At 54.0% G+C, this 115,343-nt stretch carries 112 protein-coding genes and 1 other RNA gene (2 of these 113 cut by a window edge); 84 read left to right on the top strand and 29 right to left on the bottom strand.

Annotation, left to right across the window (positions count from 1 at the left end; translation table 11 throughout):
• From BB497_10315 to BB497_10340, 6 genes are all read left to right on the top strand, one after another.
• Positions 1-181, top strand: the 3' portion of a protein-coding gene (locus BB497_10315; GenBank protein AVI63053.1) for an RNA chaperone Hfq. 68 nt of this gene lie to the left of the window's left edge; only the last 181 of its 249 coding nucleotides appear in the window; the start codon falls outside the window, past its left edge; its stop codon occupies positions 179-181.
• A gap of 36 nt (positions 182-217) precedes the next feature.
• Positions 218-1,528, top strand: coding sequence for a GTPase HflX (locus tag BB497_10320; GenBank protein AVI63054.1), 1,311 nt, complete (start codon positions 218-220; stop codon positions 1,526-1,528).
• 164 nt (positions 1,529-1,692) lie between these two features.
• Positions 1,693-2,967 carry an HflK protein gene (locus tag BB497_10325; GenBank protein ID AVI63055.1) on the top strand — a complete coding sequence of 425 codons (1,275 nt, stop codon included), beginning with the start codon at positions 1,693-1,695 and terminating at the stop codon, positions 2,965-2,967.
• Positions 2,968-3,852, top strand: coding sequence for an HflC protein (locus BB497_10330; protein AVI63056.1), 885 nt, complete (start codon positions 2,968-2,970; stop codon positions 3,850-3,852). It begins immediately after the preceding gene.
• Between the two features lie 199 nt (positions 3,853-4,051).
• The gene (locus BB497_10335; GenBank protein ID AVI63057.1) at positions 4,052-5,245 is read left to right on the top strand and encodes an ATP phosphoribosyltransferase regulatory subunit; all 1,194 of its coding nucleotides are present in this window, start codon (positions 4,052-4,054) and stop codon (positions 5,243-5,245) included.
• Positions 5,245-6,540, top strand: coding sequence for an adenylosuccinate synthase (locus tag BB497_10340; protein ID AVI63058.1), 1,296 nt, complete (start codon positions 5,245-5,247; stop codon positions 6,538-6,540). Before BB497_10335 ends, BB497_10340 begins: the two co-directional genes overlap by 1 nt.
• Before the next feature lie 103 nt (positions 6,541-6,643).
• On the opposite strand, the gene BB497_10345 is transcribed toward BB497_10340, so the two are convergent.
• The gene (locus BB497_10345; protein ID AVI63059.1) at positions 6,644-7,243 is read right to left on the bottom strand and encodes a cob(I)yrinic acid a,c-diamide adenosyltransferase; all 600 of its coding nucleotides are present in this window, start codon (positions 7,241-7,243) and stop codon (positions 6,644-6,646) included.
• A 211-nt stretch (positions 7,244-7,454) separates the two neighbouring features.
• On the opposite strand from BB497_10345, the gene BB497_10350 reads away from it, so the two are divergent.
• The 4 genes from BB497_10350 to BB497_10365 all read left to right on the top strand — a co-directional run bounded on the left by BB497_10350 (position 7,455) and on the right by BB497_10365 (position 12,555).
• A complete protein-coding gene (locus BB497_10350) occupies positions 7,455-7,940 on the top strand; it encodes a YajQ family cyclic di-GMP-binding protein (protein AVI63060.1) in 486 nt (161 codons plus the stop codon).
• 80 nt (positions 7,941-8,020) lie between these two features.
• Positions 8,021-10,651, top strand: a complete 2,631-nt coding sequence (locus tag BB497_10355) for an aminopeptidase N (GenBank protein AVI63061.1) — start codon at positions 8,021-8,023, stop codon at positions 10,649-10,651.
• 39 nt (positions 10,652-10,690) lie between these two features.
• Positions 10,691-11,650, top strand: coding sequence for a lipid kinase YegS (locus BB497_10360; GenBank protein ID AVI63062.1), 960 nt, complete (start codon positions 10,691-10,693; stop codon positions 11,648-11,650).
• Positions 11,651-11,715: 65 nt separating this feature from the next.
• Positions 11,716-12,555 (top strand): hypothetical protein, encoded by an 840-nt coding sequence (locus tag BB497_10365; protein ID AVI63063.1) that lies wholly within the window; start codon positions 11,716-11,718, stop codon positions 12,553-12,555.
• Between the two features lie 131 nt (positions 12,556-12,686).
• On the opposite strand, the gene BB497_10370 is transcribed toward BB497_10365, so the two are convergent.
• Positions 12,687-12,890 (bottom strand): cold-shock protein, encoded by a 204-nt coding sequence (locus tag BB497_10370; protein AVI63064.1) that lies wholly within the window; start codon positions 12,888-12,890, stop codon positions 12,687-12,689.
• A gap of 134 nt (positions 12,891-13,024) precedes the next feature.
• Here BB497_10370 and BB497_10375 point away from each other — a divergent pair, with 134 nt between their 5' ends.
• Complete coding sequence (locus tag BB497_10375) at positions 13,025-13,681, top strand: threonine transporter RhtB (GenBank protein AVI64335.1); 657 nt, start codon at positions 13,025-13,027, stop codon at positions 13,679-13,681.
• 37 nt (positions 13,682-13,718) lie between these two features.
• Here BB497_10375 and BB497_10380 read toward each other — a convergent pair whose 3' ends face one another.
• Positions 13,719-15,668, bottom strand: a complete 1,950-nt coding sequence (locus BB497_10380) for a lytic transglycosylase (protein AVI63065.1) — start codon at positions 15,666-15,668, stop codon at positions 13,719-13,721.
• A gap of 100 nt (positions 15,669-15,768) precedes the next feature.
• Here BB497_10380 and BB497_10385 point away from each other — a divergent pair, with 100 nt between their 5' ends.
• The 4 genes from BB497_10385 to BB497_10400 all read left to right on the top strand — a co-directional run bounded on the left by BB497_10385 (position 15,769) and on the right by BB497_10400 (position 19,775).
• Positions 15,769-16,116 carry a hypothetical protein gene (locus BB497_10385; protein ID AVI63066.1) on the top strand — a complete coding sequence of 116 codons (348 nt, stop codon included), beginning with the start codon at positions 15,769-15,771 and terminating at the stop codon, positions 16,114-16,116.
• Between the two features lie 100 nt (positions 16,117-16,216).
• Positions 16,217-18,121 carry a molecular chaperone HtpG gene (locus BB497_10390; GenBank protein ID AVI63067.1) on the top strand — a complete coding sequence of 635 codons (1,905 nt, stop codon included), beginning with the start codon at positions 16,217-16,219 and terminating at the stop codon, positions 18,119-18,121.
• Positions 18,122-18,220: 99 nt separating this feature from the next.
• On the top strand, positions 18,221-19,288 hold the full coding sequence (locus BB497_10395) for a glycerol-3-phosphate dehydrogenase (protein ID AVI63068.1): 1,068 nt from the start codon (positions 18,221-18,223) through the stop codon (positions 19,286-19,288).
• On the top strand, positions 19,281-19,775 hold the full coding sequence (locus BB497_10400; GenBank protein AVI63069.1) for a phosphohistidine phosphatase SixA: 495 nt from the start codon (positions 19,281-19,283) through the stop codon (positions 19,773-19,775). Before BB497_10395 ends, BB497_10400 begins: the two co-directional genes overlap by 8 nt.
• Before the next feature lie 91 nt (positions 19,776-19,866).
• On the opposite strand, the gene gatB is transcribed toward BB497_10400, so the two are convergent.
• The 3 genes from gatB to BB497_10415 all read right to left on the bottom strand — a co-directional run bounded on the left by gatB (position 19,867) and on the right by BB497_10415 (position 23,162).
• Complete coding sequence (gene gatB, locus BB497_10405; protein ID AVI63070.1) at positions 19,867-21,321, bottom strand: aspartyl/glutamyl-tRNA amidotransferase subunit B; 1,455 nt, start codon at positions 21,319-21,321, stop codon at positions 19,867-19,869.
• Entirely contained in the window at positions 21,321-22,781 is a 1,461-nt protein-coding gene (locus BB497_10410) for an aspartyl/glutamyl-tRNA amidotransferase subunit A (GenBank protein AVI63071.1), read from the bottom strand. Before BB497_10410 ends, gatB begins: the two co-directional genes overlap by 1 nt.
• Before the next feature lie 93 nt (positions 22,782-22,874).
• Positions 22,875-23,162 (bottom strand): asparaginyl/glutamyl-tRNA amidotransferase subunit C, encoded by a 288-nt coding sequence (locus BB497_10415; protein ID AVI63072.1) that lies wholly within the window; start codon positions 23,160-23,162, stop codon positions 22,875-22,877.
• Between the two features lie 229 nt (positions 23,163-23,391).
• Between BB497_10415 and BB497_10420 the strand changes: the two genes are divergently transcribed.
• The 7 genes from BB497_10420 (at position 23,392) to tldD (ending at position 33,435) form a co-directional block, all read left to right on the top strand.
• Positions 23,392-24,429: a rod shape-determining protein gene (locus BB497_10420; GenBank protein AVI63073.1), complete on the top strand. Its 1,038-nt coding sequence runs from the start codon at positions 23,392-23,394 to the stop codon at positions 24,427-24,429.
• A 23-nt stretch (positions 24,430-24,452) separates the two neighbouring features.
• A complete protein-coding gene (locus tag BB497_10425; protein AVI63074.1) occupies positions 24,453-25,394 on the top strand; it encodes a rod shape-determining protein MreC in 942 nt (313 codons plus the stop codon).
• Positions 25,394-25,882, top strand: a complete 489-nt coding sequence (locus tag BB497_10430; GenBank protein ID AVI63075.1) for a rod shape-determining protein MreD — start codon at positions 25,394-25,396, stop codon at positions 25,880-25,882. The genes BB497_10425 and BB497_10430 overlap by 1 nt, the downstream gene beginning before the upstream one ends.
• An 82-nt stretch (positions 25,883-25,964) precedes the next feature.
• Positions 25,965-26,603 (top strand): septum formation protein Maf, encoded by a 639-nt coding sequence (locus BB497_10435; protein AVI63076.1) that lies wholly within the window; start codon positions 25,965-25,967, stop codon positions 26,601-26,603.
• 57 nt (positions 26,604-26,660) lie between these two features.
• On the top strand, positions 26,661-28,124 hold the full coding sequence (locus tag BB497_10440; GenBank protein AVI63077.1) for a ribonuclease G: 1,464 nt from the start codon (positions 26,661-26,663) through the stop codon (positions 28,122-28,124).
• On the top strand, positions 28,124-31,984 hold the full coding sequence (locus BB497_10445; protein AVI63078.1) for a hypothetical protein: 3,861 nt from the start codon (positions 28,124-28,126) through the stop codon (positions 31,982-31,984). The genes BB497_10440 and BB497_10445 overlap by 1 nt, the downstream gene beginning before the upstream one ends.
• A complete protein-coding gene (gene tldD, locus BB497_10450; GenBank protein ID AVI63079.1) occupies positions 31,981-33,435 on the top strand; it encodes a metalloprotease TldD in 1,455 nt (484 codons plus the stop codon). Before BB497_10445 ends, tldD begins: the two co-directional genes overlap by 4 nt.
• A gap of 7 nt (positions 33,436-33,442) precedes the next feature.
• Here the strand turns inward: tldD and BB497_10455 are convergent, their stop codons facing one another.
• Complete coding sequence (locus tag BB497_10455; GenBank protein AVI63080.1) at positions 33,443-33,964, bottom strand: hypothetical protein; 522 nt, start codon at positions 33,962-33,964, stop codon at positions 33,443-33,445.
• Positions 33,965-34,061: 97 nt separating this feature from the next.
• Here BB497_10455 and pmbA point away from each other — a divergent pair, with 97 nt between their 5' ends.
• The gene (pmbA, locus tag BB497_10460; protein AVI63081.1) at positions 34,062-35,402 is read left to right on the top strand and encodes a metalloprotease PmbA; all 1,341 of its coding nucleotides are present in this window, start codon (positions 34,062-34,064) and stop codon (positions 35,400-35,402) included.
• Positions 35,403-35,442: 40 nt separating this feature from the next.
• Here pmbA and BB497_10465 read toward each other — a convergent pair whose 3' ends face one another.
• From BB497_10465 to BB497_10510, 10 genes are all read right to left on the bottom strand, one after another.
• The gene (locus BB497_10465) at positions 35,443-35,712 is read right to left on the bottom strand and encodes a phosphate ABC transporter permease (protein ID AVI63082.1); all 270 of its coding nucleotides are present in this window, start codon (positions 35,710-35,712) and stop codon (positions 35,443-35,445) included.
• Positions 35,713-35,773: 61 nt separating this feature from the next.
• The gene (locus BB497_10470) at positions 35,774-36,691 is read right to left on the bottom strand and encodes an RNase adaptor protein RapZ (GenBank protein AVI63083.1); all 918 of its coding nucleotides are present in this window, start codon (positions 36,689-36,691) and stop codon (positions 35,774-35,776) included.
• 75 nt (positions 36,692-36,766) lie between these two features.
• Positions 36,767-37,237, bottom strand: coding sequence for a PTS IIA-like nitrogen-regulatory protein PtsN (locus BB497_10475; protein AVI63084.1), 471 nt, complete (start codon positions 37,235-37,237; stop codon positions 36,767-36,769).
• Between the two features lie 4 nt (positions 37,238-37,241).
• Positions 37,242-37,550 carry a ribosomal subunit interface protein gene (locus BB497_10480; protein AVI63085.1) on the bottom strand — a complete coding sequence of 103 codons (309 nt, stop codon included), beginning with the start codon at positions 37,548-37,550 and terminating at the stop codon, positions 37,242-37,244.
• Between the two features lie 87 nt (positions 37,551-37,637).
• The gene (locus BB497_10485) at positions 37,638-39,053 is read right to left on the bottom strand and encodes an RNA polymerase factor sigma-54 (protein AVI63086.1); all 1,416 of its coding nucleotides are present in this window, start codon (positions 39,051-39,053) and stop codon (positions 37,638-37,640) included.
• Positions 39,054-39,158: 105 nt separating this feature from the next.
• Positions 39,159-39,926, bottom strand: a complete 768-nt coding sequence (locus BB497_10490) for an LPS export ABC transporter ATP-binding protein (GenBank protein AVI63087.1) — start codon at positions 39,924-39,926, stop codon at positions 39,159-39,161.
• An 11-nt stretch (positions 39,927-39,937) separates the two neighbouring features.
• Positions 39,938-40,429, bottom strand: coding sequence for a lipopolysaccharide transport periplasmic protein LptA (locus BB497_10495; protein ID AVI63088.1), 492 nt, complete (start codon positions 40,427-40,429; stop codon positions 39,938-39,940).
• A gap of 8 nt (positions 40,430-40,437) precedes the next feature.
• Positions 40,438-41,010 carry an LPS export ABC transporter periplasmic protein LptC gene (locus BB497_10500; GenBank protein AVI63089.1) on the bottom strand — a complete coding sequence of 191 codons (573 nt, stop codon included), beginning with the start codon at positions 41,008-41,010 and terminating at the stop codon, positions 40,438-40,440.
• Positions 41,010-41,552 (bottom strand): HAD family hydrolase, encoded by a 543-nt coding sequence (locus BB497_10505; protein AVI63090.1) that lies wholly within the window; start codon positions 41,550-41,552, stop codon positions 41,010-41,012. Before BB497_10505 ends, BB497_10500 begins: the two co-directional genes overlap by 1 nt.
• 29 nt (positions 41,553-41,581) lie before the next feature.
• On the bottom strand, positions 41,582-42,568 hold the full coding sequence (locus BB497_10510) for an arabinose-5-phosphate isomerase (protein AVI63091.1): 987 nt from the start codon (positions 42,566-42,568) through the stop codon (positions 41,582-41,584).
• A 305-nt stretch (positions 42,569-42,873) separates the two neighbouring features.
• Here BB497_10510 and BB497_10515 point away from each other — a divergent pair, with 305 nt between their 5' ends.
• The 9 genes from BB497_10515 (at position 42,874) to BB497_10555 (ending at position 49,663) form a co-directional block, all read left to right on the top strand.
• Entirely contained in the window at positions 42,874-43,695 is an 822-nt protein-coding gene (locus tag BB497_10515; protein ID AVI64336.1) for an ABC transporter ATP-binding protein, read from the top strand.
• Complete coding sequence (locus BB497_10520; protein ID AVI63092.1) at positions 43,696-44,496, top strand: ABC transporter permease; 801 nt, start codon at positions 43,696-43,698, stop codon at positions 44,494-44,496.
• Between the two features lie 16 nt (positions 44,497-44,512).
• Positions 44,513-44,977: an outer membrane lipid asymmetry maintenance protein MlaD gene (locus BB497_10525; protein AVI63093.1), complete on the top strand. Its 465-nt coding sequence runs from the start codon at positions 44,513-44,515 to the stop codon at positions 44,975-44,977.
• 67 nt (positions 44,978-45,044) lie between these two features.
• The gene (locus BB497_10530; GenBank protein AVI63094.1) at positions 45,045-45,704 is read left to right on the top strand and encodes a toluene tolerance protein; all 660 of its coding nucleotides are present in this window, start codon (positions 45,045-45,047) and stop codon (positions 45,702-45,704) included.
• Complete coding sequence (locus BB497_10535; GenBank protein AVI63095.1) at positions 45,701-46,039, top strand: anti-anti-sigma factor; 339 nt, start codon at positions 45,701-45,703, stop codon at positions 46,037-46,039. Before BB497_10530 ends, BB497_10535 begins: the two co-directional genes overlap by 4 nt.
• A gap of 86 nt (positions 46,040-46,125) precedes the next feature.
• Entirely contained in the window at positions 46,126-46,377 is a 252-nt protein-coding gene (locus tag BB497_10540; GenBank protein AVI63096.1) for a cell division protein BolA, read from the top strand.
• An 11-nt stretch (positions 46,378-46,388) separates the two neighbouring features.
• Positions 46,389-47,651: a UDP-N-acetylglucosamine 1-carboxyvinyltransferase gene (locus BB497_10545; GenBank protein ID AVI63097.1), complete on the top strand. Its 1,263-nt coding sequence runs from the start codon at positions 46,389-46,391 to the stop codon at positions 47,649-47,651.
• A gap of 28 nt (positions 47,652-47,679) precedes the next feature.
• The gene (locus BB497_10550; protein AVI63098.1) at positions 47,680-48,333 is read left to right on the top strand and encodes an ATP phosphoribosyltransferase; all 654 of its coding nucleotides are present in this window, start codon (positions 47,680-47,682) and stop codon (positions 48,331-48,333) included.
• A 13-nt stretch (positions 48,334-48,346) separates the two neighbouring features.
• Positions 48,347-49,663 (top strand): histidinol dehydrogenase, encoded by a 1,317-nt coding sequence (locus BB497_10555; protein ID AVI63099.1) that lies wholly within the window; start codon positions 48,347-48,349, stop codon positions 49,661-49,663.
• A gap of 23 nt (positions 49,664-49,686) precedes the next feature.
• Here the strand turns inward: BB497_10555 and BB497_10560 are convergent, their stop codons facing one another.
• Positions 49,687-50,931 (bottom strand): transcriptional regulator, encoded by a 1,245-nt coding sequence (locus BB497_10560; GenBank protein ID AVI63100.1) that lies wholly within the window; start codon positions 50,929-50,931, stop codon positions 49,687-49,689.
• Positions 50,932-51,069: 138 nt separating this feature from the next.
• Here BB497_10560 and BB497_10565 point away from each other — a divergent pair, with 138 nt between their 5' ends.
• Positions 51,070-51,831, top strand: a complete 762-nt coding sequence (locus tag BB497_10565) for a Nif3-like dinuclear metal center hexameric protein (protein ID AVI63101.1) — start codon at positions 51,070-51,072, stop codon at positions 51,829-51,831.
• A 116-nt stretch (positions 51,832-51,947) separates the two neighbouring features.
• On the opposite strand, the gene BB497_10570 is transcribed toward BB497_10565, so the two are convergent.
• Positions 51,948-52,403, bottom strand: coding sequence for a DUF1043 domain-containing protein (locus BB497_10570; protein ID AVI63102.1), 456 nt, complete (start codon positions 52,401-52,403; stop codon positions 51,948-51,950).
• Between the two features lie 217 nt (positions 52,404-52,620).
• Between BB497_10570 and BB497_10575 the strand changes: the two genes are divergently transcribed.
• From BB497_10575 to BB497_10610, 8 genes are all read left to right on the top strand, one after another.
• Positions 52,621-53,802, top strand: a complete 1,182-nt coding sequence (locus BB497_10575; protein AVI63103.1) for a hypothetical protein — start codon at positions 52,621-52,623, stop codon at positions 53,800-53,802.
• A gap of 248 nt (positions 53,803-54,050) precedes the next feature.
• Positions 54,051-54,479 (top strand): 50S ribosomal protein L13, encoded by a 429-nt coding sequence (locus tag BB497_10580; GenBank protein ID AVI63104.1) that lies wholly within the window; start codon positions 54,051-54,053, stop codon positions 54,477-54,479.
• A gap of 13 nt (positions 54,480-54,492) precedes the next feature.
• Positions 54,493-54,882: a 30S ribosomal protein S9 gene (locus BB497_10585; protein AVI63105.1), complete on the top strand. Its 390-nt coding sequence runs from the start codon at positions 54,493-54,495 to the stop codon at positions 54,880-54,882.
• Between the two features lie 208 nt (positions 54,883-55,090).
• On the top strand, positions 55,091-55,681 hold the full coding sequence (locus tag BB497_10590; GenBank protein AVI63106.1) for a ubiquinol-cytochrome c reductase iron-sulfur subunit: 591 nt from the start codon (positions 55,091-55,093) through the stop codon (positions 55,679-55,681).
• On the top strand, positions 55,681-56,940 hold the full coding sequence (locus BB497_10595) for a cytochrome B (protein ID AVI63107.1): 1,260 nt from the start codon (positions 55,681-55,683) through the stop codon (positions 56,938-56,940). Before BB497_10590 ends, BB497_10595 begins: the two co-directional genes overlap by 1 nt.
• Complete coding sequence (locus BB497_10600) at positions 56,940-57,707, top strand: cytochrome C (GenBank protein AVI63108.1); 768 nt, start codon at positions 56,940-56,942, stop codon at positions 57,705-57,707. Before BB497_10595 ends, BB497_10600 begins: the two co-directional genes overlap by 1 nt.
• A gap of 150 nt (positions 57,708-57,857) precedes the next feature.
• Positions 57,858-58,484, top strand: coding sequence for a stringent starvation protein A (locus tag BB497_10605; GenBank protein AVI63109.1), 627 nt, complete (start codon positions 57,858-57,860; stop codon positions 58,482-58,484).
• A gap of 61 nt (positions 58,485-58,545) precedes the next feature.
• Positions 58,546-59,049, top strand: a complete 504-nt coding sequence (locus tag BB497_10610; protein ID AVI63110.1) for a ClpXP protease specificity-enhancing factor — start codon at positions 58,546-58,548, stop codon at positions 59,047-59,049.
• A gap of 104 nt (positions 59,050-59,153) precedes the next feature.
• Here the strand turns inward: BB497_10610 and BB497_10615 are convergent, their stop codons facing one another.
• Genes BB497_10615 through BB497_10630 form a run of 4 tightly spaced genes read right to left on the bottom strand, consistent with a single transcriptional unit; the run spans position 59,154 to position 62,254 of the window.
• Positions 59,154-59,726, bottom strand: a complete 573-nt coding sequence (locus BB497_10615; GenBank protein AVI63111.1) for a transporter — start codon at positions 59,724-59,726, stop codon at positions 59,154-59,156.
• A gap of 45 nt (positions 59,727-59,771) precedes the next feature.
• Positions 59,772-60,365 (bottom strand): phosphoheptose isomerase, encoded by a 594-nt coding sequence (locus BB497_10620; protein ID AVI63112.1) that lies wholly within the window; start codon positions 60,363-60,365, stop codon positions 59,772-59,774.
• Between the two features lie 22 nt (positions 60,366-60,387).
• A complete protein-coding gene (locus BB497_10625; GenBank protein AVI63113.1) occupies positions 60,388-60,759 on the bottom strand; it encodes a YraN family protein in 372 nt (123 codons plus the stop codon).
• The gene (locus BB497_10630) at positions 60,749-62,254 is read right to left on the bottom strand and encodes an LppC family lipoprotein (GenBank protein ID AVI63114.1); all 1,506 of its coding nucleotides are present in this window, start codon (positions 62,252-62,254) and stop codon (positions 60,749-60,751) included. The genes BB497_10625 and BB497_10630 overlap by 11 nt, the downstream gene beginning before the upstream one ends.
• A gap of 113 nt (positions 62,255-62,367) precedes the next feature.
• Here BB497_10630 and BB497_10635 point away from each other — a divergent pair, with 113 nt between their 5' ends.
• The 18 genes from BB497_10635 (at position 62,368) to BB497_10720 (ending at position 82,810) form a co-directional block, all read left to right on the top strand.
• The gene (locus tag BB497_10635) at positions 62,368-63,225 is read left to right on the top strand and encodes a 16S rRNA (cytidine(1402)-2'-O)-methyltransferase (GenBank protein AVI63115.1); all 858 of its coding nucleotides are present in this window, start codon (positions 62,368-62,370) and stop codon (positions 63,223-63,225) included.
• Positions 63,226-63,257: 32 nt separating this feature from the next.
• An RNA gene (gene rnpB / locus BB497_10640) (RNase P RNA component class A) lies at positions 63,258-63,629 on the top strand.
• 53 nt (positions 63,630-63,682) lie between these two features.
• On the top strand, positions 63,683-64,639 hold the full coding sequence (locus BB497_10645; protein ID AVI63116.1) for a 16S rRNA (cytosine(1402)-N(4))-methyltransferase: 957 nt from the start codon (positions 63,683-63,685) through the stop codon (positions 64,637-64,639).
• 14 nt (positions 64,640-64,653) lie between these two features.
• Complete coding sequence (locus tag BB497_10650; GenBank protein AVI63117.1) at positions 64,654-64,989, top strand: cell division protein FtsL; 336 nt, start codon at positions 64,654-64,656, stop codon at positions 64,987-64,989.
• Entirely contained in the window at positions 64,986-66,692 is a 1,707-nt protein-coding gene (locus BB497_10655; GenBank protein AVI63118.1) for a cell division protein, read from the top strand. The genes BB497_10650 and BB497_10655 overlap by 4 nt, the downstream gene beginning before the upstream one ends.
• A 16-nt stretch (positions 66,693-66,708) precedes the next feature.
• A complete protein-coding gene (locus BB497_10660; GenBank protein AVI63119.1) occupies positions 66,709-68,223 on the top strand; it encodes a UDP-N-acetylmuramoyl-L-alanyl-D-glutamate--2,6-diaminopimelate ligase in 1,515 nt (504 codons plus the stop codon).
• A complete protein-coding gene (locus BB497_10665; GenBank protein ID AVI63120.1) occupies positions 68,220-69,569 on the top strand; it encodes a UDP-N-acetylmuramoyl-tripeptide--D-alanyl-D-alanine ligase in 1,350 nt (449 codons plus the stop codon). Before BB497_10660 ends, BB497_10665 begins: the two co-directional genes overlap by 4 nt.
• Before the next feature lie 14 nt (positions 69,570-69,583).
• On the top strand, positions 69,584-70,666 hold the full coding sequence (locus BB497_10670) for a phospho-N-acetylmuramoyl-pentapeptide-transferase (protein ID AVI63121.1): 1,083 nt from the start codon (positions 69,584-69,586) through the stop codon (positions 70,664-70,666).
• 54 nt (positions 70,667-70,720) lie between these two features.
• Entirely contained in the window at positions 70,721-72,100 is a 1,380-nt protein-coding gene (locus tag BB497_10675) for a UDP-N-acetylmuramoylalanine--D-glutamate ligase (protein ID AVI63122.1), read from the top strand.
• Positions 72,097-73,278, top strand: coding sequence for a cell division protein FtsW (locus BB497_10680; protein AVI63123.1), 1,182 nt, complete (start codon positions 72,097-72,099; stop codon positions 73,276-73,278). Before BB497_10675 ends, BB497_10680 begins: the two co-directional genes overlap by 4 nt.
• A 51-nt stretch (positions 73,279-73,329) precedes the next feature.
• A complete protein-coding gene (locus BB497_10685; protein AVI64337.1) occupies positions 73,330-74,394 on the top strand; it encodes an undecaprenyldiphospho-muramoylpentapeptide beta-N-acetylglucosaminyltransferase in 1,065 nt (354 codons plus the stop codon).
• Complete coding sequence (locus BB497_10690; GenBank protein ID AVI63124.1) at positions 74,391-75,860, top strand: UDP-N-acetylmuramate--L-alanine ligase; 1,470 nt, start codon at positions 74,391-74,393, stop codon at positions 75,858-75,860. Before BB497_10685 ends, BB497_10690 begins: the two co-directional genes overlap by 4 nt.
• Positions 75,857-76,798, top strand: coding sequence for a D-alanine--D-alanine ligase (locus tag BB497_10695; protein ID AVI63125.1), 942 nt, complete (start codon positions 75,857-75,859; stop codon positions 76,796-76,798). The genes BB497_10690 and BB497_10695 overlap by 4 nt, the downstream gene beginning before the upstream one ends.
• A gap of 10 nt (positions 76,799-76,808) precedes the next feature.
• Positions 76,809-77,522 (top strand): cell division protein FtsQ, encoded by a 714-nt coding sequence (locus BB497_10700; protein ID AVI63126.1) that lies wholly within the window; start codon positions 76,809-76,811, stop codon positions 77,520-77,522.
• A gap of 313 nt (positions 77,523-77,835) precedes the next feature.
• Entirely contained in the window at positions 77,836-79,125 is a 1,290-nt protein-coding gene (locus BB497_10705; GenBank protein ID AVI63127.1) for a cell division protein FtsA, read from the top strand.
• Between the two features lie 34 nt (positions 79,126-79,159).
• Positions 79,160-80,335, top strand: coding sequence for a cell division protein FtsZ (locus BB497_10710; protein AVI63128.1), 1,176 nt, complete (start codon positions 79,160-79,162; stop codon positions 80,333-80,335).
• A gap of 156 nt (positions 80,336-80,491) precedes the next feature.
• The gene (locus BB497_10715) at positions 80,492-81,403 is read left to right on the top strand and encodes a UDP-3-O-[3-hydroxymyristoyl] N-acetylglucosamine deacetylase (GenBank protein AVI63129.1); all 912 of its coding nucleotides are present in this window, start codon (positions 80,492-80,494) and stop codon (positions 81,401-81,403) included.
• A 234-nt stretch (positions 81,404-81,637) separates the two neighbouring features.
• Positions 81,638-82,810 carry a transposase gene (locus BB497_10720; protein AVI63130.1) on the top strand — a complete coding sequence of 391 codons (1,173 nt, stop codon included), beginning with the start codon at positions 81,638-81,640 and terminating at the stop codon, positions 82,808-82,810.
• Between the two features lie 51 nt (positions 82,811-82,861).
• Here BB497_10720 and BB497_10725 read toward each other — a convergent pair whose 3' ends face one another.
• Complete coding sequence (locus tag BB497_10725) at positions 82,862-83,335, bottom strand: hypothetical protein (GenBank protein ID AVI63131.1); 474 nt, start codon at positions 83,333-83,335, stop codon at positions 82,862-82,864.
• 123 nt (positions 83,336-83,458) lie between these two features.
• Between BB497_10725 and BB497_10730 the strand changes: the two genes are divergently transcribed.
• From BB497_10730 to BB497_10745, 4 genes are all read left to right on the top strand, one after another.
• Positions 83,459-83,827, top strand: a complete 369-nt coding sequence (locus BB497_10730) for a hypothetical protein (protein AVI63132.1) — start codon at positions 83,459-83,461, stop codon at positions 83,825-83,827.
• Positions 83,828-83,896: 69 nt separating this feature from the next.
• Positions 83,897-86,629: a preprotein translocase subunit SecA gene (locus BB497_10735; GenBank protein ID AVI63133.1), complete on the top strand. Its 2,733-nt coding sequence runs from the start codon at positions 83,897-83,899 to the stop codon at positions 86,627-86,629.
• 38 nt (positions 86,630-86,667) lie between these two features.
• Positions 86,668-87,897 (top strand): bifunctional ornithine acetyltransferase/N-acetylglutamate synthase, encoded by a 1,230-nt coding sequence (locus tag BB497_10740; GenBank protein AVI63134.1) that lies wholly within the window; start codon positions 86,668-86,670, stop codon positions 87,895-87,897.
• An 87-nt stretch (positions 87,898-87,984) separates the two neighbouring features.
• Entirely contained in the window at positions 87,985-88,932 is a 948-nt protein-coding gene (locus BB497_10745) for a thiamin phosphate synthase superfamily (GenBank protein AVI63135.1), read from the top strand.
• Between the two features lie 85 nt (positions 88,933-89,017).
• Here the strand turns inward: BB497_10745 and BB497_10750 are convergent, their stop codons facing one another.
• Both BB497_10750 and BB497_10755 read right to left on the bottom strand, forming a co-directional pair.
• Entirely contained in the window at positions 89,018-89,920 is a 903-nt protein-coding gene (locus BB497_10750) for an acyltransferase (protein ID AVI63136.1), read from the bottom strand.
• Positions 89,921-89,929: 9 nt separating this feature from the next.
• Entirely contained in the window at positions 89,930-91,000 is a 1,071-nt protein-coding gene (locus BB497_10755) for an agmatine deiminase (GenBank protein ID AVI63137.1), read from the bottom strand.
• 199 nt (positions 91,001-91,199) lie between these two features.
• Here BB497_10755 and BB497_10760 point away from each other — a divergent pair, with 199 nt between their 5' ends.
• Positions 91,200-92,441, top strand: coding sequence for a cell division protein FtsX (locus BB497_10760; protein ID AVI63138.1), 1,242 nt, complete (start codon positions 91,200-91,202; stop codon positions 92,439-92,441).
• A 10-nt stretch (positions 92,442-92,451) separates the two neighbouring features.
• A complete protein-coding gene (locus BB497_10765; protein AVI63139.1) occupies positions 92,452-93,168 on the top strand; it encodes an ABC transporter in 717 nt (238 codons plus the stop codon).
• 22 nt (positions 93,169-93,190) lie between these two features.
• On the opposite strand, the gene BB497_10770 is transcribed toward BB497_10765, so the two are convergent.
• Positions 93,191-93,742 carry an ATP-binding protein gene (locus BB497_10770; protein AVI63140.1) on the bottom strand — a complete coding sequence of 184 codons (552 nt, stop codon included), beginning with the start codon at positions 93,740-93,742 and terminating at the stop codon, positions 93,191-93,193.
• Between the two features lie 96 nt (positions 93,743-93,838).
• Between BB497_10770 and BB497_10775 the strand changes: the two genes are divergently transcribed.
• Genes BB497_10775 through BB497_10805 form a run of 7 tightly spaced genes read left to right on the top strand, consistent with a single transcriptional unit; the run spans position 93,839 to position 101,377 of the window.
• Positions 93,839-96,106 (top strand): DNA internalization-related competence protein ComEC/Rec2, encoded by a 2,268-nt coding sequence (locus BB497_10775; protein ID AVI63141.1) that lies wholly within the window; start codon positions 93,839-93,841, stop codon positions 96,104-96,106.
• Between the two features lie 56 nt (positions 96,107-96,162).
• Complete coding sequence (locus tag BB497_10780) at positions 96,163-97,899, top strand: lipid A export permease/ATP-binding protein MsbA (GenBank protein ID AVI63142.1); 1,737 nt, start codon at positions 96,163-96,165, stop codon at positions 97,897-97,899.
• A complete protein-coding gene (locus BB497_10785) occupies positions 97,896-98,912 on the top strand; it encodes a tetraacyldisaccharide 4'-kinase (GenBank protein ID AVI63143.1) in 1,017 nt (338 codons plus the stop codon). Before BB497_10780 ends, BB497_10785 begins: the two co-directional genes overlap by 4 nt.
• Complete coding sequence (locus tag BB497_10790; protein AVI63144.1) at positions 98,905-99,114, top strand: hypothetical protein; 210 nt, start codon at positions 98,905-98,907, stop codon at positions 99,112-99,114. Before BB497_10785 ends, BB497_10790 begins: the two co-directional genes overlap by 8 nt.
• Positions 99,114-99,902 (top strand): 3-deoxy-manno-octulosonate cytidylyltransferase, encoded by a 789-nt coding sequence (locus BB497_10795; protein AVI63145.1) that lies wholly within the window; start codon positions 99,114-99,116, stop codon positions 99,900-99,902. The genes BB497_10790 and BB497_10795 overlap by 1 nt, the downstream gene beginning before the upstream one ends.
• Positions 99,899-100,366, top strand: coding sequence for a phosphotyrosine protein phosphatase (locus BB497_10800; GenBank protein ID AVI63146.1), 468 nt, complete (start codon positions 99,899-99,901; stop codon positions 100,364-100,366). Before BB497_10795 ends, BB497_10800 begins: the two co-directional genes overlap by 4 nt.
• A 3-nt stretch (positions 100,367-100,369) precedes the next feature.
• Positions 100,370-101,377: a UDP-N-acetylenolpyruvoylglucosamine reductase gene (locus tag BB497_10805; protein ID AVI63147.1), complete on the top strand. Its 1,008-nt coding sequence runs from the start codon at positions 100,370-100,372 to the stop codon at positions 101,375-101,377.
• Between the two features lie 57 nt (positions 101,378-101,434).
• Here BB497_10805 and BB497_10810 read toward each other — a convergent pair whose 3' ends face one another.
• Positions 101,435-104,689 carry a ribonuclease E gene (locus tag BB497_10810; GenBank protein AVI63148.1) on the bottom strand — a complete coding sequence of 1,085 codons (3,255 nt, stop codon included), beginning with the start codon at positions 104,687-104,689 and terminating at the stop codon, positions 101,435-101,437.
• A gap of 696 nt (positions 104,690-105,385) precedes the next feature.
• On the opposite strand from BB497_10810, the gene BB497_10815 reads away from it, so the two are divergent.
• From BB497_10815 to BB497_10825, 3 genes are read left to right on the top strand one after another with little or no spacing between them, the layout of a single operon-like run.
• Entirely contained in the window at positions 105,386-106,327 is a 942-nt protein-coding gene (locus BB497_10815; protein ID AVI63149.1) for a 23S rRNA pseudouridylate synthase, read from the top strand.
• A 9-nt stretch (positions 106,328-106,336) separates the two neighbouring features.
• A complete protein-coding gene (locus BB497_10820) occupies positions 106,337-106,987 on the top strand; it encodes an HAD family hydrolase (protein AVI63150.1) in 651 nt (216 codons plus the stop codon).
• A 29-nt stretch (positions 106,988-107,016) separates the two neighbouring features.
• On the top strand, positions 107,017-108,141 hold the full coding sequence (locus BB497_10825) for a signal peptidase (GenBank protein AVI63151.1): 1,125 nt from the start codon (positions 107,017-107,019) through the stop codon (positions 108,139-108,141).
• Positions 108,142-108,179: 38 nt separating this feature from the next.
• On the opposite strand, the gene BB497_10830 is transcribed toward BB497_10825, so the two are convergent.
• Positions 108,180-108,773 carry a septum formation protein Maf gene (locus BB497_10830; GenBank protein AVI64338.1) on the bottom strand — a complete coding sequence of 198 codons (594 nt, stop codon included), beginning with the start codon at positions 108,771-108,773 and terminating at the stop codon, positions 108,180-108,182.
• A gap of 172 nt (positions 108,774-108,945) precedes the next feature.
• Between BB497_10830 and BB497_10835 the strand changes: the two genes are divergently transcribed.
• The 9 genes from BB497_10835 to BB497_10875 all read left to right on the top strand — a co-directional run.
• Positions 108,946-109,494: a hypothetical protein gene (locus BB497_10835; protein AVI63152.1), complete on the top strand. Its 549-nt coding sequence runs from the start codon at positions 108,946-108,948 to the stop codon at positions 109,492-109,494.
• 36 nt (positions 109,495-109,530) lie between these two features.
• Entirely contained in the window at positions 109,531-109,701 is a 171-nt protein-coding gene (locus tag BB497_10840) for a 50S ribosomal protein L32 (GenBank protein ID AVI63153.1), read from the top strand.
• 42 nt (positions 109,702-109,743) lie between these two features.
• Positions 109,744-110,778 (top strand): phosphate acyltransferase, encoded by a 1,035-nt coding sequence (locus tag BB497_10845; protein ID AVI63154.1) that lies wholly within the window; start codon positions 109,744-109,746, stop codon positions 110,776-110,778.
• A 138-nt stretch (positions 110,779-110,916) separates the two neighbouring features.
• Entirely contained in the window at positions 110,917-111,876 is a 960-nt protein-coding gene (locus tag BB497_10850) for a malonyl CoA-acyl carrier protein transacylase (GenBank protein ID AVI63155.1), read from the top strand.
• A gap of 55 nt (positions 111,877-111,931) precedes the next feature.
• Positions 111,932-112,675, top strand: a complete 744-nt coding sequence (gene fabG / locus BB497_10855; GenBank protein ID AVI63156.1) for a 3-oxoacyl-ACP reductase — start codon at positions 111,932-111,934, stop codon at positions 112,673-112,675.
• 124 nt (positions 112,676-112,799) lie between these two features.
• Positions 112,800-113,033: an acyl carrier protein gene (locus tag BB497_10860; protein ID AVI63157.1), complete on the top strand. Its 234-nt coding sequence runs from the start codon at positions 112,800-112,802 to the stop codon at positions 113,031-113,033.
• Between the two features lie 195 nt (positions 113,034-113,228).
• A complete protein-coding gene (locus BB497_10865) occupies positions 113,229-114,467 on the top strand; it encodes a beta-ketoacyl-[acyl-carrier-protein] synthase II (protein AVI63158.1) in 1,239 nt (412 codons plus the stop codon).
• Positions 114,468-114,479: 12 nt separating this feature from the next.
• Positions 114,480-115,280, top strand: coding sequence for an aminodeoxychorismate lyase (locus BB497_10870; GenBank protein ID AVI63159.1), 801 nt, complete (start codon positions 114,480-114,482; stop codon positions 115,278-115,280).
• Positions 115,281-115,312: 32 nt separating this feature from the next.
• Positions 115,313-115,343: the 5' portion of a BCR, YceG family protein gene (locus tag BB497_10875; GenBank protein ID AVI63160.1), read on the top strand. The gene runs 977 nt beyond the window's last position; the window shows 31 of its 1,008 coding nt (coding positions 1-31); it begins with the start codon at positions 115,313-115,315; its stop codon lies beyond the right edge, outside the window.

A 115,343-nucleotide genomic window follows, 5' to 3' on the forward strand; every position in this document is an offset into this window, starting at 1 on the left:
TATCTTCCTGGTAAACGGCATTAAGCTGCAAGGCCAGATTGAATCGTTTGACCAGTTTGTCATCTTGTTGCGTAATACCGTCAGTCAGATGGTTTATAAACATGCTATTTCTACGGTAGTGCCCTCGCGCAATGTGCGCTTGCCAGCACAAGATCCAGCCGCGCCTGACGCGGACATCTAAGCCCGCTGGATAGCAAGAGAGTCTATGAGGTATTGATTGTTTTTTGAACGCCCAGATGCCGGTGAAACGGCAGTACTTGTTCACGTTGACTTCCATGATGAACAAGCACGTGAAGACCCGGGTGAGTTCTTGGAACTCGTGCGCTCTGCTGGTGCAGAGCCCGCGACATTGCTCACAGCTAGCCGCCAGCGTCCTGATTCCCGTACGTTCATAGGGACAGGTAAGTTGGAGGAGCTGCGGGCAATGCTCGCTGCTCACGAAGCCGAACTGGTGATCTTCAACCACACGTTAAAACCTTCCCAAGAGCGCAATCTTGAGCGTGAGCTTAAGTGTCGTGTGCTTGACCGTACTGGCTTGATACTTGATATCTTCGCGCAGCGGGCAAGAACTCACGAAGGCAAACTGCAAGTAGAGCTTGCCCAGCTTGAATACATGTCTACGCGCCTTATTCGCGGGTGGACTCACCTTGAGCGCCAGAAAGGCGGTATTGGCCTCCGTGGCCCTGGTGAAACTCAGCTTGAAACCGACCGTCGCTTGTTGCGTGTTCGCATTAAATCGATCCATAAGCGACTGGATAAAGTGCGCAGCCAGCGCGAGCAGAACCGTCGCGCTCGCTCGCGGGCAGAAATCCACAGTGTATCGCTGGTAGGCTATACCAACGCGGGTAAGTCAACGTTGTTTAATGCGTTGACGAACGCTGAGGTATACGCGGCTGACCAACTATTCGCGACGCTCGATCCAACGCTTAGGCGCCTTGAAATTGAAGATGTTGGTCCCGTTGTGTTGGCCGATACGGTAGGCTTTATTCGTCATCTTCCCCATAAGTTGGTCGAGGCGTTTCGTGCCACCTTGCAAGAGGCGGCCGAAGCATCGCTGTTGGTGCATGTGATTGATGCGGCTGACCCAGACAGAGACTTGAACGTAGAGCAAGTGAATCGCGTTCTAGAAGAAATAGGCGCCGACAGTGTGCCTGTTCTTAAGGTCATGAATAAAATTGATAGGTTGGATAGTGCGCCACGCATCGAGCGCGATGGCCACGGTTCACCTGAAGTTGTTTGGCTGTCTGCTCAGCAAGGTCAAGGGTTAGAATTGCTACATGAAGCGCTAACCGAGCGCCTGGCAAATGATGTTATCGGCTTTTCGCTGACGCTTTCGCCTGAGCAGGGCAAATTAAGAGCGGGACTGCATGAATTAAACGCTGTACGGGAAGAGTCTTTTGACGAGCATGGGCACTCAGTATTAGATGTGCGTTTGCCAAGGCGAGACTTTAATCAGCTAATGGCCCAGCTAGGCGAGCGCGCTAATACCTATTTACCGCAAGCGCTGCGCGAAACTGATGAATGGTAGCTTTTGACGCTGATAGTAGGCCCTAGCAACACGCCTGCTTTCAGTTTTTATCTACTTGTTTGTAGAAAAATGGTACAAGATTGATATAGCAATAATATTAAAAAGCACGACGGCCCTTTCTGAACAAGGCCGCGTGTAGGTGAACACCTTAGTGGAGACGAAGTATGGCCTGGAACGAGCCTGGTGGTGGTAACCAGCACGACCCCTGGAGCAGCGGTGGCCGACGCGGTAATAACAGCGGCGGAGATCGTGGTGGCAACGGCGGTAATAATGGTGGCAATAACGGAGGTAACAACGGCGGCAATAATCAAGGGCCTCCCGACCTTGACGAAGCGCTAAAGAAATTCCAAGACAAGCTTAACGGTATGTTAGGCGGTGGCAAAAAAGGGGGTGGTGGTAAAGGGAGTGGTAAAGGGGATGGTGGTAAGCCCCGCAACTCCTTGGCCCTACCCGGTCTGCTGGTTATTGTTGCCTTGGCTATCTGGGCTGCGTCAGGCTTCTATTTGGTTGACCAATCGGAACGCGGTGTCGTGCTACGCTTTGGTGAATACCAGGGCATTGTCGACCCTGGCTTACAATGGAACCCACCGCTTATTGATGATGTGCGCATGGTGAACGTGACGCGGGTGCGTTCAGTATCGCAAACCCAATCAATGCTTACCCGCGATGAGAACATCGTCGAAGTGGAAATTTCCGCTCAGTACCAAGTGGCTAACCCGCGTGATTTCGTACTTAACGTTCGAGATCCAGGGCTTTCTATCGAGAATGCTCTGGACTCCGCACTGCGTCACGTAGTGGGTGGCACCGACATGATTGATATTTTGACATCGGGTCGTGAAATTCTAGGTAGCTCGGTGGCAAGCCGTCTTCAGTCTTACCTAGACGCCTATGGAGCAGGTATTCGTCTACAAACCATCAACATTGAGTCAACCTCAGCGCCCGAACCGGTTATTGATGCCTTTGATGACGTTATTCGTGCTCGTGAAGATCGTCAGCGTACGATTAACGAAGGTATGGCGTATGCCAACGCTATTATTCCAGCTGCACAGGGTCAGGCGCAGCGTGTGGTAGAGCAGGGGCAGGGTTATCGCGAGTCGGTAGTTGCTGAAGCACAGGGTCAGGCTAACCGCTTTAATGCGCTGTTAACCGAGTATCAAAATTCGCCCGCGATTATGCGCGAGCGTATGTACCTGGATGCTATTGAAGAGGTCTTCGGTAACACACCTAAGGTCTTGCTAGATATTAGTGAAAATGCACCACTGATGTATCTGCCCTTAGATCAAATGAGAGGCGGTTCAAGTGGCGGTAGCTCTAGCAGTAGTAACAGCAGCAGTAATAGCAGTGAGGCGATTGATCCGCGCGTATTAGATTCTCTGCGCAGTGGTCAAGGTAGTTCGTCGTCCTCAGGTAATAGCTCCATTCGCAGGGAGGGCCGCTAAATGATTAATAATCGATCCCTGCTAATCGTAGGTGGCCTTGCCGCCGTGGCATGGTTGGCCAGTAACAGCCTGTATGTGGTGGATGAAACCGAACGTGCTGTTAAGCTCCGTTTTGGTGAGGTTATTGAAGAGAATATCCAGCCGGGTCTGCACACCAAAATACCGATTGCTCAAACAATCCGTAAGTTTGATACCCGTCTGCTTACGTTGGATACCGACACAAGTCGTTACCTGACCCTTGAGCAGAAAGCTGTCATCGTTGATTCCTACGTAAAATGGCAGGTAATCAACCCGACACGTTACTACGAAGCGACTGCGGGCGATGAGTTGATGGCTATTCGCCTGATTCAGCCGCGTGTCGACGAGAGCCTACGTAACGAGTTTGGTCGACTTAACTTGCAGGAAATCATTGCAGAACGTCGTGATGACCTGATGACAGGGCCAACATCTGAACTCGACGAGCTAATGCGTGAAGAACTGGGTGTGGCGATACGTGATATCCGTATCAAGCGTATTGACCTCCCGCAAGATGTTTCGGCGGCGGTATTTGAGCGGATGCGCTCTGAGCGTGAGCGTGAAGCCCGTGAGTGGCGTGCTCAGGGTCAAGAAGAGGCCGAGCGGATTCGCGCCAATGCGGATCGCCGTCGTCAGGTACTGCTAGCCCAAGCTAACGAGCGTTCTGAAACGCTGCGTGGTGAGGGTGATGCCGAAGCGGCCGCTATCTTCTCCCAGGCGTATAGCCAGGATCAGGAGTTCTTCGCTTTCTGGCGTAGCTTGAACGCTTATCGTGAAAGCTTCGCGGGCGATAACAACTTGCTGGTGCTTGAGCCAGATAGCGATTTCTTCCGCTACCTGCGCAGCGCAGCGCCCAACACCGGCGAGTAAGTTTGCTGCCGGAACCCCAGCAGGCATGATGCATGACTGCTGGGGTTCATCTGGCGCACAAACGTGATAGACTTTATTGACCGGGCGTCGCCCGGTTTTTTTGTGGCCCTCGTTTCACTAATGCTCTCCTGGATGCGCATCTAACGCGTAGCAGAGGGGCTGGGTAGAAGGGCCTTCATCGTCTCGCAGGATTGTTCACATGACCATCGCTGACCGCTGGCTACTGCCCGACGGCATGGATGAGGTGCTGCCGCCTCAGGCAAGCCGCATGGAAGAGCTGCGCCGTGCGCTGCTTGATCTCTACCATTGCTGGGGCTACGACCAAGTAATGCCGCCGCCGGTGGAGTTTTTGGACTCTTTGCTCACCGGTACCGGCACCGATTTAGATCTCCAGACGTTTAAGCTGACAGATCAATTAACCGGCCGCATGATGGGGGCGTCTGCTGATGTTACCCCACAGGTAGCGCGTATGGACGCTCATTCGCTAAAGCGTCAAGGGCCGGTGCGTCTGTGCTACTGCACTAATGTGCTACGTGCCAAAGCTGACCAGCACCAAGGCGGGCGTAGCCCGGTTCAAGTAGGCGTTGAGCTGTTCGGTCATGCAGGCTTGGAGGCTGACGGCGAAATTATTCATTTGGCGCTGTCTAGCCTAAAAGCCGCTGGGGCTGAAGAGGTCCACTTAGCGCTAGGCCATATTGGCATCTACCGGAGTCTGGTAGAAGCAGCTGCGTTGAGCGATGAGCAAGAGCGAGGGCTGTTTGCAGCGCTGGCGTTAAAGTCGCCCGGGCAGTTGGCTGAGCAGGTCAGTGCTAGTGTTAGTGACCCCGTGCTGGCCGATATGCTAATGGCGCTGGGCGAACTGCATGGCGATGCAAGCGTGCTGGGCGAGGCCCGCGAGCGTTTTGCTGGTGCGCCTGCCTCAGTGACCGCAGCGCTTGATCAGTTAGAGGCGCTCTATAAAGGAGTGTTGGCACGTTTTGATGTATCGCTCTATTTTGATCTAGCAGAGTTGCGCGGCTATCAATACCACACGGGTATGATGTTTGCGGCTTATGTACCAGGCTATGGACATGCGCTTGCAAAAGGCGGACGCTACGACGATACGGGCCGTGCCTTTGGTAGAGCGCGACCAGCGACTGGCTTTTCAATGGATTTAAAACAGCTGGCATCGTTGTCGTTAGCATCACCTAGCGGTGGGGCTGTTTGGGCGCCTGCCCAAGAAGAGGAGTCGCTTAACACGGCCATTGCTGCGCTACGCGAGCAGGGTGAACGCGTTATTCAAGCGCTGCCTGGGCAGCGTACTGGGCCGGCGGAGCACAGTTGTGACCGCCGTCTTGAGTTTATTGATGGCCGTTGGCAGACAACGGCCCTGACACAAGAGACGAGTGCATAATGGGTAAGAATGTCGTAGTCCTGGGTACCCAGTGGGGCGATGAAGGTAAAGGTAAAATTGTCGACCTGCTTACCGAGTCAGCCTCAGCGGTTGTTCGCTTCCAAGGCGGCCATAATGCTGGTCACACGCTGGTGATTGACGGTGAAAAAACAGTTCTTCACCTGATTCCCTCAGGCGTGTTGCGTCCCGGCAAAACCTGCGTAATTGGCAACGGTGTGGTGCTATCGCCCGAAGCGCTCATCAAAGAGATTCGCGAATTGGAAGCCAAAGGTGTGCCGGTGCGTGAGCGCCTGCGCCTTTCGCCTGCCTGTCCGCTAATTCTGCCTTATCACGTTCGCTTGGACCAAGCGCGTGAAAAAGCCCGCGGCGTGGCCAAAATTGGCACTACCGGGCGTGGCATTGGCCCTGCCTATGAGGATAAAGTGGCGCGCCGTGGCCTGCGTTTGGGCGATATGCTTCACCGCGAACGTTTTGCTTCCAAGCTTGGCGAAGTGCTGGATTACCACAACTTCGTCCTGGTGAACTACCACGGTGAAGAGGCGGTAGACTTCCAGGAAGTATTGGACAGCGCCATGCAAATGGCTGAAGAGCTTCGCCCGATGGTGACCGATACGGTCAGCATGGTGCATGACCTTCGTAAAGCGGGTGATAATATTCTGTTTGAAGGCGCCCAGGGCTCGCTGCTGGATATCGACCACGGCACCTATCCCTACGTAACCAGTTCCAACACCACCGCAGGTGGTACGGCAACCGGATCAGGCGTTGGCCCGCTATACCTGGATTACGTGCTGGGTATCACTAAGGCGTACACCACCCGCGTTGGTTCCGGTCCGTTCCCTACCGAGTTATTTGACGTTGACGGACGCCACCTGGCCGAGCGTGGGCATGAGTTCGGTGCCACCACTGGCCGCCCGCGTCGCTGTGGCTGGTTTGACGCCGTAGCGCTGCGTCACGCGGTGCAAATCAACTCGGTATCAGGTATCTGTTTAACTAAGCTTGATGTACTGGACGGCTTGGAAAATATCCGCGTGTGCGTTGGCTATCGTAGTAAAGATGGTGAAGTGCTGGATAATCCGGTTGATTCGGAAGGCTACGAGGCAATCGAGCCGCTTTACCATGACCTACCAGGCTGGAAAGAGTCTACGCTGGGCGCTAAACGCGTAGAGGATTTGCCTGCTAACGCTCGTGCGTATATCAGCTTCTTAGAAGAGCAGGTAGGCACCAGCATTGACATTATTTCCACTGGACCTGATCGTGTCGAAACTATTGTGCTGCGTAACCCATTTCACGACTAAGAATACGTTGTGATTTAGCAGCATAAAGTAAGTCGCGTTAAGCTGCGTAAGCAAAGGAAGGGGCGATTTGATCGCCCCTTCCTTTTTTTAGCGGCACAGAACGTTAGAAATCGATACCGCGGCGTGCCTGTAGGCCGTTATTGAAGGCATGACGCACTTCCTGCATTTCAGTCACTGTGTCTGCCATGGCCACCAGCTCACGGTGGGCATTACGCCCAGTCATAATCACAGTCTGTTCCGCAGGACGATTGATGAGCGCCTGCTTAACGGTGGCAATATCTAAATATCCGAACTTCAGCATATAGGTAATTTCATCTAGCACAACTAAGTAGGTGTCAGGGTCGGCGAGCATTTTCTCCGCCTCTTGCCATACCGCTTGGCAAGCCTGGGTGTCAGCCTCTCGGTTTTGGGTATCCCAAGTAAAGCCAGTGGCCATAATTTCAACGCTTAAATTTGGGTCTTCCTCCAAACGGTTGCGCTCACCGCACTCCCACTGGCCTTTAATGAACTGCACCACACCTACTTTATAGCCGTACCCTAGCGCCCGGGTAACGGTGCCCCAGGCAGCCGTTGTTTTGCCTTTGCCGTTGCCAGTATTTACCAGCAGCAGCCCACGCTGCTCAGTGGCATTGGCCACTTTTTCATCTACGCGGGCTTTCAGTTTTTCCATGGACGCCTTGTGGCGTGCATCGCGATCACTCATGGTGGCTCCTGGGTGCTTGGTTAGCTTGACGTTGGTTAGGGTAAGCGATCTTTAAGGAATTAACACCATTGCGCATAAGGTTTGTATAAAATTGCTTGTTGCTTGGATAAGTGTTTGCCTAACTAAAAATCTCGCTGTTTAGGAAGAGGATTAGCCGGGCAGGGGCTTGCTGCTCTAGAATAGTGGGTCATGTCTTGTCAGGAATTACGCCATGCCCTCATTTGATATTGTGTCCGAATTTGATCAGCACGAAGCATCTAACGCCGTTGACCAAGCAAATCGCGAAGTCCAAACCCGTTTTGATTTTAAAGGGGTCGATGCAAGCTTTACTCTGGAAGGCGAGAAAGTTCAGCTGGAAGCGGAAGTCGATTTTCAGCTCAAACAGATGATTGAAGTGCTGCGCAACCGTTTGATTGCCCGTGGTATTGACGCCCGTTGCATGGATATTCAAGACGCGCTGCTTTCGGGCGTTAAAGCACGCCAGGAAGTGGTGCTTAAGCAAGGGCTTGACCCGGCAGAAGCCAAAGATGTGGTGAAGCGCATCAAAGCTAGCAAATTAAAAGTACAGGCTCAGATCCAGGGCGAAAAAGTACGTGTGACGGGTAAAAAGCGCGACGACTTGCAAAACGTGATGGCGCTGCTGCGTGGCGAAGAAGGTCCTGAGTTGCCGCTGCAGTTTGATAACTTCCGCGATTAATCTGCACGCTACTCATTTGATGCGATAGCGCCCGATGCGGCGCTATCCTCCCACTTAAAAGCTTACAGGAGTCACGCACTATGTCTGATCCGCAGCCGGTTTACTTAAGCGACTATCAGCCGCCCGCCTACCACGTTACCCATACCGAGCTGACGTTTGATCTTGACCCCGCCGCGACTCGCGTTAAAGCGCGATTAATGATTGAGCGCCACGCTGAGGCAAGTGCTGATGCTCCTCTGGTGCTAAATGGCGAACACTTAACACTAGTTAAGCTCGCTATTGATGGCAAACCTCTCACCGATACAGATTACCAGCGTGATACCGACACGCTACGTATTGAGCGCGTACCCGCAACGTTTAGCTTGGAAAGCGAAGTGGAAATTGCGCCTAGCAGTAACACCGCGTTAGAAGGGCTCTACCAGTCCAACGGTATGTACTGCACCCAATGCGAAGCAGAGGGCTTTCGGCGGATTACTTTCTATCCTGACCGTCCCGATGTGATGGCGACCTTTAAGGTCACCGTGATTGGCGACGCTACGAGCGAGCCAGTGCTTTTAGCCAACGGCAATCCCGTTGATCAAGGTACAGTGGATGGCGGCCGTCACTTTGTGACCTGGGAAGACCCGCACCCTAAGCCGTGCTATTTATTTGCGTTGGTAGCCGGTGACCTGCGTAAAGTTGAAGATCACTTTACGACCATGAGTGGGCGTGACGTGACGCTTCAGCTTTGGGTAGAGCAGGATAATCTCGATAAAACAGAGCATGCTATGGCATCGCTTAAGCGTGCCATGACCTGGGATGAGCAGACCTATGGCCGTGAATACGACCTAGATCTATTTATGATTGTGGCAGTAAACGACTTCAACATGGGGGCCATGGAGAACAAAGGGCTTAATATCTTCAACTCCGCAGCGGTACTTACGCACCCTAACACTGCAACAGATTCAGCTTATCAAAATGTTGAGGGTATTGTTGCCCATGAATATTTTCATAACTGGTCGGGTAATCGGGTTACGTGCCGTGACTGGTTCCAGCTGTCATTGAAAGAAGGTTTTACGGTTTTTCGCGACCAATGCTTTTCAGCGGATACCAATTCAGCACCCGTTAAACGCATTCAAGACGTATCATTTTTCCGTACAGCGCAGTTTGCTGAAGACGCCGGGCCAACGGCACACCCGATCCGCCCCGACCACTTCATTGAAATCACCAACTTCTACACCCTGACGATTTATGAAAAGGGTGCAGAAGTGGTGCGTATGCTGCGTAATCTATTGGGCTGGGAAGCGTTCCGTCGCGGCTCTGATCTCTATTTTGAGCGCTTCGATGGCCAAGCGGTCACTATTGAAGATTTCGTTGGCTGCATGGCGGAAGTCTCAGGCGCTGATTTAGGCCAATTTATGCGTTGGTACGCCCAGGCAGGCACGCCGGAAATTGATGCCCATGGCGAGTATGACTATGCCCATGGCGAGTATCACCTCACGCTACGCCAGCGCACGCCCTCAACCCCGGGCCAGTTTGATAAGCTGCCGCTGCATATTCCTGTGCGGATGGGCTTGGTGGGTACCAAGTCAGGGCAAGACCTAATGCTGACCCTGGAAGGCGAGAAGCTAGGTAAAGACGCAGTTATTCACCTGCGTGAAGATGAGCAAACATTTGTATTTACCGATGTGGCAGAAGCGCCGGTTCCTTCATTGTTGCGCGATTTTTCGGCACCCGTAAAACTGCACTTTCCATACTCCCGTGAAGACCTAGCCTTCCTGCTTACCCACGATAGCGATGGCTTTAACCGTTGGGATGCAGGGCAGCGTTTGGCCATGCTGGCGCTGGATGATCTAATTGCCGCTCATCGTAACGGCGTCGAAAAAGTCATGGATGGACGTGTCGTTGAGGCGTTTAGAACGCTGTTAACGGGGCAAATGAGCGACAAAGCCGTGCTGGCTGAAATGCTGACACTTCCCTCAGAGGCATACATTGCTGAGCAGCAGCCTATTATTGATGTTGATGCGATTCACGCTGCCCGCGAGTTCGTGCGCCAATCGCTAGCGATGGCGCTACGCGATGAATTTCTCACTATCTACAATGACAACGTAAGTGAAGAACGCTACGCCCCGTCGCCAGAGCAAATTGCTCAGCGGGGCCTTAAAAATGTAGCGCTGACGTATTTAATGTCGATTGAGGATGATCAGGGGCTGGCACTGTGTGAAGCGCAATTTGCTGCGGATCATAATATGACCGATGTGCGTCATGCGTTAACGCTGCTGGTGCATAGCGACCGCGATGACCTTGCCTCCCCAGCGCTTAAAGCATTTGGGCAGAAGTGGGCGCATGATCCGCTTGTTATGGATCAATGGTTCACGATTCAGGTATCGCGGCCGCAGCCAGATGTTCTGGAACGAGTCGAGTATTTAATGCAGCACCCGGCGTTTTCAATTAAAAACCCTAATAAGGTGCGTGCGTTGATAGGGGCCTTTGCTCAGAATAGAGTCAATTTCCATCGCCTAGACGGCAAAGGCTACGCTTTGCTAGCGGATGTGGTGATTGAGCTTAACCGGATAAATCCTGAAATAGCCGCGCGACTGATTACGCCGTTAACTCGCTGGCAGCGTTTTGATGACGTGCGCCAGCAGTTGATGCGTGAGCAGCTTGAGCGCATTAAGCGCGAGCCGCTATCATCAAATGTGTTTGAGGTGGTCGAGAAAGCGCTGGCCTGATAGGTGCTGGCGAATTAACCATGGAAAGGGAAAACCTAGGTGGACGATTCACAGCAACGTTATTTACTCATTATTAATGGTAAGTCTGCCGGTAATCCGGAACTTCGCGAAGCCGTTGAAGAGCAAAGAGAGGCAGGCAAGCAGATTATCGTTCGTTCAACCTGGGAGGGGGGAGACGCGGCTACATTTGCTGCTCAAGCGGTTGAACTGGGGGCAACCTGTGTGGTTGCCTGCGGTGGCGATGGAACTGTCAGCGAAGTGGTTAATGGCTTGATGCAGCTAGCGCATGATCAGCGTCCTGCAATGGGTATTGTGCCCCTTGGCAGCGCCAACGATTTCGCTACATGTGTTGGGTTGCCACTGGAGCCAGGGCCTGCATTAGCCGCGGCGTTGACGCTTTCAGCGTCGCCCATTGACGTGGTGCGCGTAACAGCAGAAGCGCAAGGCGAGGAGTTCACCAGCTACTATGTCAACATGACGACAGGTGGCTTCGGAGCTGAAATTACCTCATCCACCCCTAAAACGCTAAAGCGCATGCTGGGTGGGGGGGCTTATTCGTTGATGGGCGCACTGAAGGCATGGCGGCACCAAAGCTATCGCGGCACGCTGCACTGGGGCGATGAGGAGCGCAGTGCTGAATTACTGCTATTAGCACTAGGTAACGGGCGCCAGTCGGGTGGAGGACAAGTATTAGCCCCCAGCGCCAAGTTAGATGACGGCCGCTTAGATGTGCTGGTGGTTAAGGATTTCACTTCTGTTTTAGAACTGCCAACGTTAATCAGCGAGTTGCAGCAGTTCCCTAAAGAGGGTCGCTATGTGAGCTACTTCACCGTCAGCCAGCTAACGGTGACCACCCAACAAGATGATCCTCCCTGGCCGTTAACGCTGGATGGAGAAGCGCGGCATTATGACCGATTCTGCGTTGAGATTGTGCCACTGGCATTGAAGGTGCTGCTACCTGATGAGTGCCCGCTATTGGCAGCGAATGATCGATGCTAAAGGCGGCTGCTATTTTTAGCGGCTGCTACAATTTTAAAATATAGCCACCTGAGGAGAATGGTTCGATGGTAAATCGTTTATGGATACCTGCGCTTGCTGCCCTAGCACTGCTGCTAAGTGCCTGTGGTGAAAGCCAGGAAGAGCCTACTGTCGCCCCTGAAGAGAGTGCATCATCAGTATCGGATGATGAGGTGGTTCAACAAGAGGATGCGCCTGCAGCAGCAGAGAATGCCGCAGAAATGCCCGATCCTGAAGAAATTGAGGATGATGTAGAAGCGCGTCAAGCCGCTGAAGAGCTTGAGCAGGCCGAAGCGTTACGCGCTGAAGGCGAAGATGAGTTGGATGAAGAGCAGCCCCAAGGCGCTGAAGAGATACAGGCTGGAGAAGACACCTTAGCTGCAGACCCAGAAGATGCATTAGATGAAGCAAGCGCAATGCCTGGGGAAACAACACGTTCAGATGTCGATGATGTTATTGCTGAAACAGAGCGCCGTTTTGAAGAGGCCCAGCGCCGCTTGGAGCAACAGTTCCAGGAAGTAGAGCAGCAGTCCACTGCTCTGGAGCCGATGGAGAGTGACGATTTTTCCTCAAGCTGGGAAACGGAGAGCAGTTTGCCAGAGAGCCCTCGTTTAGAGGATGACCTGGAAGCTACCGATGTTGATGCGCTAATCGAAGATACTGAGCGTCGTTTTGAAGAAGCTCAGCAGCGATTAAACGAGCAGTTTGAAGAGATTGAACGGGAACGTACCAATGGTGCAGGTATCGATGGCTTAGAACCTTACAGTTCTGAAATGGATAGTTCAGAGGGGGCTAATAGCCAAGAAGATGGCTCAGAAGAAGCGGACACAGAAGAAAACGCTGATGATACAGAGGTAGAGCTTGAGAGCTTAAACGCCACTCAATAAGCCCTCACGCGTGAGTTTACCCACAAAAAAGGCCCGCACTTCGGGCCTTAGGGATATGCGTAGTTGGCGCTGTTTTGACTGCTTTAAGACGGGGTGTTGTTGGTCACTCCACCGTCGCCAATTGTTAATGGCTAGGCTAGGCGGATGTTTGATGCCTGAAGGCCTTTTTTACCCTGGGTGACGTCAAAGCTAACCTTTTGACCATCAGGCAGGGTCTTAAAACCCTCCGCTTGGATTTCAGAAAAGTGTGCGAATAGATCATCGCCACCGTCATCAGGTGCGATGAAGCCATAACCTTTGGTGTCGTTAAACCACTTGACAGTGCCAGTTGCCATTGTTCATATCCTTAACATGCTTAGTGAAGTAACGAGCAGGGTGATTGTGTGCTCGCCAAAATCACTTTAGAAGCAAAAAAACAGCGCGTCCAGCGACGAATGAGCAACGCTTTTTAACCTATTGGGCTTATATGATGGTGCAAATCACCTTTTTAGATGGGCAATTTATTTCTTTTTTGATTGCGATTACGCTGCTTTCAATAAGTCCTGGAGTGGATACTCTGCTGGTAATACGTAATACCGCTCGCGGTGGCGTTCGAGATGGCGTAGTAACGAGTATCGCTATTTGTTGCGGGCTATTTGTGCATGCCACTATTTCAGCGCTGGGTATCTCTTTAATTCTGCTGCAGTCAGCATGGGCTTTTCATCTGCTTAAGCTTGCCGGGGCGGCTTACTTGATTTGGCTTGGTGTGGCTAGCCTGCTGGCGGCTCGCCGAGGTACCGCATTGCCCGTCCAAAGTGTTTTGCAAACCGCATCGCCAGTATCTATCTGGCAACCGGTTAAAGAAGGGTTGCTCTCTAACGTACTTAACCCCAAAACGGTCGTGTTCTATATGGCTTTTTTGCCACAGTTTATCGCGCCAACAGACCCTGCTTTATTAAAGTCGCTGTGGCTAGCCGGTGTTCATTTTGTGATTGCCAATATTTGGCAAATTAGCGTTGTGTTAATGGTAGGTGGGGCAAGTAAATGGCTGGCCAGCGCTCGTTTTGCGCAAACATTAAATGCAGCCACTGGGGCTGTGTTGATAATGTTTGGTGTGCGCTTAGCCCTAGAGCAGCGCCCGGTATAACCGGGCGCTAGCTCAAGCAATTAAGTCCGTTAAGTGATTAGCGGCGAACGAGGAGGGCCCGGTCATAGTGTACGGCTTTCTCATTCTCACTGAGTAGAGATACGCCGTCGCTATTCCCGCCGTTGGCTAAGCTTTCGAAAATAACGCGGTAGCTAAGGACTGCTTGAACATAATCGCGGGTTTCTCGGAACGGAATGCTCTCCACGAACAAATCAAATGACTCCACGCCGCTACCCAGCCACTGGTCTACCCGCCCGGGGCCTGCATTATAGGCGGCTGCAGCGGCTAGGCGATTGCCCTGGTAGCGCTCAATTTTGTCGCGTAGATAATTGCTACCCAAGCGGATATTGAGTTCTGGATCTAGTACGCCATAGGGGCCTGGGTCGTTAAGACCTAACTGGCGGCTGACCTGGCTTGCTGTGCCTGGCATTAGCTGCATGAGGCCCCGTGCACCTGCTGGCGAAAGAGCAACAGGGTTATAAGCGCTTTCACGACGGGTAATGGCCATTAATAGGAACGGGTCGACGCCGGTTAAACGCCCCCAGTGCATAAAGCTGTCGTGATAAGCGGGGGGGAAGCGCCAGTCAAGGGCATCCCACATCTCAGCAGCAATGGTGGTTTGCACTAAGCGCGCGTGCCACTGCTGGTTTGCGGCGTAGTCAGCAAGGGCGCGCGCCTGCTGAGGAGTGCCATTGCGCACAGCGTGTAGCCACTCACTGTTGGCAAGCCCCTCTTCACCAATACGCAGTAACGCCTCGGTACGCTGTACGGCGGGCAGCTGCGCCGTTAGTTCTCTGGATGCCTCATCAAAATGATTGCGTTCTAAGTTGAGCTGATAAGGCTGATTAAGCCGTTCAGCAGCGGCAAAGCCGTAAAAGCTGCGGTCAGTAGCCGCCTGGCGATAGCGTGCTTCGGCAGCATCGTGGTTACCGAGCTGATGGTTGGCCCGTGCCAGCCAATACTGCCAGCGGCTCCTCTCTTGCTGGCTGGCTGGCATTTCTGCAATCCAATGCATGACTTCTGTCCATTGACGCTCGGCCAGGGCGCGGCGAACCCGAAGTTCCAGTACGCGCTCACTTTCTAGGCTGGGTAATACACTGTCTATCCAACTTAAGGTGCCTGGCACATCGCGTACTAAGGCATAAAAAGCTAGCTCTTCTTCAATCGGCTGCCGGTCGGCGGCTGCTAAGCTCAAACGTGGCCCGATCTCCTGCCAAGCCGAAAAGGCAGCGGGGGTATTTTCCCGCGTGTAGCGCTGCATGGCGGCTTTGTAAAAGGCGGATGTAGCGGCACATTCAGGGCCAAGGCAGGCGGGTGCTGAGGTGAGTGCGCGGGAGTTATTGCTAACAGACTCAACCGTCTCGCGGGCCGTTTGCCATTGGCCACTTAGAAGCCCGCCTAGGTAACTGCTTAAACGCTCCTCGCCCGCTTGCCACGCAAGCATTTTTCGTTCCCAAATAGCCGTGGCATTAATCGTTCCATCTGATCTTAGGCGGCTAAATAGTGCGTTACAGGCATCAGGCTGTGAGCTGCCGACCCGCCATAGCGCAAGGCCTGCTTCTCTAGCCTGCTGAGGCTCTCTGTCCAGCAGGGCCGTATAGTAATAGCACTGGCGAGCGGTGCCTGCGGGCTCGCCGTCAGCGACTGCTAGCAGATCGCCAAAGCGGCCTGCGTGGCCGTACTTGGCGATGGCTTGACCCCGCATCCACTCGGATAAGGGAGAGTCGGCATGCTGGTCTATAAAGCGCTGTATTTGGCTAGACGAAACATTCGGCAACTGGCCACGCAAGCGGTGATACTCAACGTAGCCATTAAGAATATGCCCCTCAATTGCGCGCTCATCAACCTGCTGCCACTGCTGCTGACGCGCTGCTTCAAGGGCATCGCGCATAGCGGCGTCAGAGGCTGCCCAAGAGACAACCGGTAACCCTACCAATACAGCCGTACAGAGGCTGCGAAGGGTGGAACGAAATGGCGAAGCCTGCATGACACGTCCTCTTGCTGGCTAGCGGGCTAACAGCCGCTATGGTGAACTTAAAGCGTAAACAGTGTTCTGACAATCGTGACACTTAGAGGATTCAATTGCGATGACCCCATTATCCACTTGGTGGTTATTACGTCGACTAAAAACCCGCGTATGGGCAGTTAGACGCATTGGTCGTGCATTAAAGACATTTGTGCCGATGACCCGTGATGTACTGCGCGGCGATTTCCGTCCGGTACCCTGGTCTGCATTTGGCATGACGGCGTTTGCCCTGGCCTATTTGATCATGCCCTTCGACCTCATTCCCGACTTTCTGCTGATTATTGGCCTTGTCGACGATGTAATAATTGTAGGTTGGTTGTTAAACCGCATTGATCTGCGCCTCGTTGACTACCGTGCTTGGAAGTACGCCAGCGTCGATACTTATGCTTCTCCACATTCAGCTTCTTGAAATCGCGCTGCCTAACCCCATATTGAGTTCACATCTTTTTCGCTTCTGTCTTCTGTAGGCGGAAGCATCCAGTAAAACGTGAACAATGAGGGCTAAGCGCATGACGACTGCGACCCACGAAGAAACTCTTGGCTTTCAAACGGAAGTTAAGCAGCTCCTAAACTTGATGATTCACTCCCTGTACTCCAACCGGGAAATTTTCTTACGCGAGCTTATTTCTAACGCCGCTGACGCCTGCGATAAATTACGCTACGCCGCGCTAGACAACGATGCGCTGTACGAAGGCGACAGTGAGCTGCGTATTGAAATTGAGCACGATAGCGACGCTAACACCATTACCTTGCGCGACAACGGCATTGGTATGAATCGTGAAGACGTGATTGCTAACCTGGGTACCATTGCCCGTTCAGGCACTGCCGAGTTTCTTAAGCAGCTTTCCGGTGAGCAGCAAAAAGACGCCAAGTTAATTGGCCAATTTGGTGTGGGCTTTTACTCAGGATTTATCGTCGCTGATGAAGTGTCGGTACGCACCCGCAAAGCGGGCACAGCCGCCTCTGATGGGGTTGAGTGGCGCTCGAAAGGCGAGGGTGAGTTCACGGTTGCTGATATTGAGCGTGAGGTTCATGGCACCGAAATTACCCTGCATCTTAAAGAGGATGCTAAAGAGTTCGCAGATGACTACCGCCTGCAGAGCTTAGTGCGTAAGTATTCAGATCACATCGAAGTGCCGGTGCGCATGCCGAAAATCGAAACGGCAAAAGACGACGAGGGCAACGAGATAGAAGGTAGTGAAGTGACTACCTGGGAAACCGTCAATGAAGCCACCGCGCTTTGGGCACGCCCGAAAAGTGAGGTGTCCGACGACGAATATAAAGCGTTTTACAAGCACGTTGCCCATGACTTCAGCGACCCGCTAACCTGGAGCCACAACAAGGTTGAGGGCAAGCTCGAATACACTAGCCTGCTCTATGTACCTGGTCGTGCGCCGTTTGATATGTTCGAGCGTGACGGCGCTCGTGGCGTCAAACTCTACGTTCAGCGCGTGTTTATTATGGACGACGCCGAACAGTTCTTGCCGCTTTACCTGCGCTTTATTAAAGGCGTGCTGGATACCCGTGATCTATCGCTGAATGTGTCCCGCGAGCTGCTTCAGCAAGATCCCAAGGTTGATAAAATTAAGGGTGCATTAACTAAGCGCGGCTTGGATATGCTCAAAAAACTGTCCAAAGACAGTGAGCAGTACCAGACGTTCTGGAATACCTTTGGTAGCGTGCTGAAAGAGGGGCCGGGTGAAGATTTCGCTAACCGTGAAAAAATTGCCGGTCTACTGCGCTTTGCTTCTACCCATACAGACTCTGCTGCCCAAGAGCACTCCTTGGCAGATTATGTTGAGCGCATGAAGGAAGGCCAGAAGAAGATCTACTACGTGGTGGCGGACAGCTTTAATGCGGCAAAAAACAGCCCACACTTGGAGATTTTCCGTAAGAAAGGTATTGAGGTGCTGCTCCTCTCTGACCGCGTTGATGAATGGTTAATGAGCCACCTGACTGAGTTTGACGGTAAATCCTTTGCCGATGTGGCAAAAGGTGAGCTAGACCTTGGCGATGTGGAAGACGAGGCCGAGAAAAAAGCGCAGGAAGAGACCGCTAAAGCGAAGGAAGACTTGGTGAAGCGCGTTAAAGAAGCGCTAAGCGACGGCGTGCAGGACGTAAAAATTACCCATCGCTTAATAGACTCGCCGGCCTGCGTTGTTCTGCCGGAACATGAAATGGGCTACCAGATGCGCCGCATTATGGAAGCCGCCGGCCAAAAAATGCCGGAAGTAAAGCCTATTTTAGAATTGAACCCTGAGCATGCCCTAGTGGCGCGTTTGGAAAACGCCGAAGGCGATCTGTTCGGTCAATTAGCCCATATTCTGCTGGATCAGGCCATTATCGCTGAAGGTGGCCAGCTAGACGACCCAGCTGCTTACGTTAAGCGACTCAACAGTGTATTAACTGCCTAATGAACAGCTAACGCTGCCACGGCCCGCTTGAAACCCAAGCGGGCCGTTTAGTTTGGTAAGGTATGCCGCATACGAGTGAACAACTACCAGGATATCGTTATGGCTGAACAGCAGATCAATGTCGCGGTACTTGGCGGCGGCAGTTTTGGGACTGCGCTGGCCAGCATTGCCGCAGATAACGGCGCTAATGTGCGCCAGTGGATGCGCGATGAGGCGCTGGTAACGCAAATTAACCACGAGCATCGCAACGGGCGCTATTTGCCGCACTACGCCATTAACCCGGTGGTACAGGCGTCTACGGATATGCAGGCCGTGCTTGAAGGTGCCGAGTTGGTATTAATTGCAATACCTTCCAAGGCCTTTCGTAGCGTTGTGCAGGCTGCAAAGCCTTGGCTGACGTCTACGCAAATTTTGGTCAGTACTACCAAGGGTATTGAGCAAGACAGCTTTTTACTGATGAGCCAAGTGCTTGAGCAAGAGACAGGCTTTACGCATATTGGCGTGATTGCAGGGCCTAATTTGGCATCTGAAATAGCTGACAAGCAGCTAACCGCTACGGTGATTGCCAGTGCCGACGCGCTTACCCGCACACGAGTGCAGCAAGCGCTAGGCTGTGGCTATTTTCGTGTGTACGCCAGCAATGACCGCCACGGTGTTGAGCTGGGCGGCGCGCTCAAAAACATTTACGCCATTGCCGCTGGTATGGCGGCAGCGCTCGGCATGGGCGAAAACACCCGCAGTATGCTGATGACCCGTGCGCTGGCTGAAATGAGTCGCTTTGCGGTCGCCCAGGGAGCTAACCCTATGACGTTCTTGGGCTTAGCCGGGGTGGGTGATTTAATTGTTACCTGTTCGTCTAACTTGTCTCGTAACTACCGAGTAGGCTTTGCTATGGGTGAAGGGCGCAGCCTAGAAGAAGCTGTCTCGGCGCTTGGGCAAGTCGCAGAGGGCGTGAACACGGTTAAACTGGTGTGTGAAAAGGCTCGCGAAATGGGCGTTTACATGCCGCTGGCGGAGGGGTTAAACCGCGTGCTGTTCGAGGGCGTGCCTGCTCAGGAGATGGCGGGAACGCTGATGATGGGCGAGCAAAGCAGCGACGTGGAGTTTATCTTGCCCCGCGAGGCCGTTCAGCAGGCGCACCGCAACAGCGGAGGCTGGCATGAGTAGCGGAGCGCGCCAGCTGCTGATTATGCGCCATGGGGAAGCCGCCCCTGGCTTGCCTGATCACGCTCGGTTGCTTACGCCACGTGGCGAACAAGAAGCCGATAGCATGGCGCGCTGGCTGGCAGCGCGAATTGAGCAGGGCGAATTAGCGCAACCCATACTGTATGCAAGCCCTTATGTGCGTGCCCAGCAAACGGCCCAGCGCTTTAGCGATGCCTTAGGTGTGGCGCTTCATACCCTGGACTTTATTACGCCGGATGATTCGCCTGCTGCTGTGAGTGATTGGCTGCTGAGTCAGCCTGAAGGTGACGCGATTATGTTGGTCAGTCATATGCCGCTAGCGGGCGATTTGACGGGGCTTTTAGTAGAAGGGGCCGCTAGCCAAGGGGTAGGGTTTCCTACTGCGGCAATCGCGGAGCTGGACGCTGACGTTTGGGCCGCAGGCTGCGCGCGATTAACCCGTTTTACTCAGCCTGGTGAGTTGTTATAGCGATACAAAAAAGCGGCTGCCAAGGCAGCCGCTAGGATCCATACAATATACGTCAATATTAAGGGTGCTTTAGACCGTTGCACTCGGTTTTTTACAACAGCGCATCCAGTTTCTCTTTGAGCAAGCCGTTTACCTGCTGTGGGTTAGCGGTGCCCCGAGAGGCTTTCATTACCTGCCCCACAAAATAGCCAATCATCTTGCCGCGTTTTTCTGGCTCAGAATCACGGTATTGGGCCACTTGGGCCGGGCTTTCAGCGATCACTTGGTCGATCATCGCTTCAATGGCCCCGCTGTCAGTCACCTGCTTAAGGCCTTTGGTTTCGATGACCTCATCGGCCGACTCACCCTGACCATTCCAGAGCGCCTGGAAGACCTCTTTAGCGGCCTTGCCATTAATGGTGTCGTCCAGTACGCGGCTGATCAGTTCGCCTAGCTGGCGCGCAGACACTGGGCTGTTAGTAATGCTCAAGTTTTCGCGGTTTAGCGCGCCTGACAGCTCGCCTTGCACCCAGTTAGCGGCCTGCTTAGCATCGCCGCATACCCGGTGTACTTCCTCAAAAAACTCAGCCATTTCACGGCTGGCAGAGAGTACGTTTGCGTCGTAAGCAGATAGCCCAAGCGCGGCTTGAAAGCGCGCCCGTTTGTCAGCGGGTAGCTCGGGCAGTTGGCTTCGCAGGTGCTCAAGGTACGCCTGATCTAACACCACCGGGAGTAGGTCCGGGCAGGGGAAGTAGCGGTAGTCGTTAGCTTCTTCTTTGGTACGCATGCTGCGAGTTTCATCGCGTTCGGGGTCAAACAGGCGGGTTTCCTGTACCACCTTACCGCCATCTTCGATCAGCTCGATTTGACGCTCAACTTCAAAAGCGATGGCCCGCTCGACAAAACGAAACGAGTTGACGTTTTTAATTTCCGCACGGGTGCCAAAGGCTTCCTGGCCTTTCGGGCGCACCGACACGTTAACGTCGCATCGCATGGAGCCTTCGGCCATGTTGCCGTCGGAAATGCCCAGATAGGTCACGATGGAGTGGATTGCTTTGAGATACGCCGCAGCTTCTTTCGCGTTGCGCATGTCTGGCTCAGAGACTATTTCCAGCAGCGGCGTGCCTGCTCGGTTTAAGTCAATACCGGTCATGCCGTGGAAGTCTTCGTGCAGCGATTTGCCTGCGTCTTCCTCAAGGTGAGCGTGGTGAATGCGAATACGTTTAGTGGTGCCGTCATCCAGGGTTATCTCAACTTCACCGGCACCCACAATTGGATGATACATCTGGCTGGTTTGATAGCCTTTGGGCAAATCCGGATAAAAATAGTTTTTGCGGTCAAACACTGACACTTCAGGAATGTCGGCATGAACCGCAAGACCGAACTGCACCGCCATGGCGACGGCCTGCTCGTTAAGTACTGGCAAGACGCCTGGCAAGCCTAAATCAACGGCGCAGGCCTGTGTATTTGGCTCTGCGCCAAAGGCAGTCGAGGCGCCGGAGAATATCTTTGAGCGTGTTGCAAGCTGAACATGGACTTCAAGCCCAATCACCGTTTCCCATTGCATTAGGCGTTCTCCTCGGCAAAAGCAGGACGTTTTAAGTGCCAATCGGTGGCTTGCTGAAACTGATGTGCCACGTTAAGCAGCTGCGCCTCGGCAAAGTGGGTGCCCAGAATTTGTAGGCCGATAGGACGACCTCCCGCAAAGCCCGCGGGTACGCTAATGCCTGGAATGCCTGCAAGGTTGACGGCAATGGTGTAGATATCTTGCAAGTACATTGATACTGGGTCTTTTTTAGCGCCAAGATCAAAAGCAGGCGTAGGCGAGGCTGGGCCCATCAGTACGTCCACATCTTCAAAAGCGTCTAAGAAATCCTGGCGTATTAGGCGGCGTACTTTTTGCGCTTTAGTGTAGTAAGCGTCAAAAAAGCCTTCGGACAGCGTGTGGGTGCCGATCAGAATGCGGCGTTTAACTTCTTCACCAAACCCCTCTGCCCGCGAGCGGGTGTAAAGGTCAATCAAGTCAGCCGGCGCATCGCAGCGATGGCCAAAGCGCACACCGTCATAGCGGGAGAGATTAGAAGACGCTTCGGCCGGAGCAATGACGTAGTAAGCGGGAATCGCATAATGGGTGTGCGGCAAGCTAACTTCTCTCACCGTGGCACCTAACGATTCATAGACCTTCACCGCTTCGCGGACGGCTTTCTCAACCTCAGGGTCAAGGCCGTCGCCAAAATACTCTTTCGGCAGGCCGATTTTGAGTCCTGACAGCGGTGCATTAAGGGTTTCGGTGTAGTCAGGAACGCCGCGGGCAACGCTAGTGGAATCGCGCACATCATGCCCGGCAATCACGTTGAGCAGATGGGCACAATCTTCTGCACTGCGCGCCATGGGGCCTGCTTGGTCAAGGCTTGAGGCGTAGGCGATGATGCCGTAGCGGGAGACGCGTCCGTAGGTAGGCTTCAGGCCTGTGATGCCGCAAAATGCCGCGGGTTGGCGAATAGAGCCGCCGGTATCAGTGCCCATGGCGGCGGGTACTAGCCCTGCTGCTACGGCAGCGGCGCTACCACCTGAGCTGCCACCGGGCACTGCTGATAAATCCCAGGGGTTTTTCACCGCGCCGAAGTAGCTGTTTTCATTGGATGAGCCCATGGCGAACTCATCCATATTGGTTTTGCCCAGGCTGATGGTGCCGGCCGCGCTGAGTTTTTCTACCACGGTGGCATCATAGGGCGCGATAAAGTTATCGAGCATTTTTGAGCCGCAGGTGGTTTTCACTCCGTGGGTACAGAAAATATCTTTCAGTGCCAGGGGAATGCCTGCCAGCGCTCCGGCGTTGCCCGCTGCGCGTGCTTGGTCGGCAACGTCGGCCTGATTGAGCGCTTGCTCAGCGGTCACAGTGATAAAGCTATTGAGCGTCCCATCGGCTTGCTCAATGCGCTGTAAAAAGTGCGAGGTAAGCTCGCGGCTGGAAAACTCGCCGCTTTTAAGCGCAGCGGCCAGTTGGGTAACGGTTTTGTCATGCATGACCCGGAAGCTCCGTTCGGGGGCGAAAAGGAGAGGCGGAGAGAAAACAGCGCCGCCCGCTGGGCGGGCGGGGGTTTCCACTCATTCCACTATTTATTCCACGACGCGCGGTACAAGGTAGAGGCCTTCTTCCACCGCGGGGGCGCAGCGTTGGAAGTTATCGCGCTGGTTGGTTTCCGTTACCTCGTCAGCACGCAGGCGCTGGGTGGCATCCAGCGGGTGTGCAAGCGGCACAACACCTTCTGTATCAACGCTTTGCAGTTGATCGACCATGTCCAGGATGCGGCTTAGGTCGTCCACAAAGCCACTGGCTTGGTCATCGCTAACGGCGAGTCGGGCCAAGTGCGCGGCCCGGCGCACATGAGAGTCTTCAAGCGCCATGATCGAGATTTCCTCGCAAATGTGATGGAACATATTCCGCGTTCAGCGGTATACATACGGTCATCTTAAATTCGTCTTGTGTTGCAGACGTAGAAAATAGCCGCAAAAGGTACCACATATTGGCCCTTGCGGGCAGTGTTAGGCGAGACTCGCGCTTGCTGCCAAGGGGTTGCGGTGATACCGTTTGCATCCGCACAGGGTTCCCGGTCTGCACTAGGTAACAACATCCATGTTCAAACGTCTGAGGGGGCTGTTTTCCAGCGATCTATCGATCGACTTGGGTACGGCCAACACACTGATTTATGTACGCGGTCGTGGCATCGTTCTCGATGAGCCGTCCGTGGTTGCCATCCGCCAGTCTGGCAATATGCGCAGCGTGGCGTCGGTAGGCACCGATGCCAAACGTATGCTTGGCCGCACGCCAGGCAACATTACCGCCATCCGCCCGATGAAAGATGGCGTTATCGCCGACTTTACCGTTACCGAGCAGATGCTTCAGCACTTTATCCGTAAAGTCCATCAGAGCACTTTCCTCACACCAAGCCCTCGGGTTCTGGTCTGTGTGCCGTGTATGTCCACCCAAGTGGAACGACGTGCAATCCGCGAATCAGCGGAAGGCGCTGGCGCTCGTGAAGTGTTTCTGATTGAAGAGCCAATGGCAGCGGCCATTGGTGCTGGGCTTCCGGTAGAAGAGGCTCAAGGCTCGATGGTGGTGGATATCGGTGGTGGTACCACTGAAATTGCCATTATCTCGCTTAATGGCGTGGTTTATTCAGAGTCTATTCGCGTCGGTGGTGACCGTTTCGATGAAGCAATCACTGCGTACGTGCGCCGTCACTACGGAAGTCTAATTGGCGAAGCCACTGCTGAGCGCATCAAAGAAGAGATTGGTTGCGCTTACCCCGGCGGCGAACTGCGCGAGATCGATGTGCGCGGTCGTAACTTAGCTGAGGGTATTCCGCGGAGCTTTACACTTAATTCCCACGAGATTCTAGAGGCGCTGCAGGAAACGCTTGCCTCTATTGTGGCGGCGGTGAAGAGCGCACTTGAGCAGTCTCCGCCAGAGCTTGCCTCTGACATCGCTGAGCGTGGTTTGGTGCTAACTGGCGGTGGGGCTTTGTTACGCGATCTTGATAAGTTGATTGCTGAAGAAACAGGCTTACCCGTGATTGTGGCGGAAGATCCGCTTACCTGTGTCGCGCGAGGCGGCGGTAAGGCGCTTGAAATGATTGATCAGCATACCTTTGAGTTGCTGTCTAGCGACTGATAAGAGCGGTTTATCGCGGGGGATTGCCTATTAAACCGCTGTTTTCGCACGGGCCGTTGCCGGGTTACCGGCTGTTCTTCTGCGTGTTGGCAGCAAGCGTTTTAATGTTTGTTGACCAGCGATTTACGCGCATGGAAGATGTTCGCGCTCAAATGACCATGATTGTGGCCCCTATTCAGTGGGTAGTTAGCGTGCCTAGCGATCTACTGAACTGGGGGGCGCTTGCGCTTTCTGATCAGCAAGCGTTGGTAGACGAAAATCGCCGCTTACGTGAGCAGATTCTAACGCTTTCTCACCGCGGTCAGCGTTTAGCCAGCTTAACCGCTGAAAATGCTGAGCTGCGTAGCCTGCTACAGGCCGCAGAGCGACATGAAATTCCCTACATGACCGCCGAGCTACTCTCCCTGGATAACGATCCTTTTAGCCACCAGATGGTGGTTGACCGCGGGCATCGCAATGGTGCCTATGTTGGCCAACCAGTCATTGACGCATTTGGTCTAGTGGGGCAGGTGACGGCCGTGTCGGCATACTCTAGTCGTGTCCTTTTACTCGCAGATGCAAGTCATGCGCTTCCTGTTCAGGTGAATCGGAATGGGCTGCGTTTTATTGTGCAGGGTACTGGACGCTATGGCAGCGTTAGCGTACTGCATGTGCCGGATACCGCGGATATTCGCGAGGGTGATTTGCTGACTACCTCTGGGCTGGCCGAGCGCTTTCCGCCCGGCTATCCAGTAGCGAGAGTAACCGAGGTGTATCATGACCCGGGCCAGCCGTTTGCCCAGGTAACCGCTGAACCCTCCGCCCAGCTGCAGCGTTCGCGGCATTTTCTGTTGCTGTTTCCCCCTCCGCCCGAGGAGTTAGGCGATGCGGATTGGGATGAGGACATGGATATATCAGCCAGTGCGATCCACGCGGCGCAGCGCCTTGGGCTACCCAATCAACCAGTGACTCAGGAGGTGCCCTAATGGCACGAGCACCCGCGGTGCCACTGGTAGTGGTGTGGTTGAGCTTTTTACTGGCGCTGTGTTTGCAAGTAATGCCTCTGGCTGATGGTTGGCAGGTATATCGACCCGAGTGGATTGGCCTCATGTTGGTCTACTGGTGTATGCGGGCGCCTAGTCGGGTAGGGGTGTTTCACGGTTTTGTGATTGGTATTTTGATGGATTTAATTGAGGGAACATCGCTCGGCCAACATGCGGTCATACTTTCGCTGTTGGCATTTTTATGTGCGTTGGTTTACCCGCGCTTTCGTACCTATTCCTTAGTTCAACAAGCGGTATTAGTGCTGGTTTTATTGGGCATTGTGCAGTTGATTGAGCAGTGGTTGCGCACGCTAACGGGTGATTTTTCGATCCACTTATCCTTCTTAATACCCTCTATAATTAGCGCGTTGCTATGGCCATGGCTTGCGACCATGCTGCGCGCATTGGAGCGCCGCTTAGCAGGTGCCTGATACAGGCGTTGAGTAATGATGAGTATCTGGTGTTTACAGGCCTATATGCCGGTGCGAACTAACCGCATACAGAGAGGCTCTGATGAGTAAGCCGCAGCGATTAGACGCTACCACAGCGCCGCGTAAAGAGCCTGCGCCGGTGCTATGCCTGGCCTCTGCGTCACCAAGGCGCAAAGCGCTGCTGGCCTCTATCGGTGTTCCCGTGAGTGTGTTGCCCAGTGATGTAGATGAAACGCCTTTAGTTGGCGAGATGCCTAGCGCTTATGTTGAGAGACTGGCGATTGCCAAAGCACAAGCGGCAGTGCCGCAAACCAAGTTGCCGGTGTTAGGGTCGGATACGGCGGTTGTGATTGATGGCACCATAATGGGCAAGCCTCGCGACGAACAAGACGCCGCCGCAATGCTCTCAGCGCTTTCTGGGCGAACCCATCAGGTGCTAACGGCGGTCGCGGTGGTGGGCCCCCAGGGTGTACTCTCTTGCTGTGTCACCACGCAAGTGAAGATGCGTGTAATTGATCAGGATGAAATAGCTTGCTACTGGCAAACCGGCGAGCCAGTGGATAAGGCCGGTGGCTATGCGATTCAAGGCCTAGCAGCGGTGTTTGTTGAGCAAATTCACGGTAGTCACTCCGCCGTCGTGGGGCTGCCGCTATTCGAAACAACGCGCTTGTTGTGCCAGCAAGGGGTGCCTATATGGGCGGGGCGTTATCGAAGTACGTGACCGCTGTTTCACCGCCTGCTGTGCTGGCAAGGATTATGACCCAATAAGGAATTTTGCATGAGCGGTGAAGTCCTCATAAATTTAACGCCAATGGAGACCCGCGTTGCGCTGGTAGAAAATGGCGTGCTACAAGAGGCGCTAATTGAGCGCTCACGTCGGCGCGGCATCGTAGGTAATATCTACAAAGGTAAAGTAGTGCGGGTACTGCCTGGTATGCAGGCTGCCTTTGTTGATATTGGCTTAGAGCGTGCAGCATTCATTCATGCCCATGAAGTGATGCCGCCGGGCACGCCCAGTGATGAGCAGCAAACGATTGGTCAGTTACTCCATGAGGGGCAGGCGCTGGTGGTGCAGGTCACCAAAGACCCGATTGGCAGCAAAGGTGCGCGACTGACAACGCACCTTTCAATTCCTTCACGCTACCTTGTTTACATGCCTGACTCGCCACACCATGGCGTCTCCCAGCGTATAGAGGATGATCGCGAGCGGGAGCGGCTTAAAGCCCTGCTGGATAAGGGTATAGAAGAGCAAACCATCGATGTGACCGGGGGGTTTATCGTCCGCACAGCGGCTGAAGGCGTGGGCGAAGAAGAGCTGGCAGGGGATATGTATTTTCTGCTGCGCATCTGGCGCAAAGTAAGTGAGCGAAAAATCACGGCTGTTCCGCCTAGCGTCATCTACGACGACCTACCGCTTTTTATGCGCACGTTACGCGATGTGATGCGTGATGATATTGAAAAAGTGCGTATCGACTCCCGGGAAAACTTTGTCAAACTCGTGGAGTTCGCCGAAGAGTTTATGCCTGAGGCGGTGGATCGTATTGAGTACTATCCCGGCGAGCGCCCTATTTTTGACCTTTACAGCGTTGAGGATGAAATTCAAAAAGCGTTAGGGCGTAAAGTGCAGTTAAAGTCGGGCGGCTACTTAGTGATTGACCCCACTGAAGCCATGACCACCATTGATGTTAATACCGGGGGCTATGTCGGTCACCGTAATCTCGAAGAAACCATTTTTAAAACCAATCTTGAAGCGGCGACGGCGATAGCGCGTCAGCTGCGGTTGCGCAACTTGGGCGGTATTATCATTATCGACTTTATCGATATGATAGATGTTGAGCATCAACGTCAGGTGTTGCGCGTACTGGAAAAAGCCCTAGAGCGGGATCACGCTAAAACCAAGTGTACCGGGGTAACCGAGCTTGGCTTAGTTCAGTTGACCCGCAAGCGTACGCGCGAAAGCTTGGAGCAGACATTGTGTGAAGCGTGTCCTACGTGTAGCGGACGCGGTACATTGAAAACTCCTGAAACTGTTTGCTATGAAATTTTTCGTGAAATACTGCGCGAAGAGCGAGCTTACAGCGCTGAGACGTATATGGTACTCGCATCCCAGCCAGTGGTAGACCGCTTGTTGGATGAAGAGTCCGCAGCAGTGGCTGACCTGGAGAGCTTTATCAACAAAACGATCCGTTTTCAGGTTGAGCAGCACTACTCCCAAGAACAGTACGATATTGTGCTGATGTAATGATAGCGCTACGTTCGTGGGTACGGTGGCTCCTGGTTGCATTTGCGTGGCTGCTTGGCATGCTGGCCATACTGCTTTTGGTAGTAAGGCTGCTGATTAGCCAAGTAGGGGCGCTAACGCCCAACATTGAAGCGCTCCTTGAAGCGCGTATCGGCGTACCGGTGACTATTGAGCACCTTTCTCTATCCCTTGAGCGCAACGATTTATTTCTGCGCTTAGAGGGCTTAGAAGCAGCAACGCCGCAAGGGCAACGGCTGCTATCCCTTGAGCAGGCCCACCTGCGGCTTGATAGCTGGGCCTCGCTCCTAAGTGTTGCCCCCATTTTTAACGATGCCCGTATTACTGGGGCTGAGTTTCATCTTTACCAGCAGCAAGACGCTGCTTGGGGCTGGCCAAACCCTGCCGAGCTACCCGAGTTTATAGCGCCAGAGCCTACGCTGGATTTAGCCAAAATTGATAAGTGGACAGGCATTATCCTGCGCCAGCGCTTGTGGGTGGATAACACACGCGTTGTGCTGCATGGAGAAGAAGATGAGGTGGCCATGCATGCGCCTACCTTATTGCTCAACGGTGATGAGCGGCGCACACGGCTAGAGGGGGTCGTGAATATTCTAGAAACCCCCGACCTAAGTGATGAAGAGGCCCTTCCTGCGCTGAATATGCAGGTGGAAATGCAGCCAGGGCAGCGAGGATTTAGCGACTTCTCTGCGGCGCTTCAGCTCGATATGCAGCTTGATCACTTGCTGTCATTAGCGGCGGTATTTCGGCCGGACTATATGCCCCACCTAGAACAGGCAGGGGGCGAAGTTAAGCTATGGGGACGGTGGCATAGCGGTCGGCTCGATGAAGCGCGCCTGGCGGTGGGTATCCCCGAGCTTACTCTGCGCCATGAAATTCAATACGCGGTATTACAAGATATTGAGGCAACGGGCCTTTGGCAGCGTGATGGTGAGGGTGGCAAAGCGTGGCTAAGTGCCGACGCTGACAGTGTTGAGTGGGCGCGCCCCTCTGGCATTAGTGATGGCCCAGCGCTACCGAACCACTGGTATTTGTCGCACCAAGCTGATTTTTGGGAGCTTCGCACAAGTGCTTTTGAACTCTCTTCACTGACCGCCTGGCGCGACTATTTGCTGTTGCCCGAATCAGTAACCCGGGTGCTTCAAACCCTTTCCCCCAGTGGCCAAGTTCAAGGGCTAAGTGTTGGCCAGCATGAGGGGCACTGGGGGGTTGATGCGGCGCTGACCAATGTTGCCGTTTTGCCCTGGCAGCAGGCGCCCGGCGGCGGCCCACTGGATGCCTGGGTACAAGCGCGGGATTTTCGTGGCCGAGTGACCTTCAGTAGCGCGGGAGATAGTTCGCTACATTTTCCTGGGTTATTTATTGCCCCCATGCAGCTTAGTCATGCCCAAGGCGTGGTGGAGTGGGTCTATGATGGCCCCAATACAATGATTAGTGGTCGTGATTTAGCCGTGGAGTGGGATGGTGCAGAGGTTAGCGGCGGCTTTGGGTTAATTAGGGATAAAGAGAGTGGTCAATTTGGTTTAGATATCGATTTTGCCAACGTCGATGCTGTGGAATACCCCTTGTCTCACTGGCTGCCCATCTACGCGTTTGAACCCGGAATGCGTGAATGGCTGCTCAACGATATCGGTGGCTATGTGCCCAGCGGGTCTCTCCAACTTAGCCTGCCCTTAGCTACCGACCAAACAGCCGATGAGCTCTCTGCGACGCTGGCTCTGTCGGTAACACAGGGGCATATGCCTATCGCGCCCGACTGGCCACGGCTAGAGCACGTGGAGGGGCGGTTGACCTGGAAAGAGCAGGTGCTTGAGGCCCACATTGAGTATGCCGAGAGCCACGGTGTGCAGGCGTCTGAAGGTGAGTTGATAATGGCCGATGAGCAGCTAAGGCTCTCAGGGCAATTAAAGAGCGATGGCCAATCGCTACTTCAGTTTCTCAAGGCTATTCCTAATGTCGATATGTCGCTGCTTGACGATGTGCGTGCTGAAGGCCACGTGGAGGGAGATATTGCCCTTTCGGTACCGCTTAATGCGCCTGACACCTTGCAGGTGGAAGTCAATGCCCGCCCGCAGTTTTCAAGCATCGCCTATCAGCCCCTAGAGTTACCCTTAACCAATGTTGAGGGAGCGCTGACCTGGCAGCAGCATGACGAAAAGTATGTTTTGTCAGGTAATGCCAGTGGTCGGCTGCTAGGTGGCCGAATTGTGGCGGATGTTAATAGCCAGCAAGACCGAATCGACTTACGTGGCGATGTTAATACCGCTGCGCTGTTCCGCTTGGCAGACATACCTGCTGAGCAGGCTCGCCAAGTATTTGAGGGCAGTGCTGAGTGGCGTGGTCAGGTCCGCCTTGAGCCGACGCCTAAGGTAACTCTCGAAAGCCGTTGGCTGGGCGTGGTGAGTCACTTACCTGAACCCTTCGCTAAAACCGCTGAGCAGCCCTGGCCCTGGCTCTTTACGGCCGATATAGAGAGCGGGCGACTGGAAACCCAGCTAGCCGAGCTTATTCATGCGCGTGGGCAGCCGTTAGCAAATGGCGAACTAGCCGGCGAGTTGGCGCTGGGGACTGCGTCGTTGCCGGAAGGCTGGCTGCGCCAGGCAGGTTTTAACGTCGTCGCCGAACTACCTGAAATAGACCCAATGGCATGGCATGCAGCGGTTGCGCCGTTGATGCAAAGCCAGTCGTCGGTAGATATTGATTACGAAGAGAGCGAAGCACCTATCTCGCTAAGGGTAAGTACCCCGTGTTTACGCTACCGCAGCGAATGCTTTGGTGAAATTAACATGTCGGGCGATATCCATGGGCAGCAGATGGGAATGCTGCTTAACGGTGACTTAATCTCGGGTCGGGTTGAGTATCGCCCCAAGACCGCGCGGCCTCTGGATATAATGATTACTTCGCTGGAGGCCGAGCGATTGCTCGACATGCCCTCTAAAGAACATAGTAGCAGTGAAGCTTCACCCGCCTCATGGGTAGAGGCAGTGGAAACACGGTACTCAACGTCGGCACCCATTCCTTCATGGCTGGCCGAGCTGCCCAGTGGTCGGTTACGACTTGCAGAAATCAGCTTGGGTGGGGGGCGGTTTGGTCCGCTAACGGCCTATTGGCAAACCGATGATCGACGCTTTTCGCTGTCACCCGTTGGGTTGACCCTTGGCCAGCTTTCGGCTCGGGGCGAACTATTTTGGGAAGGCAGTGCGGTGAACAGTCAAACTCGGGCCGATATTTCAATCCTCGGAGGGGATGTGGGTACTGCTCTAGAGCGGCTTGGCCAGCCGGTGGCGATGCGTAGCCGTTCAACGGACATCAACGCTGAGCTAGCATGGCCTGGCGCACCCTGGCAGCTTGACTTGAGCCGAGCGGGCGGCGAGATTGATATCGATATCCGCGATGGCCGTTTTGTGACATTGGAGTCCGCGCCCGCAAGGTTGGTTGGGCTGCTTAATTTTGACAACATATTGCGCCGATTACGTCTGGATTTTTCTGATGTTACGGGTCAAGGCACCGCTTTTGATAGGGTATATGGCACAGCGGATGTGGCTGGTGGGAAATTAATGATGCGCGGGCCGTTGCATATTGAAGCCCCGGCAGCCTCAATGACGCTTACCGGCAACATCAACCTAGCGCAGCGTGAACTCGATCAGCGTTTAGGCGTCACACTGCCAGTTAGCCAAAGTTTACCCATCGCGGCCATTGCCGTGGGCGCCCCCATTGTGGGGGGCGCCTTATTCCTCGCCGACCAGCTGTTTGGCGATGCGTTTGATCGAGCGACGACTATTCACTATCGCGTGCGAGGTCCTTGGACATCGCCGCAGGTTACCTTAGAAGGCCCTCAATGACCGCACTTAAAAGCGATTTAGATACCGCTGTTTCCATTCTGTTAACGCCGAGTGGTCTTGACCTAGATGCGTTGGACACAGGGCTTGGCTATGCCATGGGGGCAGGCATCGACTACGCCGATCTCTATTTTCAGCGCACCTGGCAAGAGGGATGGGTGTTGGAAGATGGCGAGGTAAAAGAAGCCAGCTACAACATTGATGGTGGGGTGGGTGTACGTTCGCTAGCAGGCGAAAAAACCGGCTTTGCTTACTCAAACCAGATTACCGCCGATGCGCTGGTGGACACTGGCCGCACCGCAGCGGGGATTGTACGTAGCGGCAAGCAGCTCTCCGGGCAGGCGGTAAGGCCTGTTTCTGTAGCACCCTTTTATGCGGGCATTGACCCGCTAGCAGGCCTCACAGCAGAAGATAAGGTTGCGCTACTGAAAGAGGCCGACCGCGTGGCGCGTGCGGCTGACCCTTGTATCAGTCAAGTAAGCGCTTCTCTGTCCGGTACCTACGAGGTCGTGCTGGTACGTGCCAGCGATGGCACTTTAGCAGCAGATATCCGCCCGCTAGTGCGTTTTAATGTCAGCGTTATTGCCTATAAAAATGGCCGTCGCGAACGCGGCAGTGCAGGGGGGGGTGGGCGTTACTCCATGGCAAGGCTGCGAGATGAGGGCGTTGCCGCGCGTTACGCCAAGGAGGCGGTGCGCCAAGCCCTGGTAAATTTAGATGCAGTGGACGCGCCTGCAGGGCAAATGCCAGTAGTACTCGGCGCCGGGTGGCCAGGCATCCTGCTACACGAAGCGGTCGGCCATGGCTTGGAGGGAGATTTTAACCGTAAAGGTAGCTCGGCATTCGCTGGGCGAATGGGTCAGCGTGTTGCTGCCAAAGGCGTGACTATTGTCGACGATGCTACGTTATTAGATGGGCGTGGGTCGCTCAGCGTTGATGATGAAGGCACGCCTGGGCAAAATACGCCACTCATCGAAAACGGTATTTTAACGGGTTATATGCAGGACAAGCTTAACGCCCGGTTAATGAACATGGCGCCGACCGGCAATGCTCGACGCGAGTCATTCGCCCACCTGCCGATGCCGCGGATGACCAATACCGTCATGTTAGCTGGCCAGGATGAGCCGAGCGATATTATTAAGAGCGTCAAGCGCGGTATCTATGCGGTGAGTTTTGGTGGCGGGCAGGTGGATATTACGTCGGGCAAGTTTGTGTTCTCGGCTAGCGAAGCCTATCTCATCGAAGATGGCAAAATCACTGCGCCTGTAAAAGGCGCTACCCTCATCGGTAATGGGCCAGAAGCCATGGGAAGAGTCTCTATGATTGGCCACGATGCGGAAATGGACACAGGTATTGGGGTGTGTGGCAAAGAGGGGCAAGGTGTGCCGGTCGGCGTTGGTCAGCCCACCTTGAAGCTAGATGAGCTGACCGTTGGTGGCACCCAGTCGTCTTAACCCAAACTTAGAGGGCCAACGTCTCGCGTAGGTGCTTGAAAAGCTTACGCGAGCTGGTAGGTGGCTTGCTTTGTTCGCGCTCTTTTCGTGCATTGCGCACTAGCTGGCGCAGCGTCTGGCGGTCGCCGTCAGGGTACTCGGCAAGAAATAAGTCAACACCGTCATCGCCTTCGTCGATTAAACGGTCACGCCATTTCTCAAGGCGATGAAAGGCATGGTCACGCTGCTCTTTCTCTTGTTCAATGCCGTCAAATACCCCTTGAATAGCGACGAGGTCCTCTTTGCGAATAAGTTTTCCCACGTACTGCATGTGGCGCCGACGCCCTTCATGGGAGCGGATGCGGGAGGTTTCCTCAATGGCTCGCAGCATGTCATCAGAGAGCGGAAAGCGCGCCAGTTCTGCGGGCTTCATGGCAATAAGTGTTTCGCCAAGTGCCTGTAACGCATGCATTTCTCGTTTTAGCTGAGATTTGCTCGGGCGTTCTTCCTGTTCATCACTATCGAAGGGTTCGGGGCGTTTCTTAGGCATACTAGAACTCACTGATCAGATTCGTTTGCAGCATTATATCAGCTGCGACAACAACATTGATTCGCCAATGCGATTCTGGCGAAAAGGAGGCCACAACATGGCACAGGCATTTGACGCAACCTCACAGCAGGCGCTGTTAACTACACATGCAGAAGAAGCGTTGGCGCTGGCAAAGCAGCTCGGTGCAGATGCAGCCGAAGTAGGTGCAAGCGTCGACCAAGGCGTGGGCATCAGCGTGCGCTTGGGCGAGGTGGAAACGGTAGAGCTTTCACGCGACCAAGGAATCGCCGTGACGCTGTATGTGGGGCAGCGTAAAGGCAGCGCGTCGTCTTCCGATGCAAGCAGTGCCTCTATTAAAGCGACGGTGGAAAAGGCCTTGGCGATTGCCCGCTACACAGGGGAAGACCCCGCTGCAGGGTTGGCTGATGCTGCTCTGATGGCATCGCATTTGCCCGATTTAAAAGTGCATTACCCTTGGCCGCTAACCACCGATGAGGCTATTGAAATAGCCTTGGCCTGCGAGCAGGCTGGCCGCAGCGTGGCGGGGATTCATCAGTCGGAGGGGGCATCGCTTTCTAGTGGTGAAGGCGTGCGTGTCTATGCCAATAGCCACGGTTTTTTGGGAACGCAAAAGGGTAGCAGTCACTCGCTTTCCTGCATGTTAATTGCCCAGGATGAAAATGGCATGCAGCGGGACTATGACTACACCTCGGCGCGAAATCCGAGCAAGCTTCGTGATCCTGAAAGCGTGGGACAAGAGGCGGCTGCTCGGACACTTAGGCGCTTAGGCGCGAAGCGCCCACCGACAGGCACCTTCCCCGTACTTTTTGATCCTACGCTTGCCAGTGGGCTAATTGGCCACCTGATGGGTGCGTTAGCGGGCGGCGCGCTCTATCGTCAGGCATCTTTTTTATGCGACCGATTAGGGGCGCCACTTTTTCCCAACTGGTTTAGCCTAGAAGAGCGGCCGATGGAAGTGGGGGCAACCGCAAGCTCTCCCTTCGATGGCGAAGGCGTGCAAACGCGCAATAACCGCTTTATTGACCAGGGAAATATCGCAAGCTATATGCTTTCATCCTACAGCGCTCGCCGTTTAGGGATGCAAACCACGGCTAATGCTGGCGGTGCGCGTAATATTCGATTGGTAAACCCTGCCACGAGCCGGGACGCGCTGCTGAAAGAGATGGGTCGGGGGATTTGGGTAACCGAGCTAATGGGGCAGGGCGTTAATGGCGTTACCGGTGACTATTCAAGAGGGGCAGCGGGTTTTTGGGTTGAAAATGGGAAAGTGCAGTACCCTATAGAAGAGTTCACCATCGCTGGGAATCTCAACACCATGTTTGCGGGCTTGGTCGGTGTTGCTGATGACATAGACACCCGTGGCAGTATTCACACCGGCAGTTGGTTAATTGATGCCATGACGGTCGCAGGCAGCTAGCAACTCATGTTTGGGGATGGCGGTTAGCTGATTAGTTCCATCATTGATCCTCATCAAATCTCGCGTCGAACAGGCTTTGGATAGCCTCCAACGCCTGTTCAGCGTCATCGCCCTCTGCGATAACCTTTAACTCGGTGCCACAAGGTGCTGCTAGCATCAGTAGCGACATAATATTAGCCGCGTCGGCCTTTTGCTGTTGCTTGTAAACGAAAATGTTGGCTGAAAACTGTTGCCCGCATTTGACCAGTTTAGTCGCCGCTCGCGCGTGTAAGCCGCGCTGATTGGTAAGGGTTAAATTTCGTTCTGGCACCCTGGTTCCTTTTTGCCGAGTGGTGTCGTCTTGTTGGATACGTGCATCTAAGGTGTTAAAGCTACTCAGGTTCGACTGGTTCTGAAGGTGATGGTTGCGCCGGTTGTTCACCGAGAGTGTACTGAATTCCCAGTTCTCGATGCCTTAGCTGTACTTCCCCTATGTGTTTTACGAGCCGTTGCGCGAGTTCCTCCACCATGTAAACAGAGCGGTGCTGGCCGCCGGTACAACCGATTGCAATGGTCATATAGCTTCTCTGGCTGTTTTGGTAAGCCGGCAGCCACTTCTCTAACCAGCTGTAAATGTCGTTGCTCATCGCATCGACAATGGGGTAACTGCTGAGAAAAGCCACAATGTTAGCGTCTCTGCCAGTGTACTGACGTAGCGTCGGGTCCCAGTAGGGGTTAGGTAAGCAGCGCACATCAAACACAATATCGGCATCTAGGGGTACGCCCCGCTTGTAGCCAAATGACTCAAAGGTGAGGGTTAGCTGGTCGCTATGCTGATGGGCGACTTGATCAGTAATACGGCGACGTAAGTCGTGCACCGAAAGCCGTGAAGTGTCGATCATGAGATCAGCAAGGTCGCGTATCTCAAGCAGCGTTTCTTCTTCTTTGTTAATGGCTTCCTCAAGCGTCATGTCGCTATCGCGAGTTAGCGGATGTCGACGACGTGTAGCGGAGTAGCGCTCTAATAAAATTCTTGCATCGGTGGTCAGGTAAATTACCTGGAAACGAATCTGCCGCTGGTTGAGCTCTTCAAGTAGCGTTGGCAGGCGCTCAAGAGCTGCTGGCAGGTTACGGGCATCAATGCTTACCGCTAAATGGGTACGCCCACCCTGAACACGCAGCTCATCTACTAAAGAGCCAAGCAGCATCGCAGGTAAGTTGTCGATGGCGTAGTAGCCAAGATCTTCTAACGCTTGTAAGGCGATAGATTTACCGGACCCAGAACGGCCGCTAATGATCACCAATTGCATAGAGTTTCTCTTGGGCTGCCAAAAAAAATGAGGCTTAAAATGAAGAAAGGTAGCGGCTAGCGTCGAGGTAGACGCTTAGTGCGCCGATTTTTCACGAATTTTTGAGGTGATAAGCTCAAGAAGTTCACGCTGGCTAGTACTTTTCCGAAGCTGCAGGCGCATATCAGCCTCGTTCATGATGGTGGCAACTTGCCCAAGTAATGCTAAGTGCGTGTCGTCAGCTTCTTCCGGCACCAACAAGACAAACACCAGATCGACAGGGTCGCCATCAATGGCATCGAAATCGACTGGCTCGGCAAGCTTTAAAAAGCCGGCAATAGGGGCGATGCAGTGGGGGCTTCGAGCATGGGGAATGGCAACGCCATTACCTATACCAGTACTTCCCAGGCGTTCGCGACCAATTAAACGGCTAAAGACTTCCTGGCTATCCAGGCTAGGGGTGTTTTGGGCAATAAAAGTGCTGAAAAACTCCAGCACCCTTTTTTTGCTGCCCCCGGGCACGTCGTATAGCACGCGCTCCGGGGGGAGTATGGTTTCCAACGTCATTGAATTAACGCACACCAGCGCCTTGGGCGCGAGCTTGTGCTTTTTCCTTGTGTTTAACGAGTTGACGATCGATCTTATCCGCTAAAGCATCAATAGCGGCGTACATGTCATTATCTAATGCTTCGGCGTGAAGATCAGCCCCGGCTGCGTGCAGTGTGCAGGCAGCTTGCTGTCGCTCTTTCTCAACAGATAAGGTCACTTGTACTGTCGTAATGTTGTCGTAGTGGCGCTCAACGCGCGCTAGTTTTTCATTGACGTAGTCACGCAAGGCGTCAGTCAGATCTACATGATGACCAGTGATATTTACTTGCATTGACGTGCTCCTTATCCATGGGACTGTACTTCGATTGTAACCCTTTTTACGCTGTTGCAAAGCCCTATAGCGGTGTTTCCTTGTTCACTAGCGTAAACGGCGCCGTTCACTTGAAGAGGGAATGCCCATTGACTCTCGATATTTGGCGACTGTGCGCCTTGCAACACTAATTCCGCCTGCTTCCAAGAGCGTCACCAAACGGCTGTCGGAAAGCGGCTTGCCCGGTGGCTCATCTTGCACGAGTTTCTTAATCCGCGCGCGGATAGCGGTGCTGGAGTGGCTGTCGCCACCATCTTGGCCACTGACCTGGCTGGAAAAGAAATACTTGAGTTCAAATACTCCTCGGGGCGTATGAATATACTTTTGAGTGGTCACCCGGGAGATGGTGGATTCATGCATCTCCACGGCTTTGGCTATGTCCGCTAAAATTAACGGTTTCATCGACTCTTCACCATGCTCTAAAAAGCCAATCTGGCGCGCGATAATTTCTCGACCCACTCGCAGCAGCGTATCATTTCGGCTCGAAAGGCTTTTAATTAGCCAGCGGGCTTCTTGAAGGTGCTCTTTAAGGAACTGGTTATCTTGGCTTTTATCAGCACGCTTTATCAAACTTGCGTAGTCAGGCTGAATGCGTAGCCGGGGCAACGCTTCTGGATTAAGTTCCAGGTGCCAGCCTTCATTATCGTGCCGCACGACCAAGTCTGGGGTTATATAGCTATCATCGCTGTCGCCGTAGGCACTGCCGGGGCGCGGGTCAAGGCTGCGAATGAGGCGAATAACATCATCGAGTTGTTCATCATCCAGGCTCAAGCGTCGTTTAAGCAGCCGTATATCGTCTTTGCCGAGTGCCTCAAGAAATTGACGCACCAGCCGTTTGGCAGGTACTAAAAGCGGCGTCTCCTCGGGGAGCGTGGCTAGCTGAAGCATTAGGCACTCGCGTAAGTCCCGCGCGAAGACCCCGGTGGGCTCAAACTGCTGTAAGCGCAACAGGGTGTTCTCTACTTCACGCTGGCTTAGGCCGTCCAGGCCCTGAGCTTTTAAGCCTTCGCGGATGTCGTTAAGCGGCTGAGTGATGTAGCCATTGGCATCGAGGGCATCGATCAAGCTTTCGGCAATAGTGTGCTCACGTAGCGTGAAGTCGGTCATGGCAAGTTGCCAAAGTAAGTGACCGTGCAGGCTTTGTCCTGCTGCCTGGCGCTCAAAATCAGGCCCTTCGCTGCTACCGCCCGTGCTGCCCATATCTTGGTAGGTGTCGGACCAGTCACTATCCACAGAAAGCTCACTAGGGATACTTTCGGCCCATTCTGCTTCCGGCGTCTCGGTGACCGCCTGCTCGCCAAATTCATCCTCTTGTTCCAGCATTGGGTTAGCGTCGAGCGCTTGCTGAATTTCTTGCCGCAGGTCGAGTGTTGAGAGCTGGAGCAGCGCAATTGCCTGCTGCAGCTGAGGTGTCATGGTCAGCTGTGTGCCGATACGCAGTTGAAGAGAAGCTTTCATGACCATCTGAGAACCACTCGTTAATCAGAAAGCTCCACCCTAGTGCGAGTTATCCTCAGGTGCAAGTGCAATAAGCATGCCATTAAAAGTAATTAGTCGGTAGGCGCCTGTTTATAGGCGGAAATCAGCCCCGAGATAGACGTCGCGCACCTTCTGGTTATCGAGGATAGACTGTGGGTCGCCGCTAGCAATGATTTGGCCATCGCCAACGATATAGGCGATATCGCAGATATCGAGCGTGTCTCGTACGTTATGGTCGGTGATGAGGACACCGATATGTCGCTGTTTGAGCGCGCGTATAATCGTTTTGATATCACCCACTGAAATAGGGTCTACGCCTGCGAACGGTTCATCTAGCAGAATAAACGCAGGCTCGGTTGCCAGTGAGCGGGCAATTTCAACGCGCCGACGCTCGCCACCGGATAGGCTCATGCCCAGGTTGTCGCGGATATGGGTAATGTGGAAGTCTTCAAGTAGCGATTCTAGACGCTGTTCACGGGCGCTACGGTCAAGCTCCTTTCGAGTTTCAAGTATTGCCATGATGTTGTCGGCGACCGAAAGCTTACGAAAAATAGAGGCTTCCTGGGGCAGGTAGCCAATGCCTGCAATAGCCCGTTCATGCATGGGTGCGCGGGTGAGGTCTAGATCATCAATACCGACGCTGCCTGCGTCAGACTTAACCAACCCAACGATCATATAAAACGAGGTGGTTTTACCCGCTCCGTTCGGGCCGAGTAGCCCCACAACGCTGCCTTGGGTAATCTCTAGGTTAATATCTTTCACCACCCGGCGACGCTTATAGCTTTTAGCCAGGTGATGAGCATAGAGCGTTTTTACCGGAGCAGTTTCGTTAGTTGCTGTGGTGCTGGGGGTTGTCACAAATAAACTCCCTATTGCGCGGGCTGTAGGGTCATGCGAATACGCTGTGATTCGCTTCCGTCGACTTCTGAGCGGGCCTGCACGACCTCTCGGTCAATGAAGTATTCCAAGCGCCCCCCCTGGAAACGATCACCTCGTTGCGTAAGCTCTGCCTGATCGATGAGTTCAACCCGGCGTTCGGCGACATGATAGATAATACGACGTGCCCAGCCTTCCATGGGTGTTGTTTCACCGTCTAGCTGGTTCCGTAGGTAAGCGCGCTCACCCGTGGCGATTGCGCGGGCAAGTTCGCCAGCATCATTGCGCTGAATTTCGACACGCTCCCCGCGAAGCTGCATCTCACCCTGGCGAATATTAACATTGCCGCTATAGACTGCCGTGCCAGCGCGCTGATCAAGATCTAAGCGGTCTGCTTCAACTTCAACCGGCGCTTGCGTTGTTTGGGCAGCCGCTGAGAGCGGCACCGCTAGGGCTAAAAGCGCGGTGCAGATTAAAACTTTCATAGCGACTCCTAAGGCGTCTGGGTGGCGGGCGGGTGGAGGCCGCGCACATTATCGGTTAAACGAACCTGGCTAGTGTCAAGCCACACATCCATGCGTGAAGCGCTGATCCGCTGTGGCGGTTGCTGCAGAAGCACCGGCACGTCGCTCCATGCATGGCGTGTCATGCCGTTATAGTGTAATAACTCCGTATCCAACTGCCAGCCTTCATCCGGTGCCAGTAGTCTGGCTGCGCCGGTTAATGTCAGCGCGTGTGTGTCCGTATTGAGCGTGCCTGCGTTGGCGGTAGCTAGCCACTCTCGCTGTTCACCATCAAATAGCGTTACTCGGGGCGAGGTGGCTTGCGTCATGGCCCGCTGGGGGGTATGAACTAAATAGGGCGTGACCAGCGACTGTTGAATAGCACCCGTTTCGCCAAACAAAGTGATTTCAGCGTTTTCTAGCACATAGCCAGGCTCATCGGCTTGAGCATCTGGGTCTGGAGCGATGTCTTGCGGGCCGCGGGGGTCTATCCATACCAGCAGGGTGCCCAGGGCAACCACAACCCCGGTTAGCCAGACGCGCTTTTTAACCCGCCGAGTCATTACGAATGCCTGTGTAGATAGGTGTCCATCACGGCATCCCAGTGGCCTTGGGACATGAGCAGCGTATCGCAGATCTCACGAACCGCGCCGTGGCCACCAAGGCGATCGGTGATCCAGTCCGCGTGGGTATGCATGTAGTCGGGTGCATTGGGAACGGTAATGCCTACTCCAGAGCGCTTGATAGGGGCCAAATCTGGTAAGTCGTCGCCGCAGTAGGCAACTTGCTCTAAAGTGATGTCAAGGCGCTTACAAAGGTCTTTGAGTGTGGCGAGCTTGTCTTCACAGCCTTGATGGACATGGGTAATGCCCAGAGACGCGGCGCGTTGACTGACCATGGTAGAGTCTCGGCCGGTAATCAGCGCCACATGAATACCAACGCGTTTTAATAGCTTTAGGCCGTGGCCGTCCTGGGTGTGAAACGCCTTAATCTCAATGCCATCCGCTTGGAAGTAGAGCCGGCCATCTGTCAATATGCCGTCGACATCAAGAGCGAGTAGACGTACACGACGAATGCGATCAAGTAGAGCATCAGGTAGGGCCATAGAGCCTCCTTGTAAGTGTTCAATAGTTTTCAGATAACGCCGCTAATCAAAAGATCATGCATATGTAAAGCGCCGATAGGTCGCTGCTGTTCATCGACCACGGCAAGCGCAGTGATACGGCTATCCTCCATGATCCGAACAGCTTCTGCAGCAAGCACATCAGGCCCAATACGTTTCCCAGGCCGTGTCATGACATCGTCAACACACACCTCTCGCAGGTCATGAAATTGATCGAGGGTGCGGCGTAGGTCGCCATCGGTATACACGCCGGCTAAGCGTCCATCGCTATCGACGACACAGGTGAAGCCAAGGCCTTGCCGGGTGATTTCCAACAGGGCATCCCGAAGTGGGCTACCCAGCGCAACTTGGGGAAGGCGAGCACCGTCATGCATGACGTCTTTAACACGCAGTAGCAAACGTTTGCCTAAGCTGCCGCCAGGGTGAGAGAGGGCAAAGTCTTCAGCGGTGAAGCCGCGAGCTTCTAAAAGTGCGACGGCAAGTGCATCTCCTAGCGCTAGCGCTGCGGTAGTCGAACTGGTAGGCGCAAGGTCGAGCGGGCAAGCTTCTCGCTCAACACCACTGTCCAGGTGGGCATCAGCATGTTTAGCCAGCGTGGAGCCGGGGCGGCCGGTCATGCTCACCAGGGGGGTGCCGAGTCTTTTAAGTAGCGGTAAAAGAGCGGTTACTTCGGCCGTTTCGCCAGAGTTCGATAGCGCTAATACCACATCGGCACGGGTAATCATGCCAAGGTCACCGTGGCTAGCTTCCCCAGGGTGGACAAAAAAAGCAGGTGTTCCAGTACTGGCAAGGGTAGCGGCTAGCTTGCCAGCAATGTGGCCAGATTTTCCCATGCCGGTGACCACTACCCGGCCTTGGCAGGCAAGAATCAATTGACAGGCATGATCGAAGCCTTCGTCAAGCTTCGCCTGCAGGCCCCCAATAGCGGCTTGCTCAATTTGCAGGGTGCGCAGCGCACTTTCACGCAGCTGGCTGGGTGTAGAGGGTGGCTGGCGCATGATGTTGATAGTCTCGTTAGCGTTCAAAAATGGATAGGTAAGAATAACATCTCGTTGCGCTTTATAGGTAAAGCGCTTCGTCGCTTAGCTGCTTAAAAAAGCGGCAGGATCCGTTGCAGTGGCCTGAGATAGCGACAACGAGAGGTGCTGTTACTGCACGCTGTTACTAAAGATAGTGTTAGGATACGATGTTCGATAATATTTAGAAAACGCTGTTTCTTTAGCGATGAATCCTACACTAAGCGGTGTGCGATGATCCTATACTAACCCGCTACGGCGAGGCGACAATGAAGGTCAATCAGCCTATGACAGATGTTCCCTTCATAGAAATTGAAGATTTGTACTTCTCTCGGGGCGATCTCGATATTTTTCGGGGGATCAACATGACGATCCTGCGGGGGAAGGTGACGGCTATCATGGGGCCAAGTGGCACGGGTAAAACAACGCTGCTTAAGCTTATTGGCGGCCAGCTGACGCCAGACCGGGGTCGAATTTTGATTGATGGTCAGGATGTCCATCGTTTGTCACGCAAGGCCCTGTTCGCGCTGCGTAAACGGATGGGCATGCTATTTCAAAGTGGCGCGCTTTTTTCTGATCTTGATGTGTTTGAAAACGTTGCGTTTCCTCTGCGGGTTCATACGGACTTACCTGATGCGATGATTCGTGACCTTGTGCTGCTTAAGCTTCAGGCCGTTGGGCTTCGCGGTGCTCGTCAGCTAACGCCCGCAGAACTTTCGGGCGGTATGGCGCGTCGCGTGGCGCTGGCGCGGGCGGTGGCGCTAGACCCAGAGTTAATCCTCTATGACGAACCGTTTGTAGGACAAGACCCCATTTCCATGGGCGTTTTAGTGCAGCTAATCAAGCGGCTAAATCAGGCGTTAGCGCTCACGTCGGTGGTCGTTTCTCACGACATAAAAGAGACGCTGAGCATTGCCGATTACCTATACTTGATTGCCGATGGTCAGGTCGTTGCCCATGGCACCCCCAAAACGTTGGATACTAACCAGGATCCGCGAGTTAGTCAGTTTATTCACGGCGAACCCGATGGGCCTGTGCCGTTTCATTATCCCGCTGAGAGTTTCTATCGCGATATTCTTGGGCAAGCTTCGGTCACAAGGGCAGGATAAATGCAGTCAAAACTCAAGCAAGGCACCGCTCATATTGCCCGTTTAGGTCGTAAAGGGTGTGATGCTATGGAAGCGCTGGGCCGAGCAGGCGTTTTTCTAGCGCAGTCTGCTGTGGGCATCCCGTCCCGGGAGGGGTGGGGGTTATGGCTTAAGCAGGTGCATTTCGTCGGTGTTCTATCGCTTGCCATTGTGTTGGTGTCGGGCCTGTTTATCGGTATGGTGCTGGCGCTACAGGGCTATACCATCCTGGTCGATTTTGGGGCTGAGCAGGCGTTAGGGCAGATGGTGGCGCTTTCGCTATTACGTGAGTTAGCACCTGTAGTAGCTGCATTGCTATTTGCTGGGCGGGCTGGGTCTGCATTGACGGCTGAAATAGGGCTAATGAAAGCAACCGAGCAGTTGACCAGTATGGAGATGATAGGCGTCGATCCACTGCGCCGTGTAGTGGCGCCGCGACTCTGGGCGGGCTTTGTAGCGCTGCCCATTCTCACCGTTGGGTTTAGCGTGGTGGGAATTTGGGGTGGCTATCTGGTAGGGGTTGAATGGCTGGGCGTCTTTGAAGGCTCATACTGGGGCAATATGCAGGCCAGCGTGTCATTTATAAATGACATTGGTAACGGCATGATCAAAAGTATGGTTTTTGCCGTGGTCGTAACCTGGATTGCGGTGTTCCAAGGTTATGATCTTATACCTACTTCTGAAGGTATTTCCCGTGCCACTACGCGCACCGTTGTGTATTCATCGCTAGCCGTCTTGGGGCTTGATTTTGTACTAACCGCCGTCATGTTCGGCGGCCTTTAATGGGTGGAGCAGTTTCATGAAGCGCACTAAAACCATGGAGTTTGGCGTTGGCCTCTTTATGCTGGCAGGTATTTTGGGGCTTGTGTTTCTGGGCTTGCGAGTCAGCGGGCTTACGCTTTCAGCTCCTTCCGAGACATTTCGGCTTGAGGCCAACTTTTCCAACATAGGTGGCTTAAGGCCCCGTGCCCGCGTCACCATGGCGGGGGTAACCGTTGGACGGGTTGAGGCTATTGAGCTGGATACTGAGTGGTACGATGCCCGCGTTGTGTTAAGCCTAAATAGCGATTTGGAAGGCCAGCTATCCCGGGACACTACGGCAGCCATTCTAACCGCTGGCCTGCTAGGTGAGCAGTATATAGGGCTAAGTGTTGGGGGAGATCCTGATGTTTTGCAAGACGGTGACACTATCCGCGACACCCAGTCTGCATTGGTATTAGAAGAACTAATCCAGCAATTTATATCCAATATGGTTAGCAACTAACGGCTGAAGACGACCCGTTATACACAGCCTGGACATACGACACTTAGAATGACGAGGTGAAGAGATAATGCAATATATCGATAAAGTAACTGCTCGCTGGCTGTTTGCCGTTGTAATGACGATGGTCATGTTGTTGCCAATGAGTGCCCAGGCGCAGACCCAAACGCCTGAAGCGCTTATTCGTGAAAATGTCAGCGCTTTCATGGCTGAACTTGAAGGGAGAGAAGAGTACTTCGCGAATAATCTTGATGAGTTAAAAGCCTTAGTTAACGACAGCCTTGATGAAGTGGCAGACTTTCGCTACATCGGTGCCAGCGTAATGGGAGGCTATTTCCGCAATGCGACGCCAGAACAGCGTAGTCGATTCGCTAACGTCTTTCGTCAAACACTGATTGATACCTATACTCGCGGGTTAGTAACTTTTGATTACGATGAACTTCGTGTGCTGGATAACCAGCGTGGTCAGCGCCATGAAGACCAGGCTAGTGTCGATATGGAAGTTGTTGCTAATAATGGTCAGGTTTACCCGGTAAGCTACAGCCTGCGGCTTTCCGATGGTGAATGGCGTGTAGTGAACGTGATCGTTAACGGCATTAATCTGGGCTTAACGTTCCGTAATCAGTTTGATCAAGCCATGCGCGAAAATAATCGCGACTACGATGCGGTTATTCGCGGGTGGTCCCCTGAGATTGGGGTTGACGAGCTAGAGCAGGGGGGCGATGCGTGACGCTGCTACTGTCACAGCCCAGCGTTTCCCTTGAAGTACAGGGGCGAACGCTTAAGGTAAGTGGAGATGTAGATGTAAGCGCAGCGGCCGAGTTGGCCGCTGCGGGCGTGAAATGGCTGAAAGCCAGTGGCTTGGACGAAGCAGCTTTTGACTTTACCGCTGTTTCAATGGCCAGCAGCGTCGCTATCAGCGTTCTCTTTGAGTGGATGCGAACCTGTAGCCGTCAAAAAATTGCCATCGAATCCATTGTACTGTCGGCACCTCTGATGCGGCTCGCATCGTTAGCAGAGCTTGATGAACTGATTGCACACCCAAGTGCGGCGCTAAGCGCGTAGACCAACATCGCCAAGCGCGCTGCTTTTCTTTATCATGTTTGCCTATTTCAAACTATCCAAATGGCCCCCAAGGAGTTTCCTGTCCCATGCAACCCAATGAAGTAAAAGCACTGCTCGAATCCCGCATCGAAGGATGTGATTTTCATATCCAGGGTGAAGGCTGTAATTTTCAGGTGATTGCGGTTGGCGAAGCCTTTGAAGGTCTCTCTCCTGTTAAGCGTCAACAGCTTGTTTACGCAGCATTAAGCGATGAAATCGCTTCCGGCGCGCTTCATGCTATTAGCATCAAAACGTTTACTCCGGTGCAGTGGCAAACTGCCCCGGAGAACGCCCAATAACGGGCGCGCTCATGGATAAATTACTTATTACCGGAAACGGTTCGGTTGACGGTGAAGTGTGGGCAAGCGGTGCTAAAAACGCGGCATTACCAATTTTATGCGCTAGCTTGCTTGCTAATGGCCCCGTGGTCATTGGTAACTTGCCTCACCTTCAAGATATTACCACGACGCTAGAGCTGCTCGGGCGCATGGGCGTTGAGCCAGTAATGGGCGAGAAGCTCAGTATTCAGCTAGACGGCTCTCAAGTTACTCAGTGTCATGCGCCTTATGAGCTTGTTAAGAAAATGCGAGCGTCTATTTTGGTGCTGGGTCCATTGCTTGCGCATTTTGGTAAAGCAGATGTGTCACTGCCTGGCGGCTGTGCTATTGGTTCACGTCCGGTTGACCTGCATATCCGCGGTTTGGAAGCCATGGGCGCTGAGATTCATGTCGAAAGCGGCTACATTCGTGCCACTGTAGATGGCCGTTTAAAAGGTGCCACCATTTACTTCGACACAGTAACGGTAACCGGTACTGAAAATCTATTGATGGCCGCGACCCTTGCTGAGGGTAAAACCGTTCTAGAAAATGCGGCACGCGAACCTGAAATAGTGGATCTTGCCGAATGCTTGATCAAGATGGGCGCTAACATTCGCGGCCATGGCTCCGATACGATCGTCATTGAAGGTGTTGAGTCGCTGCATGGCTGCGAGCATGACGTAATGCCTGACCGTATCGAAACCGGCACCTTTTTAGTCGCGGCAGCGATGACGGGTGGCCGAGTTAAAGTAAAGCGTACCCGGGCGGATATTCTGGAAGCAGTGCTCGCCAAGCTCGAAGAGGCCGGTGCTGAAATAACCACGGGCGATGACTGGATTGCCTTGGATATGCATGGCAAACGTCCTAAGCCGGTCAATATTCGGACAGCGCCTTACCCAGCGTTTCCTACCGATATGCAGGCGCAGTTTGTGGCTATGAATGCGGTGGCTGAGGGGGACTCTCGGGTAGTGGAGACTATCTTCGAAAACCGCTTTATGCACGTGCAGGAGCTGAACCGCATGGGGGCTAATATTGTGCTGGAAGGTAATGCGGCCCTTATCAAAGGCGTCGATAAACTTTCAGGTGCCCCGGTAATGGCGACAGATCTCCGCGCCTCAGCATCGCTAGTAATTGCAGCTATGATGGCGGAAGGCGAAACGCTCGTTGACCGCATCTATCATATTGATCGTGGTTACGAGTGCATTGAAGAAAAATTACAGCTGCTGGGTGCGAAAATTCGCCGCATACCCGGCTAAGCCATGCTATTAACCATTGGCCGACACAATGAGCAAGCAACTAATCTTAGCCCTTTCAAAGGGGCGTATTCTGGACGAAACGCTGCCGCTCTTAGCGGATGCGGGCATTACTCCCGCAGAAGATTTAAGTAAAAGTCGTAAACTGTTGTTCGATACCAACCTGCCTGATGTGAAGCTTGTGGTAATTCGCGCAACGGATGTACCTACCTATGTTCAGCTTGGTGCGGCCGATTTAGGGATTGCAGGTAAGGACGTGCTGTTAGAGCACGGCGCAGAAGGGCTTTATGAGCCTCTGGATCTTGAGATTGCGCGGTGTAAGTTGATGACTGCTGGCGTCACGGGTCAGCCTCCAGCCCACGCCCGCCGCCGAGTAGCCACCAAGTTTGTTAACGTGGCGCGCCGTTACTACGCGCAGCAGGGGATACAGGCAGAAGTCATCAAACTTTATGGCGCGATGGAATTAGCCCCGTTAATGAACTTGGCCGATGAAATCGTCGATATTGTCGATACGGGAAATACCCTGCGTGCTAATGGTATGGAGCCCCGTGAATTGATTGCCCATATCAGCACGCGCCTGGTTGTTAATAAAGCGTCCATGACGATGAAGCATGACCGAATTAAGCCATTGCTGGCCCGTTTGGACAGTGCGGTTAAGCAGCGCCAGACGCAGTTGACTGAATGACGCGAGGTTCTCCATGAGCGATAAGTCCATAGCCACAGTAGCCCGCCTCTCAACGGCTGATACGGCATTCCATCAGCGCCTTGATGCCCTGTTGGACTGGGAGGGCGTGTCTGATAAAGCAGTGCAGGCACGGGTTGAGGAGATATTGGCCGATGTTAAACAGCGCGGTGACGCGGCTGTAATTGAGGCAACGAACCGTTTTGATCGGATGGATGTGCAGCATATCGATCAGCTCCGGCTTTCTGCTGAACAGCTAAAAGCAGCCTTTGATGGGCTACCCGATCATCAGCGTGACGCGCTAGCTGTCGCCGCTGAGCGAATCAAGCGCTATCACGAGCGCCAAAAGCCCAGCTCATGGCAGTATGAAGAGGCCGATGGCACTGTATTGGGTCAAAAAGTAACGCCCCTTGATCGTGCGGGTATTTATGTGCCTGGCGGTAAAGCGGCTTACCCTTCCTCAGTATTAATGAATGCTATTCCCGCTCATGTGGCGGGGGTGCGTGAAATTGTTATGGTAGTGCCAACTCCTGATGGCGTGTTGAATAATCTGGTGTTGGCCGCTGCTCACCTAGCGGGTGTAGATTACGTTTTCACTATTGGCGGGGCTCAGGCGGTGGCTGCCCTCGCTTATGGTACTCAAAGTGTTCCACGGGTTGATAAGATTGTGGGCCCTGGCAATATCTATGTTGCAACGGCCAAGCGGGCAGTCTTTGGTCAAGTAGGTATTGATATGATTGCGGGGCCGTCGGAAATTATGGTGGTTTCTGATGGCAAAACCGATCCTGAGTGGCTGGCGATGGACCTTTTCTCCCAAGCGGAGCACGATGAAGATGCTCAGTCGATACTGGTGAGTTGGGATGCCGACCATCTTGATGCCGTAGAAGCCGCTATCGAACGTCTCCTGCCCACGCTTGAAAGAGAGGATATCGTACGGGCGTCGCTAAGCCGCCGTGGCGCGTTGGTTCTTTGCCAAGACCAAGCCGAAGCAGTTGAGATGATTAACCGTATCGCGCCGGAACACCTTGAGCTGTCAGTGGCATCACCGGAAGCTTGGCTTGATGATATTCGTCATGCAGGGGCAATTTTCATGGGACGCTATACCGCAGAAGCCCTGGGCGATTACTGTGCTGGCCCTAATCACGTGTTGCCTACCTCTGGCACCGCGCGGTTTTCATCGCCACTGGGTGTTTACGATTTTCAGAAGCGCTCATCCATTATTCACTGTTCTGCCGAGGGAGCATCGGAGCTAGGTAAGGTGGCATCGGTGTTGGCAAGGGGTGAGTCACTGACCGCTCATGCGCGGTCAGCGGAGTATCGTATTCTAGAGTGATCGGCTTTAACGCCAGAGCTGGCTCAAGAGCCGCTCTGGCGCTCGCTTAGCGTTGCATTATCGGGTGCCGGGCGCTCGCCTACTTCCAGTGTCATTTCCATACGCTCACCGCTGCGGACGATAGTCAGTGGTAACGAGGTTCCGGGCGGGATGGAAGCAATATCACTCATTGTTGCTCGTGCATCGAGTATCGCCTGACCATCAATCGACAGCAGTACGTCCCCAGGCTGTAAGCCGGCTTTTGCTGCCGGCCCTTCACTCACCACCCCAGCTACGATTACCCCCTGCGGCGTACGCAGGCCAAATGATGCCGCAAGCTCCCGGGAGAGTGCTTGTGCCTCAATGCCCAGCCAGCCGCGAATAACACGTCCTTGCGTTACCAGTTCATTGAGAATGCTGTGGGCTAGGTTGGCTGGGATGGCAAAGCCTATTCCCTGTGACCCACCGGAGCGTGAAAAGATAGCGGTATTAATACCTACCAAAGCGCCATCAGGGTTTACTAATGCGCCGCCAGAGTTGCCGGGGTTGATGGCTGCATCGGTTTGAATAAAATCTTCGTAGGCATTTAGTCCAAGATGGCTTCGTCCAGTGGCACTAATAATGCCCATCGTAACGGTTTGGCCGACGCCAAAGGGGTTGCCGATGGCTAGCGCGACATCACCCACGGCGACATCTTCAGAGTTGGTCAGCTCAATAACAGGCAAGTTGTCGAGGTTAATACGCAGCACCGCCAGATCGCTCTCTGGATCAGTGCCGACGACTTCAGCCAGTGTTTCGCGGCCATCGCGTAGGGCAACTTGAATTTGGTCGGCACCATTAATGACGTGGTGGTTGGTCAGTACATAGCCATCTTGACTCACGATGACGCCAGAGCCAAGACTGGACAGCATACGCTGGTGAGTCGTTGCGTCGTCTCCACTGAAAAACTGTTGAAAAAAGGGGTCCGACATTAGCGGGTGCTGGTCACGCTCCACTATACGTGATGAATAGATGTTAACAACCGCAGGGGCGGCTTGATTCACGGCGTGGGAGTAGCTGGCTGGCCCCTGGTTGCGAGTCAGTGGTTCGGCCTGCCGTATTTCTGGAGGCGGCCGATTTGCTGGCTGTTCGCTACTGGTGGAAACCAGCGAAGGCTGCGTCTCAACAGAGGCGGGCGGTGACTGCCGAAAAGGATTGGGCAGTTTTTCAGGAAAGGCAAACAGCAAAAGAGCAGCAAGTAGTAGCCCGGTTATAATTGGCCATAAGTAGGGCAGCACAAAACGGTGCATGCGTAAATTCCTCAGCGGGTGGCAGTCTTAACGGTCGCGAGGTTCGCGTAAGCGCGAAGCGAGTTTTACAATGCGCGTATGGTAACACTTTATTGCTTAGTTCCTTAGCGCACCTAATAAATCAGTCAAGGAGTCAGCGTGATCCATCGCGACCAACTAGTAGCAGCGTGCGACCATCAGTTGCGGGCTTCACAATTTAAAGATTATACCGTTAATGGTCTTCAGGTTCAGGGGCGGGAAACGATTAAACGTGTGATGTCGGGGGTTACTGCCTGCCAATCACTTTTGGATGAGGCGGTGGCTTGGCAAGCTGACTTAGTATTGGTGCACCATGGCTACTTTTGGAAGAATGAGCCAGTTGCTATTACAGGCATGAAACAGAGGCGAATTAAAACGCTGTTAGAGAATGAGATTAATCTATTAGCGTACCACCTGCCGCTTGATGCCCATGCAGAGCTTGGAAATAATGCAGAATTAGCCAAGCGTTTAGGTTGGAAAGTGGAGGGGTGCCTGGACGGTGAGCTAGGAGAGGGCTTGTTATGGTCGGGTCGGGTGGCTGAGCCTCAATCCCTCAGCGAGTTGGCGCAGCAAATAGCTGGCGTGCTAGGGCGTACGCCGTTAGTTGTTGAAGCGCCGGGAGTGGGTCACGTGGATAAGATCGCATGGTGTACAGGTGGCGCGCAGGACATGATTTCCGCTGCCTGCGAAGCGGGTGCGCATGTATTTATTTCAGGGGAAATATCAGAGCGCACGACTCACCTGGCTCGGGAAATGGGTATTCACTACATTGCCGCGGGGCACCATGCTACCGAACGATATGGAGTGCAAGCGTTAGGCGAGTGGTTGGCAGGTGAGTATGGTGTGGAGCATCGCTTTGTGGATATTGATAATCCGGCATAGCAAGCTGTTTTGGGGCGTTTGGTTTTTGGGGGGGGCTAACATGAAAGCGGCGGTATCAGTAAGCTGATACCGCCGCTAATGAGTGGAAGTGTGTTTTGTAAATTATGCTTCAGTGACTAGTAGCGAGGCGGCTGTGGCGGTGTAAGGTCCTGTTCGTTAGTGCTCTCTTTTAGGCCAAAGTCTTCAGACAAGGTGCCACTTTTGCCATCCGCGTAGTCTCTAGGCATGTCGAGGGTTTCATCAATGCCTGAGAGGCTCTGAATTGGCGTACCTGTTTCCAATGTTTTGGCGGCTGCTTTTTCTAACTTCCATTGCGTGGCCTCGTCTTCAAGCTGCTGTTCTAACAGGTCGGCTTCGGCGCGAATGTTTTCAAGTCGCTTGCGAACGTCCAGGCTCAGTCCGCCCATGGCTTTTTTAAGTTCGGCTATGTGGTGTTCACGCTCTAGTAGCGTTTGCTGAAGCATTGAGGTTTGGCGTTGGCCTTTGCTAAACAGGCGATAGCACACCATGCCGATAATAAAACCGATGATGATGCCAGTAATCGCAAAGGTAAATGGCGAGCTTGCTTCCACGATGTTCTCCCTGAAAGTTGAGTTGCACCACCAAAGGCATGTGCCGATGGTGCACCAACGAAACAAAGCCCATTATAGGCGTCTGCGTGGCGGTTAGGTCAATCTGCTCATGCGCTTAGCGATCGAGCAGCGTATAATTAGCCTCTTTTCGTAGGGTAGGGCATGGGCTTCGCGTGAGGTGCATGGGCTACGCTAAGCGCTGAGGGAGGCGAATCAGATGCCATCATCATCTGCACAGCAGGTATCAGGTCAGGCTCAGCGGCAAACGCCGATGGAGCGTTATCGCGCTGATTTAGTGCGCGACGACTTCCAATACGATCCAGCACAAGAGGCTGCCGTTAAGCACCTGCAAAGGCTTTACGATGAGCTGGTAGCGGCGCCCGCCGTCGCACCCAAAGCGATGGTAGCCAATAAAGGCTTTAAGGCCAAAATGGCTGGGTTGATGGGTAAGAAAAGCTCACCTAGCGAGCCGGTATTGCCGGCGGTGAGGGGGATCTATTTTTGGGGGGGAGTAGGGCGTGGAAAAACCTATTTAGTTGATACGTTTTATGAAGCGCTGCCTTTCCCCGATAAAATGCGCACTCACTTTCACCGTTTTATGCAACGGGTGCACAACGAGCTCACCCATTATAAAGGGGAAAAAAATCCTCTAACGCTAATAGCGGGTAAATTTGCTACCGAGGCTCGGGTTATATGCTTTGATGAGTTTTTCGTCAAAGATATTACCGACGCCATGATTTTGGCCACTTTGCTTGAAGCGTTGTTTGAGCGCGGCGTTGTGCTAGTTGCCACTTCTAATATCGTACCGGACGAGCTCTATAAAGATGGCTTGCAACGCGCGCGTTTTATCCCTGCCATTGAGCTTGTGAACCGGCACTGCGATGTCGTCAATGTGGATTCAGGGGTGGATTATCGTTTGCGAGCACTTGAGCGTGCTGAAATTTTTCATGCGCCCCTTGATGCTGCGGCAGAGCAGGAGCTATCGCGCAGCTTTCGTGAGATTTCAGGGCATGTTGGTGAAGAGGGCGCGCCATTAGAAGTCAATCACCGTGTTCTGAAAACGCGCCGATTGCATGATGATGTGGCATGGTTTGAATTTGCTGAGCTTTGCGACGGCCCGCGCAGTCAAAACGACTATATTGAGCTGGCTCGTGAGTTTCATACGGTTTTAGTGTCCAACGTGATTCAGATGAATGCCAAAACCGATGATCAGGCGCGCCGCTTCATTAATATGGTTGATGAGTTTTACGACCGAGGCGTCAAGCTTTTGATGTCGGCGGAAGTACCTGTGGAACTGTTATATACTGATGGAAAATTAACCTTTGAATTTCAGCGTACGCTTTCACGCCTTCAGGAAATGCAGTCCCACGAATATCTCGCCTTGGCTCACAAGCCCTAAAAGATTAATGGTGTCAGGGTGTGTCGATATTGGTTTAAGCACTGCCTAGTGATGCAGGGCGTCGTTACTGAGTAACGAGAAAAGTCCGATAAAAGTAGCGGTGGTACTTAACTTGGCGGAAGCCATGTTGTAGAATGCCGCCTCGCTACATGTTGCCAGCGTTAGTTGGCAACCAAAAAAAATAGGGATGGTGCACCACCGCCTAGCGGTGTTTGTCACCCAACACACTTAATCTGGTGATTTCATCCATGAAGACGTTCAGTGCTAAGCCGCAGTCCGTCCAGCGCGACTGGTATGTTGTCGACGCTACGGACAAAACGCTCGGTCGTCTGGCAACCGAGATTGCTCGCCGCTTGCGTGGTAAGCATAAGCCCGAATTTACCCCTCACGTTGATACTGGCGACTATATCGTTGTTATCAATGCCGAGAAAGTCCAAGTGACCGGCAACAAGGCGAAGGCTAAAACCTACTACCGCCACACTGGTTACCCGGGCGGTCTGCGTTCCATGACGTTTGACAAAATGCTTGATCATGCGCCTGAGCGTATCATTGAGTTTGCTGTTAAAGGCATGTTACCGAAAGGCCCGTTAGGTCGTGCCACGTACTCCAAGTTAAAAGTGTACGCCGGTCCCGAGCATCCGCATGCTGCCCAACAGCCGCTTGAACTGAACATCTGAGGAAATCTTCGCCATGACACAGCAGTATTACGGTACCGGGCGCCGCAAGACTTCCACCGCTCGCGTGTTTATGAAGCCGGGCTCTGGCAAAATTACTGTCAACAGCCAGGATCTCGATCTATATTTTGGTCGCGTTACAGGTCGCATGGTTGTTCGCCAGCCGCTTGAGCTGACCGAGACACTCAACCAGTTTGACATTGTTGTCACGGTTGCAGGTGGCGGTAACTCCTCGCAAGCGGGTGCTATCCGTCACGGTATTACCCGTGCACTGATGAACTACAATGAAGACCTGCGTCCTTCGTTGCGTGCCGCTGGCTACGTAACCCGTGACGCGCGTCAAGTTGAGCGTAAGAAAGTCGGCCTGCGTAAAGCACGTCGTCGTCCGCAGTTCTCTAAGCGTTAATTTTACGCTATGCGGCAAAAACGCCCAGGTCGTCGACCTGGGCGTTTTTTATTGAAAAAACATAATATTAGAAAGCTCCTACCACCATGGTCACGGGTGGTTGTTCTTGTGTCTAGCGCTTTGTTTTTTTAACATAGAGCGTATTTGATATTCGTCGTCGCAAGACGCCTTTGCGACGGAACGGGTAAGCTGATGGGAGAAACCAGAAATGGCAGATAACGGCGTAAACAAAGGTCGGCGCCGTTTCCTCGTGGGTGCCACCTCCGTTGTTGGGGCGGTGGGCGCTGTCGGGGTTGCGGTACCCTTTGTGGCTTCATGGCAGCCTAGTGCCAGAGCGTTGGCGGCCGGTGCGCCGGTTCGAGCTAATTTTTCTAAGCTCGAACCGGGGCAGCGTGTCACCATCGAATGGCGTGGGCGTCCGGTGTGGATCATTAATCGAACGCCTGAAATGAATGAGCGTACAGAAAGCTTGGATCCAGGTCGTCTTGCCGACCCAGATTCCAGTGAGCAGCAACAGCCTAGTTATATTACGGGCCCGCTGCGCTCTATACGTCCTGAGGTGGGGGTAATGGTAGGTGTCTGTACTCACCTAGGCTGTTCTCCACTATATCGTCCGGAGCCTGAGGCAGCGGTAACGGATAACTGGCCGGGTGGTTTCTTCTGTCCATGCCATGGATCCTATTTTGATCTGGCTGGTCGTGTATTCCGTAACGTACCTGCGCCTACCAACCTTGAGGTGCCGCCCTATCGTTTTGAGGGCGAGGACATCATAGTGGGTGAAGATGAGGAGGCTGCCTAATGGGTAATCCAAATAAAGCCAAAGCTGAAAGTGGCATCATGCGTTGGATTGATGACCGCTTCCCAGCGACTCAGATGATGCAGGAGCACTTGACGCAGTATTACGCCCCGAAGAACTTCAACTTCTTCTATATTTTTGGCGTATTAGCGCTTTTGGTCTTGGTGAATCAGATCTTGACGGGCGTATGGCTTACCATGAGCTATAACCCGTCTGCCGAGGGCGCCTTCAGCTCTGTTGAATACATCATGCGCGATGTGGAGTATGGCTGGCTCATCCGCTACATGCACTCAACCGGTGCCTCTGCCTTCTTTGTCGTCATTTATCTGCATATGTTCCGTGCTTTACTGTACGGATCCTACAAAGCACCACGTGAATTGGTGTGGATCTTTGGTATGGCCATCTATCTTCTGCTCATGGCAGAAGCGTTTATGGGCTACCTGCTGCCGTGGGGTCAGATGTCTTACTGGGGTGCACAGGTTATTATTTCCCTGTTTGCCACTATCCCTGGTATCGGCCCTGAGCTTGCCCAGTGGATTCGCGGTGACTTCCTGATCTCGGGTATTACGCTTAACCGCTTCTTTGCGCTGCACGTAGTCGCATTGCCCATTGTTATTCTGGCGCTGGTTGTGCTGCACATCATTGCGTTGCACGAAGTGGGCTCGAACAATCCTGATGGCGTTGATATAAAAGCCAAAAAAGATGAGTCGGGTAAACCGCTGGATGGTATTCCTTTCCACCCCTACTATACGGTGAAGGATCTTGTCGGCATTGCGGTGTTCTTGTTTGTGTTTGCTGTGGTGTTGTTCTACTTCCCTGAGGGGGGTGGTTACTTCCTAGAGCGGCCTAACTTTGAGCCTGCCAACCCGATGGTAACGCCTGACCACATTGCACCTGTATGGTATTTCACGCCGTTCTACGCCATCTTGCGTGCTATTACCTTTGACTTCCTGGGTCTGCGTGCCGAGTTCTTAGGTGTATTAGCAATGGGTGGTGCGATTGCTATTCTGTTTGTGCTGCCTTGGCTTGATCGAAGCCCGGTTAGGTCTATGCGTTATAAGGGCTGGTTATCACGTATCGCCATTACCGTTTTTGCCATCAGCTTCGTGATTTTAGGGGTTCTAGGCGCGATTCCTGCAACGCCGATGCGTACCTTGGTTGCACAGATCTGTACGGTGCTCTACTTCGCCTTCTTCATTCTGATGCCGATTTACACCAGCATGGAGAAAACTAAACCCGTTCCAGAAAGGGTGACTGGCTAATGAAAAAGCAACTATTCGTACTGCTCTTCGCGTTGTTGCCTTTTACGGTCATGGCAGCGCCGCTTCCGGAGCAGCCCTTCTCTATGACGCCTGATCTGCATGATAAAGAGTCACTCCAGCGTGGGATGCAGATGTATGTGAACTACTGCATGGGCTGTCACTCGCTTGAGCATCAGCGTTTCTCTCGTGCGGCTGCAGATCTTGATATGCCTCAAGAGCTGGTAGAAGAGAATCTGATTTTCTCCAGCGGTTTGGCCTTCAATGATCAGATGCATATCGCTATGCAGTCGGGTGAATCCGAGGGCTGGTTTGGCGTTGCGCCGCCAGACCTTACGCTGTTTAACCGTCTGCGGGGTTCAGACTATATCTACTCCTATTTGCTGACCTTCTATCGTGATCCTGGTCAGCCGCTGGGTGTTAATAATATGGTGCTTGAAGCGTCAGCGATGCCAAACGTGCTGGAGCCGCTGCAGGGCGTGCAGGAGATGGTTTGCTCTGAAACGGATCAGCCCGTACGCGGTCAGTCGCCAGATCCTTTGTCAGGTAAATATCAGTCCTGTGATGTGCTACAGGTGACTCAGCCAGGCTCCATGGAACCTGCTGAGTTTGAGGAAGCGGTTTACGATCTAACCAACTTCCTTGCCTATGTGGGTGAGCCTTCTAAGCTGAAAGCTCAGGCGCTGGCACCTAAAGTCCTTATCTTTATCTTTATCTTTGGTGTGATTGCTTACCTGCTCAAGCGTGAGTATTGGCGAGATGTCCACTAATCAGTAGCGTTAAGATAGGCAGGCAGGCGCACGGCAAAAGCCGTGCGCCTTTTGTTTGTCTGTTCAATCGTTATACGCAGCAGGCTATCTTCCCCTAAGGTAGGGCTGGCGTGTTATTATTCTAGATTGTTTTGATGCGAGGATGCTTTCATGGGTGTTGTGGCCAAGCGGTCGTCAATGATCTTTTACTCAGGTAGTGATGATCATTTCAGTCATCGTGTACGCATTGTTCTGGCTGAAAAGGGGGTAGCTGTCGATATCGTTGAAGTTATTGATGGGCAGTCACCCGAAGAGTTAGCAGACCTCAACCCGTACAACAGTGTGCCTACACTGTTAGATCGTGACTTGGTGCTGTACGAATCTAAAGTCATGATGGAGTACTTGGATGAGCGCTTTCCACATCCTCCTCTGCTGCCTGTCTATCCGGTGGCGCGTGCTCAAAGTCGCCTCTGGATGCATCGTATTGAGCGTGAGTGGTGCCCGATGCTGGAGCAGATTCGTAGTGGTGGGAAAAAAGAGGCTGATAAAGCACGTAAAGAACTCCGCGAAAGCCTGATTGGTATATCGCCGATTTTTGAAGATATGCCCTTCTTTATGAGCGAAGAGTTTACCTTGGTAGACTGCTGCCTTGCGCCCATTTTGTGGCGTTTGCCAGAGCTGAATATTGAGCTACCTGAAAAGCAGGTGAAGCCACTTTTAAGCTATATGTCGCGAGTGTTTGAGCGTGAAGCGTTTAAGGCCTCTTTAAATGAGCGTGAAAAAGAGATGCGCGCTTGAATTCATATAACCCCTCCGCTTAGCTAGTGGTGGGGGCTACTTGTTAGGAGGTGGGAGTCTTATGAAATCGAGCCGTCCCTATCTCGCCCGTGCCCTTTATGAGTGGTTGCTGGATAATGAGCTGACGCCTTATTTTGTTGTTGATGCAACACAGCCGGGAGTCGAAGTTCCGCGGCAGTTTGTGCAAAATGGCCAAATAGTACTCAATGCAGCGCCAACGGCGGTGCGTGACCTATTTATGGAAAACCAAGCGATTGGTTTTAACGCGCGTTTTGGCGGTCAGCCGATGCAGGTAATGATTCCTACACCTGCGCTAATTGCCATTTATGCACGTGAAAATGGCGCAGGCATGGTGTTTGGACATGAACCTGAGTTAGGCTCATCGGAATTCGATGATATCGATCTTGAGAATGCTGAACTTGATGGCGGAGCATCGGGCGAGAGCGCTAAAACTACTAAGCCTGAGCTCACTGTCACCGAATCTTTTTCTGATAAAGAGGACGGCAAGTCGGCTTCAAAGAAAGAGAAGCCTAAGAAAAAGCCTACTCTGCGAGTGGTGAAGTAGCGCCCTGACTTAGCTGGCTGTCTGCAAAGAGTGGTTATGGCTAATAAAAAAGCCTCACACGGGTTAACCGTGTGAGGCTTTTTTGGCAATGCCGATAGCCTGTATCAATCAATATAATCGAATACTTTGACGATTCGCTGAATTCCGCCCACTGAGGAGGCTGCATTTACAATACGGTCAGCTTCTTCACGAGACACCATACCCATTAAGTAAACGCTGGCGTTTTCTGTGGTCACTTTCAATTTAGAAGAGTCGATGCGATCGTTAGTCGCTAGATGGCTGATAACATTCGTTGTTAACCAAGTATCAGTTAAGCGCTGACTGGCGGGAAGGCGTGCCGCAATGGCAAGCTCGTTGTGAACCTCATTGACGCCCCTAAGTGAGCTGACAACGTTACCTGCCTTTGAGCGAAGTTCCTCGCTAGGTACTTGGCCAACCAGCAGTAAAGAGCCGTTATAGCTGTGCGCGCGGATACGGGCATCGCCAAGCCGGGCGTCAGCGCGCGCAAGCGCACGTTCGGCTTCGCGCTCAATGGTCGCGTCTACCGCTTCAACATCATTGCTGCGTTGGCCGTAGTTGGCAGGGTTTGACGCTGCGTTGTTGGCGCAGCCGCTGAGTACTACAGCGCTGCACAGGGCAGCCAAAATAAGTTTTCGAGAAGAGAAACCCAGGGCCATGGCGGTGATTCCTATAAAAAGAGGTAAGTAGGCATGTGTAGCTGCTTAGGCAGCGCCACCAAACAACTGTTCATCAATTAAATCACATAAACAGTGAATGACGAGCAAATGGACTTCTTGGATGCGGGCCGTCGAGGTGGCGGGAACGCGGATTTCACAATCATCTTGACCTAAAAGTGATGCCATATTGCCACCGTCGCGTCCTGTAAGTGCTACAACGGTCATGTCTCGGTCGTGGGCAGCCTGAATTGCCTGTACCACATTGGCTGAGTTGCCGCTGGTTGAGATGGCTAGCAGCACATCACCAGGCTGGCCAAGGGCTCTGATCTGTTTTGAAAATACCTCGTTATAGCTGTAATCGTTAGCAATAGAGGTAAGTGTTGAGGTGTCCGTCGTTAGGGCTAGGGCCGGAAGGCTAGGGCGCTCACGTTCGAAGCGGTTAAGTAGTTCGGAGGAGAAGTGCTGGCTATCTCCCGCACTCCCGCCATTGCCGCATGCAAGGATTTTTCCTTCGTTGACCAAGCACTGCACCATCATTTGACTGGCGACCTCGATGAAAGGCGGCAGCACTTCACTGGCGTAAGTCTTAGTATCAATGCTGGCATTGAAATGGTCGAGTATGCGTGATTGAAAGTCCATTAGGGCTTCCTAGTTAAAAGAGTCAGTAAGCGTCGAAGGCTGCTTTTTCCCAGTGAAACTCAAGAGAGGGTGGCGTGCCAACAATCGCTAGAATATCAAAGCGGCAAGGGCTGGAAACAGCGTATCGAGCAATATATAAACTGGCTGCGCGGATCAGTCGCTGCCGCTTTTGTGCATTAACTGTTTCTAAGGGGTGGCCGTAGCGGGTTGTGGTTCGGTGTTTAACTTCAACGAAGACTAGAGTGTCTTGATCCATCATCACCAGATCCAGTTCGCCACCCTTAACATGATGGTTACTGGCAACCAGTATTAAGCCATGTTGTTGCAGCCATTGAGCAGCAAGTTGCTCAATGGCTGCGCCGCGGAATCGGGCTGTGCGAGCGTTATTCGTCATTTCCTATCAGGCCAGGAATCAAAATCGGCGAAGGAGTGCCGTTCTGGAACTTCGCCCAGGGTAGTTCGCGGTATATGCGGCCATCATCGGCGAGGCGGAGCGTGCCAGTGCTTCCACTCAGCCCCTCAAGGGATGAAAGATCCGATAAGCGTGTGGCAAGTTCAAGGGCATCAACGCCCATCGCCATTAGGCGAAACGAAGAAGCATCGGTTTCATCGCGAAGACGCTGATAGGTGCTGTAGAAGGGTAAGACTTCCTCGCCGCCAACGGCTGCGTCAGGAATTTGCCAAGGAATATCCATAAACATCACATCGTTAAGGTCTTGATCCAGGCGTATTTGCCGACGTCCTTCATGCAGGTGCGATGTTGCATAAATAGGTAGGTTTGGCGCGTAGTAGTAATCCATCGTGGGAGGTACTTGCCGTGCGTAATCAGGTAGTGCTAATAAAAACAGTGCATCAATGTTGCTAAGGCGTGCCCGCTCACCACTCACATTAAGTGCGGTTTGGACAGCGTTAGAAACAGAGCTGCTGGGGTTGTAACGTACTGCGTTAGTGACTTCGCCCCCTTGGCGGTGGTATTCGTTCCAAAAGGCTTCCCCTACACGTCGACCCCAGTCATTGTCTGGCACCATAACGGACATTTGGCGGTGGCCGTCTTGATAGGCACGTCGAGCGGCTTGGCGTGCTTCATCTTCAGCGGATAAACCGTATTGGAGCAGGCGGCTGGCACGGTTGCGATCGCTATTGCCATAGTTCAGCGCTAGGGTGGGCATTGGTACGCTGTCGCGCTGCTCAAGCTGTGTAACCTGGCCTTTGTCGAGCGGGCCAATAACCAGTTGTGCATTCATCTGCGCGGCACGGTTGTAAATCTCGTCCAGCGAGTATTGGGAGGTATCTAGAAAGCTAAGCTGTACGCCGTTACCACGAATCTCGTTATGGTTACGCATGGCGGTGGCGATCGTGGAGGCAACGCTGCTTAGTGGGCCAGATTCCGGCAGCGCGACGAGAATACGCTGAATGTTGGCACCTTCAAGCTCGGGTATTGAAACAGTCGAAACGCCCGGTTGATCAAGTGCTTCTCGTGCCCATTGCTGGCGTTCAGCCAGTGTTTCTTGCTGATTGGCCTGCATCGGCAGCTCATCATCAAGCACCTGCGTTGCACGTAGCACTGCGCGAGGGTTGTCTAAGCCGCGGGCAAGTTCAGAGTAAAGCATTGCCCAGCGAACCCTATCTGTATCAGAAAGCAGGCTTTCATCAATTGAATCTGCCGCCTCAAACGCGTTTTCGCGTTGTCCCTGCTGGGCAAGTATGTTTGCTGCTTCTAAACGTGTTTGTGCCGCTTGTTCAGGAGCTTGCTGTTCAGCTTGGCTAAGTAAGCGGTTAGCATCCTGGTCGGGTACTCGATCTACCACGCTGGGGGGCTGCATGGCACACCCTGTGATGAGAAGTGCCATGAAGGCAGTGGCGAGTAAGCCACGTAATGACTGTTTCATGTATCCTTCCTTAGTTTCCATTTGCGCTGTCGCCGCTCAGCAAGCTGGTGAATAGGCCATTGCATCAGCATAGCGCGTCGCCAGGGCAAGCCATTAACAAATCGGGAGTCACGATGACACACCAAGATCCGGGTACATTGTACGTGGTTGCTACCCCAATTGGGAATTTGGAAGACTTAACGCCACGAGCTGCCCGGGTATTAGCGCAGGTATCGCGGGTTGCTGCCGAGGACACGCGGCATAGCGGGCGTCTGCTAGCCCATCTTGGGGTCAATAAACCAATGCTGTCACTGCATGATCATAATGAAGCGCGGCGAGTAGATACGCTGGATGCCTTTCTTCAGGCAGGCGAGGATATTGCGCTGATCAGTGATGCAGGTACGCCGTTAATTAGCGACCCGGGCTTTGTGTTGGTAAGAGAGCTGCGCGCACGAGGGCGCAAAATAGTGCCGTTGCCTGGTGCGTGTGCCCTGGTTGCCGCTCTATCGGGAGCGGGCTTACCCACTGATCGGTTTACGTTTGGTGGTTTTTTGCCCGCTAAACCAGGAGCGCGCCGTCAGGCATTAGAGCAGTGGGAGGCGCGGGAAGAGACGCTGGTGTTTTATGAGTCGCCTCACCGCATCTTGCACACACTAGAGGCGTTGCGAGAGCAAATGCCTGCGCGAAACGTCGTGCTGGCCAGGGAGCTAACCAAAACATTTGAAACATTTCTGCACGGCTCACCTGAAGAGTTGATTCAATGTTTGACGGACGACCCCAATCAGGCAAGGGGAGAGTTTGTGGTGATTATCTCCGGAGCACCGGCGGTGGCGCTGGGTGATCATCAAGCAATTCATGCAGATGAGTTGCTCAAATCACTGTTGGCGGAAGGGGTGGGAGTTAAGCAGGGAGCGGCGGTTGCAGCCAGAATGTTAGGTGGGCGTAAGCAAGAGTGGTATGCCAGATTACAAGCAATTAAAGGTGAGCATTGAGGCAAACGCATGGCGCTGGTATGCTTGCCGCCGGAGTTGGCCAGACAGTCGCCGCTAATGTTCCCGTAAGGGCCGCTAGGGGAGGAAAGTCCGGGCTCCATAGGGCAGAGTGCCAGGTAACGCCTGGGCGGTGTAAGCCGACGGAAAGTGCAGCAGAGAGTAGACCGCCTAAGCTCCTGAAATAAACCTCAGGGGCCGGTAAGGGTGAAAGGGTGCGGTAAGAGCGCACCGCGCGCCTGGCAACAGCGCGTGGCATGGTAAACCCCACTCGGAGCAAGACCAAATAGGGACCCAATGGCGTGGCCCGCGCTGGGTCCGGGTAGGTTGCTTGAGCGCTGCGGTGACGTAGCGCCTAGAGGAATGACTGTCCACGACAGAACCCGGCTTATCGGCCGACTCCCCATTTCCATTAAAGGGTGTGCTCAGTACACCCTCCTAAATTTTGTGTGAGAGTAACATGCCTTCTCCTGACGCTGACCAGGTCGCTCCTAGCTTTCGCCATACCAGCGTGTTGTTAGAAGGGGCGGTTGATGCGCTAGTTCACGACCCCGACGGTATCTATATAGACGGCACTTTTGGTCGCGGTGGGCACTCTCGCGTTATTCTTTCGCGGTTAAGCGAGCAGGGGCGCTTAATGGCCATGGATCGTGATCCCCAGGCCATTGCTGCTGCCGCTGAAATTGACGATTCCCGCTTTCAAATTACCCAGCGTGAGTTTTCGCGTTTAGCTGAGTTTGCCCAAGAACAAGGGCTTCACGGCAAGTTGTCGGGCGTACTGCTGGATGTGGGGGTCTCATCGCCGCAACTGGATGATCCGGAACGGGGTTTCAGCTTTATGCGCAACGGCCCGCTGGATATGCGCATGGATCCTACCAAAGGGCAGAGTGCCGCTGAGTTTTTAGCCCGTGCCCGCGAAGCCGATATAGCCCATGTCTTTAAAACATTTGGCGAAGAGCGCTACGCCAAACGTTTAGCCCGTGCGGTGGTTACGCGGCGGAGCGAAACGCCGTTTACTCACACCGTGGATTTAGCTGAGGTGCTTAAAACCGCCCACCCAGCCTGGGAAAAGGGCCGGCATCCTGCGACGAAAGCGTTTCAAGGTCTGCGTATTTATTTAAACGGCGAGTTGGAACAGCTTGACGCGGCGCTTGACGCGGCGCTTGAAGCGCTAGCCCCCGGCGGGCACTTAGTCGTGATTAGCTTTCACTCGTTAGAAGATCGTCGGGTTAAGCGGTTTATTCGCCACCACGTGCGGGGAGATACCCATTTGCCGCGAGGAGTCCCCATCCGCGATGACCAGTTAAATCGCCGTCTTGAGGCGCTAGGCAAAGGCGTAAGGCCAAGTGATGCTGAGTTAGATGCCAATCCTCGAGCACGTAGCGCTGTGATGCGAGCCGCCCGCAAACGGATGTGATCACGGATGTATTCATGAGCATGGATCGGATTCAGCATTGGGTCTCAACGTTACGCACTGAATGGCCATTCAAGCTGCGTATGCGCTTGTGGCCACTTGTTATCGGCGTACTGTTCCTATGCTGTATGGCGACGGGGCTAGCTGTCGTGACGACCACACATATGACGAGGGTTCAGTTTGCTCAACTTCAACAGCTGGAGCAGGAGAAAAACCAGCTGCAAACGGAGTGGGGGCAGCTGCTGCTTGAAGAGGGCGCTTGGTCAACCCCAGCGCGGATCGAACAAATTGCCACGGAACGGCTAGATATGCGTATTCCCGATGTAAATGATGTCGAGGTCATCCGGCCATGAATCGGCAGCGGCGGGGTGGGATGTCCCGGCAACTGCCGGTTGCGCCTCCACTGGCTGGCGGGCGTTTCCTATTCATATTGATTATCGTGATTTTAGCGTCGAGTATTCTGATCGGGCGAATTACGCTTCTGCAAGTTATCGACCGTCCTTTCCTTCAGAGTCAGGGGGATGCACGCACCCTGCGTCATGAGGCAATTCCTTCCCACCGGGGGATGATTACCGACCGCAATGGCGAGCCCCTGGCTATCTCGACGCCCGTCGTCACGCTTTGGGCTAACCCCCAAGAATTGCCCAGTGATGGCATTCAGCGCTTTATGCTGGCCCAGGCGCTAGGGTGGACGCCGGATGACTTTGAGTCTCGGGTAGCACGCTTTAGCAGCCGAGAGTTTATGTATCTGCGCCGCCAAATGACGCCAGAAGCGGCGCAGCGCATTCTTGATCTGCGAACGCCAGGGGTTTATCCCCAGCGGGAATATAAACGCTACTATCCCGCCGGTGAAGTGGCCGCTCAAGTGTTGGGTGTTACCAACGTAGATGACGTTGGCCAGGAGGGTTTGGAGCTTGCCTATCAGCCTTATTTAGCTGGGCGTCCGGGCCAGCGTCGGGTAATTAAAGACCGCCGGGGGCGGCTGGTGCGTGAGCTTGGGGTGATTCGTGATGCCCAACCAGGTGGTGAGCTAACGCTCGCGATTGATCAGCGCATCCAGTATATGGCGTATCGAGAGCTGCGTGCCGCTGTTGCCGAACATGAGGCGGATGGTGGTGTGCTGGTGATGCTCGATGCCCGCACAGGTGAAGTGTTGGCGATGGCGAATTTGCCTTCTTACAACCCTAATAACCGGGCAGGGCTCGACCCCCGAGGTTTGCGAAATCAGGCGTTAGTGGACGTGTTCGAACCCGGTTCGGTCATGAAGCCGCTAGCGATGGCGGCTATTCTGGAAAGCGGGCTAGTGGACCGAGATGTAGTTGTTGACACCTCGCCGGGTTGGATGCGAATCGACCAGTTTACCATCCGCGATTTTCGTAACTACGGCGACCTGGATCTGGCTGGGATTTTAGAGAAATCGTCCAATATTGGTATGTCTCGTCTGGCGCTTCAGTTGAGCGATACGGCCATTTGGGAAAAGTATAACCAGCTAGGCTTGGGGCAAAGCCCCGGCACTGGCTTTCCAGGCGAGTCGACGGGTAGCTTGCCCGCGCCGGTTCGCTGGTCGCGTAGCGAGCGGGCCGCATTATCCTATGGCTACGGGCTTTCGACATCAGCACTACAGCTAGCCAGCGCCTATACAGCTCTGGCGAATGGTGGAGAGCGTTTACCACCTTCATTGTTAAGGCTGTCAGAGCCTCCCAAAGGAATTCCTGCTATTTCACCTAGTGTGGCGAATGACCTTTTAGACGTTTTAGAGACGTCGGTAGGTGCCTACTCGGGCGGCCGTCGCGCACGAGTTGAAGGATATCGTGTGGGCGGCAAAACTGGCACGGTGCGTAAAACGGGTCAGCAGGGCTATATTGCCGATGCCTATCGCAGTGTTTTTGCAGGCATTGCGCCGATTTCAGACCCGCGTATTGTTACCGTGGTGATGATCGACCACCCCAAGGCAGGTGATTTTTACGGTGGAGCAGTGGCAGCACCGGTATTTTCAAGTGTAACGGGCAATGCGTTGCGGTTACTGGACGTACCGCCTGATCATGAGGTCGAATAGCGTTGAAGGAGATTGCATGACGTTGCACCCAGACAATTTATGGCGGGCATTAAAACAGGTGTGGCCGAGTGCCGTATTGCCTGAGATTGAGGCGCGATTGCCTGAAAAATTTCATTTAATAACGGATTCCCGCCAACTGAAAGTCGGTGATGTGTTTGTGGCAGTGCCGGGAAGCCAGCAGGATGGACGAGCATTTATTGAGCATGCGCTTGAGTCCGGCGCATCGTTAGTATTGGCGCACACCAAGCAGAGCAGCGTCACCTTAGAGGACCGCGTGCTCTACTTGCCGCATCTCTCTTTGCGCCTTGGTGAGTTAGGCAAGGCGCTGTTTGAGGTGCCTAACGATTTACAAGTCATTGCGGTTACTGGCACTAACGGTAAAAGCTCAGTTACCCACTATATTGCGGCCTTGAGCGAATTGTTAAACACGCCCGCAGGGGTTGTCGGCACTTTAGGCGTTGGCCGCCCTGGTCAATTAGTAGAAAGCGGGCTTACGACACCTGGCCCTCTGGCACTTCAGCATATTTTAGGCGATTTAGCGCGGCAAGGGGTAAAGCGCGTTGCGCTTGAAGCTTCCTCCCATGCATTGGATCAATATCGTTTAGAGGCGGTTGATGTTGATGTAGGCGTTTTTACCAATCTAACCCGCGATCACCTGGATTATCACGGCAGTATGGCCGCGTACGCCGCAGCTAAAGCCAAGCTTTTTCGCCGCGCCGAGCTAACGCTTGCCGTGGTAAACGCCGATGATCCTTTAGCACGCCTGATGCTAGCAGGGTGCGAGAGTAACGTGCGTGTACTGGCTGCGGGTCGTGATGAGGCAGTGACGCTACGTGTACTTGATTGGCATCCCCATGAGCAGGGGCAGCAAGCGCTCATTGCTACGCCTGAGGGTGAAAAGGCCCTTGATCTTAGTCTCATGGGTCGCTTTAACTTAGACAACGTGCTGTTGGCAATGGCTGTGCTCTATGGCTTAGGGGAGTCGCTTGATCGCTTGTTTGAAGTGGCGTCAACGCTCGCACCAGTACCAGGGCGAATGGAACTCTATCGAGCAGCTGGCGGGCCAAGTGTCGTGATCGACTATGCCCACACCCCGGATGCCCTGCACAATGCACTGGACGCACTTAAAGCGCACCTAGGCGGAAGCGAAGGCAAGTTGTGGTGTCTTTTTGGTTGCGGTGGTGATCGTGATGCGGGCAAGCGTGCTGAAATGGCTGCGGTTGCCGAGCGCATCGCAGACCATATCGTCATCACCGACGATAATCCCCGCTTTGAGTCTGCCGAGGAAATTCGCCGCCAAATTATTACGGGTCTCTCACCGGATACCCCTTTTACCGAGCAGGGTGATCGCCGCGCAGCTATTGCCCATGTAATTCAGCAGGCAGGTCCGCAGGATGTGGTGCTGTTAGCAGGCAAAGGTCACGAGGCCTATCAGGAGATAGCGGGAGTTCGCCATGCTTATCAAGATGAAGAGCAGGTGCTAAAAGCTTTGGCGTTAAAAGACTTAGCGGCCACAGGTGCTGGGCAGTGAGTTGGACGTTGGGGGATGTTGCGGCGGCACTCAATCTTTTGTCGCCATCGTTGCCCGAGCTACCGTTAACCGCGGTGGTGACGGATACTCGCCAGATTGTGCCGGGCTGCTTGTTTGTCGCACTCAAAGGGCCACGTTTTGACGGCCATGAGTTTCTTGAGCAAGCGTACGCGCAGGGCGCGGCGGCCGCGTTAGTAGAGCAAGAGGCGAGCAGCGCTTTACCGCAATTAGTGTGTGCTGATACCCGCCTGGGGCTAGGTCTGCTGGCGCGGGCATGGCGTCATCGCTATCAGCTGCCTGTCGTCGCAGTGACGGGTAACAGTGGTAAAACGACCGTCAAAGAGATGGCCGCTGCGCTGTTAGCACCTCTGGGCGAAGTGCTAGCAACAGAGGGCAACTTAAATAACGATTTTGGTGTGCCGTTGACGCTACTGCGGCTTACTCCGGCTCACCAGGCGGCAGTTGTGGAGCTTGGGGCGAACCATCTAGGTGAAATTGCCTGGACCAGCCAGCTAACGGCGCCTGATGTTGCCATTATTACGAATGTGACCGGAGCCCATGTAGGCGAATTTGGCGGTATGGGCCAGATTGCCCAGGCGAAAAGTGAAATTTTATCGGGCTTAAGCGCCAACGGCGTGGCAGTGCTCAATAGAGAAGATCGCTATTTCGCTTTTTGGGCAGCTTGCGCTGCCCCGCGTCGCGTTATCAGCTACGGCTGGGACAGTCATGCAGATGTGTACGCCGATGCCCTTTCCTGTGACCCACAGGGGCGGTATGCTTTCACGCTTGTTTATCAAGGGCAGGCGCTTGGTAATGTCTGTTTGCCGCTGATGGGTAAGCACAATGTTAGCAATGCCCTAGCTGCCGCTGCTGCGGCACTTATGGTTGGCGTGGCGCCAGCAAAAGTGGTGTCGGGCCTGTCGCGCTTGCCCTGCCTGCCAGGGCGCTTGAGCAGTGTGCCGGGTTTACGTAATGCCACACTGCTAGATGACACGTACAACGCCAACCCTGGTGCGGTTAAAGCGGCATTAGAGACGCTGGCAAGCTTTCCTGCTCCGCGTTGGTGTGCTCTGGGGGCGATGGGGGAGCTTGGGCAGGCATCTGAAACACTGCATGCTGAGATTGGCCGCTTTGCTGCCTCGCTTGGCATCGAAACGCTGCTGACGTACGGTGATGCCGCGCGTTCAGCCAGTGACGCCTTTGGTCGCGGGCTGCATTTTGACGACCACGAGACGCTTGTGCGTCATATTATTAATACGTTGCCGCCTGACACCACGCTGCTGGTGAAAGGGTCGCGGAGCGCGGGCATGGAAAATGTCATCGCCGCGCTGCGTTCGGATAAATAAGGTAAACGCCGTTCATGTTACTTCACCTGGCGAATTTTTTAGCCCAATATCAAACTGCTTTTCAGGTTTTTAACTACCTTACGTTACGCGTTATTTTGGCCGCACTGACTTCCTTGATGCTTTGCCTATGGCTAGGGCCGTGGGTCATTCGACGATTAGTAGAAGGTCAGATCGGGCAAGCGGTTCGCGATGATGGCCCTCAGTCGCATCTTTCTAAGGCAGGTACGCCCACCATGGGTGGCGCCATGATTTTGCTTGCCATCGCGATCAGCACACTAATGTGGGGAGATTTAACCAACCATTATGTGTGGGTGGTGTTGGCAGTAACCCTGGGCTTCGGTGCGATTGGCTGGGTGGACGACTACCGTAAAGTGGTTGAAAAAAATCCCAGAGGCCTGCCTGCACGGTGGAAATATTTTTGGCAATCGGTCGTCGGTTTGGGCGCTGCTATCGTGCTTTACGTCACGGCGTCAACGCCAGTGGAAACCAGTCTGCTAGTGCCCCTCTTTAAAGATGTTGCCCTCCCTCTGGGTGTGTTCTACATCGTGCTGACCTACTTTGTGATTGTGGGTAGCTCTAATGCCGTTAACCTGACAGACGGCCTAGATGGCCTGGCCATTATGCCAACGGTGCTGGTGGCCATGGGGCTTGCCGTGTTTGCCTATGCCAGTGGTAATGCGGTGTTTGCCAACTATCTCCATATTCCCTTTATTAATGGCACCGGCGAACTGGCAATATTTTGCGCCACTATCGCAGGCGCAGGGTTAGGGTTCTTATGGTTTAACACCTATCCCGCCCAAGTATTTATGGGGGATGTTGGTGCACTAGCCCTTGGTGCAGCGTTGGGTGTGGTGGCGGTAATTGTTCGCCAAGAAATCATCTTGTTCATTATGGGCGGGATTTTTGTACTGGAAACGGTATCGGTCATTCTCCAGGTTGCTTCTTATAAAATGACAGGCAGGCGTATTTTCCGCATGGCGCCGCTGCATCACCACTATGAGCTTAAAGGTTGGCCAGAGCCCCGGGTTATTGTGCGCTTCTGGATTATCACCGTTGTGCTGGTACTGCTCGGTTTAGCCACGCTGAAAGTCCGTTGATGAGTCGAGTAGTAACAGAGTGCTAATGGCGTGTTGTGTAAAGGAGCCAGATCAATGGTGCAAGTAGCACATGGAATGACCGTCGTGGTTGGCCTGGGAATATCAGGGCGGGCTATCTGCCGCCATCTAGCGCGTAACAATACCCCCTTTATGGTGGCTGATACCCGTAAAGCCCCACCGGGGTTGGATGACTTTTATGCTGCTCACCCAGGCATCACAGTGCACTGCGGCCCTCTAACCGCTATCGATTTTACGCATGTCCATGAAGTGGTAATAAGCCCAGGGGTAGACCCCCGCACACCTGGCCTTGAGGGGTTATTGACGCGCCGTAACACAGCTACCGATGAGCCAGTGTTGATAGGTGAGATCGCCCTTTTTACCCGTGCTGTTAACGCCCCAATCGCCGCGATTACTGGCTCCAATGCGAAATCTACGGTAACCACTCTGTTAGGCGAAATGGCCGCCTGCTCGGGTGTATGTGCAGCGGTTGGAGGTAATTTAGGAACGCCTGCTCTGGACTTGTTGACGGAACACCCTGATGCCGATCTCTATATTTTGGAGCTTTCCAGCTTTCAGTTGGAAACCACGCCCTATTTAGGCGCTGCCTCAGCAGCCTTTTTAAATATTTGTGAAGATCATTTGGATCGCCATGGTGATATGGCGGGCTATCAGGCCGCTAAGCAGCGGATCTTCTTAGGTGCGAAGCACGCCATTATCAATGCCGATGACCCTCTTACTTGGCCACAAAATGAAGTCGCAAGCCTGGAAAGCTTCACCTCAGCGCCGCCGAAAGGAGATGAGTGGGGGCTGGTAAATATAGATGGGCACGTCATGCTCGTTCAAGGAAGTGACCCATGGCTCCGCGCCGACGCACTAACCGTTGCAGGTCAGCATAACTATATGAATGCTTTGGCTGCGTTGGCAATGGGCAGAGCACTTGGCTTTAGCAAGCAGTCAATGTGTGAAGCGCTTTGTGCATTTAAAGGGTTAGCCCATCGCAGTGAAACTGTGGCTAACATCAACGGGGTGACGTGGGTAAACGATTCAAAAGGCACCAACGTAGGTGCCACCCTTGCTGCGATCAACGGCATTAGTGCGACGCTGACAGGAAAGCTGATTTTATTGGCCGGTGGTGTTGGCAAAGGCGCAGACTTTACACCACTGGCGGCGCCGCTAGCAGGGTGTGCCAGGGCGGTATTGCTGTTTGGTGAAGATGCGCCACGTTTATCTGCTGCGCTCTCTGCCTCTAATAACGTTCGTCAGGTCAATAATTTGTTCCAGGCTATGGAGGCTGCTTGGCAAATAGCCCAGCCAGGTGATTGCGTGTTGCTTTCCCCCGCCTGTGCAAGCCTTGACCAATTTGCCAACTACCAAGAACGCGGCGATGCATTTCGGGGCTGGTTAGCAGGCAGGCAGGTTGAGGTGAACCCATGAGTCGGCTAGAGCGTCTGCGGGAATCGCTAACCACGCGCCACTACCCCTGCGATATTTGGCTCATCATATCGGTCATTGGGCTGGCGGGGCTGGGGTGGGTCATGGTTAGCTCCGCTTCCATAGGCTTATTGGAAAACAGTTATTACTACTCTCGCCAGCACGGTATTTTCTTAGTGATATCCATACTGGCATGCCTGGTTATGATTAGCGTGCCGCTGGAGGTTTGGCGCCAAAATGCGGCGTTACTACTGCTCGCCAGTATTTTTATGCTTGTTTTAGTGCTTATTATCGGCCAAGAGGTCAATGGCAGTAAGCGCTGGATTTCATTACCTGGGCCGCTGCCAAGCTTACAGGTTTCCGAGTTTGCCAAACTGGGCCTGATTTTTTATATGGCGGCGTTCATGTCGCGCTTTACCTACGAACTTCGTCAGCGCGCTTTTAGTATGTGGCGCCCGTTAGCCGTCTTGGCAATACCAGCGGGGCTGCTTTTTTTGGCGCCTGATTTTGGTGGCATGGTGGTTTACACCGTCTGTGTTATTGGCATGCTAATGATGAGCGGCGCATCGCTGACGCTGTTGTTGGGCAGTGGCGGCGTATTGGCATCAGGCGCTGTCATGATGGTGGTGATGGAGCCTTATCGTTTAGCCCGCTGGACAAGTTTTTTAGACCCCTGGGCTGACCAGTTTGCCACTGGGTATCAGTTAACTCAGGCACTCATTGCGTTTGGTCGAGGGCATGTTACCGGGACGGGGTTAGGTAATAGCGTTCAAAAGCTTCACTATTTGCCAGAAGCGCATACTGACTTTATTTTTGCTGTGGTCGCAGAAGAGCTGGGCATGATTGGTGCCATTATTGTTGTGCTGCTGTTCACGGTCTTTATTACTCGGACGATGTGGATTGCACGCCGAGCAGAGCTGGCAGGCCATATGTTTGGTGCCTACGTTAGCTATGGCATCGGTTTTATTATTGCTGCGCAAGCCTTTATTAACATGGCGGTCAGTGCTGGGTTACTACCCACCAAAGGCTTAACGCTTCCGCTGATTAGCTATGGCGGTTCAAGTTTATTGGTCACCGGCCTGATGGTGGGGTTGCTGCTTAGAGTGGATGCGGAAACACGTCATCGACCGCGCCGTACGCCTACGCCTTACAAGCCTCGTCATGAACCACGGTTATCGTAATTATTTAAGGAGTGGTGTGTGACAACGAATTCACGTCGGCGCATTTTAATTATGGCTGGGGGAACCGGAGGCCATGTTATCCCCGCGCTCTCGTTGGCTCGTGCATTACAAGCCCATGATGTTGACGTTGAGTGGTTAGGTAGCCCTAGAGGCATCGAGAATCGCCTAGTTCCCGAAGCGGGTATTCGGCTGCACACGATTGCGATTAGCGGGTTGCGTGGTAACGGGGCAAGTGGTTGGCTGAAAGCACCGCTTAATCTCTCGCGGGCTGTAATGCAGGCGCGCCGTGTAATAAATACCTTTAAGCCCCATGTGGTTGTTGGGTTGGGCGGTTTTGCTAGCGGGCCAGGCGGGCTTGCTGCATGGTTGTCTCGCGTTCCGTTAGTGATTCATGAGCAAAATGCTGTTGCTGGTTTGACCAATCGGGTTCTTTCCCGCTTGGCAACGCGCACCTATGCGGCTTTCGCTGAGGCGTTTGGGCCCCGTGCTGAGGTGATTGGCAACCCAGTGCGGGAGGATATTGCTGTCATAGGAGAGCAACCCCGCGCTGCTGCCACCATGAGTGCCCGGCCGCTTCGCTTACTGGTAGTCGGTGGGTCGCTGGGTGCCGTGGCGCTAAATGAGCGATTGCCGTCGGCATTAGCTGCGATGGCGCCAGAGTTGCGCCCAAACGTGCGCCATCAAGCGGGTAAGGAGCGTGATGAGCTTACGGCACAAGCATACGCCGAACAGGGCGTCGAAGCAGAAGTAAGTCCGTTTATTGATGATATGGCAGCGGCCTATGAGTGGGCTGATCTTGTGGTTTGTCGAGCAGGTGCGCTCACGGTTGCAGAGCTTGCAGCGTCTGCAAAGCCTGCCCTTTTAGTGCCGTTTCCTTTTGCTGTTGACGATCACCAGCGTGTCAATGCTGAGGTTTTGGTGAAGGCGGGGGCTGCCGTTTGTGTTGTGCAGGCAGACCTCACGCCACAGCGCTTAACTGACTATTTAAATGAATTATTAACCCCAGACAGGTTAGCAGAGATGGCCTCCAAAGCCCGTCAGGCGGCTTATTTGGATGCTACTCGGCGCTTAACAGATGGCTGTCTGTCGTTAGTAAATCAAGGAGAAACTGCGTGACCGATATAGCTAAGAGTACGTCTTTACGAGATGTTCGCCCAAGCGGTCCAGGTATGCGCCGCATTAAGCGGCTGCATTTTGTGGGCATCGGTGGCGCAGGCATGTGTGGTATTGCAGAAGTGTTGGCAAACCAAGGGTATAGCGTCAGCGGCAGTGATGTGAAAGCGTCTACTGTGGTAGAGCGCTTGCGTCAGTGCGGTGTGTGTGTGGCGATTGGGCATGCCGAAGAGAATGTCCAAGGTGCTGACGTTGTTGTAGTGTCTAGCGCAGTTGACGAAACCAATCCCGAAATTCGCTGGGCCCATGAGCACCGTGTGCCCGTGGTTCGTCGTGCAGAGATGCTGGCTGAGCTTATGCGCTTTCGTCATGGCATTGCTGTGGCGGGGACTCATGGAAAAACCACCACCACAAGCCTTACTGCCACGCTGCTGGCGGAAGGTGGCTTAGATCCAACCTTCGTTATCGGCGGAAAGCTCACCAGTGCAGGTGCTAATGCGCGTCTGGGAGAGGGAGATTACCTGGTCGCTGAAGCCGATGAATCAGACGCGTCGTTTTTACACCTGCAGCCGATGGTGTCGATTGTTACCAATATCGATGCTGATCATATGGCTACTTATGGCGGTGACTTTGAGCGGCTGAAAAATACCTTTATCGAGTTTTTGCACAACTTGCCGTTTTATGGGCTAGCTGTGCTCTGTGTAGATGACCCGCATGTGCGCGGCCTGCTTGAAAGGGTGAAGCGACAGTTTGTGACCTACGGGTTTGATAGCGATGCCGATTACCGCATTGTTGATTTTAGCCAGCAGGCCGGAGAAGTGTCATTTACTGCTTTGCGGCCAGGTGGCGCGGCACCGCTAGCTGTTCGGCTGGCCATGCCAGGTCGGCATAACGCATTAAACGCCATGGCGGCCATTGTGGTCGCCACTGATGCGGGTGTTAGCGATGAGGCTATCTTGCGTGGCCTTGCCAGTTTTGCCGGGGTGGGTAGGCGCTTTCAAGTCCATGGTCATTTTCCGACGCCTAAGAGCACCGGCGAAGTCATGCTGGTAGATGACTATGGCCACCATCCCCGTGAAGTGGATATGGTTATTCAGGCTGTTCGCGCTGGCTGGCCGAAGCGCCGCTTGGTCATGCTATACCAGCCACATCGCTATAGCCGTACCCGCGATCTCTATGAAGATTTTGTTAGGGTGCTCTCGCAAGTGGACACACTTATTTTGCTGGACGTGTATAGCGCTGGTGAAGCAGTAATCCCAGGAGCCGAAGGGCGCACGTTAGCCGGCTCTATCCGCCAACGTGGCGATGTTGACCCGCTGTTTGTAGAACACAAGCAAGAGCTTCCTGCGTTGCTGGGCAATGTATTGCGTCCGGACGATATTTTAATTACCCAAGGGGCTGGCGACGTGGGCGGCATATCGCTGCGTTTAGCGCAGGCCAAACTGGTGTTGGACGAGGTTGAGCTATGAGTGCCCAAGTATCCCAGGCAGATCGCTTAGCGCGGGTGGTTGTGGTCTACGGTGGACGATCCGCCGAGCGTGAAGTATCGCTTAAAAGCGGTGCCGCTATTTTGGATGCCTTGAAGCGGCAAGGGATTCAGGCAATCGGCTACGACCTGCGAGAAAATGGCTTAGTTGGCCTTGAACAATTGGCTCCCACGGCTGTATTTGTTGCTCTGCACGGTCGTGGTGGTGAGGATGGTACTTTCCAGGGAGCGCTGGAGCTTTTAAATATTCCCTACACTGGCAGCGGTGTTTTAGCCTCCGCTCTAGGTATGGATAAACAGCGCACAAAGCAGGTTTGGCAAGCGGTGGGCTTGCCAACACCAGAAAGCATTACGTTGAATGCTGAGTCAAATTGGGCGTCGGTGGTCACCCAGTTAGGGCTGCCGATGATGGTAAAGCCCGTCCACGAAGGCTCCACGCTGGGTATTAGTATCGTTAAAAGCCAAGAAGAGTTGGTGTCAGCCTACCATGCTGCAACCAAGTACGATGCCCGTGTCATGGCGGAGCGGTTTATTGTCGGTGAAGAGTACACCGTTGCACTGCTGGGTGATGAAGTACTCCCTGCGATACGCGTCGAGGTGCCGGGAGGTTTTTATGATTACGAGGCTAAATACATTGCCAATACCACCCAGTATCATCTTCCTTGTGGTTTAGAAGCCCAGGATGAACAAGCGCTAGCATCGCTTTGCCAACAAGCATTTGCAGCCATTGGTGGTGAGGGCTGGGGGCGTGTCGATGTTATGAGGGATGCTGATGGCAAATTCTGGCTAATCGAGGTCAATACCGTGCCAGGAATGACCGACCATAGTTTGGTACCTCAGGCGGCTGCGCATGCTGGGATTGGTTTTGATCAGCTGGTAGTGCAGATACTGCAGACTGCTGGCAAACAGAGCTCATCATGAAGATGGCCTTATGAAAAGGCGTAATGCGTGGTTAGGTATCATTCTGCTGGCGCTCTTACTAGGCGCTGGCAGTCGCGCGCTTTGGCTCTGGCTAGACCGCCCTATCGAGCGGGTCTCGATTCGAGGGGAGTGGGACTATGTCAGTGCTGATTACTTACGCACCCAGTTAGCGCCGCTCGTGCAAAACTCCACATGGCTGTCCGCCGATTTGGGCGATCTTCGCAGTCGTGCCCTAGCCATTGGCTGGTTAAACGAAGTGCGTATTTCCCGAGAGTGGCCCAATGCGTTGGTTTTTGAGCTGGTTGAACAAGTGCCGGTGGCTCGCTGGAATGACGATTTTTTGCTTAATCCTCAGGGGGAACCCTTTGCGTTTGCCCCGCTGACAGCTCCTTCAGGGTTGCCCGATCTTGCGGGCCCGGTAGGTAGCAGTGAAGAGGTGCTTACTTTTTATCATCGGCTAACCCCGCATTTTGCGAACTTATCACTATCGCTGGCGCAACTACGTTTAGAGCCACGAGGGGCGTGGCGATTACAGTTAGATAATGGGGCGTGGGTGATGTTGGGCAGGCGTCAGCATGAAGTACGCCTGGCGCGCTTATCTGCCTCCTGGCAGCGGGAGTTATCCCAGCTTAGCGAACATATTCGTTATATCGACCTGCGTTACCCTAATGGCGTCGCTGTAGCTTGGCATGGCGAGAGCGATTTTGAAGATAATGCAGAGTAATAGGCTGTCTACAATGTGTAAAAAGCAGGTAAATGTGACCGGTTACCAACACTGAAACTCACTGATAGGGTTTTAATTGCCCGTTAAGCCCATTATCGTGGGCATGGACTAGTCGTATTGCGACTATTGTTTCTATACTATGTCTCTATCGGTAATTTTGTGGGTTTTATTTATTCCTTTTGGCTTTTTAGCTGCATTTTATCGATCAACATTTAACAATGTTTTGGTTGACGCCCATTGGAATCTTTGCCGAGCTAGCGTCATCCATTAATAAGACAACTTTTCAAATTACGATAAGGAGATTTTCCGACTCATGGCAGGCTCACCCAATGCATCCAATATGGTTGTCGGGCTGGACATTGGAACGTCCAAGGTCGTCGCGATAGTCGGTCAACCCACCGATGATGGCGGGATCGAAATTGCGGGAATCGGTTCTCATCCATCGCGTGGTATGAAACGCGGCGTAGTCATTAATATTGAATCAACGGTCCAGTCTATTCAACGAGCCGTTGAGGAAGCTGAGTTGATGGCTGGCTGCGATATTCATTCTGTCTATGTTGGCGTTGCCGGTAGCCATATTAGTTCGATGAACTCAGATGGCGTGGTAGCCATCAAAGAGCGTGAAGTAACGCCATCGGATATTGAGCGTGTGATTGACTCAGCTCGCGCCAGAGCTGTCTCGGAAGGGCAGCGGGTATTACATGTTCTGCCTCAAGAATTCTCAATCGATGCGCAAGGTGGCATCCGTGAACCGCTGGGTATGTCGGGCGTTCGGTTAGAGGCGCAGGTGCATCTTGTCACTGCTGCATTAAACGCGGTGCAAAACATTGAAAAATGTGTGCGCCGTTGTGGCCTAGATGTTGATGCCATTATTCTTGAGCAGCTTGCTTCCAGTATGGCAGTGCTCACTGAAGATGAGCGCGAACTGGGCGTTTGTATGGTCGATATTGGCGGTGGTACCACTGATATGGCTATATTTACCGAAGGGGCAATTCGCCATACTGCAGTGATACCCATTGCCGGTGATCAAGTCACTAATGACATCGCAATGGCGCTGCGTACGCCTACCCAGCATGCTGAAGAAATTAAAGTAAAATACGCCTGCGCGCTGACTCACCTCGCAGCAAGTGATGAAATGATTAAAGTACCCAGTGTAGGGGATCGTCCATCGCGAGATTTATCACGCCAGGCATTAGCCGAAGTGGTAGAGCCGCGCTACGAAGAACTCTTTACACTGGTAAGAGACGAATTACGCCGTAGTGGTTATGAAGACATGGTAGCCGCTGGGGTTGTGCTTACCGGTGGCACCTCGCGCATGGAAGGCGTTAGCGAACTAGCAGAAGAGATTTTTCATATGCCGGTTCGTATTGCCTGCCCGCAAAATGTGAGGGGGTTGGCGGACGTGGTGCGTAATCCTATTTATGCAACGGGCGTTGGCTTGCTACATTATGCCTTGCAGGAAATGCGACATGGGCAAGGCCTAGAAAGCCATGGGGGAGTCGTTGCCGCGCACAAAGGGCGTAACGAGCTTGCCCGGCGTGATAGCAAGGAAGGCAATCCAGCGCTGGCGAAAATTAAAGGCTGGTTCAAAGGAAATTTCTGACAGGGCCGCAAGCGCGGTTCAGGAGACGGGGCTTATGTTCGAATTGGTAGATAACGCACCCTCGAGCAGTGCGGTCATCAAAGTGGTCGGCGTTGGCGGCGGCGGCGGTAATGCTGTCAACCACATGGTCGAGAGCAACATCGAAGGCGTAGAGTTTATTTGCGCCAATACCGATGCCCAGGCGCTTAAACGCGTATCCGCAAAAACGGTTTTGCAGCTTGGTAGTGAAATAACCAAAGGGTTAGGCGCTGGCGCCAATCCAGAGGTTGGACGCCAAGCTGCCATGGAAGATCGAGACCGAATTGCTGAGCTGTTAAATGGCGCTGATATGGTGTTCATTACCGCTGGCATGGGTGGTGGTACAGGTACTGGCGGGGCACCGGTCGTTGCTCAGGTGGCCAAAGAGCTGGGCATTTTGACGGTGGCTGTGGTGACCCGCCCCTTCCCGTTTGAAGGGCCTAAGCGAATGCGCGCGGCAGAAGAGGGCATGAAAGAGCTCTCCGAGCACGTGGACTCACTAATCACTATTCCTAACGAAAAACTACTTTCAGTGCTCGGTAAAAATGCCACACTGCTCACCGCGTTTAGTGCCGCCAACGATGTATTGCTGGGCGCGGTACAAGGTATTGCCGAACTGATTACCAGCCCGGGTATCATTAACGTCGATTTCGCTGACGTGCGTACTGTTATGTCTGAAATGGGCATGGCGATGATGGGTACCGGCGGTGCTACCGGTGAAAACCGTGCGCGTGAAGCGGCTGAAAAAGCTATCCGTAGCCCGTTGCTGGAAGATATCGATCTGCACGGCGCTCGCGGCATCCTGGTAAATATTACGGCAGGGCCTGACTTATCGATTGGTGAGTTCAACGATGTAGGGGCTACCGTTCAAGAGTTTGCTTCACAGGAAGCCACTATCGTCGTCGGGACCTCCATTGATATGGAAATGTCTGATGAGCTGCGGGTAACGGTTGTTGCAGCTGGCTTGGATGGCAGCAAAGCAAAGGCGGCCACGCGTGAGCCTGCACGTCGCTCAACAGCTGAATCATCTGATTACCGCAAGCTCCAGCAACCAACCGTTATGCGTCAGCAGGCGACGGCTCGCGCCGAAGCACCTGCACCGGCTGCTAAGCCTCGGCCAGAAAAGCGTCGCGCCTCAGAAGCAGACGATTATCTGGACATCCCTGCTTTTTTGCGCCGTCAGGCGGATTAAGCCGCGTTGAATGTATCGCTGCTACAGCAAACGAGAGTTTTATTGGTTAAAGCGCTTGTTTGCTGTTAAAGTGAACACTGTTTGATAACTTTCCTTTTGCGGTATTTGCTGTTTTTTGAGCCGATAACCGCCGACATTAGAGCTCGACCACTGCCCATGATCAGACAACGCACACTACAAAACGTCATCCGCGCCACTGGAGTGGGTCTGCACTCTGGCAAAAAAGTCCACTTGGCTTTGCGTCCGGCGCCGGTAAATACAGGTATTGTGTTCGTCAGAACCGATTTAGATCCCGCGGTGCATGTGCCCGCTCGCGCAGAGTTGGTCGAAGATACAACGCTGTGCACCGCGCTTTCTAACGAAGGTGTAAAAGTGGCAACGGTTGAACATCTAATGTCAGCTTTTGCGGGATTGGGTATCGACAACGCATATGTAGATGTTAGTGCTCCTGAAGTGCCCATTATGGACGGCAGTGCTAGTCCATTTGTTTTTCTGATCCAGTCGGCGGGCATTCTTGAGCAGGATGCGCCTAAGAAGTTTATTCGCATTAAGCGTCGCGTCGCGGTGAGCGATGGCGACAAAGAGGCCGTTTTTCTGCCGCATCAGGGCTTCAAAGTTGCGTTTGCCATCGATTTTGACCACCCCGTATTTGATCAACAAAAGCAAACTGCACTTATTGATTTCTCGACGACGTCGTTTGTTAAAGAAGTCTCCCGCGCGCGAACTTTTGGCTTTATGCGCGATTTAGAGTTTTTGCGCTCTAATAATCTAGCCCTCGGCGGCAGTCTTGATAATGCTATCGTGGTTGACGACTACCGTATCGTTAATGAAGGCGGGCTACGTTATGAAGACGAGTTCGTCAAACATAAGGTGCTTGACGCGATCGGCGACCTTTACCAGCTAGGCTATAGCCTGATTGGTGAGTTCCGTGGCATAAAGTCGGGTCATGCCCTTAATAATCAGCTTTGCCGTGAGCTAATGGCGCAGCCTGATGCCTATGAGATCGTGACGTTCGAAGAAGAGAAAGCCGTTGCGCCTATCTCCTACTCGGCGCCTGCCATGGCATAGTAAATCGTGTGGAACGCATGGCTGGTTGAAAAACCTGATGTGTGCCCCATCTTATAAAGCACCGCTTAGGCGGTGCTTTATGCATTTCGGGTACGCATTTTAGCAAAAATCCGCGTAAACCCTCGCCCGATTGAGGGCGGGGATACAAGCGGGCAGCGCGCTAGCGCTGCAGGAGTTGTAGTTTCGTATTTATCTGGCACTATACATTCATACAGTCAACGAGTTGAAGCCGTTGTGTTAACAGCCACCAAAGTACGCATCTACCCCAGCCCCGAACAGGCTGATTTCTTGAATCAGCAATTCGGGGCGGTGCGGTTTACGTACAACAAGGCACTGCACATTATCAGCTCGCAGTACAAGCGCCATGGCACCAAGCTGCGCGCTAAGAAAGACCTCAAGCCGTTGTTGGCGGTGGCGAAGAAGTCTCGCAACTACCACTGGCTCAAAGCGTTTGATTCTATCGCACTGCAACAGGCGTGCATTAACTTGGATCGCGCCTTCCAGAACTTCTTTAACCCCCAGCTAAAAGCCCGCTATCCGCGCTTTAAACGCAAGCATGGCAAGCAATCGAGCTATCACTGCACCAGCGTTAAGGCGGGTGATGACTGGATCAAAGTCCCCAAGCTTACGCCGATTAAAGCCCGAATCCATCGAGAGATCGCCGGCACGCTGAAAAGCATCACACTGACCCGCACCCCCACGGGCAAGTATTTTGCCTCGCTGCTGGTGGAGGATGGTGTGGAGGCAGCCGCACCGCTGCAAACGGTGGAGACGGTGCTGGGGGTCGATATGGGCTTAACGCATCTGGCCATCGACTCCACTGGCCGCAAGGTCGCCAATCCTCGCTTCTTGAAGCTGGCGTCTGCCAACCTACGCCGCAAGCAGAAAGCGCTTTCACGCTGCCAGAAAGGTAGCAAGCGCCGTGCGAAAGCGCGGCTAATGCTCGCCAAGGCGCACGAGCGGCTGGGGAATGTGCGTGCTGACTTCCAGCACAAACTGTCTCGACAACTCATTGACGACAACCAAGCGGTGGTGGTTGAGACACTGAGCGTGAAAAACATGCTCAAAAACCGCAAGCTGGCCAAGCATATTGCCGATGCCAGTTGGAGCAGGTTGATCGAAAAACTGGCGTATAAGGCGAAGCAGCAAGGCAAGCATCTGGTCAGAATCGACCAATGGTTCGCCAGCTCCAAAACCTGCGCGGGCTGCGGCCACAAAGTCGAACAAATGCCCCTCAGTGTCCGCACCTGGGATTGCCCAAGCTGTGGCACAAAGGCGATTGACCGTGACGTAAACGCCGCGATCACTATTCGCCAGCAAGGCATTTTAAAATTAAAGGCGGAAGGGCTGTCCGTCTCTGCCCATCGAGGCCTGTGTAAGACCGGTCACGCACCGGCTGCGGCCTAAGACGTGGGAAGCCTCACCCGTGGTTGCGTAGCGACGTAGGGTGGGGAGCAGTCACTTTTCAGGTTCAGAGTGGTGTGGGGCGTGGGAGGCTAGGCGCTCTAGTGCTTTCTTGAGCGCCGGGTTGTCGGTATCTTTAGCGCACTCAGCCAAGGTTTTTCCGGCGTTGCTAGAAAGCGATCTAGTATAGCGTTTGGGGCTCTCCACTGGTCGTACAGGGCGCACTTTTAAAGTAAAAGCGCTGACGCTTTCAAACCCAGGTAACTGGTGGAGCAGGGTAAGTAGATGGCGTTGCTCGTAGCGAAGCCACGTTAGCCAGCTGGCTTGGCCGCTAATCAGCGTTAAGCGCCCATCACGAAACCCGCCTACGAAAATATGCTCACGCATTTCTTCGGGTAGGTGAGCGCGTAAGTGCCGCTGTGCTTGGTCAATTAAGCGAGACTGACGCATTAGTTGCCCAACATCGCCTGACTTAGACAGCAGTTGGGTGATGGGCTGTGCGTGAGATCGCTTAACCTTTATACTCATACGCTTAATTCCCGTGATCTCTTAATCTAAACCGTTGGCAGCCCATAGTGGGCGACCATTAATAGTCTACTCGATCGAGCGCCGATCAGAAGAGCCTAACACGCCCAGGAGCTAGCCCACAGCATGTCGTTAACGCCAGATATCTTAACCGCTTCGCCACGGCGGCAGCGCCGACATGGCCTAGCGCGCTGGTGGTTGGCTGGGCTTCTGGTAAGCTGCTTGTTGCCTGCAAGTTTACACTCGGCAGATGCGTTTCGTGGCAGTGAGCGTAGCGTCAGTATCTGCTTTTGGGTGCCAGCTATTTTACGCGCACAGTCTAGGTGGATTGCCAAAAAGCGTCGCGCGCTGCGCTACTGGGCTAGCACCCTTACTCGCCAGTTAACACGACTACCTGCGCGCACTCGTTTATTACCGGTGGTGAAGCGCCGCCTAGTGGCGGCTAAAGATGTGCTTACCCAGCGCGGCCCTCCTTTTTACTCCTTCCTACGTTAGAACTAATTTATTTGCCTTATATAAAAAGGGCGCCTGGGTGTAGGGCGCTCATGATGATTTGGAACTTTCATGATTAATAATTTGTTACGTAAAGTAGTCGGCTCTAAAAACGATCGCGAAGTAAAGCGCATGCAGAAAAATGTGCTTAATGTGAATAAGTTAGAACCGGAGTTGGAAGGATTAAGCGATGCCGATCTGCAAGGTAAAACAGCGCATCTACGCCAACGGCTAAGCGATGGTGAAACGCTCGACAGCCTGTTGCCCGAGGCCTTTGCGGTAGTGCGTGAAGCGAGTAAGCGAGTAATGGGCATGCGTCATTTTGATGTGCAAATGGTCGGTGGTTTGACACTGCACCGCGGGCGCATTGCGGAAATGAAAACTGGCGAGGGTAAAACGCTGGTAGCGACCCTGGCGGTTTATTTAAACGCGCTACCTGAGAAGGGTGTGCACGTTGTTACCGTGAATGATTACCTGGCGCGCCGGGATGCTGAGTGGATGCGTCCGTTGTATGAGTTTTTGGGCCTCTCCATCGGCGTGATTTTTGCTGGTCAAAGTGGTGAAGAGAAGCGTCATGCCTACCAGTGTGACATCACCTACGGCACCAACAACGAGTTTGGTTTTGATTACCTGCGCGACAACATGGCGTTCGCGCTTGAGGATAAAGTGCAGCGCGGCCTGCATTACGCCATTGTCGACGAGGTTGACTCAATCCTCATTGATGAGGCGCGTACACCGCTGATCATTTCTGGCGCGGTCGATGAAAATACCGACCTTTATGGCATCGTAAACCGTCTTGCCCAGCAGTTGGAAAAAGGCGAGGTGTTAGAAGATGAAGAGGCCACTGTAACCGGCGATTTCCTGCTGGATGAGAAGCAAAAACAGGTTGAACTCACCGAACAGGGCCATAACAAAGTAGAAGCCTTGATGCGTGCAGAGGGGCTACTGGGTGAAGAGGACTCACTCTACGCTGCGCAAAATCTTAATCTTTTACAGCACATGCACTCCGCCCTAAGGGCCCGCCACCTTTATCACTCCGACGTTGATTATATTGTCGCTGAAGACCAAGTCGTTATTGTTGATGAGCATACCGGTCGTACTATGCCGGGTCGCCGCTGGTCTGAGGGGCTTCACCAGGCCGTTGAAGCCAAAGAGGGCGTTACCGTTCAGCGCGAAAGCCAAACGCTTGCATCCACTACCTTCCAGAACTATTTCCGCCTTTATGAAAAATTGGCGGGTATGACGGGTACGGCTGATACAGAAGCCTTTGAATTCCGTCAGATCTATGGCCTAGACGTGATAGTGATTCCGACTAATCGTGTGCTAGCTCGGAAAGATCTGAATGATTTGGTCTTCCTTAGTGCGGAAGAGAAGTACGAAGCCATTATTAAGGATGTTAAAGCCGAAACAGAAGCCGGTCGGCCTGTACTGGTAGGTACCGCTTCAATTGAAACCTCTGAGTTTCTTGCCCGCTTAATGCGCGAGGCGGGGCTGAAATTTAATGTCTTGAACGCCAAGCAGCACCAGAGCGAAGCGGAAATTATTGCCCAGGCAGGGCGTCCAGGGGCGATTACCATTGCCACCAACATGGCCGGGCGCGGTACCGATATTATGCTGGGGGGTAACTGGGAAGCAGAGGCGGCGAAGCTGCAAAACCCCACCCAGGAACAAGTTGACGCATTAAAAGCTGAGTGGCAAAAGCGCCATGATGGCGTCTTACAAGCGGGCGGTTTGCACGTAGTAGGTTCCGAGCGTCACGAATCACGCCGCATTGACAATCAGCTGCGTGGCCGCGCCGGTCGTCAGGGTGACCCTGGCTCCACACGTTTCTTCCTCTCCTTGGAAGATAGCCTGATGCGGCTGTTTGGCTCTGATCGCGTTAAGAGGTTGATGCAGGCGCTGGGCTTAGAACGAGGTGAAGCCATTGAGCATAAAATGGTTTCCAACGCCGTTGAGCGCGCTCAGAAAAAGGTGGAAGGGCGTAACTTCGACATTCGTAAGCAGCTGCTTGAATACGATGATGTGGCCAACGACCAGCGTCGTGTCATATATGATCAGCGTAATGAAGTTCTGGCGTCTGATGATATCTCTGATGCAGTGCTGGGTATTCGTGAAGAGGTCATGGAAGAAGCGATCAGCGATTTTGTGCCGCCGCAAAGTTTGGTGGAGCAGTGGGATCTGCCGGGTTTAGAAGCGTACCTGAAGACAGAGTTTAACCTTGACGCACCTGTGGTGCAGTGGTCAGCAGAAGATGAGCGACTCAGCGAAGAGATTCTCCGTGAACGCCTGCAAGCTATGCACCGCGAAGCTTATGAAGCCAAAGTTGAGGCAGCAGGCGCTGCGTTGATTCGTCGCTTTGAGAAGCAGGTGATGCTGCAGGTGCTGGATACTCGCTGGAAAGAGCATCTTCAGTCGATGGATCACTTGCGCCGCGGTATCCACCTGCGCGGCTACGCTCAGAAGAATCCCAAGCAGGAGTACAAACGTGAATCGTTTGAGCTGTTCCAAAACCTGCTAACCAACATAAAAGCAGACGTCACGCGCATTCTAAGCCATGTACAGGTGCGCCAGCCTGAAGAGGTTGATGCCCTAGAACAGAAGCGCCGTGAAGAGTTAGCCCGTGAAAAAGCGACCGCAGATAGCCGACACGACGAACCCGCTGCGCAAAATAGCGAGAGCGCTCAGGAGCTACCTGGTGCTGACGGCCGCCCGCTGCGTCGGGAAGGGCCCAAAGTGGGTCGCAACGACCCATGTAGCTGTGGTTCAGGCAAAAAATATAAGCAGTGCTGCGGTAAGTTAAGCTAATCGCTCAGCGCTCTTGAGCTAATGTGAAGGAGAAAAGTATGGCGGTGGGAAACGTTCCCTTTCCTGAGCTACCCCCTATAAAGGGGGTACGCCTAGGCACTGCAATGGCGGGTATTAAGAAACCTGATCGCCGTGACACGGTGGTAATTGAGCTGCCTGAGTCCGCCACTGTTGCTGGGGTTTTTACTCGAAATGCATTTTGTGCAGCACCTGTATCGGTGGCTAAAGCACATATAGCGCGCTGTTTAAGTGAAGGTATCGCGCCACGTTACTGGCTAATTAATACTGGTAACGCCAATGCTGGAACGGGTGAAACGGGCTTGCAGGATGCCTATGCAAGCTGCGCCGCTTTAGCATCCCAGCTGGGTGTGGCAGAAAGCCAGGTACTGCCTTTCTCAACAGGGGTGATTGGTGAGCCGCTGCCCATGGAGCGTTTGTTGGCAGGTCTGCCAACTGCTGTCAGTTCACTGGCTAACTCCAGCCTCGCATGGCAGCACGCAGGGGAAGGGATACTAACCACGGACACCCGTGCGAAAGGTGCTACGGTAACGGTGGCCATTGGTCAGCAGCAGGTCACGATTAACGGCATTACCAAAGGTTCCGGCATGATTAAGCCCAATATGGCTACCATGCTGGGCTTTGTGGTTACCGATGCCGCTATAGAGCAAACGCTTCTCGAAACACTGCTGCGCGAAACTGTTGATCGTTCGTTTAACTGTATTACCGTTGATAGCGATACGTCGACCAATGATGCCTGCATGCTAGCGGCGACAGGCAGCGGTGCGCGTATCGAAAGCGATGAGCAGATTGCGGTATTTCGTAACGCGCTACAGCGTGTGATGACTGAGCTTGCCCAGGCAATTATTCGTGATGGGGAAGGGGCGACAAAGCTCATCACACTTCAGGTTAACGATGCTGCGACCCGTCAAGAAGCACTGAACGTGGCGTTTACCGTTGCGCACTCACCATTGGTCAAAACCGCGTTGTATGCCTCGGATGCTAACTGGGGGCGTATTTTGGCCGCAGTAGGCCGGGCTCCCATAGACGCGTTTGATGTTAACCGTGTTGTAATTGACCTTGATGATGTGCGGCTTGTTGAGAGCGGCGGTCGTGCGGCCAGCTACACAGAGGCAGCAGGTAGTGCGGTGATGGCGCAGGATGAAATTACTATCCGGATTAACTTAGGGCGGGGAGCAGAGAGTGCCACTGTATGGACCTCGGATCTTTCTCATGAGTATGTGACCATCAACGCAGATTACCGCAGCTAGCCTCAGTAGTAGGGTGCTAATGCAGTGATAAAGCGCCGTCTTTAATGAGGGCGGCGCGTACAAAGTGGATAAGACGTAATGAGTGTAATGGTAAAACGACGAGTTCATGTCGCGGCGGCTGCAATGATTAGCGCCGATCAAAAGCAAGTGTTAATAGCGCGTCGGCCTTCAAACGTCGATCACGGCGGCCTGTGGGAATTTCCCGGCGGCAAGCTGGCGCCCTATGAAACTGGGCTGGAAGGGCTTAAGCGTGAGTTACATGAAGAGCTAGGCGTTGAAATTGTACGCGCTCGGCCGCTGATTCGTATTCACCACGAGTACCCTGATAAGCATATCCTGCTGGATGTTTGGCAAGTTCAGGAGTTTGCCGGCGAACCCTTTGGGCGCGAAGGTCAGGCGGTGCGCTGGGTACCCATGGAGGAGTTGGCAAACTATCCCTTCCCTGCGGCTAATCTGCCGATTTTACGGGCAGTCATGCTGCCCACTGACTATTTAATTACCGGTGAAGAGGCAGATGAAGAGCGCTTTGAGGCCCTTCTAGAGCGGGCACTACGAGAAGATGGCATACGCCTTGTTCAGCTGCGTGCCAAGGAGCTAGATACAGCCGCTTACCTTGCACGGGCAGAACGTGCCTTAGCGCTTTGCCGTCAGCACGATGCTCGTCTTGTGCTTAATGCGGACCCCGCGCTGCTTGATGAGGTGGACGCCGATGGCATTCACTTGACCAGTGAGCGTTTAATGAATATTGATCGTCGACCGATAGCCGAGAGCAAGTGGCTCTCTGCCTCGACCCACGATCAGGCGCAGCTCTCTAAAGCGGCGGTGCTAGGCTGCGACTTCGTAACCCTTTCGCCGCTGCGCACTACGCCTTCGCACCCTGAAGTGGCGCCCCTCGGCTGGCACGATTTCCAGCAGCTCGTTGAGCGCGCGGGCATGCCGGTGTTTGCGCTGGGCGGCATGACGCGCTTTGATGCTAACCACGCCCGCGCTGTAGGTGCCCAAGGGATTGCCTCGATTCGTGATTTTTGGAAATAAGCTGACCTTTCTAATGGGTTAGCTAAACAAAACGCCTGCTCCAGAGATGGAGCAGGCGTTTTTCTTAGCCTAGGAAAACGCTGTGCTAGTCGCGGTAGCGGCGGGTTAAATCCCCGTAAGCGTCGATCCTGCGGTCGCGCAGGTAGGGCCAAATGCGACGGGTATGCTCGCTGCGTGCCATATTAATCTCGACCACGAGCTGTTGGGTGTCTTCGCCCGCGTGGGCCAGTAGCTCCCCTTGGGGGCCGCATACAAAGCTGCCACCCCAAAACGCAATACCGTCACCAACACCCGATTGATCAGCCTCAAAGCCTACTCGGTTAGCGACCAATACCGGCAAGCCGTTAGCGACGCCATGTGCTCGCTGGATAAGGGTCCAAGCGTCTTTTTGGCGGGCTTTTTCTGCATCGTCATCGTTAGGGTCCCAGCCAATAGCCGTGGGATAGAGCAGCAGGTCTGCACCTGCTAGTGCCATTAAACGAGCGGCTTCCGGGTACCATTGGTCCCAGCACACCAGAACGCCCAACCGGCCAACCGAGGTGTCGATAGGGGTGAAACCCTCTCCCCGGACGTCGTCTACATCACCTGGGGTGAAGTAGAATTTTTCATAAAATGCTGGGTCATCGGGTATATGCATCTTGCGATACTGACCAACGCGCCCCTGGGCGCGATCGTAGACCACTGCTGTATTGTGATATAGCCCAGGTGCGCGACGCTCAAACAGCGAACCCACCAGCACAATATCCAGCTCTTTCGCCAGCGCCGCTAAGCGTTGACCCGTCGGCCCATCAAGCGGCTCGGCCAAGTCAAACAGTGCTGGGTCTTCGTATTGGCAAAAATAGTGGGTAGCGTGAAGCTCTTGTAGCAGCACTAACTGGGCACCTTGCGCAACAGCGTCGCGGATACCCGCTTCGCTTGTGGCAAGGCTGCGTGCTTTATCAGGCCACGCGGGCTGTTGGACGACACCCACGATAAGCGTATGCGTCATAATAGCTCCTTACGATTCAAGGGTGACTGGAGTAAGGGTGCCTTTCGGCAGTTGCATGGTTAAGCAGTGCAGGCTGCCATGCTGACGAATCACGCTTGCGCACTCAATGGGTATCAGCGTGTGGTCAGGGAATGCCTGGGTTAGCGCCTGTAGCGCGACCATATCGGCGGGGTCGCCGTAAGTAGGTACCAAAACGGCCTGATTGATGATTAAAAAGTTAGCGTAGGTCGCCGGTAAACGATGGCCATCATCCGGGTCAAAACATGCTTGCGGCCAGGGTAAAGGGATAAGGTTATAAGGCGCGCCGTTGCGTTGACGAAATGCCTTAAGCTCCTGCTCCATCGCCTTAAGAGCGGCATGGTGGGGATCGCTGGGGTCATCGCAGGTCACGTACGCAATGGTTGAAGGGTTGCAAAAGCGCGCCAGGGTATCAATGTGGCTATCGGTGTCGTCGCCTTCTAGGTGCCCATTGGCCAGCCATAGAACGCGGTCAACGCCAAAGTCCTCGGCCAACATTGTTTCTATATCGCTGCGGGAGTGCGTTGGGTTGCGATTGGGGTTAAGCAGGCAGGCCTCGGTGGTTAGTAGAGTGCCTTCGCCGTCCGTTTCAATACCGCCACCTTCAAGAACCAGCTCCCGAGAGGCGACTGGGCAGGCCCACACGCCCGCATCCGCTAGCCACAGGGTCAACTGATTGTCGTGCTCAGCGGGAAATTTTCCGCCCCAGCCGGTAAAGGTGTAGTCCAACAGCAGCGGCTGATTGTCTTCATCTATGACGGTAATCGGCCCGTGGTCTCGCGCCCATGTATCGTCGGTGGGCGCAACCACCAGTAGCAGCTGATGTTTGCTAATACCATAGGCGGCAAACGTCGCGGCTAGACGCGCGCGTGTTGCCTCATCAGGGAGGCTGATCAGCACGCGCTGGTAGCGTGCTGTGGCAATAACAATACGTTCAAGCGTCGCTTCGATACGCGATAATAAAGGCGCCCAATCACCGTCTGAGCGGGGCCAGGTAAGCTGAAGGCCATCTTGGGGGTGCCATTCCGGCAGCAGGCGATGCGTCTTGGTAGCCAACGTCACAGATGCTCTTAATAGAAGTAAAAAGACTTACCCTTGGGGCAAGAGGAACCGGCGCAATGTAGGGGCTTGCCCAGAAACATGCAAGCCTTACCTTGATATAGGGAACGGCTTTGCTCGATACCGCTCTAAGGCTGCGTTTGCACATGCAGCCCTGCTAAAAAAACCGTACCATGGGCGCTTATTATTAAGGAAGACTGCCATGCTTGATCGTTTGCCTTTTCTGGTGGGGCTGCGCTATGTGCGCGCTAAACGCCGGAACCACTTTATTTCGTTTATCTCCTTAACCTCAATGCTGGGCCTTATGCTCGGTGTGGCAGTACTGATTTTAGTGCTGTCGGTAATGAATGGCTTTGATCATGAGCTGCGAACCCGCATTTTGGGTATGGTGCCCCACACCAAAATTGAGGCGCAGGAAGGGTTGGTGGAGTGGGAGGCACTTGCTGAACAGCTAGTTGAGCGTGAGCGGGTAATCGGCGCGGCCCCTTTTATTGAACAGCAGGGTATGTTCTCCGCTGGCGGGCGTAATCAGGGGGCCATGGTGAACGGCATCCACCCTGATTGGGAAGGGCAAGTGTCTATTATTGGCAAACATATGCGCCAGGGCGAGTTAGCCGACTTAGTGCCTGGGGAGTGGAACGTAGTGCTGGGTTCAATGCTGGCGCGTCGTCTAGGCGTTGGCGTGGGCGACCGGGTCACGCTGTTAGTGCCCGAAGCCTCAATTACGCCGGCGGGTGTGTTTCCGCGCTTAAAGCGCTTTACGGTAAGCGGGATTTTTAGCGTGGGTGCCGATTTAGATGCCAACCTGGCCTACGCCAATATTTATGATATGCAAACGCTGGCGCGGTTGGGTGATGCCGTTGGGGGGCTGCGTCTCGAACTTGACGATCTTTTCCTTGCCGGTAGTGAAACCCAAGCGATTGTGAACGAACTAGGATCCGGGTATCGCGGTACTGACTGGACATTTTCCCATGGCAGCCTTTTCCAGGCGATCCAAATGGAGAAGCGCATGATTGCGCTGCTGCTCACCGTTATTATCGCTGTTGCTGCGTTTAACATTGTATCAACACTGGTCATGGTGGTGACCGACAAGCGCGCTGACATTGCCATTTTGCGCACCATCGGGGCGACGCCGCGTTCGATCATGGGTATTTTCATTGTTCAAGGCTTGGCAATTGGTTTGATTGGTATTGCGGTGGGCGTCGGGGTCGGGATTTTATTGGCTCTAACGATCTCTGACTTGATCGGCTGGTTTGAGGGTGTGCTGGGTATTCAATTCCTGGATGCTGGCGTTTACTTTATTAGCGACCTGCCTTCCCGCTTACACTGGGCAGATGTAAGGGATATCGTAGTGGCTGCTTTCGGGCTTACGTTCCTCTCGACGCTGTACCCTGCCTGGCGGGCGGCGCGTGTTCAGCCTGCGGACGTATTGCGCTATGAATAAGGATGATTTAATGACCTCATCGATACCGCAGCCAGGGGCAATTATGTTGCAGTGCCAAGGCTTGACGCGAGTCTACAGTGAAGGCCCACAAGACCTTACCGTGCTTGACCAGCTTGATTTACAGGTGCGCGCTGGCGAGCGCGTTGCCATTGTGGGTAGTTCGGGCTCAGGTAAGACAACGCTGCTCAATTTGCTCGGCGGCCTTGATCGGCCAAGTGGCGGTAGCGTGGTGATTGCCGGGGAGCCGCTATCAGGTCTTAATGAAGCGGCATTGGGCAAGTTCCGTAACCGCTATATTGGCTTCGTTTACCAGTTCCACCACCTGCTAGCTGAGTTTAGCGCGGTGGAGAACGCTGCGTTGCCGCTGATCATTCGCGGTCAGCCCAAGAAGGTGGCGGAGCAGCGGGCCATGCAGTTGCTGGAGCGGGTGGGCATGAAGGCGAGGGCTGATCATAAACCTGGCGAGCTTTCTGGAGGCGAGCGCCAGCGTGTTGCCATTGCTCGGGCCTTGGTAACCGACCCAAGCCTTGTATTAATGGATGAACCCACCGGCAACTTGGATCAAACCACGGCGAGCACGATTTTAGCGCTGATGGATCAACTGGCTAAAGAGAGCGCCTGCGCCTTTGTGATTGTGACCCACGATGTAGCGCTTGCGGCCCATCAAGACCGCGTTTTGAAGCTTGATGGGGGCCAGTTAGTGGAACAAATTGACGTGACTGCGTAGGCCGTCTCAGCGAGTTTTTACGCTACTCGTCAAACTCTGATTCAATTTGTGCTCTACGCTGCCGCCTCTTCAGGCGGCGGCGTTTCCAGTTATGGGACACATGCCAGCGCCATATCAAGCGAATACCAACGTTAGCGACAACCGCTAGTACCACCGCCGTCATCAATGACCCCACCATTAAGGGCGGCATGATGTCGTGCATTTGCTCGGCAATCCAACGGGTTGAAATGCGTGAAGGGGCCTCTCGCACCGGGGCGCCTAATAGAAAGGTGCCCACGCGGTAGTTAAAATAAAATATCAACGGCATGGTAAGTGGATTGGTAATCCATACCAGACCGACAGAAAGCGCTAAGTTGCAACGACTAAGGCGTGCGCCCAACGCAGCTACCACCATCTGAAACGGGATAGGTAGCATGGCGCAAAATAGCCCTACGCTGAAGGCGTTGGCAACGCTTCGTCGAGTTAAAAGCCATAATCCAGGGTCGGCAATGAGCGGCGCCATAAAACGTAACGAACGCTGGCGTCTTAGCGTGTCTGGTTTAGGCATGTAGCGCTGCAGGAAACGCCGCGGCATGTCATATACTCTTGCGATTGATGCGCCCTATTATCCATATAGCGAAGTGCTTCGGCTATGCCATAGGCGTTAATGATCTAACACCAAGGAGAGGTGATGCGTTTAGGCGTTGCGGTACCCGCTGCATTGGCAACCCTAATCGGCGTACTGTTGGCAGGGTGGAGTGGTGCAGAGGGGCACTTTTTGCCCTGGCTCAGCATTATCTTGGTGAGTCTCCTGTGGCTAACGTTAGGGCGCCCTAAGCTATTGATATGGCTTTTAATTGGCGGCTTTGCATTTGTCAGCGTGCAGCAAGAGTGGGGGCGACGTTTGCCGCCAGGTCTAAGTGGTGAAGACGTTACCCTGCAGGCGCGCATACTAAGCGTTCAGCGCGAAGAAGGCTCGTCACGTATGCGGCTAGCGGTCGAGAAGTGTCGGGCACCCGTGAACCTTCCAAACTGTGATTCACTGCGCCGCGTACGCGTCAGTGCTTACGGCGAGCATGCCTATCAAGCGGGTGAGCGTTGGCAAATGACGCTACGACTACGCCCACCTCGCGGTTTTGCCAATCCCGATACGTTTAATTTTGAACGATGGCTATGGCGGGAAGGTATCCATGCCACGGGGTATGTGCGTCAGGACCCCGCTCCACAACGATTAGCTACCGCGGCCCCTGGGCTGCGCCAAAAAGCGCTTGCTATGCTGGCTAGCCAGCCCCTTGAAGCTCGCACCCAGCGCTGGCTAGCCGCGCTTACCCTAGGCGAGAGCGGCCAATTGACCCAAGATGACTGGGCGCTTCTAAACGCCACGGGTACCACGCATCTGGTGGTTATTTCTGGTTTGCATGTGGGTTTAGTCGCGTCGTTTACGCTGCTGTTAGCACGTTGGGCGGCGCGGTTACTGTCACCGACTAACTGGCGGCTGCGTGCCTGGCCATGGTGGCTGGCGGGGGCTGCGGCAGTGGGGTATGCCACGTTAGCTGGGCTGGCACCGCCAGCAACGCGCGCCATGGTGATGACGCTTTTGGGACTGTGGGTACTTAGCGGTCGGCATTCTCCCGGCGCTTGGCAGGCGTGGTGGCTAGCGCTGGCGCTGATTTTGGTGGTGAACCCGCTGTCGTTCTGGCGTCCTGGGCTTTGGCTTTCCTTTATTGCCGTGGGCTGGCTAATCATCATCTGGCAGGGGAGGCAGCGACCCAGCGGGATAAAAGGGTGGTGCTGGGCTTTACTGCGCTCACAATTATTGTTGGCACCGTTAATGGCCGCAGCAGTGTTGCTGGCCTTTGGGCGTGTGGCGCCTGCTGCCCCGCTCATCAACCTGGTTGCCGTGCCTTGGGTGAGTTCCGTTATGGTGCCCAGTGCGCTGTTAGGGTGGCTGCTTGCTCCGTTGCCGGGTGTTGGACAGTTAATGTGGTGGGGGTTTGAGCAAGCGCTCGCCGTGTTTCATCAGCTGTTAGTCATAGCCGTTCGATATGCGCCGCTGTGGGAGCCTGCGCCTGCACTTGTTTATCCGCTTGCGGGGGCGTTGCTGCTGTTCGCCCTATGCTGGGGCTTGCCGGGCATACCGCGCTGGCTACGCTTTAGCGCGACGTTGCTCACTGGCTTACTACCTTGGGCCCCGCTGGAACAAACGCTGCCCTCAGGGGAGCTTCGCGTGACGGTATATGATGTGGGCCAAGGGCAGTTAATTGAATTGCGTAGCGCCACGCATCGCATGCTTTACGACACAGGCCCACGCTTTCGTAGCGGCTTTATGCCGTTGCAAACGCTCTGGCCAGCAGGGCAGCAGTTTAATCAAGTCATGGTCAGTCATGCCGATATGGATCATGCGGGTGGGGTAAAAAGCCTGCTAGACGATCATCAGGTTAACCAGTGGTTGGCGCCCTCGGGGGAATCGCTGCCGGTTGAGGCGACAGCCTGCGAGCGTGGGCAGCAGTGGCAGTACGACGGCATTGAGTATCGCGTGCTTTGGCCCCCGGCGGGTGAAAATACGCTATCGGCGAATGATCGTTCCTGTGTGCTGGAAGTAAGCGTAGGTGAGCAGCGTTTGCTGATCACCGGGGATGTTGGGCGTGATATCGAAAGGCGCTTCGTGGCTGATCTGACGCCGCCCATCAGTGTATTAGTCGCAGGGCACCATGGTAGTCATACAAGCTCAGGCGTGCAGTTTGTGCGCATGAGTCGCCCCCTCAATGTGATTTTTAGTGCTGGGCGAGATAATGCCTTTAATCACCCTGTGGATGACGTGGTACGCCGGTTTCGTGACCAAGAGAGCTGTATGTGGAGTACCGCTCATGATGGAGCGCTTCGCTTTACGCTGCAGGCTAACCAGCCTGTAGAGGTTATTCCTTGGCGAAAGCTGCACGGAGGTCGTAAGCGGTGTTGATGCGCCTCGCCATAAGGTAGAATTCTGCGCACTGCACACTATTGCCGGGAGCGCGTGTGACTGATTCAGGTTGGATTCTCTATAAACGGTTATTAGGCTACGTTAAACCGCATTGGCGTGCATTTGCGCTGGCGATCGTAGGCTTTGTGATTTATGCCGCTTCAAGTACTGCACTAGCAGAGATGATGAAACGGTTAATCGACGGTATTCAGCACCCTGATGCAGCCTTCAGGCTTTTCTTACCGCTGTTTGTCATTCTGATGTTTGCCTCCCGCGGGTTAGGCACTTTTTTAAGCACTTACTTTATGGCGTATGTGGGGCGCTACGTGATTCATACGTTGCGCTGCAACGTGTTTAACCACTTACTGCACTTGCCTGGACGCTTTTTTGATCACCACTCGAGTGGTCATCTGGTCTCTCGTGTTACCTATCATGTAGAGCAAGTGGCGGGTGCTGCCACCAATGCCGTTACGATTATTCTTCGCGAAGGGTTGTTCGTGGTAGGCCTGATTGGCTATTTGTTTTGGACAAACTGGATGCTGACGCTGCTGTTTTTGGCAGTAACCCCCCTTATTGCCGCAGTCGTCAGCTACGTGAGTAAGCGGTTTAGACGCATTTCTAAGCGCATCCAGCACTCCATGGGCGATGTTACCCACGTGGCGTCTGAGGCGCTCTCAGGCTATCGCGTGGTGCGCACTCACGGCGCCGAGCCTTATGAAAAACAGCGTTTTGAAAGGGTGAGTGAAGAGAACCGCCGTCAGAGTATGAAGGAGGCAATGACCCGCGCGGTGAGCTCGCCCGTTATCTTGATGCTGGTGGCTGTTTCCATGGCGCTGCTGGTGTGGATGGCGATGTCCCCAGCCCTGATGGCTGACATGACACCCGGCGAGTTTGTGGCGTTTATTACCGCTGCGGCGCTGATGATCAAGCCGGTGCGTCAGCTCACCGAAGTTAATAGCGAAATCCAAAAAGGCATTGCCGCCGCCTCTGAGCTATTTGGCTTGCTGGATTTATCCACTGAGCAAGATGAGGGCAAGAAGATTCCTCAGCGGTTAAACGGTGAGGTAGTGATTGATAACATCAGCTTTCGCTACGCGGACGACCAGCCCAATGTGCTCCATGGCATTACTCTTAACATAGCCCCCGGTGAGCTGGTGGCGATAGTGGGGCGCTCTGGCAGCGGGAAGTCAACGCTGGTCAGCTTGCTACCGCGGTTTTATCGTCCAAGCGAAGGGCGAATTTTGATCGATGGCATTGATGCCAATGAATATGCTCTTGGGCCGCTAAGACAGCAGATCGGCCTAGTGTCTCAGCAGGTAACCCTGTTTAACGCCACTATTGCCGATAACATTGCTTACGGCGTTACCAACCCAGACCCTGCTGCCGTAGAAGCCGCTGCGCAAGCAGCCTATGCCAGCGAGTTTATTGAGAAGCTGCCCGAGGGGTACGCTACCGTAGTAGGGGAGAACGGCGTCATGCTTTCAGGTGGGCAGCGCCAGCGCTTAGCGATTGCCCGGGCGATTTTTAAAGACGCGCCTATCCTGATTTTGGACGAAGCCACTTCCGCTTTGGATACCGAGTCAGAGCGTTATATTCAGAAAGCTCTTGAGCGAGTATGTGAAGGCCGCACCACGCTGGTCATCGCCCACCGTCTCTCTACTATCGAGCGTGCTGACCGCATTCTGGTAATGGATCAAGGGCGGATTATTGAACAGGGCTCGCATCAGGCGCTTTTGGAAGCCGGTGGTGCATACTCAGCGCTGCATCAGCTGCAGTTTCAGGAGAGTGAATGAGCCTGGAGCAGCGTTGGCTAAAGGCGGCTTATGGGGCTAGCCCATGGCTGACGCCGCTCTATCCGCTGGGCGGTTTATACCGTTACCTTATGGCGCGTCGTGAAGCGAGCTATCGCGACGGAAAGAAGCCGGTTTGGCATGCGCCGGTACCGGTGATTGTGGTGGGCAACATCACCTTAGGTGGTACAGGAAAATCCCCGTTGGTGTCGTGGCTTGCGCGCTGGCTGGTTAACCGGGGCTGGTCACCGGGTATTGTTACCCGGGGGTATGGGGGCAAGGCGGAGGCTTATCCGCTATTCGTAACCCCTGAGACGGCGCCATCCCAAAGTGGCGATGAGCCACTTATGCTTGCTCAGCAAACGGGCTTACCCGTGGTGGCCGACCCTCTGCGCGCTCGGGGTGGCCAAGCGTTAGTGGAGATGGGGTGCGACATTCTGCTCAGTGACGATGGCCTGCAGCATTTGGCGCTAGGCCGAGATATTGAGCTTGTCGTTGTGGATGGCGCTCGGGGTCTTGGGAATGGACGCTGTCTTCCGGCAGGGCCTCTTCGGGAAGCCCCGAGCCGGTTAGCCCATGTAGATGCAGTGATTGTTAATGGCGCGTTAGTTAAACCGCTGCCGATATCCCCAACCCCTATGCAGTTGGCCCCCCAGCGCTGGCGACGCTTGAGTGACGGTCAGCACCGCGAGCTGGCACCGCTCCCTTTTAGCCTGCCAGTGCATGCCGTCGCGGGAATTGGTCATCCAGAACGATTTTTCAATACCCTGCATAGCTTGGGTGTAGAAGGGGAGATGCATCCGTTAGCGGACCATCAGCAATTTAATTCAGAGGCGCTACAGTTTGGTGATCAGCGCCCTGTGGTGATGACCGCTAAAGATGCGGTGAAATGCAAAGATATAGCGCCACCCGATAGCTGGGTGTTAGAGGTGGAAGCGGTACTTCCGCCATCGTTTGAACACTGGCTGGCAGCGAAGCTGTCAGCGCTTATTGAAAGGGGATGCACCAATGGATAAAGAACTACTGGCAATGCTAGTTTGCCCGTTGTGTAACGGCAAGCTTAAGTATGACCGTGAAGCTCAAGAGCTGTGCTGCTATTACGATGGCCTTGCCTATCCCATTAGCGAGGGGATCCCGGTGATGCTGCCCGAGGAGGCACGGGTGATGGATGCCGATGAAAAACTGCATACGTCTCCAGGTCGAACAGGGGAAGCCTAATGTCAGCCGCTGAACCAGGTTTCATTGCTGTTGTGCCCGCCCGATATGGCTCCACTCGCTTGCCTGGTAAGCCGCTACTGGATATCGCCGGTGAACCCATGGTCGCCCATGTTTGGCGACGCGCCTGCCAAAGCCAGGCTAGCCGCGTGGTAGTTGCTACCGATGATGCGCGTATTCGGGATGCCATGCTGCCTTATGGCGCAGAGGTAGTGATGACCCGGGCTGACCACCCGTCAGGCACAGATCGTCTGGCAGAAGTTGCCGAGCAGTTAGCCCTCGGTGAAGAGGAACTGGTGGTGAATGTTCAGGGCGATGAGCCGCTGATTCCTCCTATGCTAATCAACCAAGTGGCGCAACGTTTAGCTGATGACCCTGAAGCAGCCATCGCGACGCTTGCTGAGTCGATTAGCGATGTAGAAACTCTGTTTAACCCCAATGTTGTGAAAGTGGTTCGCTCGCTAGCTGGGCGGGCACTCTATTTTTCCCGCGCTCCTATTCCGTGGGATCGTGAGCACTTTCAAGCGCAGCCTGCGCTGCTTGCCACCGATGCCTGGCTGCGTCATATCGGGATTTATGCTTACCGTGTGGGGTTCTTATCCGCCTACCGTGAACTTTCTCCCTCTGGCTTGGAGCAGCTTGAACAGTTAGAGCAGCTGCGGGCATTGCAGCATGGCTATGCTATCCAAGTAGCGCTAGCCAGCACGGTGAACCCGCCGGGCGTCGACACCGCTGAAGACCTTGATAGGGTGAGAGCAATATTAGCGCAGCCAAGCGAAGGTGAGTTATGAAGCGTGTACTGTTTGTTTGCTTAGGTAATATTTGCCGTTCACCCACGGCCGAAGGTGTGTTTCAGCACGCGGTGGATGAAGCAGGGCTAAGAGGGCAAATCGACGTTGACTCTTGTGGGGTGGGTGATTGGCATGTCGGTAAAGCACCAGACGAGCGGGCCCAGCTGGCGGCAAAGCGTCGTGGTGTGGATATTAGCCATCTGCGTGGGCGTCAGCTAAGTGCCAGCGATTTCCTAGCGTTCGATTATGTGCTGGCGATGGATCATGCCAACTTACAGGCAATGCGAGCGCTTAAGCCTGCGGAGAGTCGTGCGCATGTGGGGCTGTTTTTAGCTTTTGCGGGCACCCCTGATGCGGAAGTGCCAGACCCTTACTATGGGGGGGATGAGGGCTTCGAAAGCGTTCTTAATATGATCGAAACTGCTTCAGCTGGGCTTATTGCCGAGTTAACGGGTAAACGTTAAGGCATGCTAACTATTCAAGCGCATGTTGATTTGACCGCTGCTAATACGCTGCGTCTGCCGTGTTATGCCGAGCGGTTTGCAGCGCCTCATACGCTATGCGCTTTGCAGGCGGTGCTTCGCCAAGCCGCTTTGCAGCAGTGGCCTGTCACCCTACTGGGCGGCGGCAGTAACGTACTGCTGCCGCCTCAATTGAACGGTATTGTGGTTCGCCCCTCGCTTCATCAATGGTGGCTTGAAACCCAGGGTGATGATGAGGTGGTGGCCTATGTGGGTGCAGGCGTCAACTGGCATTCATTGGTGATGGCGTTAGCGGCGCGGGGGTTGTGGGGAACTGAAAACCTTGCGCTTATTCCCGGACGTTGCGGCGCGGCGCCGGTGCAGAACATTGGGGCTTATGGCGTTGAGCTAAAAGATGTGCTGCAGGGTGTGCAAATTGTCGACGTTGCGTCGGGTAATGTGCGCTGGCTGAGTGCTGCCGAGTGCCAGTTTGGCTACCGCGATAGCCTCTTCAAAAATGCGTTGGCGGGCAGCGTTGTGATTACTCAGCTGGCGCTGCGTCTTTCAAGGCAGCCTAACCCGAAACTGCACTACGGAGACTTGGCATCACGTTTGCATTCGCAGCCCACCCCTTTGGCGATTGCCGAAGCAGTGTGTGCCGTGCGTCAAGCAAAGTTACCTGATCCCGAGGTACTGGCTAACGCGGGTAGTTTTTTTAAAAACCCGCTCGTTAGCCTGTCTCATGCTGAGCAGTTACTTCAACAGAACCCTGCTATGCCACATTTTCCCCAACCAGATGGGCAGATTAAACTGGCAGCGGGGTGGTTAATAGATCAGTGCGGCTTAAAGGGGATGTGTGAGGGGAGCTTTGGTGTGCATGCTCACCAGGCCTTGGTGTTGGTACATCTTGGCGGAGGCGACCGCGTTGGCTTATTGCAGTTTGCCGAGCGAATTGTTAATGAGGTAAGCGCACGTTTTGGCGTAGAGCTTGAACCCGAGCCTAGAACTGTATAGCCAAAACGCCAGCCATAAAAAACCCCGCCGAGGCGGGGTTTTTTATGGCGCTAAGGCTTACTCTTGAGCAGCGTTTTGCGCTTGCTGCTTACGTAGCTCACGCGGGTCGTTGTGCGCGCGACTACGGCGCCGACGGCTTGGCTTCGGTGTTTCTTCCTTAGCGGCCGTTGACGCATCCTCAGTTTCTTTCTGCTCTGCCACGGGCGCCTCTTCAGGCTGCGGGGTGTCGCTTTGCGGTGAAGCCACAGGCGCTGATTTTTCTGGCACTGACGCTTCAGCGGCGGCTGCATTTTCTACCGGCGTAGTCGTTGGAGCGCTGGCTTGAGTTGCTGCAACTTTATCAGCATTCGCCTCGTTGGCCTTCGCCTCATCAGCTACCGGCTCGGCGATAGCTGCCGTTTCGGTCGCGCGCTCTTCTGATCCTGTTTCAGAGGCTTTAACATCCTCAGCCGCTGCTTCATTCTGCTGGGTGTCGGTAGGCTCAGGTTCCTGTGCCGCTTCGGCAGGCTTCGGTTCGCTGTCGGCCACTGGCGCTGTTTTAGGCTGCTCAGGTGCCTCGGCTGGCTGAGACTCTTCTGCTTCTTGAGAAGCCGCAGGCTTGGGTGTCTCCTCAAGCTCAGCTTTGGCCGTATCGCTGGCAGATTCATTGGCGATAGGTTGGCTCTCATCACCTGCTGCAGTCTCTTGTGCAGGCTGCTCTGCCTGCGGCTTACGACGCTGATGCGTTGCTTTGCGGGCCTTTTCGGCTGGCTTCGCAGGCTGCTCTGCTGTTGTCTCTTCGCCGTTTTCGACATCAGACGCTTGAGCGGCTTGGCTGCTTGTTGAGTCAACGGGCGCTGCTGGAGACGTCTCTTGTGTTGCAGAGGCCGTTGGCTGGCTCTCCGTGCTTGGCACGGCTTGGGTTGTGCCCTCTACTGTGGCCACTGCTTTAAGTGCGGCCTCAGCCTGGAGCTTTTGCTGCTCGGCTTCAGACTGCGGGTTGATGGCCTGCTTGCGTGAGCGGTTGCGCGGGTTGTTGCGTGTGCGCTTTGGCGTGCCATCATCCTGCGGGGCAGGTGGCTGCTTGCTCTCTTGCTTTTCCTCGCCGTCGGCAGCGTTGCGTGGTTCATCGCTCTTGGCTTTTTCATCACGCGGCTTGCTATCCCGTGGCTTGCTGTCGCGGGATTTTTGCTCTCTTGCTTGGTCGCGCTGAGTGTCACGACGACTCTCAGGCTGAGCGGACGCTGCCTCATGCGGGGCGTCAGTGCTATTGCCTGAAGGCTCTTTTGCGCTTTGGCGACTGCTCTTATTGCTACTGTCTTGAGGCTTGCTGTCTTCGTTCTGCGGATGACGGCGACGATTACGCGTACGGTTAGGGCCGCTACGCTTGTCGTTAGCATCATCGCCAGCAGGGGTGCTACGGGACTGAGTGTTGCTGCGCTGCTCGCTCTTCCCGGCGCTCTCGCTGCTTTCGCGGGTTTGCCTGGGCTTATTATCGGTGCTGCGGGTGCTTTTGGGCGCGCTCCGCTCAGCCGACTTCCGCGGGGCGGGTGCCTCAGCAGCCGGTTGTTGAGTGCTACTGTCTTCACCACCCAACAGCTTGGCGAAACCACGAATGAAACGGCCAATCACGCTGGGCTGCTCATCGGCGGCGGGGGCTGGCGTGGGTGTCGCTGCTGCCGTTACTTTTGCAGGCGCTTCTTCTGTCTGTAGCGAAACAGGTGCAGGGGCGTTATGCGTGACACTCTTTACGGCTGCTTCAGCACGCTGGGTGGGTGGCGTGAAGCTTGGGTCGGGCTCTTTGCCAACGTCAGTGTCGGTGGAAATTTCAAAGCTGGAAAGCGCCTGGCTGTCGTCTTCATCGAGATGGTCATCGCGGAACCGCTGAACATCGTAATGGGGCGTGTCCATGTCAGGATTCGGTAGTAGCACTACGCGCACACCCTGGCGGGACTCGATATCAGCCAGCACGCTGCGTTTTTCGTTGAGCAGGTAGGTGGCCACTGGTACCGGCAAAATGGCGCGGATCTGTGCGCTGCGCTCTTTCATGGCTTCTTCTTCAATCAGGCGCATGATAGAGAGTGACAGAGAGCGAACGTCGCGTATCGTGCCTTGACCGTTACAGCGCGGGCAAACCACGCCGCTGGTTTCGCCTAAGGAGGGGCGCAACCGCTGGCGCGACATTTCCATTAGGCCAAAGCGCGAAATGCGGCCAATCTGCACCCGTGCTCGGTCCAGTTTCAGCGCGTCGCGCATGCGGTTTTCCACTTCCCGCTGGTTGCGCGCAGGGCCCATGTCGATAAAGTCGATAACGACAAGGCCGCCAATATCCCGCAAACGCAGCTGGCGGGCGATCTCGTCAGCGGCTTCGGAGTTGGTTTGTAAGGCGGTTTCTTCGATATCGCTACCGCGGGTGGCGCGAGCGGAGTTGATATCGATGGAGACCAGCGCTTCAGTGTGGTCGATAACGATAGAACCACCAGAGGGCAGTTTAACTTCCCGCTGGTAGGCGGTTTCTATCTGCGACTCAATCTGGAAGCGTGAAAACAGCGGAACTTCATCTACGTATAGTTTGATTTTCTGCTGATAAGAGGGCATTACCTGACGGATAAAGCCCAGGGCTTCCTCGTGAATTTCAGGGCTATCGATGAGTACTTCACCAATATCTTGGCGAAGATAGTCGCGCATGGCGCGAATAATGACATTGGATTCACGGTAAATCAGGAAAGGCGCTGAGCGTTTGCCCGCTTCAGTGGTGATGGACTCCCAAACCTGCACTAGGTAGTCCAGGTCCCACTGCAGCTCTTCTGAGCTGCGGCCAATGCCAGCGGTGCGCACGATCAGACCCATCTTGTCGGGCACAGTGAGCTGGCCCATGGCGTCTTTTAGCTGGCTGCGGTCATCACCCTCAATGCGGCGAGAAATCCCCCCCGCACGTGGGTTATTAGGCATCAGTACTAAAAAACGACCCGCTAAGCTGATGAACGTTGTCAGAGCGGCGCCTTTGTTGCCGCGCTCCTCTTTGTCCACCTGAACGATGACTTCCTGGCCCTCTTTAAGCACTTCTTTAATGCTGGGGCGGCCAGAGACATCTTTAATAAAGTACTCGCGGGAGATCTCTTTTAACGGCAAAAAGCCGTGGCGCTCGGCGCCAAAATCTACAAACGCGGCTTCAAGGGAGGGTTCGACACGGGTGATTTTGCCACGATATATGTTGGCTTTTTTCTGTTCCCGAGCGCCTGATTCGATATCCAGGTCGTAAAGGCGTTGTCCATCTACCAGCGCAACCCGCAGCTCTTCTGGCTGGGTTGCGTTAATCAGCATCCGTTTCATAGTGTCTCGCATAGCGTTGCGTGCCGACGAGCCGTCTAAGCGTGGCGTAGACGAATCGCTGGGTGCTGCGTGCTTGTGCTCGGCGCATTGCTATGCTGACGCATTAAGCCGGGAAGGCATCATTGCCGACCCGGCTGAAAGGGCGTTGAGTACGTGGCGGAGGCAAGACATGTTTCGGTGGCTGTCACGTCCATCCGGCCCTGCTGACACCGCCAACACCTGGCATTCATCGATTCGCCAACGCCGGCCATCAGCACAGCGTTGATCATTGCGCTCCGAGAAGCCCCCTTTTATGACGTGCAGGGAAGCTACTAGGAGCGTGACGTTTTTAAACAAGCCTGCCATTACGGGCGAGGCTTTAGCGTATCTGACGCAGAAATTACGAGCGGCAGAGTGACTGTTTTCTCAATACGTTATTTCAGTACGTGCTTTTAATACGTTGGGGGGTGGGTAATGCGTACACTAACCTATCACCCCATGCTCTGACCTGCGTGTTAGTCGGGCAGGTGCTTGGCTTAACCGTGGAAGCTAACGTGTAATAAAACGGTTATCTACACGTTATCCACGCTAAACCGATGAGCGTTTTGGAATATAACAGTAAAGACAACTACCAGCAATTGACGCAATGCCCATTGGTCTACGTTAGAATGCCGTTTTTAGCCTGACGTTAGAAAATCATACCAGGAGTGCGCGGCAATGGCCGAAGGGCGCGAAGTACAGTGGGTGGATATCGCCCCGGAGCAGGCGGGTCAGCGAATTGATAATTTTTTGATGACCCGGCTAAAAGGAGCGCCACGTGCGTTGATCTATCGCATCGTACGTAAAGGTGAGGTAAGGGTTAATAAAAAACGCGTTAAAGTCGATTACCGGCTGCAGGCAGGAGATTTGGTGCGCGTACCGCCGCTGCGCCTAGCCCCGCGAGAGGCGGTAAAAGAGGTGAGTGATAATTTGCGCGACCTGCTGATTGGTAGCGTGATTATGGAAGGCCCCGATTGGATGGTGCTTAATAAGCCTTCTGGGTTGGCGGTTCACGGTGGCAGCGGCGTAAAAATTGGCTTAATCGAAGCGCTTAGGCAAGTCCGAGACGATCTTACCTTCTTAGAGCTTGTGCACCGATTAGACCGTGATACGTCCGGCTGTCTGCTGCTGGCGAAATCCCGCGATGCGCTGGTAACCCTGAATGAGTCTTTGAAGAAGCATGCAATGGACAAGCGCTACCTGGCGTTGGTCAATGGCCGGTGGCCAGCGCGGAAAACGTATGTAGGCGCTCGATTAGACCGTTTTGATGCCGGAAACGGCGAGCGTCGGGTGCGAGTTGATCCCAACGGCAAAGTGTCGCGCACCCTGTTCTCAGTCGTCGAGACATTCGAGAAAGCCACCCTTGTTGAAGCTGAACCCGTGACGGGGCGTACGCACCAGATTCGCGTGCATGCCGCCCATGCGGGGCATGCGCTGCTGGGCGACGACAAATATTCGACCCGTGAAAGTGTGCATATGACTCAGCAATTGAAAGTGGATCGGCTGTTTTTACACGCACGTGCTTTAACGTTTCCTGAGCCGGGCAATGGTCGGCCTGTGACGGTGAAGGCGCCCCTGCCAGAAGCGTTGGAAGCAGCGCTGCAGCGGGCTCGGCGATAAGGAACCCGTATGCGTTACGAACTGATTATTTTTGACTGGGATGGCACCCTGATGAATTCGGTGCCTAAAATTGTTGCCTGCATGCAGGCGGCAGCTGTGGATGCGGAGTGGGATGCACTGAGCGTTAGCGCTATTGAGGATATTATTGGCCTGGGGCTACCCGAGGCGATCAATAAGCTTTGCCCGGGAATCGGGCCAGTGCAGGCAGAGCTGCTGCGGCAGCGCTATGCCCACCATTTTGTTCACTCCGATACCACCCCAATGCCGTTTTTTGAAGGCGTGGACGCTCAGATAGCGCGTTTGCGGCAGCGCGAGCAGCAGCGGCTAGCGGTGGCGACAGGAAAAAGTCGTCGCGGTCTTGATCGTGTGTTTGCCGAAACGGGCAGTGGTGGATGGTTTGACGCTAGCCGAACGGCAGATGAAACGCGCTCGAAACCTCATCCGCAAATGCTTAGCGAGTTGTTGGAGGAACTCGCTATTCCTGTTGAGCGTGCGGTGATGGTTGGGGACACCGAATACGACATGGAAATGGCCAGAGCCATTGGTATGGACCGCGTAGCGGTGACCTATGGTGTTCATACGCCGTCTCGCTTAGCGCTAAGTCAGCCTCGCTGGGTGGCGCATAATATTAGTGAGCTTTTTGATTGGCTATACGGCTAACCTCACTCCGGCACAGTTAAGGGCAGTTTATGAGCGATGATCAAAAGCGCGGCAGCGATGGTGAGCAGCCGCAGGCGGTAGAAGAGCAGCCTAACGAGGCGGTAGAAGATCGATGGACCCAAGGCCCTGACGTCTCAAGGTCTGCCAAAGGGAAGGCGGCGTTAGCAGGCGATGCCAGTGATGACGCCGAAACCCTGCGCGAGCGCCAGCGGTTGGCGCAGTTGGAAATGATGGATCGGTGGGTTGGTGGCGTTTTAACCGAGCAGCGCCGAACGCGTCGTTGGAAGCTGTTTTTCCGTTTATTGTTTTTGACCATTGTGCTTGTCTCGTTAACGACTACGGTTTATCGCGTGTGGTGGGGGGAACCCACGGCCTCCACGCCAGCGCAGGCTCATCTGGCGCTGGTAGAAGTGCGTGGAGTCATTGCCAGTGATGCGCCAGCTAACGCAGAGCGTATTATTCGTGGGCTAAACCGTGCCTGGTCGGCTGATAATGCCGCAGCGGTAGTGCTGCATATCGATAGCCCAGGCGGCAGTCCTGTCCAGTCTCAGCGTATTTACGCAGAAATAATGCGGCTACGTGAGCAGGGCGATAAGCCCATCTATGCGCTGATTGAAGATGTGGGTGCCAGCGGCGCCTATTACATTGCCTCTGCCGCTAACGACATTATGGCTTCACCCGCAAGTTTGGTGGGCTCCATCGGTGTTATATATGCGGGTTTTGGTTTCCAGGAGGCAATAGATAAGCTGGGCATTGAGCGGCGGGTAGTCACAGCGGGTGACAATAAAGCGTTTTTGGACCCCTTTCAGCCCCTGGGTGAGGACGTAGAAGTGTTCTGGCAGAGTGTGCTTAACCAAACCCATGAGCAGTTTGTTAATGATGTGCGTGCTGGTCGCGGTGAGCGGTTAACAGATAGCCCTGAGGTGTTTTCAGGGCTGGTTTGGAGTGGTGAGCAGGCGCTGGCGCTGGGGTTGGTGGATGAGCTGGCTAGTCTGGAACAGCTGGCGCGTGCCGAAGTGGGTGGGACTCACTGGGAAGACTACACGCCGCGTCTAGATCCCTTTGAGCGGTTGACGCGTCGCTTCACGCAAGCGGCAGCAGAAGTGCTTGGCGTATCATCATCTAGCTCTCCACTGCGCTTTGAGTCGCCCTAGCCTTTAGGTGTAGTAATGCGCTGTTTTGGGTTTCCCCATTAATCGTCGCCAAGCGGGTTCATGCCCGCCTGGCGAAGCATGCTGCATAGTGCAATGAGCGGCAGTCCGATTAGCGCGTTGGGGTCGCGGCCCTCTAGCTTTTCAAAGAGTGCAATGCCCAGCCCCTCCATGCGGAAGCTGCCAGCGCTATCCAGTGGCTGCTCTAGAGAAACGTAGCGCTCAATTTCTTGTTGGCTGAGTGAGCGGAATACAACGTCAAAAGGCTCAATGTGAACTTGATGACGCTGGTGGCGAGTATCCAGCAACGCCAAGCCGGTTAAAAAAGTCACTCGCTGGCCCGAAAAACGCGCCAAATTAGCGCAGGCGCGCTCACTTGTATGCGGTTTGCCAAGGATGTCCCCTTCAAACAGGGCTATTTGGTCAGAGCCAATAATGCAGTGATTAGGGAATCGATCAGCCACAGCGTTGGCTTTGCTTAAGGCAAGGCGGTGCACGAGCGCCTGGGGTGACTCGCCCGGGTAAGGGGTTTCATCAATGTCTGGCGAATAGCACTGGTAGGGCAGTTGTAGCCGATCTAGCAGCGCTTGGCGGAAGCGTGAGCTAGATGCCAGGACCAAAGGGGCGTTATCCATTTGTGGCACTTTAGACTCCTTGTAAGGCAGTGTGTTGGCTTTCCTGCATGGTAGTGTGAGTGTAACGAAACCCAAACAGCATGCCTATTTGGCCTGATTTGGGAGAGAAACTAGTAAGAAATGTCTTGGCGGCTTTGACACCAGCGGGGCGAGTGCCTATCATTGCGCGCCTATGTTGACCTCACAACTCCCCAGTCGGGTTGAGCCTTATAAGCTCGCAGCCCGCCGCGAAAGACTAGAAGGCCTAGTGGCGCTTGATAAGCTGCCACGTCTTGCTGAAGAAGCAGGAGACCAAACCGGCGACTGTCATGTCGTGCTTGAGTTTGGCGTTGATGCCCAAGGTCGTCGTGAAATTCGTGGCCAATTGCAAGCGACGCTGGCACTGCCCTGTCGCCGCTGCCTAGAGCCGCTTAGCCAAGACGTGTCCAGTGACTTCCTGCTTGGAATGATCACTGACGAAGCCTTGGCTGCCGAGCTGCCTGCCAGTCATGAACCTGTACTGGTGGAAAATGAACAGCTGGACTTGCTGACGGTAGTCGAGGATGAGCTTATCCTCAGCCTGCCACAGGTGGTCTATCACGATGAGGCTGAATGCCACGTCTCGGCGGATCAGCTGGTCAGCAAGACCGAAGGCGCAGCGGAGGAATCCGCTTCAGCCAAGAACCCTTTCGCGGTGCTCAACGCTTTGAAAAACAGCGGCGCCTTGAAAGGCAAAAAGTAAGCACTACTTACCCTACATACCTTGGAGTAAACACCCATGGCAGTTCAACAGAACCGTAAAACTCGTTCCAAGCGCGGCATGCGTCGTAGCCACGATGCGCTGAGCGCACCGACCCTGTCCCAGGACAAAGAAACGGGCACAACTCACCTGCGTCACCACGTTTCTCCAGACGGTTTCTACCGTGGTCGTAAGGTCGTTGAGGTTTAAGCCTTAACGCTTTTATGAGCGGCAAAACAGGGTGGGTGCTGCGTGCGCCTAGCGATTGATGTAATGGGGGGTGACCAAGGCCCCCGTGCCATTGTCGAAGGCTCCGCAAGGGCGGTCATTGAGCGCCTTGATCTAGAGCTAACCCTGTTTGGTCCGCATCAGCAGATTGATGCTGAGCTTTCGCGCTTGCCGCAGCCCCTGGCTGCGGCAACGTCACGTTTGGTGGTAGCGGATGCGCCAGATAGTGTCTCCCCGGAGGCTACTGCGTCATGGGCGCTTCGTCGTGGTCATTCCACAAGTATGGCGCGAATGCTGCAGAGCCTTTCGCAAGGCGATGCATTAGCGGGTGTCAGTGCGGGGAATACCGGCGCTTTAGTGGCGCTTGCAAGACGAGAGCTGGGTATGCTTTCCGGTATTTCCAGACCGGCAATTAGTACCGCTATTCCTGCTCGCAGAGGGCGCCGCTGCTATTTGCTGGATTTGGGAGCGAATGTAGACTCGCCCGCCCATAGGCTGTTCGACTTTGCCATGATGGGGGCGGCGATGGCCCACTGTATGGATGGAATTGATCGGCCCAAAGTCGCGCTGCTTAATGTTGGTGCTGAAGCAACCAAAGGTAGTGCTAACGTGCGAGAAGGCGATCGTTTGCTGCGTGAATGCGCAACCGATCTAGCATTTGACTACCACGGGTATGCCGAGGGCGGTGATATATTTCAGGGCGAGCTTGATGTGGTAGTGTGCGACGGTTTCGTAGGTAATGTGGCTCTGAAAGCGAGTGAAGGTTTGACCCGTATGCTGGTAGAGCGTGTGCAAATGGCGTTTGAATCACGCCTAAGTGGGCGTTTGGCAAGCCTACTGGCCAGGCCTGTACTAAAGCGTTTGAAGCAAGAGCTGGACCCTGTGCGTTATAATGGGGCCAGTTTGCTGGGTTTGCAGAGGATTGTGGTTAAAAGCCACGGGAGTGCTGGTGCAGATGGCTTCTACTATGCTATCCAGCGAGCGCTACAAGAAGTCGAGCATGAACTGCCGGCGCGAATCGAGGGGCGCTGGTCGCGTCACTCACCGTCGCAGGCATGAGATAATAAAACGTTGGTAAACTATTTTGCGAGTTATCGGCGGCAGCAGGATATGCCAAAAACCGTTGAAGACGGCGCCCTTAACTACGCCTATCGCTCGAATAATGAGCAAACGCCTACAAGAGCAAAGGTGAACGACATGTCTCAACCCCTTGCCCTCATTTTTCCCGGGCAAGGCTCTCAGCAGCTAGGAATGCTGCGAGAGCTGGCCGAGCGCTATAGTGTGGTGGGAACGACATTTGAGGAAGCGTCAGATGCTCTGGGCTACGATTTATGGAAAGTCGTACAAGAAGGCCCAGAAGAAGCACTTAACGCCACAGCGTGCACCCAGCCTGCGCTGCTTTCGTCAAGCATCGCTATTTGGCGTGTTTGGCAAGAGTTAGAGGGCCCCCGCCCAAGCGTGATGGCAGGTCACAGTCTGGGCGAATACAGCGCTATGGTATGTGCAGGTGTGATGGGCTTTGCAGAAGGTGTGAAGCTGGTGCGCTTACGTGGCGAGGCCATGCAGCAAGCAGTGCCTGCTGGCGAAGGCGGTATGGCGGCAATCCTGGGGCTTGAAGATAGTGCTGTGGAAGCGGCTTGCGCCAGCGCTGCCCAGGGAGAAGTGGTTTCTGCCGTTAATTTTAACTCTCCCGGTCAGGTGGTGATTGCGGGTGGTAAAAGTGCCGTTGAGCGCGCTATTTTAGCCTGCCAGGAGGCGGGCGCTAAGCGTGCTATGGCGCTGCCGGTGTCGGTTCCTTCCCACTGTGCCTTAATGCGCCCTGCAGCGGAGCGTCTTTCTCAAGCGATGCAGGAGATAGAGCTGCGCGCACCTCGCTACAACGTCATCCAAAATGTGGATGCGCAGGCCCACGCTGATATTGAAACTTTGCGTACCCGCCTTATTGAGCAGCTTTATCAACCGGTGCGTTGGTCATCCTGCGTTGAAGCCATGGTAAAGCAAGGTGCTAACGTATTTATTGAGTGTGGCCCTGGTAAAGTGCTCACCGGGCTAAATAAGCGTATTGTGCGGGGAGCGAAAGGTTTGGCCGTCAACGATCCCGATAGCTTGGATGCTGCGCTGGAGCTTGCGCGTGAAGCGTTGGCTGACGACGCGTGAGACGCGGCAATTTTCCGCTATCCTTGCTTTTTTATATGGTTAAAGGCAGAACGTTATGACGCAAGAACGTAGAGTTGCGCTGGTCACTGGCGCCAGTAGAGGCATTGGGCGAGCGATTGCTCATGAGCTTGGGCGTCAAGGCCGCATAGTGGTGGGCACCGCGACCAGTGAGTCAGGTGCTGAGAAAATAGATGCTGACCTTAAAGAGCACGGCATTGATGGCGCTGGCATGTGCTTGAATGTCACCGATCAGGCAAGCATCGACCACGTGTTGAAAGCAATTAACGAGCAATTTGGTGCGCCAACCATCTTGGTTAATAATGCGGGCATTACGCGCGATAACTTGCTCATGCGTATGAAAGAGGACGAGTGGGACTCCGTAATGGATACCAACCTCAAATCTGTTTATCGCGTTACTAAAGCCTGTCTACGTGGTATGACAAAAGCACGCTTTGGGCGTATCGTGTCGATCAGTTCAGTTGTGGCAACGATGGGCAATTTAGGCCAAGCTAACTATGCTGCTGCAAAAGCAGGTATGGAAGGCTTTAGCCGAGCATTGGCCAGAGAGGTGGCTTCACGGGCAATTACTGTTAATGCCGTAGCGCCTGGTTTTATTGCCACCGATATGACAGAAGCACTGCCTGAGGCGCAGCACGAAATGCTGTTGAAGCAGATTCCTCTAGCGCGCCTAGGCGAGCCTAATGAAATTGCCGCTGCCGTTGGTTTTTTGACAAGTGATGCGGCGGGTTATATTACTGGTGAAACGCTGCACGTTAACGGCGGAATGAATATGCGTTGATGGCCTTGGGCTTGGCGGTTGCGTCGGCCCAAGGGCGTCTATAAACTACCCCGCAGCTTTTGGCTTGCGGTTTCCAAATGGCTAGTTATCTATAACGGCTAGTGTGAACGAATGGAGCACGTTGATGAGTACTATTGAAGAGCGCGTGAAGAAAGTTGTGGCAGAGCGCCTAAACGTTAAAGAAGAAGACATCCAGAATAGCTCTTCTTTCACGGAAGACTTAGGTGCCGACTCCCTCGACACCGTTGAGCTGGTGATGGCTTTGGAAGAGGAATTTGATACTGAAATTCCTGACGAAGAAGCTGAAAAAATCACTACGGTTCAAGAAGCTATCGACTACGTAAACGCCCACCAGTAAGGGCTGAGTCGACGCATTGAACCAGGGCGGCGTGCTAACCGCCCGCACCAAAAAAAGCCGTCCTGGCACAGGGCGGCTTTTTTGCTTTACGGTCACAATGAATATAACGTTCAATCTCCGTTATACTAGTCACCAAATTTCAGCAGTAAATGACCCGGATGGGTCGTGTCACCATGGATGCCTGGAGGTAAGCTGATGGCGCGTAGAAGGGTAGTGGTAACTGGGTTAGGCCTGGTGACCCCAGTGGGTAACAACGTAGATGAGTCGTGGGCGAACATTCTCGCGGGCAAAAGTGGCATAGCGCCGATAGAGCATTTTGACACCAGCAGCTTCAATACGCGTTTTGGTGGTTCGGTAAAGAATTTTGATATTAGCCCTTACCTGAACCCCAAAGACGCCCGCAAGATGGACCTGTTTATCCAATACGGCATGGCCGCCGGTGCTCAGGCGATTCAAGACTCAGGGCTTGAGTGCACTGAAGAGAATGCAGAGCGCATTGGCGTGGCGATTGGTTCGGGCATCGGTGGGCTGCCGATGATTGAGCATAATCACAATGCGCTAATCAAAGGGGGCGCCCGTCGTGTATCGCCGTTTTTCGTGCCCGGCTCTATTATTAATATGATCTCTGGCAACATGGCGATTCAGCACGGCTTCAAAGGCCCTAACATCGCTATTACCACCGCTTGTACTTCCGGCACCCACAACATTGGCTACAGTGCACGTACGATTGCCTATGGTGATGCTGACGTGATGATTTGTGGTGGCGCAGAAATGGCGACCACGCCGCTGGGGTTGGGTGGATTTTCGGCCGCGCGGGCGCTTTCAACGCGCAACGATAGCCCAGAAGCGGCCAGCCGCCCTTGGGATGCTGACCGCGATGGGTTTGTGCTATCAGACGGTGCCGGTGTCCTAGTGCTAGAAGAGTACGAGCACGCCAAGGCGCGGGGGGCGACGATTTATGCGGAGCTATCAGGATTTGGCATGAGTGATGATGCCTTCCACATGACGGCACCCCCTGAAGATGGCCGTGGCGCTGCGCTCTCAATGAGCAATGCTATCAAAGATGCCAAAATAGCGCCTTCTGAAGTGCACTACATCAATGCTCACGGCACGTCGACAGCCGCGGGTGATCTAGCAGAAAGCCGTGCGGTTGAGCGCGTGTTGGGCAGCGCAGCCCAGCAGGTGGCGGTCAGCTCTACCAAGTCGATGATTGGTCACCTCTTGGGTGCTGCTGGTGCGGTGGAAGCCATTTTCAGTATTTTGGCGATACGTGACCAGGTAGCTCCGCCCACAATTAACCTGGATAACCCCCAAGAGGGCTGCAATCTCGATTACGTGCCGCATACCGCCCGTGAAATGCGTATTGATGTAGCACTGTCCAATTCGTTTGGCTTTGGTGGCACCAACGGCTCGCTGCTGTTTACAAAGGTGTAATGAGCGGTGTCTATGCCCCAGGTGCCGTTTGATGACCGTGGGCTAGCGTATGGTGACGGGATATTTGAAACAGTCTTAATGCGCGCCGGTAAGCCAGTGCTTTGGCCTTATCATTACGCGCGCTTGGCACTTGGCTGTACGCGCTTAAATATCCCGTTACCGCCGATCGAACAGCTCCACGCGACTTGGCAAGAAGGTTCTGCTGCTGAGCTTGAAGTGCTTAAGCTAATCCTAACCCGGGGAAGTGGTGGGCGCGGTTACGCACTGCCGGATGTGGCGGCGCCACGGCTGCTCAGTCGGCGAACGCCTTTTGTAGTCAATGCTGAACGTTGGCAGAAAGGGGTTAGCGTACGCATCTGCCAACTACGCCTTGGCTTCCAACCGCTGCTGGCGGGTATTAAGCACCTCAACCGTTTAGAAAATGTACTGGCGCGCCAGGAGTGGCGCGACAGTGCGATAGCAGAAGGTCTGCTGGCTGATGCGGACGAAAATGTGGTGGAAGCCACTAGTATGAACGTCTTTTGGCAACAGGCAGGGGCGCTATTTACTCCATCACTTGAGCGCTGTGGTGTAGCAGGTACTCTGCGTGCCGCGCTATTAGATGAGGGGGTAGTGCGTGAGGCGATACTGCCGTTAAATGCCTTACCTACTGTAGAGCGTTTATGGGTGGCCAACTCTGTTCAAGGGGTATGGCCAGTTAGAGTGCTGCTTAATGAATCGGGCAGTGAGCTGCGCTCTTGGCCGCTGGCTGAGCATGACCGATTACAAGCTTTGGGGCATCGTTTACTTGGCTATTTGCCCTTATCCCGTTAGGTAGAATTTTAAAAAAGAGTCGTTGAGGTGTCATGGTGAAACGGTTATTAGCCGCAGTGGGAA

Origin of the sequence: Halomonas sp. GFAJ-1 (genome assembly GCA_002966495.1) — a bacterium.
Classification (GTDB): domain Bacteria; phylum Pseudomonadota; class Gammaproteobacteria; order Pseudomonadales; family Halomonadaceae; genus Vreelandella.

Coding starts and splice junctions, on each gene's coding strand:
- BB497_10325 (AVI63055.1), top strand. CDS start 1,693: ATGGCCTGGAACGAGCCTGGTGGTGGTAACCAGCACGACCCCTGGAGC.
- BB497_10330 (AVI63056.1), top strand. CDS start 2,968: ATGATTAATAATCGATCCCTGCTAATCGTAGGTGGCCTTGCCGCCGTG.
- BB497_10335 (AVI63057.1), top strand. CDS start 4,052: ATGACCATCGCTGACCGCTGGCTACTGCCCGACGGCATGGATGAGGTG.
- BB497_10340 (AVI63058.1), top strand. CDS start 5,245: ATGGGTAAGAATGTCGTAGTCCTGGGTACCCAGTGGGGCGATGAAGGT.
- BB497_10345 (AVI63059.1), bottom strand. CDS start 7,243: ATGAGTGATCGCGATGCACGCCACAAGGCGTCCATGGAAAAACTGAAA.
- BB497_10350 (AVI63060.1), top strand. CDS start 7,455: ATGCCCTCATTTGATATTGTGTCCGAATTTGATCAGCACGAAGCATCT.
- BB497_10355 (AVI63061.1), top strand. CDS start 8,021: ATGTCTGATCCGCAGCCGGTTTACTTAAGCGACTATCAGCCGCCCGCC.
- BB497_10365 (AVI63063.1), top strand. CDS start 11,716: ATGGTAAATCGTTTATGGATACCTGCGCTTGCTGCCCTAGCACTGCTG.
- BB497_10370 (AVI63064.1), bottom strand. CDS start 12,890: ATGGCAACTGGCACTGTCAAGTGGTTTAACGACACCAAAGGTTATGGC.
- BB497_10375 (AVI64335.1), top strand. CDS start 13,025: ATGGTGCAAATCACCTTTTTAGATGGGCAATTTATTTCTTTTTTGATT.
- BB497_10380 (AVI63065.1), bottom strand. CDS start 15,668: ATGCAGGCTTCGCCATTTCGTTCCACCCTTCGCAGCCTCTGTACGGCT.
- BB497_10385 (AVI63066.1), top strand. CDS start 15,769: ATGACCCCATTATCCACTTGGTGGTTATTACGTCGACTAAAAACCCGC.
- BB497_10390 (AVI63067.1), top strand. CDS start 16,217: ATGACGACTGCGACCCACGAAGAAACTCTTGGCTTTCAAACGGAAGTT.
- BB497_10395 (AVI63068.1), top strand. CDS start 18,221: ATGGCTGAACAGCAGATCAATGTCGCGGTACTTGGCGGCGGCAGTTTT.
- BB497_10400 (AVI63069.1), top strand. CDS start 19,281: ATGAGTAGCGGAGCGCGCCAGCTGCTGATTATGCGCCATGGGGAAGCC.
- gatB (AVI63070.1), bottom strand. CDS start 21,321: ATGCAATGGGAAACGGTGATTGGGCTTGAAGTCCATGTTCAGCTTGCA.
- BB497_10410 (AVI63071.1), bottom strand. CDS start 22,781: ATGCATGACAAAACCGTTACCCAACTGGCCGCTGCGCTTAAAAGCGGC.
- BB497_10415 (AVI63072.1), bottom strand. CDS start 23,162: ATGGCGCTTGAAGACTCTCATGTGCGCCGGGCCGCGCACTTGGCCCGA.
- BB497_10420 (AVI63073.1), top strand. CDS start 23,392: ATGTTCAAACGTCTGAGGGGGCTGTTTTCCAGCGATCTATCGATCGAC.
- BB497_10430 (AVI63075.1), top strand. CDS start 25,394: ATGGCACGAGCACCCGCGGTGCCACTGGTAGTGGTGTGGTTGAGCTTT.
- BB497_10435 (AVI63076.1), top strand. CDS start 25,965: ATGAGTAAGCCGCAGCGATTAGACGCTACCACAGCGCCGCGTAAAGAG.
- BB497_10440 (AVI63077.1), top strand. CDS start 26,661: ATGAGCGGTGAAGTCCTCATAAATTTAACGCCAATGGAGACCCGCGTT.
- BB497_10445 (AVI63078.1), top strand. CDS start 28,124: ATGATAGCGCTACGTTCGTGGGTACGGTGGCTCCTGGTTGCATTTGCG.
- tldD (AVI63079.1), top strand. CDS start 31,981: ATGACCGCACTTAAAAGCGATTTAGATACCGCTGTTTCCATTCTGTTA.
- BB497_10455 (AVI63080.1), bottom strand. CDS start 33,964: ATGCCTAAGAAACGCCCCGAACCCTTCGATAGTGATGAACAGGAAGAA.
- pmbA (AVI63081.1), top strand. CDS start 34,062: ATGGCACAGGCATTTGACGCAACCTCACAGCAGGCGCTGTTAACTACA.
- BB497_10470 (AVI63083.1), bottom strand. CDS start 36,691: ATGCAATTGGTGATCATTAGCGGCCGTTCTGGGTCCGGTAAATCTATC.
- BB497_10475 (AVI63084.1), bottom strand. CDS start 37,237: ATGACGTTGGAAACCATACTCCCCCCGGAGCGCGTGCTATACGACGTG.
- BB497_10480 (AVI63085.1), bottom strand. CDS start 37,550: ATGCAAGTAAATATCACTGGTCATCATGTAGATCTGACTGACGCCTTG.
- BB497_10485 (AVI63086.1), bottom strand. CDS start 39,053: ATGGTCATGAAAGCTTCTCTTCAACTGCGTATCGGCACACAGCTGACC.
- BB497_10495 (AVI63088.1), bottom strand. CDS start 40,429: ATGAAAGTTTTAATCTGCACCGCGCTTTTAGCCCTAGCGGTGCCGCTC.
- BB497_10500 (AVI63089.1), bottom strand. CDS start 41,010: ATGACTCGGCGGGTTAAAAAGCGCGTCTGGCTAACCGGGGTTGTGGTT.
- BB497_10505 (AVI63090.1), bottom strand. CDS start 41,552: ATGGCCCTACCTGATGCTCTACTTGATCGCATTCGTCGTGTACGTCTA.
- BB497_10510 (AVI63091.1), bottom strand. CDS start 42,568: ATGCGCCAGCCACCCTCTACACCCAGCCAGCTGCGTGAAAGTGCGCTG.
- BB497_10515 (AVI64336.1), top strand. CDS start 42,874: ATGACAGATGTTCCCTTCATAGAAATTGAAGATTTGTACTTCTCTCGG.
- BB497_10520 (AVI63092.1), top strand. CDS start 43,696: ATGCAGTCAAAACTCAAGCAAGGCACCGCTCATATTGCCCGTTTAGGT.
- BB497_10525 (AVI63093.1), top strand. CDS start 44,513: ATGAAGCGCACTAAAACCATGGAGTTTGGCGTTGGCCTCTTTATGCTG.
- BB497_10530 (AVI63094.1), top strand. CDS start 45,045: ATGCAATATATCGATAAAGTAACTGCTCGCTGGCTGTTTGCCGTTGTA.
- BB497_10540 (AVI63096.1), top strand. CDS start 46,126: ATGCAACCCAATGAAGTAAAAGCACTGCTCGAATCCCGCATCGAAGGA.
- BB497_10545 (AVI63097.1), top strand. CDS start 46,389: ATGGATAAATTACTTATTACCGGAAACGGTTCGGTTGACGGTGAAGTG.
- BB497_10550 (AVI63098.1), top strand. CDS start 47,680: ATGAGCAAGCAACTAATCTTAGCCCTTTCAAAGGGGCGTATTCTGGAC.
- BB497_10555 (AVI63099.1), top strand. CDS start 48,347: ATGAGCGATAAGTCCATAGCCACAGTAGCCCGCCTCTCAACGGCTGAT.
- BB497_10560 (AVI63100.1), bottom strand. CDS start 50,931: ATGCACCGTTTTGTGCTGCCCTACTTATGGCCAATTATAACCGGGCTA.
- BB497_10575 (AVI63103.1), top strand. CDS start 52,621: ATGCCATCATCATCTGCACAGCAGGTATCAGGTCAGGCTCAGCGGCAA.
- BB497_10580 (AVI63104.1), top strand. CDS start 54,051: ATGAAGACGTTCAGTGCTAAGCCGCAGTCCGTCCAGCGCGACTGGTAT.
- BB497_10585 (AVI63105.1), top strand. CDS start 54,493: ATGACACAGCAGTATTACGGTACCGGGCGCCGCAAGACTTCCACCGCT.
- BB497_10590 (AVI63106.1), top strand. CDS start 55,091: ATGGCAGATAACGGCGTAAACAAAGGTCGGCGCCGTTTCCTCGTGGGT.
- BB497_10595 (AVI63107.1), top strand. CDS start 55,681: ATGGGTAATCCAAATAAAGCCAAAGCTGAAAGTGGCATCATGCGTTGG.
- BB497_10600 (AVI63108.1), top strand. CDS start 56,940: ATGAAAAAGCAACTATTCGTACTGCTCTTCGCGTTGTTGCCTTTTACG.
- BB497_10605 (AVI63109.1), top strand. CDS start 57,858: ATGGGTGTTGTGGCCAAGCGGTCGTCAATGATCTTTTACTCAGGTAGT.
- BB497_10610 (AVI63110.1), top strand. CDS start 58,546: ATGAAATCGAGCCGTCCCTATCTCGCCCGTGCCCTTTATGAGTGGTTG.
- BB497_10615 (AVI63111.1), bottom strand. CDS start 59,726: ATGGCCCTGGGTTTCTCTTCTCGAAAACTTATTTTGGCTGCCCTGTGC.
- BB497_10620 (AVI63112.1), bottom strand. CDS start 60,365: ATGGACTTTCAATCACGCATACTCGACCATTTCAATGCCAGCATTGAT.
- BB497_10625 (AVI63113.1), bottom strand. CDS start 60,759: ATGACGAATAACGCTCGCACAGCCCGATTCCGCGGCGCAGCCATTGAG.
- BB497_10630 (AVI63114.1), bottom strand. CDS start 62,254: ATGAAACAGTCATTACGTGGCTTACTCGCCACTGCCTTCATGGCACTT.
- BB497_10635 (AVI63115.1), top strand. CDS start 62,368: ATGACACACCAAGATCCGGGTACATTGTACGTGGTTGCTACCCCAATT.
- BB497_10645 (AVI63116.1), top strand. CDS start 63,683: ATGCCTTCTCCTGACGCTGACCAGGTCGCTCCTAGCTTTCGCCATACC.
- BB497_10650 (AVI63117.1), top strand. CDS start 64,654: ATGAGCATGGATCGGATTCAGCATTGGGTCTCAACGTTACGCACTGAA.
- BB497_10655 (AVI63118.1), top strand. CDS start 64,986: ATGAATCGGCAGCGGCGGGGTGGGATGTCCCGGCAACTGCCGGTTGCG.
- BB497_10660 (AVI63119.1), top strand. CDS start 66,709: ATGACGTTGCACCCAGACAATTTATGGCGGGCATTAAAACAGGTGTGG.
- BB497_10670 (AVI63121.1), top strand. CDS start 69,584: ATGTTACTTCACCTGGCGAATTTTTTAGCCCAATATCAAACTGCTTTT.
- BB497_10675 (AVI63122.1), top strand. CDS start 70,721: ATGGTGCAAGTAGCACATGGAATGACCGTCGTGGTTGGCCTGGGAATA.
- BB497_10680 (AVI63123.1), top strand. CDS start 72,097: ATGAGTCGGCTAGAGCGTCTGCGGGAATCGCTAACCACGCGCCACTAC.
- BB497_10685 (AVI64337.1), top strand. CDS start 73,330: ATGGCTGGGGGAACCGGAGGCCATGTTATCCCCGCGCTCTCGTTGGCT.
- BB497_10695 (AVI63125.1), top strand. CDS start 75,857: ATGAGTGCCCAAGTATCCCAGGCAGATCGCTTAGCGCGGGTGGTTGTG.
- BB497_10700 (AVI63126.1), top strand. CDS start 76,809: ATGAAAAGGCGTAATGCGTGGTTAGGTATCATTCTGCTGGCGCTCTTA.
- BB497_10705 (AVI63127.1), top strand. CDS start 77,836: ATGGCAGGCTCACCCAATGCATCCAATATGGTTGTCGGGCTGGACATT.
- BB497_10710 (AVI63128.1), top strand. CDS start 79,160: ATGTTCGAATTGGTAGATAACGCACCCTCGAGCAGTGCGGTCATCAAA.
- BB497_10715 (AVI63129.1), top strand. CDS start 80,492: ATGATCAGACAACGCACACTACAAAACGTCATCCGCGCCACTGGAGTG.
- BB497_10725 (AVI63131.1), bottom strand. CDS start 83,335: ATGAGTATAAAGGTTAAGCGATCTCACGCACAGCCCATCACCCAACTG.
- BB497_10730 (AVI63132.1), top strand. CDS start 83,459: ATGTCGTTAACGCCAGATATCTTAACCGCTTCGCCACGGCGGCAGCGC.
- BB497_10735 (AVI63133.1), top strand. CDS start 83,897: ATGATTAATAATTTGTTACGTAAAGTAGTCGGCTCTAAAAACGATCGC.
- BB497_10740 (AVI63134.1), top strand. CDS start 86,668: ATGGCGGTGGGAAACGTTCCCTTTCCTGAGCTACCCCCTATAAAGGGG.
- BB497_10745 (AVI63135.1), top strand. CDS start 87,985: ATGGTAAAACGACGAGTTCATGTCGCGGCGGCTGCAATGATTAGCGCC.
- BB497_10750 (AVI63136.1), bottom strand. CDS start 89,920: ATGACGCATACGCTTATCGTGGGTGTCGTCCAACAGCCCGCGTGGCCT.
- BB497_10760 (AVI63138.1), top strand. CDS start 91,200: ATGCTTGATCGTTTGCCTTTTCTGGTGGGGCTGCGCTATGTGCGCGCT.
- BB497_10765 (AVI63139.1), top strand. CDS start 92,452: ATGACCTCATCGATACCGCAGCCAGGGGCAATTATGTTGCAGTGCCAA.
- BB497_10770 (AVI63140.1), bottom strand. CDS start 93,742: ATGCCGCGGCGTTTCCTGCAGCGCTACATGCCTAAACCAGACACGCTA.
- BB497_10775 (AVI63141.1), top strand. CDS start 93,839: ATGCGTTTAGGCGTTGCGGTACCCGCTGCATTGGCAACCCTAATCGGC.
- BB497_10785 (AVI63143.1), top strand. CDS start 97,896: ATGAGCCTGGAGCAGCGTTGGCTAAAGGCGGCTTATGGGGCTAGCCCA.
- BB497_10790 (AVI63144.1), top strand. CDS start 98,905: ATGGATAAAGAACTACTGGCAATGCTAGTTTGCCCGTTGTGTAACGGC.
- BB497_10795 (AVI63145.1), top strand. CDS start 99,114: ATGTCAGCCGCTGAACCAGGTTTCATTGCTGTTGTGCCCGCCCGATAT.
- BB497_10800 (AVI63146.1), top strand. CDS start 99,899: ATGAAGCGTGTACTGTTTGTTTGCTTAGGTAATATTTGCCGTTCACCC.
- BB497_10805 (AVI63147.1), top strand. CDS start 100,370: ATGCTAACTATTCAAGCGCATGTTGATTTGACCGCTGCTAATACGCTG.
- BB497_10810 (AVI63148.1), bottom strand. CDS start 104,689: ATGAAACGGATGCTGATTAACGCAACCCAGCCAGAAGAGCTGCGGGTT.
- BB497_10815 (AVI63149.1), top strand. CDS start 105,386: ATGGCCGAAGGGCGCGAAGTACAGTGGGTGGATATCGCCCCGGAGCAG.
- BB497_10820 (AVI63150.1), top strand. CDS start 106,337: ATGCGTTACGAACTGATTATTTTTGACTGGGATGGCACCCTGATGAAT.
- BB497_10825 (AVI63151.1), top strand. CDS start 107,017: ATGAGCGATGATCAAAAGCGCGGCAGCGATGGTGAGCAGCCGCAGGCG.
- BB497_10830 (AVI64338.1), bottom strand. CDS start 108,773: ATGGATAACGCCCCTTTGGTCCTGGCATCTAGCTCACGCTTCCGCCAA.
- BB497_10835 (AVI63152.1), top strand. CDS start 108,946: ATGTTGACCTCACAACTCCCCAGTCGGGTTGAGCCTTATAAGCTCGCA.
- BB497_10840 (AVI63153.1), top strand. CDS start 109,531: ATGGCAGTTCAACAGAACCGTAAAACTCGTTCCAAGCGCGGCATGCGT.
- BB497_10850 (AVI63155.1), top strand. CDS start 110,917: ATGTCTCAACCCCTTGCCCTCATTTTTCCCGGGCAAGGCTCTCAGCAG.
- fabG (AVI63156.1), top strand. CDS start 111,932: ATGACGCAAGAACGTAGAGTTGCGCTGGTCACTGGCGCCAGTAGAGGC.
- BB497_10860 (AVI63157.1), top strand. CDS start 112,800: ATGAGTACTATTGAAGAGCGCGTGAAGAAAGTTGTGGCAGAGCGCCTA.
- BB497_10865 (AVI63158.1), top strand. CDS start 113,229: ATGGCGCGTAGAAGGGTAGTGGTAACTGGGTTAGGCCTGGTGACCCCA.
- BB497_10870 (AVI63159.1), top strand. CDS start 114,480: ATGCCCCAGGTGCCGTTTGATGACCGTGGGCTAGCGTATGGTGACGGG.